The sequence below is a fragment of the Pseudomonas sp. 22082 genome (assembly GCF_052046055.1).
GTDB lineage: Bacteria > Pseudomonadota > Gammaproteobacteria > Pseudomonadales > Pseudomonadaceae > Aquipseudomonas > Aquipseudomonas pharyngis.
Genome location: NZ_JBQEQB010000006.1, coordinates 54633 through 169454, shown reverse-complemented (window position 1 = coordinate 169454; position 114822 = coordinate 54633). Strand labels below are relative to the sequence as shown.

Annotated in this window: 101 protein-coding genes and 1 pseudogene (2 of these 102 running past the window's edge); 53 read left to right on the top strand and 49 right to left on the bottom strand. The window is 61.4% G+C overall.

Annotated features, from left to right (window positions below; all coding sequences use genetic code 11):
• From ACTJK9_RS09540 to queC, 18 genes are all read left to right on the top strand, one after another.
• A protein-coding gene (locus tag ACTJK9_RS09540) for a hypothetical protein (RefSeq protein ID WP_440813518.1) crosses the window boundary here: on the top strand, positions 1 to 270 show its 3' portion. Its footprint begins 276 nt before the window's first position; only the last 270 of its 546 coding nucleotides appear in the window; its start codon lies off the left edge, out of view; its stop codon occupies positions 268 to 270.
• A complete protein-coding gene (locus tag ACTJK9_RS09535) occupies positions 267 to 1946 on the top strand; it encodes an AMP-binding protein (protein WP_440813515.1) in 1680 nt (559 codons plus the stop codon). Before ACTJK9_RS09540 ends, ACTJK9_RS09535 begins: the two co-directional genes overlap by 4 nt.
• Positions 1939 to 2673: a glycosyltransferase family 2 protein gene (locus ACTJK9_RS09530; protein WP_440813511.1), complete on the top strand. Its 735-nt coding sequence runs from the start codon at positions 1939 to 1941 to the stop codon at positions 2671 to 2673. Before ACTJK9_RS09535 ends, ACTJK9_RS09530 begins: the two co-directional genes overlap by 8 nt.
• Positions 2670 to 3617 (top strand): LpxL/LpxP family acyltransferase, encoded by a 948-nt coding sequence (locus ACTJK9_RS09525; RefSeq protein WP_440813508.1) that lies wholly within the window; start codon positions 2670 to 2672, stop codon positions 3615 to 3617. Before ACTJK9_RS09530 ends, ACTJK9_RS09525 begins: the two co-directional genes overlap by 4 nt.
• Complete coding sequence (locus ACTJK9_RS09520) at positions 3598 to 5142, top strand: HAL/PAL/TAL family ammonia-lyase (protein ID WP_236188647.1); 1545 nt, start codon at positions 3598 to 3600, stop codon at positions 5140 to 5142. The genes ACTJK9_RS09525 and ACTJK9_RS09520 overlap by 20 nt, the downstream gene beginning before the upstream one ends.
• A complete protein-coding gene (locus ACTJK9_RS09515) occupies positions 5135 to 5560 on the top strand; it encodes an acyl-CoA thioesterase (protein WP_064592936.1) in 426 nt (141 codons plus the stop codon). Before ACTJK9_RS09520 ends, ACTJK9_RS09515 begins: the two co-directional genes overlap by 8 nt.
• The gene (locus ACTJK9_RS09510) at positions 5557 to 6159 is read left to right on the top strand and encodes an outer membrane lipoprotein carrier protein LolA (RefSeq protein ID WP_064592934.1); all 603 of its coding nucleotides are present in this window, start codon (positions 5557 to 5559) and stop codon (positions 6157 to 6159) included. Before ACTJK9_RS09515 ends, ACTJK9_RS09510 begins: the two co-directional genes overlap by 4 nt.
• Positions 6143 to 8482: an MMPL family transporter gene (locus ACTJK9_RS09505; protein ID WP_440813504.1), complete on the top strand. Its 2340-nt coding sequence runs from the start codon at positions 6143 to 6145 to the stop codon at positions 8480 to 8482. The genes ACTJK9_RS09510 and ACTJK9_RS09505 overlap by 17 nt, the downstream gene beginning before the upstream one ends.
• Complete coding sequence (locus tag ACTJK9_RS09500) at positions 8479 to 9639, top strand: sodium:proton antiporter (protein ID WP_440813501.1); 1161 nt, start codon at positions 8479 to 8481, stop codon at positions 9637 to 9639. Before ACTJK9_RS09505 ends, ACTJK9_RS09500 begins: the two co-directional genes overlap by 4 nt.
• Complete coding sequence (locus ACTJK9_RS09495; protein ID WP_440813498.1) at positions 9626 to 10873, top strand: NAD(P)/FAD-dependent oxidoreductase; 1248 nt, start codon at positions 9626 to 9628, stop codon at positions 10871 to 10873. Before ACTJK9_RS09500 ends, ACTJK9_RS09495 begins: the two co-directional genes overlap by 14 nt.
• A complete protein-coding gene (locus ACTJK9_RS09490; protein ID WP_440813495.1) occupies positions 10870 to 11595 on the top strand; it encodes a class I SAM-dependent methyltransferase in 726 nt (241 codons plus the stop codon). The genes ACTJK9_RS09495 and ACTJK9_RS09490 overlap by 4 nt, the downstream gene beginning before the upstream one ends.
• 113 nt (positions 11596 to 11708) lie before the next feature.
• Positions 11709 to 12191, top strand: coding sequence for a hypothetical protein (locus ACTJK9_RS09485; RefSeq protein ID WP_085611123.1), 483 nt, complete (start codon positions 11709 to 11711; stop codon positions 12189 to 12191).
• A complete protein-coding gene (locus ACTJK9_RS09480; protein WP_440813491.1) occupies positions 12188 to 13384 on the top strand; it encodes a beta-ketoacyl-[acyl-carrier-protein] synthase family protein in 1197 nt (398 codons plus the stop codon). The genes ACTJK9_RS09485 and ACTJK9_RS09480 overlap by 4 nt, the downstream gene beginning before the upstream one ends.
• Entirely contained in the window at positions 13381 to 13860 is a 480-nt protein-coding gene (locus tag ACTJK9_RS09475; RefSeq protein ID WP_085611125.1) for a hotdog family protein, read from the top strand. Before ACTJK9_RS09480 ends, ACTJK9_RS09475 begins: the two co-directional genes overlap by 4 nt.
• A complete protein-coding gene (locus ACTJK9_RS09470) occupies positions 13853 to 14581 on the top strand; it encodes a 3-ketoacyl-ACP reductase FabG2 (RefSeq protein ID WP_085611126.1) in 729 nt (242 codons plus the stop codon). Before ACTJK9_RS09475 ends, ACTJK9_RS09470 begins: the two co-directional genes overlap by 8 nt.
• A complete protein-coding gene (locus tag ACTJK9_RS09465; protein ID WP_085611127.1) occupies positions 14581 to 15816 on the top strand; it encodes a beta-ketoacyl-ACP synthase in 1236 nt (411 codons plus the stop codon). Before ACTJK9_RS09470 ends, ACTJK9_RS09465 begins: the two co-directional genes overlap by 1 nt.
• A gap of 20 nt (positions 15817 to 15836) precedes the next feature.
• Positions 15837 to 16277 carry an excinuclease gene (locus ACTJK9_RS09460; RefSeq protein ID WP_085648021.1) on the top strand — a complete coding sequence of 147 codons (441 nt, stop codon included), beginning with the start codon at positions 15837 to 15839 and terminating at the stop codon, positions 16275 to 16277.
• A gap of 174 nt (positions 16278 to 16451) precedes the next feature.
• Positions 16452 to 17156: a 7-cyano-7-deazaguanine synthase QueC gene (gene queC / locus ACTJK9_RS09455; RefSeq protein ID WP_221398536.1), complete on the top strand. Its 705-nt coding sequence runs from the start codon at positions 16452 to 16454 to the stop codon at positions 17154 to 17156.
• A gap of 52 nt (positions 17157 to 17208) precedes the next feature.
• Here the strand turns inward: queC and ACTJK9_RS09450 are convergent, their stop codons facing one another.
• The gene (locus tag ACTJK9_RS09450; RefSeq protein ID WP_221398535.1) at positions 17209 to 18087 is read right to left on the bottom strand and encodes a queuosine precursor transporter; all 879 of its coding nucleotides are present in this window, start codon (positions 18085 to 18087) and stop codon (positions 17209 to 17211) included.
• Entirely contained in the window at positions 18071 to 18673 is a 603-nt protein-coding gene (locus ACTJK9_RS09445; protein WP_221398534.1) for a helix-turn-helix domain-containing protein, read from the bottom strand. Before ACTJK9_RS09445 ends, ACTJK9_RS09450 begins: the two co-directional genes overlap by 17 nt.
• Positions 18674 to 19013: 340 nt before the next feature.
• Between ACTJK9_RS09445 and ACTJK9_RS09440 the strand changes: the two genes are divergently transcribed.
• The 3 genes from ACTJK9_RS09440 (at position 19014) to ACTJK9_RS09430 (ending at position 20708) form a co-directional block, all read left to right on the top strand.
• The gene (locus ACTJK9_RS09440) at positions 19014 to 19343 is read left to right on the top strand and encodes a DUF6124 family protein (protein WP_221398533.1); all 330 of its coding nucleotides are present in this window, start codon (positions 19014 to 19016) and stop codon (positions 19341 to 19343) included.
• Between the two features lie 73 nt (positions 19344 to 19416).
• Complete coding sequence (locus ACTJK9_RS09435) at positions 19417 to 19671, top strand: hypothetical protein (protein WP_108559205.1); 255 nt, start codon at positions 19417 to 19419, stop codon at positions 19669 to 19671.
• A gap of 599 nt (positions 19672 to 20270) precedes the next feature.
• Positions 20271 to 20708, top strand: a complete 438-nt coding sequence (locus ACTJK9_RS09430; protein WP_440813484.1) for an excinuclease — start codon at positions 20271 to 20273, stop codon at positions 20706 to 20708.
• Here ACTJK9_RS09430 and ACTJK9_RS09425 read toward each other — a convergent pair whose 3' ends face one another.
• Positions 20709 to 21605, bottom strand: a complete 897-nt coding sequence (locus ACTJK9_RS09425; RefSeq protein ID WP_039766450.1) for a LysR family transcriptional regulator — start codon at positions 21603 to 21605, stop codon at positions 20709 to 20711.
• 118 nt (positions 21606 to 21723) lie between these two features.
• Here ACTJK9_RS09425 and ACTJK9_RS09420 point away from each other — a divergent pair, with 118 nt between their 5' ends.
• The 3 genes from ACTJK9_RS09420 (at position 21724) to ACTJK9_RS09410 (ending at position 24988) form a co-directional block, all read left to right on the top strand.
• Positions 21724 to 23001 (top strand): MFS transporter, encoded by a 1278-nt coding sequence (locus tag ACTJK9_RS09420; protein ID WP_085611129.1) that lies wholly within the window; start codon positions 21724 to 21726, stop codon positions 22999 to 23001.
• Between the two features lie 77 nt (positions 23002 to 23078).
• Complete coding sequence (locus ACTJK9_RS09415; protein WP_085611130.1) at positions 23079 to 24347, top strand: AAA family ATPase; 1269 nt, start codon at positions 23079 to 23081, stop codon at positions 24345 to 24347.
• Positions 24344 to 24988: a retron system putative HNH endonuclease gene (locus ACTJK9_RS09410; protein ID WP_085611131.1), complete on the top strand. Its 645-nt coding sequence runs from the start codon at positions 24344 to 24346 to the stop codon at positions 24986 to 24988. Before ACTJK9_RS09415 ends, ACTJK9_RS09410 begins: the two co-directional genes overlap by 4 nt.
• A gap of 71 nt (positions 24989 to 25059) precedes the next feature.
• Here ACTJK9_RS09410 and hemE read toward each other — a convergent pair whose 3' ends face one another.
• From hemE to ACTJK9_RS09355, 11 genes are all read right to left on the bottom strand, one after another.
• Complete coding sequence (gene hemE, locus ACTJK9_RS09405; RefSeq protein ID WP_007968321.1) at positions 25060 to 26127, bottom strand: uroporphyrinogen decarboxylase; 1068 nt, start codon at positions 26125 to 26127, stop codon at positions 25060 to 25062.
• Positions 26128 to 26396: 269 nt separating this feature from the next.
• Positions 26397 to 27815 (bottom strand): FAD-dependent oxidoreductase, encoded by a 1419-nt coding sequence (locus tag ACTJK9_RS09400; RefSeq protein WP_007909438.1) that lies wholly within the window; start codon positions 27813 to 27815, stop codon positions 26397 to 26399.
• Between the two features lie 33 nt (positions 27816 to 27848).
• Positions 27849 to 32294 carry a glutamate synthase large subunit gene (gltB, locus tag ACTJK9_RS09395; RefSeq protein ID WP_085611132.1) on the bottom strand — a complete coding sequence of 1482 codons (4446 nt, stop codon included), beginning with the start codon at positions 32292 to 32294 and terminating at the stop codon, positions 27849 to 27851.
• A 350-nt stretch (positions 32295 to 32644) separates the two neighbouring features.
• Positions 32645 to 34252 (bottom strand): AAA family ATPase, encoded by a 1608-nt coding sequence (locus ACTJK9_RS09390; RefSeq protein WP_440813478.1) that lies wholly within the window; start codon positions 34250 to 34252, stop codon positions 32645 to 32647.
• A gap of 10 nt (positions 34253 to 34262) precedes the next feature.
• Complete coding sequence (gene aroB / locus ACTJK9_RS09385) at positions 34263 to 35363, bottom strand: 3-dehydroquinate synthase (protein WP_011332082.1); 1101 nt, start codon at positions 35361 to 35363, stop codon at positions 34263 to 34265.
• Positions 35364 to 35515: 152 nt separating this feature from the next.
• Positions 35516 to 36034: a shikimate kinase AroK gene (gene aroK / locus ACTJK9_RS09380; protein ID WP_011332081.1), complete on the bottom strand. Its 519-nt coding sequence runs from the start codon at positions 36032 to 36034 to the stop codon at positions 35516 to 35518.
• 4 nt (positions 36035 to 36038) lie between these two features.
• The gene (pilQ, locus tag ACTJK9_RS09375; protein WP_440813476.1) at positions 36039 to 38117 is read right to left on the bottom strand and encodes a type IV pilus secretin PilQ; all 2079 of its coding nucleotides are present in this window, start codon (positions 38115 to 38117) and stop codon (positions 36039 to 36041) included.
• A gap of 14 nt (positions 38118 to 38131) precedes the next feature.
• Positions 38132 to 38656, bottom strand: coding sequence for a pilus assembly protein PilP (locus tag ACTJK9_RS09370; protein WP_039766425.1), 525 nt, complete (start codon positions 38654 to 38656; stop codon positions 38132 to 38134).
• A complete protein-coding gene (gene pilO / locus ACTJK9_RS09365; protein ID WP_085611135.1) occupies positions 38653 to 39276 on the bottom strand; it encodes a type 4a pilus biogenesis protein PilO in 624 nt (207 codons plus the stop codon). The genes ACTJK9_RS09370 and pilO overlap by 4 nt, the downstream gene beginning before the upstream one ends.
• Positions 39273 to 39839: a PilN domain-containing protein gene (locus ACTJK9_RS09360; RefSeq protein WP_074689559.1), complete on the bottom strand. Its 567-nt coding sequence runs from the start codon at positions 39837 to 39839 to the stop codon at positions 39273 to 39275. The genes pilO and ACTJK9_RS09360 overlap by 4 nt, the downstream gene beginning before the upstream one ends.
• Entirely contained in the window at positions 39839 to 40903 is a 1065-nt protein-coding gene (locus ACTJK9_RS09355; protein ID WP_007952389.1) for a pilus assembly protein PilM, read from the bottom strand. Before ACTJK9_RS09355 ends, ACTJK9_RS09360 begins: the two co-directional genes overlap by 1 nt.
• Before the next feature lie 220 nt (positions 40904 to 41123).
• Between ACTJK9_RS09355 and ACTJK9_RS09350 the strand changes: the two genes are divergently transcribed.
• Complete coding sequence (locus ACTJK9_RS09350) at positions 41124 to 43568, top strand: penicillin-binding protein 1A (RefSeq protein ID WP_371857705.1); 2445 nt, start codon at positions 41124 to 41126, stop codon at positions 43566 to 43568.
• A gap of 269 nt (positions 43569 to 43837) precedes the next feature.
• Here ACTJK9_RS09350 and ACTJK9_RS09345 read toward each other — a convergent pair whose 3' ends face one another.
• The 3 genes from ACTJK9_RS09345 to rpmE all read right to left on the bottom strand — a co-directional run bounded on the left by ACTJK9_RS09345 (position 43838) and on the right by rpmE (position 46336).
• Positions 43838 to 45106 (bottom strand): malic enzyme-like NAD(P)-binding protein, encoded by a 1269-nt coding sequence (locus ACTJK9_RS09345; RefSeq protein ID WP_007952395.1) that lies wholly within the window; start codon positions 45104 to 45106, stop codon positions 43838 to 43840.
• A gap of 184 nt (positions 45107 to 45290) precedes the next feature.
• On the bottom strand, positions 45291 to 46073 hold the full coding sequence (locus ACTJK9_RS09340; RefSeq protein ID WP_440813613.1) for a thermonuclease family protein: 783 nt from the start codon (positions 46071 to 46073) through the stop codon (positions 45291 to 45293).
• Between the two features lie 41 nt (positions 46074 to 46114).
• A complete protein-coding gene (gene rpmE / locus ACTJK9_RS09335) occupies positions 46115 to 46336 on the bottom strand; it encodes a 50S ribosomal protein L31 (protein ID WP_064585593.1) in 222 nt (73 codons plus the stop codon).
• 180 nt (positions 46337 to 46516) lie between these two features.
• On the opposite strand from rpmE, the gene ACTJK9_RS09330 reads away from it, so the two are divergent.
• The 10 genes from ACTJK9_RS09330 (at position 46517) to ACTJK9_RS09285 (ending at position 59399) form a co-directional block, all read left to right on the top strand.
• Positions 46517 to 48736: a primosomal protein N' gene (locus ACTJK9_RS09330; RefSeq protein ID WP_440813472.1), complete on the top strand. Its 2220-nt coding sequence runs from the start codon at positions 46517 to 46519 to the stop codon at positions 48734 to 48736.
• 142 nt (positions 48737 to 48878) lie between these two features.
• Positions 48879 to 50615 carry an arginine--tRNA ligase gene (gene argS, locus ACTJK9_RS09325; RefSeq protein ID WP_085611138.1) on the top strand — a complete coding sequence of 579 codons (1737 nt, stop codon included), beginning with the start codon at positions 48879 to 48881 and terminating at the stop codon, positions 50613 to 50615.
• Between the two features lies 1 nt (position 50616).
• Entirely contained in the window at positions 50617 to 51333 is a 717-nt protein-coding gene (locus ACTJK9_RS09320; protein WP_039772438.1) for an SPOR domain-containing protein, read from the top strand.
• Between the two features lie 257 nt (positions 51334 to 51590).
• A complete protein-coding gene (gene hslV, locus ACTJK9_RS09315; RefSeq protein ID WP_003196958.1) occupies positions 51591 to 52121 on the top strand; it encodes an ATP-dependent protease subunit HslV in 531 nt (176 codons plus the stop codon).
• Positions 52122 to 52176: 55 nt separating this feature from the next.
• On the top strand, positions 52177 to 53514 hold the full coding sequence (gene hslU / locus ACTJK9_RS09310) for an ATP-dependent protease ATPase subunit HslU (RefSeq protein ID WP_440813467.1): 1338 nt from the start codon (positions 52177 to 52179) through the stop codon (positions 53512 to 53514).
• A 76-nt stretch (positions 53515 to 53590) separates the two neighbouring features.
• Positions 53591 to 53968: a gamma-butyrobetaine hydroxylase-like domain-containing protein gene (locus ACTJK9_RS09305; protein ID WP_011332068.1), complete on the top strand. Its 378-nt coding sequence runs from the start codon at positions 53591 to 53593 to the stop codon at positions 53966 to 53968.
• Between the two features lie 258 nt (positions 53969 to 54226).
• Complete coding sequence (gene phaC / locus ACTJK9_RS09300) at positions 54227 to 55906, top strand: class II poly(R)-hydroxyalkanoic acid synthase (protein ID WP_039772445.1); 1680 nt, start codon at positions 54227 to 54229, stop codon at positions 55904 to 55906.
• A 155-nt stretch (positions 55907 to 56061) separates the two neighbouring features.
• Positions 56062 to 56916, top strand: a complete 855-nt coding sequence (phaZ, locus tag ACTJK9_RS09295) for a poly(3-hydroxyalkanoate) depolymerase (RefSeq protein ID WP_007952412.1) — start codon at positions 56062 to 56064, stop codon at positions 56914 to 56916.
• 151 nt (positions 56917 to 57067) lie between these two features.
• Positions 57068 to 58750, top strand: coding sequence for a class II poly(R)-hydroxyalkanoic acid synthase (phaC, locus tag ACTJK9_RS09290; RefSeq protein ID WP_064592889.1), 1683 nt, complete (start codon positions 57068 to 57070; stop codon positions 58748 to 58750).
• A 28-nt stretch (positions 58751 to 58778) separates the two neighbouring features.
• Entirely contained in the window at positions 58779 to 59399 is a 621-nt protein-coding gene (locus ACTJK9_RS09285) for a TetR/AcrR family transcriptional regulator (RefSeq protein ID WP_007952414.1), read from the top strand.
• Positions 59400 to 59469: 70 nt separating this feature from the next.
• On the opposite strand, the gene ACTJK9_RS09280 is transcribed toward ACTJK9_RS09285, so the two are convergent.
• The 3 genes from ACTJK9_RS09280 to ACTJK9_RS09270 form a co-directional block, all read right to left on the bottom strand.
• Complete coding sequence (locus ACTJK9_RS09280) at positions 59470 to 60348, bottom strand: phasin family protein (RefSeq protein WP_085611141.1); 879 nt, start codon at positions 60346 to 60348, stop codon at positions 59470 to 59472.
• A gap of 10 nt (positions 60349 to 60358) precedes the next feature.
• Entirely contained in the window at positions 60359 to 60781 is a 423-nt protein-coding gene (locus tag ACTJK9_RS09275) for a phasin family protein (protein WP_440813462.1), read from the bottom strand.
• 160 nt (positions 60782 to 60941) lie between these two features.
• Positions 60942 to 61217, bottom strand: coding sequence for a polyhydroxyalkanoic acid system family protein (locus ACTJK9_RS09270; RefSeq protein WP_007952417.1), 276 nt, complete (start codon positions 61215 to 61217; stop codon positions 60942 to 60944).
• A 165-nt stretch (positions 61218 to 61382) separates the two neighbouring features.
• On the opposite strand from ACTJK9_RS09270, the gene ubiE reads away from it, so the two are divergent.
• The 11 genes and pseudogenes from ubiE to ACTJK9_RS09215 all read left to right on the top strand — a co-directional run bounded on the left by ubiE (position 61383) and on the right by ACTJK9_RS09215 (position 69459).
• Positions 61383 to 62153, top strand: coding sequence for a bifunctional demethylmenaquinone methyltransferase/2-methoxy-6-polyprenyl-1,4-benzoquinol methylase UbiE (gene ubiE / locus ACTJK9_RS09265; protein WP_007952418.1), 771 nt, complete (start codon positions 61383 to 61385; stop codon positions 62151 to 62153).
• Entirely contained in the window at positions 62153 to 62776 is a 624-nt protein-coding gene (locus ACTJK9_RS09260; protein ID WP_007952419.1) for a ubiquinone biosynthesis accessory factor UbiJ, read from the top strand. Before ubiE ends, ACTJK9_RS09260 begins: the two co-directional genes overlap by 1 nt.
• Positions 62773 to 64377 (top strand): ubiquinone biosynthesis regulatory protein kinase UbiB, encoded by a 1605-nt coding sequence (ubiB, locus tag ACTJK9_RS09255; RefSeq protein ID WP_440813459.1) that lies wholly within the window; start codon positions 62773 to 62775, stop codon positions 64375 to 64377. Before ACTJK9_RS09260 ends, ubiB begins: the two co-directional genes overlap by 4 nt.
• Positions 64378 to 64457: 80 nt before the next feature.
• Positions 64458 to 64859 carry a phosphoribosyl-AMP cyclohydrolase gene (gene hisI / locus ACTJK9_RS09250; protein ID WP_007909357.1) on the top strand — a complete coding sequence of 134 codons (402 nt, stop codon included), beginning with the start codon at positions 64458 to 64460 and terminating at the stop codon, positions 64857 to 64859.
• Complete coding sequence (locus tag ACTJK9_RS09245) at positions 64852 to 65184, top strand: phosphoribosyl-ATP diphosphatase (protein ID WP_007952422.1); 333 nt, start codon at positions 64852 to 64854, stop codon at positions 65182 to 65184. Before hisI ends, ACTJK9_RS09245 begins: the two co-directional genes overlap by 8 nt.
• 25 nt (positions 65185 to 65209) lie before the next feature.
• On the top strand, positions 65210 to 65488 hold the full coding sequence (locus ACTJK9_RS09240; protein WP_007952423.1) for a twin-arginine translocase TatA/TatE family subunit: 279 nt from the start codon (positions 65210 to 65212) through the stop codon (positions 65486 to 65488).
• Positions 65489 to 65498: 10 nt separating this feature from the next.
• Complete coding sequence (gene tatB, locus ACTJK9_RS09235; RefSeq protein ID WP_085611143.1) at positions 65499 to 65963, top strand: Sec-independent protein translocase protein TatB; 465 nt, start codon at positions 65499 to 65501, stop codon at positions 65961 to 65963.
• Entirely contained in the window at positions 65960 to 66748 is a 789-nt protein-coding gene (gene tatC, locus ACTJK9_RS09230) for a twin-arginine translocase subunit TatC (protein ID WP_085611144.1), read from the top strand. The genes tatB and tatC overlap by 4 nt, the downstream gene beginning before the upstream one ends.
• Positions 66745 to 67452 (top strand): 16S rRNA (uracil(1498)-N(3))-methyltransferase, encoded by a 708-nt coding sequence (locus ACTJK9_RS09225; protein WP_085611145.1) that lies wholly within the window; start codon positions 66745 to 66747, stop codon positions 67450 to 67452. Before tatC ends, ACTJK9_RS09225 begins: the two co-directional genes overlap by 4 nt.
• Positions 67453 to 67542: 90 nt before the next feature.
• Positions 67543 to 68556: pseudogene (locus ACTJK9_RS09220) on the top strand (methyl-accepting chemotaxis protein); the annotation flags it as partial.
• Between the two features lie 30 nt (positions 68557 to 68586).
• A complete protein-coding gene (locus tag ACTJK9_RS09215; RefSeq protein ID WP_371807397.1) occupies positions 68587 to 69459 on the top strand; it encodes a methyl-accepting chemotaxis protein in 873 nt (290 codons plus the stop codon).
• A gap of 145 nt (positions 69460 to 69604) precedes the next feature.
• On the opposite strand, the gene ACTJK9_RS09210 is transcribed toward ACTJK9_RS09215, so the two are convergent.
• From ACTJK9_RS09210 to hutC, 20 genes are all read right to left on the bottom strand, one after another.
• Complete coding sequence (locus ACTJK9_RS09210; protein ID WP_085611147.1) at positions 69605 to 70339, bottom strand: amino acid ABC transporter ATP-binding protein; 735 nt, start codon at positions 70337 to 70339, stop codon at positions 69605 to 69607.
• A complete protein-coding gene (locus ACTJK9_RS09205) occupies positions 70332 to 71291 on the bottom strand; it encodes an amino acid ABC transporter permease (protein ID WP_007952431.1) in 960 nt (319 codons plus the stop codon). Before ACTJK9_RS09205 ends, ACTJK9_RS09210 begins: the two co-directional genes overlap by 8 nt.
• A gap of 141 nt (positions 71292 to 71432) precedes the next feature.
• Positions 71433 to 72230 carry a transporter substrate-binding domain-containing protein gene (locus tag ACTJK9_RS09200; protein ID WP_039772466.1) on the bottom strand — a complete coding sequence of 266 codons (798 nt, stop codon included), beginning with the start codon at positions 72228 to 72230 and terminating at the stop codon, positions 71433 to 71435.
• A gap of 202 nt (positions 72231 to 72432) precedes the next feature.
• Positions 72433 to 75003 carry a glucans biosynthesis glucosyltransferase MdoH gene (gene mdoH, locus ACTJK9_RS09195; RefSeq protein ID WP_064592875.1) on the bottom strand — a complete coding sequence of 857 codons (2571 nt, stop codon included), beginning with the start codon at positions 75001 to 75003 and terminating at the stop codon, positions 72433 to 72435.
• Positions 74996 to 76810 carry a glucan biosynthesis protein G gene (locus ACTJK9_RS09190; RefSeq protein ID WP_085611241.1) on the bottom strand — a complete coding sequence of 605 codons (1815 nt, stop codon included), beginning with the start codon at positions 76808 to 76810 and terminating at the stop codon, positions 74996 to 74998. The genes mdoH and ACTJK9_RS09190 overlap by 8 nt, the downstream gene beginning before the upstream one ends.
• A gap of 321 nt (positions 76811 to 77131) precedes the next feature.
• Positions 77132 to 77569 carry a D-aminoacyl-tRNA deacylase gene (gene dtd / locus ACTJK9_RS09185; protein ID WP_064592873.1) on the bottom strand — a complete coding sequence of 146 codons (438 nt, stop codon included), beginning with the start codon at positions 77567 to 77569 and terminating at the stop codon, positions 77132 to 77134.
• Positions 77566 to 78537 (bottom strand): prolyl aminopeptidase, encoded by a 972-nt coding sequence (gene pip, locus ACTJK9_RS09180; RefSeq protein ID WP_007952436.1) that lies wholly within the window; start codon positions 78535 to 78537, stop codon positions 77566 to 77568. Before pip ends, dtd begins: the two co-directional genes overlap by 4 nt.
• Before the next feature lie 104 nt (positions 78538 to 78641).
• Complete coding sequence (locus ACTJK9_RS09175; RefSeq protein ID WP_440813453.1) at positions 78642 to 79559, bottom strand: alpha/beta hydrolase; 918 nt, start codon at positions 79557 to 79559, stop codon at positions 78642 to 78644.
• Positions 79559 to 80506 (bottom strand): choline ABC transporter substrate-binding protein, encoded by a 948-nt coding sequence (locus ACTJK9_RS09170; RefSeq protein WP_440813451.1) that lies wholly within the window; start codon positions 80504 to 80506, stop codon positions 79559 to 79561. The genes ACTJK9_RS09175 and ACTJK9_RS09170 overlap by 1 nt, the downstream gene beginning before the upstream one ends.
• Before the next feature lie 193 nt (positions 80507 to 80699).
• The gene (hutG, locus tag ACTJK9_RS09165; protein WP_085611150.1) at positions 80700 to 81503 is read right to left on the bottom strand and encodes an N-formylglutamate deformylase; all 804 of its coding nucleotides are present in this window, start codon (positions 81501 to 81503) and stop codon (positions 80700 to 80702) included.
• Positions 81504 to 81513: 10 nt separating this feature from the next.
• Entirely contained in the window at positions 81514 to 82719 is a 1206-nt protein-coding gene (gene hutI / locus ACTJK9_RS09160; RefSeq protein ID WP_440813448.1) for an imidazolonepropionase, read from the bottom strand.
• A 57-nt stretch (positions 82720 to 82776) separates the two neighbouring features.
• On the bottom strand, positions 82777 to 84309 hold the full coding sequence (gene hutH / locus ACTJK9_RS09155) for a histidine ammonia-lyase (RefSeq protein ID WP_085647999.1): 1533 nt from the start codon (positions 84307 to 84309) through the stop codon (positions 82777 to 82779).
• A 116-nt stretch (positions 84310 to 84425) separates the two neighbouring features.
• Entirely contained in the window at positions 84426 to 85949 is a 1524-nt protein-coding gene (gene hutH / locus ACTJK9_RS09150) for a histidine ammonia-lyase (protein WP_440813444.1), read from the bottom strand.
• 72 nt (positions 85950 to 86021) lie between these two features.
• The gene (locus tag ACTJK9_RS09145; protein WP_440813441.1) at positions 86022 to 86852 is read right to left on the bottom strand and encodes a quaternary amine ABC transporter ATP-binding protein; all 831 of its coding nucleotides are present in this window, start codon (positions 86850 to 86852) and stop codon (positions 86022 to 86024) included.
• Positions 86849 to 87700 (bottom strand): ABC transporter permease, encoded by an 852-nt coding sequence (locus ACTJK9_RS09140; protein WP_007952475.1) that lies wholly within the window; start codon positions 87698 to 87700, stop codon positions 86849 to 86851. Before ACTJK9_RS09140 ends, ACTJK9_RS09145 begins: the two co-directional genes overlap by 4 nt.
• An 84-nt stretch (positions 87701 to 87784) precedes the next feature.
• Positions 87785 to 88753, bottom strand: coding sequence for an ABC transporter substrate-binding protein (locus ACTJK9_RS09135; protein ID WP_085611155.1), 969 nt, complete (start codon positions 88751 to 88753; stop codon positions 87785 to 87787).
• Positions 88754 to 88823: 70 nt separating this feature from the next.
• On the bottom strand, positions 88824 to 90296 hold the full coding sequence (locus tag ACTJK9_RS09130; RefSeq protein WP_440813438.1) for a purine-cytosine permease family protein: 1473 nt from the start codon (positions 90294 to 90296) through the stop codon (positions 88824 to 88826).
• Positions 90297 to 90440: 144 nt separating this feature from the next.
• Entirely contained in the window at positions 90441 to 92123 is a 1683-nt protein-coding gene (hutU, locus tag ACTJK9_RS09125) for a urocanate hydratase (RefSeq protein ID WP_039764719.1), read from the bottom strand.
• 420 nt (positions 92124 to 92543) lie between these two features.
• Positions 92544 to 93113: a HutD/Ves family protein gene (locus ACTJK9_RS09120; protein WP_440813434.1), complete on the bottom strand. Its 570-nt coding sequence runs from the start codon at positions 93111 to 93113 to the stop codon at positions 92544 to 92546.
• A 9-nt stretch (positions 93114 to 93122) separates the two neighbouring features.
• Positions 93123 to 93833: a histidine utilization repressor gene (hutC, locus tag ACTJK9_RS09115; RefSeq protein WP_170844914.1), complete on the bottom strand. Its 711-nt coding sequence runs from the start codon at positions 93831 to 93833 to the stop codon at positions 93123 to 93125.
• Positions 93834 to 93978: 145 nt separating this feature from the next.
• On the opposite strand from hutC, the gene ACTJK9_RS09110 reads away from it, so the two are divergent.
• Positions 93979 to 95343 carry a formimidoylglutamate deiminase gene (locus tag ACTJK9_RS09110; RefSeq protein ID WP_064592855.1) on the top strand — a complete coding sequence of 455 codons (1365 nt, stop codon included), beginning with the start codon at positions 93979 to 93981 and terminating at the stop codon, positions 95341 to 95343.
• Positions 95344 to 95391: 48 nt separating this feature from the next.
• On the opposite strand, the gene ACTJK9_RS09105 is transcribed toward ACTJK9_RS09110, so the two are convergent.
• Positions 95392 to 95961, bottom strand: a complete 570-nt coding sequence (locus ACTJK9_RS09105) for a lipocalin family protein (protein ID WP_064592853.1) — start codon at positions 95959 to 95961, stop codon at positions 95392 to 95394.
• A gap of 31 nt (positions 95962 to 95992) precedes the next feature.
• Positions 95993 to 96247 carry a hypothetical protein gene (locus ACTJK9_RS09100; RefSeq protein ID WP_016772095.1) on the bottom strand — a complete coding sequence of 85 codons (255 nt, stop codon included), beginning with the start codon at positions 96245 to 96247 and terminating at the stop codon, positions 95993 to 95995.
• Positions 96248 to 96529: 282 nt separating this feature from the next.
• On the opposite strand from ACTJK9_RS09100, the gene ACTJK9_RS09095 reads away from it, so the two are divergent.
• The 3 genes from ACTJK9_RS09095 (at position 96530) to ACTJK9_RS09085 (ending at position 99155) form a co-directional block, all read left to right on the top strand.
• Positions 96530 to 98422 carry a methyl-accepting chemotaxis protein gene (locus ACTJK9_RS09095; RefSeq protein ID WP_221398512.1) on the top strand — a complete coding sequence of 631 codons (1893 nt, stop codon included), beginning with the start codon at positions 96530 to 96532 and terminating at the stop codon, positions 98420 to 98422.
• A 131-nt stretch (positions 98423 to 98553) separates the two neighbouring features.
• Positions 98554 to 98826 (top strand): type II toxin-antitoxin system Phd/YefM family antitoxin, encoded by a 273-nt coding sequence (locus tag ACTJK9_RS09090; protein WP_039764708.1) that lies wholly within the window; start codon positions 98554 to 98556, stop codon positions 98824 to 98826.
• Positions 98823 to 99155, top strand: a complete 333-nt coding sequence (locus ACTJK9_RS09085; protein WP_440813427.1) for a type II toxin-antitoxin system RelE/ParE family toxin — start codon at positions 98823 to 98825, stop codon at positions 99153 to 99155. The genes ACTJK9_RS09090 and ACTJK9_RS09085 overlap by 4 nt, the downstream gene beginning before the upstream one ends.
• A 13-nt stretch (positions 99156 to 99168) precedes the next feature.
• Here the strand turns inward: ACTJK9_RS09085 and ACTJK9_RS09080 are convergent, their stop codons facing one another.
• From ACTJK9_RS09080 to ACTJK9_RS09060, 5 genes are all read right to left on the bottom strand, one after another.
• Positions 99169 to 99771 carry a DUF924 family protein gene (locus tag ACTJK9_RS09080; RefSeq protein ID WP_440813424.1) on the bottom strand — a complete coding sequence of 201 codons (603 nt, stop codon included), beginning with the start codon at positions 99769 to 99771 and terminating at the stop codon, positions 99169 to 99171.
• A 3-nt stretch (positions 99772 to 99774) separates the two neighbouring features.
• Positions 99775 to 100785 carry a class 1 fructose-bisphosphatase gene (locus tag ACTJK9_RS09075; protein WP_007952492.1) on the bottom strand — a complete coding sequence of 337 codons (1011 nt, stop codon included), beginning with the start codon at positions 100783 to 100785 and terminating at the stop codon, positions 99775 to 99777.
• A 194-nt stretch (positions 100786 to 100979) separates the two neighbouring features.
• Positions 100980 to 102344, bottom strand: a complete 1365-nt coding sequence (locus ACTJK9_RS09070) for a DUF3999 domain-containing protein (protein ID WP_221398510.1) — start codon at positions 102342 to 102344, stop codon at positions 100980 to 100982.
• A complete protein-coding gene (locus tag ACTJK9_RS09065) occupies positions 102341 to 105937 on the bottom strand; it encodes a DUF2339 domain-containing protein (RefSeq protein ID WP_440813421.1) in 3597 nt (1198 codons plus the stop codon). Before ACTJK9_RS09065 ends, ACTJK9_RS09070 begins: the two co-directional genes overlap by 4 nt.
• Positions 105938 to 106039: 102 nt before the next feature.
• Positions 106040 to 108490 carry a glycogen/starch/alpha-glucan phosphorylase gene (locus tag ACTJK9_RS09060; RefSeq protein ID WP_039764697.1) on the bottom strand — a complete coding sequence of 817 codons (2451 nt, stop codon included), beginning with the start codon at positions 108488 to 108490 and terminating at the stop codon, positions 106040 to 106042.
• 257 nt (positions 108491 to 108747) lie between these two features.
• On the opposite strand from ACTJK9_RS09060, the gene ACTJK9_RS09055 reads away from it, so the two are divergent.
• Positions 108748 to 109185 carry a YkgJ family cysteine cluster protein gene (locus tag ACTJK9_RS09055; RefSeq protein ID WP_007961740.1) on the top strand — a complete coding sequence of 146 codons (438 nt, stop codon included), beginning with the start codon at positions 108748 to 108750 and terminating at the stop codon, positions 109183 to 109185.
• A gap of 217 nt (positions 109186 to 109402) precedes the next feature.
• On the opposite strand, the gene typA is transcribed toward ACTJK9_RS09055, so the two are convergent.
• On the bottom strand, positions 109403 to 111223 hold the full coding sequence (gene typA, locus ACTJK9_RS09050; protein ID WP_007952502.1) for a translational GTPase TypA: 1821 nt from the start codon (positions 111221 to 111223) through the stop codon (positions 109403 to 109405).
• Positions 111224 to 111362: 139 nt separating this feature from the next.
• Positions 111363 to 112817: a tRNA uracil 4-sulfurtransferase ThiI gene (gene thiI, locus ACTJK9_RS09045; RefSeq protein ID WP_085684040.1), complete on the bottom strand. Its 1455-nt coding sequence runs from the start codon at positions 112815 to 112817 to the stop codon at positions 111363 to 111365.
• A gap of 326 nt (positions 112818 to 113143) precedes the next feature.
• Here thiI and glnA point away from each other — a divergent pair, with 326 nt between their 5' ends.
• Both glnA and ACTJK9_RS09035 read left to right on the top strand, forming a co-directional pair.
• Positions 113144 to 114550, top strand: coding sequence for a glutamate--ammonia ligase (gene glnA, locus ACTJK9_RS09040; protein ID WP_011332032.1), 1407 nt, complete (start codon positions 113144 to 113146; stop codon positions 114548 to 114550).
• A gap of 206 nt (positions 114551 to 114756) precedes the next feature.
• Positions 114757 to 114822: the start of a DUF4124 domain-containing protein gene (locus ACTJK9_RS09035; protein ID WP_085611165.1), read on the top strand. 444 nt of this gene lie beyond the right edge of the window; only the first 66 of its 510 coding nucleotides appear in the window; its start codon is at positions 114757 to 114759; its stop codon lies beyond the right edge, outside the window.

Genomic DNA, 114822 nt, shown 5'->3' with positions numbered 1-114822 from the left:
CTGAGCCTGAAATACGGCCCGCCGATGGTCGAGCGTCTGGCGCGCCTGCGTGAACCGCAACTGTCGCCCAAGGCGATTCGTTACACCCGCCAGGTCACCGTGGCCTGGAGCGTGTTTTTCTTTTGCAACGGTTTGTGCGCCGCCCTGCTGACACTGTGGGCGCCGCTGAACTGGTGGATGTTGTACACCGGCCTGATCTCCTACGGATTGATCGGCTTGATGTTTGCCATTGAATGGCTGATACGACAACGGGTAAGAGGTCGCCCATGAATTGGATAAAACTTGAGCAGCTGTTGCTCAAGGCCCTGCCGGCGCGTGCCGTAACAAGCGCACCGGCACTCGATCACGCACAACTGCGCGAACAGGCCCTGGGCCTGGCCGCCGGTCTGCAAGCCAAGGGCGTACAGCGTCTGGCCGTGCATCTTGAAGATGCCGCCGATCTGGCTATCGCCCTGCTCGGTGCCTGGCGCGCCGGGGTCAGCGTATTGCTGCCTTCGGATCTGCAAGCGCAAACCCGCCAGCGCTGGTCGAACGACGTCGATCTGTGGCTGACCGATCAGGCCGGTGACGCCCGCCTGAGCGATCTGCTGCAACCGGCCCTGCCCGCCGCCGAACTGGATCTCGACCAGTGCCGCCTGAGCCTGTGCACCTCCGGCTCCAGCGGCGAGCCCAAGCGCATCGACAAATCCCTGCGGCAACTGGCCAACGAAGTCGAAGCCCTTGAGCAACTCTGGGGCGCCGATCTCGGTGAGGCCTGCATTCTTGGCAGCGTCGCCACCCAACACATCTACGGTTTGCTGTTCCGCGTGCTGTGGCCGCTGTGCGCCGGGCGTCCGTTCCTGCGCAAGCAACTGGCCTTCCCGGAAGACCTGCAACGCGCCAGCCGCGAACACCCGACCTTTGCCTGGGTGGCGAGTCCGGCGCTGCTCAAACGTATGGGCGACAACCTCGACTGGCCGGCGCTGAGCGCCGTGCGCCGGGTGTTTTCCTCCGGTGGCGCACTGCCGGCAGACGCCGCACAAAGCCTGCATCAACGCCTGGGACAGTGGCCGACAGAAATCCTCGGCAGCTCGGAAACCGGCGGCATCGCCTGGCGCCAGGGCGAATCGTTGTGGCAGCCGTTTGCCGGTGTCGAGTTGAGCCAGGACAGCGACGGCGCCCTGCTGATCGCTTCGCCTTACCTGCCCGCCGGGCATGTCGAACACACCGCCGATGCGGCACGCATTCAGGCCGATGGCCGCTTTGAATTGCTCGGACGGCTCGACCGGATCGTCAAACTCGAAGAAAAACGTATTTCTCTGCCGATGCTAGAACAGGCGCTGGTGGCCCACGACTGGGTCGCCGAAGCGCGTCTGGGCGTGGTGCAGGAAAACCGCGCGTCCCTCGGCGCTCTGCTGGTGCTCAGCGAATCGGGCCTGTTTGCCCTGCGCGAACACGGTCGGCGCAGTCTGACCGAAACCCTGCGCCGTCATCTCGGCGACCACTGCGAAGCCCTGGCCCTGCCCCGCCGCTGGCGCCTGCTGCGACAGTTGCCGCTGAACTCGCAGGGCAAGTTGCCTCAGGCCGACGTCGAAGCCCTGCTGCTGGCGCCACGGCCAAAAGCGCCGGAGATTCTGGAGCAGGCCGAAACCGAGGGCGAATGGAACCTGCAGTTGAGCGTTCCGCCGGATCTGGCCTATTTCAGCGGCCACTTCCCCAAGGCCCCGGTGCTGCCCGGCGTGGTACAGGTCGAATGGGCACTGAATCTGGGTCGGCAACTGCTGAACCTGCCCGGCGCGTTCGCCGGCATGGAAGTGCTGAAGTTCCAGCAACTGGTGCGCCCCGGCGATGAAGTCCAGTTGCACCTGCGCTTCGATCCGGAACGCGGCAAGTTGTATTTCGCCTACCGCAACGACACCGCCACCTGCTCCAGCGGGCGGATTCTGCTGGGGGCTGGCGATGCATAATCCTTGCGCCGTGATCCCGGTCTACAACCACGAAACCGCCATCGGCACGGTGGTCGACGCCCTGCTCGCCGAGGATCTGCCGTGCATTCTGGTGGACGATGCCAGCAGCAAATCGTGCGCGGCGGTGCTGGACGTGCTGGCCGAGCGCGAGCGGGTTCATCTGGTGCGCCTCACTGCCAATCAGGGCAAGGGCGGCGCAGTGATGACCGGTCTGCGTGAAGCCGCGCGACTGGGCTTCAGCCATGCCTTGCAGGTCGATGCCGACGGTCAGCATGACCTGCAGGATGTCGCGCGGTTCATCGAAGAATCCCGCGCTCACCCCAAGTCGCTGATCTGCGGTTATCCGCTGTACGACGCCAGCGTGCCCAAGGGCCGTTTGTATGCGCGTTATCTGACCCACGTGATGGTGTGGATCAACACCTTGTCGCTGCAGATTCGCGATTCGATGTGCGGCTTCCGGGTGTATCCGCTGGAACCGACGCTGGGCGTGATCGACTCGGCGCGGATCGGCAAGCGCATGGATTTCGACTCGGACATTCTGGTGCGTCTGGCGTGGCGCAATCAGCCGATGCGCTGGTTGCAGACCAGCGTGCATTACCCGCTGGACGGCGTGTCGCACTTTCGCCTGTTCCACGACAACGTGCTGATCTCGAGCATGCACACGCGCCTGTTCTTTGGCATGTTGCTGCGCCTGCCCGTGATCCTCTGGCGACGGTGGCGCGCATGAACGTCGAGACCGACAAGAAGCACTGGGCCGACCGCGAAGAGCGCGGCAGTTTCCTGCTGATGAAATTCACCGCGTTCGCCGCCAAAGTCCTTGGCCGACGCCTGCTGAGCCCGCTGCTGTACGGCATCGTCCTGTACTTTTTCCTGTTCGGCCGCACCGCCCGGCGCAGTGCCTGGCAGTATCAGCAGCGCCTCGCCGACTGGAGCGGTCGCCACGAATTGCGCCCGACCCGGTGGCGGGTGTTCCGCCAGTTCATGGCATTCGCCGATTCGCTGCTCGACAAGCTCGACGTGTGGAACGGCAAGCTGAAGATCGAGCAGATCGAAATCATCGACCCGGCGCTGTTGCGCAATCAGTTGCGCGGCTGTCGCGGGCAACTGCTGGTCGGCGCGCATCTGGGCAACCTCGAGGTGTGCCGGGCGCTGGCGGAGCTGGGCGAAAAGGTCACCATGAACGTGCTGGTGCATACCAAGCACGCCGAGCAATTCAATCGTCTGCTGGGCGAGGCCGGCGCGACCAACCTGCGGCTGATCCAGGTCAGCGAACTGGACCCGGTGATCATGCTGCAACTGCACGAACGCCTGGAGCGCGGCGAGTGGCTGGCGATTGCCGGCGACCGCGTGCCGCTGCATGGCGGGCGCAGCGTGACCGTGGACTTTCTCGGCCACCCGGCGCCGTTCCCGCAAGGGCCGTGGCTGCTGGCCGGCCTGCTGAAATGCCCGGTCAACCTGCTGATGTGCTTGAAACAGCCCGACGGCCACTATCGACTGACCCTCGAACCCTTCGCCGACGCCGTGGTGTGGTCACGCCGCGAGCGCGAACAGGTCATTCATCAGTGGGCGACCCGCTATGCGCAACGCCTGAGTCACTATTGCCTCGAAGCACCGTGCCAATGGTTCAACTTTTACCCATTCTGGAAAACCGATGACAACGCCAACTCCTGAGCCGGTCACCTTCGGCGAACGCCCTTTGCGCATCGAAGACGTGCTGGCCCTGGCCAACCGTCAGGCGCCCGTGCAGTTGCAGAGCGACGCGCCTTATCGCGAACGCATCGCCAAGGGCGCGCGGTTTCTCGATTCGCTGCTGGACAAGGAAGGCGTGATCTACGGCGTGACCACCGGTTACGGCGATTCCTGCGTGGTCGCGGTGCCGCTGCATCACGTCGAGGCGCTGCCGCGTCATCTCTACACCTTCCATGGTTGCGGACTGGGCAAACTGCTCGACGCCCAGGCCACCCGCGCGGTGCTGGCGGCGCGTTTGCAGTCGCTGTGCCACGGCGTGTCCGGGGTGCGCATCGAGTTGCTGGAACGCCTGCATGCGTTTCTTGAACACGACATTCTGCCGCTGATCCCCGAAGAGGGTTCGGTGGGCGCCAGCGGCGATCTGACGCCGCTGTCCTACGTCGCCGCGACGCTGTCCGGCGAGCGTGAAGTGATGTTCCGTGGCGAACGCCGCCAGGCTGCCGATGTGCATCGCGAACTGGGCTGGACACCATTGGTGCTGCGTCCGAAAGAAGCGCTGGCACTGATGAACGGCACCGCCGTGATGACCGGCCTCGCCTGCCTGGCCTATGCCCGCGCCGATTACCTGCTGCAACTGGCCACCCGCATCACTGCGCTGAACGTGGTGGCGCTGCAAGGCAATCCGGAGCACTTCGACGAGCGCCTGTTCGCCGCCAAGCCGCATCCGGGGCAAATGCAGGTCGCCGCGTGGCTGCGCAAGGATCTGGCGATCGACGCGCCGACCGCGCCGCTGCACCGTTTGCAGGATCGCTACTCGCTGCGCTGCGCACCGCACGTGCTCGGCGTGCTGGCCGACAGCCTGAACTGGCTGCGCTCGTTCATCGAAACCGAACTGAACAGCGCCAACGACAACCCGATCATCGACGCCGAAGCCGAGCGCGTGCTGCACGGCGGACACTTCTACGGCGGGCATATCGCGTTCGCCATGGACAGTCTGAAAAACCTCGTGGCCAACGTCGCCGACCTGCTCGACCGACAACTCGCGCTGCTGGTGGACGAACGTTACAACCACGGCTTACCGAGCAACCTGTCCGGCGCCAGCGCCGATCGCGCGATGCTCAACCACGGCTTCAAGGCCGTGCAGATCGGCGCCAGTGCCTGGACTGCCGAAGCGTTGAAAAACACCATGCCGGCCAGCGTGTTCTCGCGTTCCACCGAGTGCCACAACCAGGACAAGGTGAGCATGGGCACCATCGCCGCCCGCGACGCCATTCGCGTGCTGGAGCTGACCGAACAGGTCGCCGCCGCCACGCTGCTCGCGGCCAATCAAGGCGTGTGGCTGCGTAGCCGCGATGAAGATGCACGACCACTGCCGCCATCGCTGGCCGCCATGCATGAACAACTGGCCCAGGACTTCCCGCCGGTGATCGAAGACCGCGCCCTGGAAGGCGAACTGCGCCTGTGCCTGCAACGCATCGCCGAGCAACACTGGAGGCTACATGCGTAGTGCCGGAGTGCTTCACGCCGATACGGAAATCCTCGTGCCGTTCTTTGACGTCGACACCATGCACGTCGTCTGGCACGGCCATTACGTGAAATACCTGGAAGTGGCGCGTTGCGCACTGCTCGACAAGATCGGCCACAACTACAACCAGATGGTCGACTCGGGCTATGCCTGGCCGGTGATCGACCTGCAACTGCGCTATGTGCGCGGCGCGGTGTTCGGTCAGCGGCTGAACGTGCGCGCCAGTCTGGTGGAGTGGGAAAACCGCCTGAAGATTAACTACCTCATCACCGACGCCGAGACCGGCGAGCGCCTGACCCGCGCCAGTTCCGTGCAGGTCGCCGTCGAAGTGAGCAGCCGCGAGATGCAACTGGCTTCGCCAAAAGTCTTCACCGATGCCGTGGAAAGGATGCTGCGATGAATGTGTGGTTGAAATCCCTTGGGGCCCTGGCGCTGCTGACGCTGTCGTCGCTGGCCAACGCCTTCGACCTGCAACAGTTGAGCGAGCAACTGGCGAAGCCGGACGTGATCCACGGCCAGTTCACCCAGGAAAAACACCTGCGCGCCCTGCCCCAGCCGCTGATCAGCAAGGGCAGCTTCGTGCTGGCGAAAAACCACGGCCTGCTGTGGCTGCTGAAAACCCCGCTGCAACAGGATTACCGGATCAGCGCCAAGGGCATCGCCCGGCGTGATGCCACCGGCTGGCAACTGCTGCCGAACAAGAGCGCCGGGGCCGAGCAGAACCGCTTGTTCCTGGCGGTGCTGCAAGGCGACAGCAGCGGTCTGCAACGGGATTTCGAACTGGCCCTGAGCGGCGATGCGCAGCAATGGCAACTGACCCTGACCCCGCGCTCGGTGCTGCTCAAGCAGGTCTTCAACCAGATCAACATCAGCGGCGGCACGTTGGTGAACACCATCGAACTGCTGGAAACCCAGGGCGACAGCACCGTGCTGCGCATGCAGGACAGCACCGCCGGCCAACCTCTGAGCGACGCGGAGCAACATGACTTTGCCGAGTGAACGCAGGCTGCCCTGGCTGTTCCTGATCCTGCTGCTGGCTGTTGTCGCACTGGGCGCCTGGCAGTGGCGCGACGGCGCGCCGCTGTCGGCCAACCTGATGGAACTGGTGCCCGGCACCCACCCGGACGCCCTCGAACTGCGCGCCGAACAACGCATGCAGGAACCGCTCAACCGCGACATGCTGGTGCTGGTCGGCCACGCCGATCGCCAGCAAGCCGTCGCCATGGCCCAGACCCTGGGCGAGCAATGGCAGGCCAGCGGGCTGTTCGAAAAGGTCCAGTGGAACCTGCAAGCCGATCTGCCGGCCCTGCGCACGCAACTGCTGCAAGGACGGCTGGCGATGCTCTCGGCGGATGACCGACAACTGCTGATCGAACATCCCGACGCCTTTATCCAGCAACGGGTACAGGCGCTGTTCGACCCGTTCACCGGATTCAGTCTGGTGCCGAGCCAGGACGACTGGCTGGGCCTGACCGGACGCATCCAGAACAGCCAGCCGCAACATGGCGCGGTGCAACTGGACATCGGCAGCGGCGCGTTGATCGCCGACGCCGATGGCAAGAGCTGGGTGCTGCTGCGCGCACGCACCACCGGCAGCGCCTTCGACATGAATCAACCGCTGCAAGTCGCCGCCCTGCTGCAACACACCCGTGAGCAAGCGGCTCGTGCCGACGTGCAACTGCTGGCCGCCAGCGGCCTGCTGTACGCCGCCAACGGTCAGCAGCAGGCGACCCGGGAAATGACCTGGGTCGGCGGCGGCGCCACCATCGGCATCCTGTTGCTGTTGCTGCTCGCCTTCCGCCGCTGGCGGGTGCTGCTGGCATTCATTCCGGTGCTGGTGGGCATGCTGTTCGGTGCAGTGGCCTGTGTGGCGCTGTTCGGGCACATGCATGTGATGACCCTGGTGCTCGGCTCCAGCCTGATCGGCGTGGCAGTGGATTACCCGCTGCACTACCTGTCCAAGAGCTGGAGTCTCAAGCCGTGGCACAGCTGGCCGGCGTTGCGCCTGACCCTGTCCGGGCTGACGTTGAGCCTGATCACCAGCGCCATCGGTTACCTGGCCCTGGCCTGGACGCCCTTCCCGGCCCTGACCCAAATCGCCGTGTTCTCCGCCGCCGGTTTGCTCGGCGCCTACCTGTCGGCGGTGTGCCTGTTGCCGGCGCTGCTGAAAAACGTCGAACTGCGCCCGGCGCAATGGCCGCTGCAACTGGCCGAGCGTCTGGTGCGACTGCGGGAAAACCTGCTCGACCACGTCAGAACGCCGGTATTGCTGGCCCTGCTGATCGCCTTCTGCGTCGGCGGCCTGCTGCAACTGGAGAGCAAGAACGACATCCGCCAGTGGGTCGGTGCGCCGCAACGTCTGACCGATGAGGCGCAGACCATTGCGCGGATTACCGGCTACCAGCCGACCAGCCAGTTCTTCCTGGTGCGCGCCGCCGATCAGCAGCAATTGCTGGAACGGCAAGCAGCCCTGAGCGAGCGCCTGGATCAACTGATCAATCTCGACAAACTGCAGGGTTATCTGGCGCTCAATCAACTGGTCAGCCCGCCGGCTCAGCAGCAACAGGTGCGGGAAGCGCTGAGCAAGTTGCCGCAATTCTGGCAGCCGTTGCTGGAGGTTGGCGTACCGCTGGCGGCGCTGCAAACCGAACTGCAACAGTTGCAGGCCCTGCCCGCCGAGGACATCGATGCGGCGCTGGCCGGCCCGCTCGGCGAGCCCTACCGAACGCTGTGGCTCGGCCCGACCGAGGATGGCGTGGCGGCGATGGTCAGCCTGCAAGGCCTGAACAATCCTTCGCTGCTGCGGGTGCAGGCGCTGGATCTGCCGGGGGTGATGCTGGTGGATCGGCTCGGCGATCTGAACAAGGTGTTCGCCCAGACCCAGATCAGCGCCGCGGAACTGAAACTCGCGTCCTGCGTGTTGATCGTGCTGGTGCTGATGCTGCCGTTCGGTCTCGGTGGCGCCCTGCGAATCGTTGCTCTACCGCTGCTCGCTGCGTTGTGCAGCCTGGCCAGCCTGGGCTGGCTCGGTCAGCCGCTGACCCTGTTCAGCCTGTTCGGCCTGTTGCTGGTGACGGCGATCAGCGTCGACTACGCGATCCTCATGCGCGAGCAGGTCGGCGGCGCGGCCGTCAGCCTGCTCGGCACCTTGCTCGCCGCCGCCACCACCTGGCTGTCGTTCGGCCTGCTGGCGGTGTCGAGTACCCCGGCGGTGAGTAACTTCGGCCTGTCGGTGAGCCTCGGCCTGGCGTTCAGCTTCATGCTCGCGCCGTGGGCCGGGCGTCAGCACCATGCGGTTGCCGTCAGAGAGCCTGCAGCATGATGGTGGTGATTTTCTGGCTGATGGCCCTGGCGCTGTTCTTCGTCGCCACCCGGGTCGGCCGGTATTTCGGGCTGATCCCGATCGTCAGTCAATTGCTGCTGGCCAGCTTCGGCCTGCCGCTGCTGATGTACTTCTGGATCGAACCGGGCTGGCAACTCAACGGCGCCGCACTGATCGCGCCGGGCTGGCTGAAAAACCTCTACAGTCTGAGCTTCGCTCTGCTGCTGGGGCACATCCTCAGCGACGTGATCGACCTGCGCCTGGACCGTCAGAGCGTGAAGATCGCCCTGCCGAGTTTCGCCGTACCGTTCGCCTGCGGCCTGGCGACGGCGTACTGGCTGCTGCCGACACAACCGTGGATCAACTCGCTGGCCATCGGTCTGGTGTTCGCCATCACCGCGATCCCGGTGTTGTACCTGTACCTGCGCCACATCGACTACCCGCCCGCCGCCACCCGGCGTCTGGTGCAGACCGCGATCCTGATCGACCTGACCTGCTGGACGCTGTTCGGCCTCGCCCAGGGCAGCCTGCACCTGAGCAGTCTGTTGCTGCCGCTGGGGCTGGCCTGCGTGCCGGTGCTGCTGCGGATGTTCGGCATCCGCCGGCCATTGACCTACAGCCTCGGTTTTTTTGCGCTGTTGGTGCTGGCCGAACACTACAAACTCAACGCGCTGATTTTTGGCATCGGCTATCTGCTGTGCATGGCCGCGCTCAAGGTGCCACTGGTATTGCCGATCCCGGCGCACTGGATGAACCGCTTGCAGACGTGGGTAGCGATTCCGCTGATCCTGACTTTCGGCATCGTCCAGATCGACGTGCACAGCGCCCTCGCCAGCCTCGGCGCCGTGCAATGGGCGGCGCTGCTGCTGTTGCCGGTCGCCAGCAAAATCCTGGGCAACTGGCTCGGTCTCGGCTGGGCCGGCGCGTCGTTCGCAGGCGCCAGCCGCTGGCGCGAAAGCGTGCTGCTGAACATTCGCGGTTTGAGCGAAATCGTTTTTCTCAACCTGCTGTTGCAACAACAGCTCATCAGTCCGGCGCTGTACTTTGCGCTGATGCTGATGGGTCTGATCGCGACGCTGTTGCCGGCCTTCATCGGCTTGCACCGGGCGTCACTGAACCCTATTGCCGTACCCAGGAGCTCGCGTGCCAATCGTTGAAATGGAATCCCGTCAGGTCGTGATCATCGGCGCCGGCCCCTCCGGCGCCATCGCCGCCGCATTGCTCAAGCGCAAGGGGCACGACGTGCTGGTGATCGAGCGTCAGCATTTCCCGAGGTTCTCCATCGGTGAAAGCCTGCTCTGCCATTGCCTGGATTTCGTCGAAGAGGCCGGCATGCTTGAGGCGGTGAATGCCGCCGGTTTCCAACGCAAGAACGGTGCGGCGTTCGCCTGGGGCGAGCGCTACAGCGCCTTCGATTTTGGCGACACCTTCACCGCCGGCAAGCCCACGACTCTGCAGGTGCAACGCGCCGACTTCGACAAGTTGCTGGCCGATCAGGCGGCATTGCAGGGCGCGGAAATCCGCTATGGCGACGCGATTGTCAGCGTCGATTTCGAACGTCCGCGACCGCAGTTGAATGTGCGCCGCGAAGACGCCAGCGAGTACCGCGTCGAAGCCGATTTTGTCCTCGATGCCAGCGGCTACGGCCGCGTGCTGTCACGCCTGCTCGACCTGGAAGCGCCGTCGAATTTCCCGGTTCGCCAGGCCGTGTTCACTCACGTCGAGGACCACATCGATCACCCCGGCTTCGACCGCGAGAAGATCCTCATCACCACCCACCCGCAGCACCGCGATATCTGGTTCTGGTCGATCCCGTTCAGCAACGGTCGCTGCTCCGTCGGCGTGGTGGCTGCCGCTGAACATTTCGCAGGTCGTGATGCCGACCTCGACGCCTGTTTGCGCGGGTTCATCGCCGAAACCCCGAGCCTGGCCAAGGTTCTGAGCAACGCCGTGTGGGACACCCCGGCGCGCACTCTCGGTGGCTATGCGGCCAACGTCAAAACCCTGCACGGCCCGGGCTTTGCGCTGCTGGGCAACGCGGCGGAATTTCTCGACCCGGTGTTCTCCTCGGGCGTGACCATTGCCATGCGTTCGGCGAGCATGGCCGCCGCTGTGCTGCATCGACAGTTGCAGGGCGAAACGGTGGACTGGCAACGGGAATTCGCCGAGCCGCTGAAACGCGGGGTCGACACGTTCCGCTGCTACGTCGAAGGCTGGTACGCCGGCACTTTCCAGGACGTGATTTTCCACGAGCAAGGCTCGCCGGAAATCCGCCGCATGATCTGCTCGATCCTCGCCGGTTACGCCTGGGACGAACGCAACCCGTTCGTCAGTGAAGCACGCCGTCGGCTGAAGACGATCTCCGAACTCTGTGCAAGGGACGACACATGAATTACTTGAGCGACAACTACGTCGAGGAAACCCGCTTCGGCTTCTGGTTCCTGCGCAGCCACACCTGGCAGCACCATGTGTTGCGCGTGGCGATCAACGATCTGCGCGGGCTGTTCAGCGAATCGTTGCCGGCCAGTCCGGTGCTGCTGGATGCCGGCTGCGGTCAGGGCAAGTCGTTCGGCCATCTGCGCCAGACCTTCGCGCCACAGCGCCTGATCGGCGTCGATGCCGACCCGCACAGCCTTGAACTGAGCGCCGCCGAGGCCGCGCGTCTGGGCTTCGACGTCGAGCTGATCGGCAGCGACTGCGCGACCCTCAATGTGCCGGACGCCAGCGTCGACCTGCTGTTCTGTCACCAGACCTTCCATCATCTGGTGGAGCAGGAAAAAGCCCTCGCCGAGTTCTATCGGGTGCTCAAGCCGGGCGGTTACCTGCTGTTCGCCGAGTCCACCGAGGCTTACATTGATACGTGGGTGATTCGCTGGCTGTTCCGGCATCCGATGCACGTGCAAAAGAGCGCGGCGCAGTACCTGGAGATGATTCGCCAGCAGGGTTTCGAGTTCGGCGAACAGAACGTTTCGTACCCGTACCTGTGGTGGAGCCGGTCGAAGGATTTCGGTCTGCTCGAACGTTTTGGTCTGCGCCAACCCAAGCCCTTTGGCCAGCGGGAAGAAACCCTGGTCAACGTGGTGGCCCGCAAACCGCTTGAAGGGATTTGCTGATGTCGCACTTTACTGGTGGGAGCGAGCCTGCTCGCGATAGCGGTGGATCAGCTGGCTTCAATGCTGGATGTTCCGACGCCATCGCGAGCAGGCTCGCTCCCACATTTTCCGCGGTGATACGACTTATTCTGCTGGCTTGCATCAGCCTGCTCGGTGCCTGCGCCAGTCAGGCGCCGCTGCCGGCCGGCAACCCGAACCTGCCGCTGCCCCTGCAATTGCATATCGAGCGGCACCTGGCCGGACAGCAGCAAGACTGGTTGCTGGTAATTCAGCGTGAAGGGCCCGGCATCCGCTGGTCGATGATGGATCCGCTGGGCATTCCCCAGGCGCGTCAGCAGTTGATCGACGGGCACTGGCAGGCCGACGGCCTGCTGCCGCCCAACCCGGAAGCCCGGGAGCTGTTCGCCGCGCTGCTGTTCGCCCTGACTCCAGCGGGCGAGCTGTCGCGCAACTACCCCGACGCGCAGCAACAGGGCGGCCAACGTTCCCTGCCAGCGCGCTGGGACATCCGCTACACCCAACCCTTGAGCTTCGAATTGAACCTGCCACAAGGCCCGCACTATCGCGTAACGCCACTCGGTGAACCGACGTCATGACCGCCTACCTCAATGCCCTTGGCGTGATCTGCGCCCTGGGGCGCGACAAGCCAGCCGTGGCACGCAACCTGTTTGCCGGCGACTGTTCGGGCATGCGCCGCGAGTCCGGCTGGGTGCCGGAGCGCGAACTGCCGGTGGCCGCCGTGCACGGCGATCTGGCGCCGATTCCCGATGCGTTGGCCGACCAGCGCAGCCGCAACAACCAACTGCTGCTGGAAGCCGCGTTGCAGATTCGCGATGACATCGAGCACGCCATCCAGACTTACGGCCGCGAGCGCATCGGCGTGGTGCTCGGCACCAGCACTTCGGGCATCGACGAAGCCAGCCGAGGCCTTGCGCACTACATTCGTGACCAACAGTTCCCGGCCGATTACGACTACCGGCAACAGGAACTCGGCGCCCCGGCGAATTTCCTCGCCGACTGGCTGCAACTGAGCGGCCCGACCTATGTGATTTCCACTGCCTGCACCTCCAGCGCACGCGCGCTGATGAGCGCCCGACGCCTGCTCGATCTGGGCCTGTGCGACGCGGTGCTGTGCGGCGGTGTCGACAGCCTGTGCAAACTGACCCTCAACGGTTTCAGTGCGCTGGAAGCGGTGTCCGACCAGCGCTGCAATCCGTTTTCCGCCAACCGCAACGGCATCAACATCGGCGAAGCGGCAGTGCTGTTCGTGATGAGCAAAGAACGCGGCGCAGGGCCGGGCATCGCCCTGCTCGGCGCCGGCGCCAGCTCCGACGCGCACCATATTTCCGCACCGGAACCGACCGGCCGTGGCGCCCTGCAATCGATGCAGAAGGCGCTCGACCAAGCCCATCTGCACGCCGGCGACATCAGTTACCTGAACCTGCACGGCACCGCGACCCAGCACAACGACGCGATGGAAAGTCTGGCCGTCGCCTCCCTGTTTCCCGAAGGCGTGCCATGTTCCTCGACCAAACCGATGACCGGCCACACCCTCGGCGCCGCCGGCGCACTGGAAGCCGCGTTCTGCTGGTTGAGCCTGACTGCCGACAACCCCGACAACGCCTTGCCGCCGCACGTCTGGGATGGCCAACCAGATCCCGACCTGCCAGCGCTGAAGTGGGTGACCGCAAGCGAACGCCTGGCGTCCATTGCACCCCGCTACCTGATGAGCAACTCGTTTGCCTTCGGTGGCAATAACGTCAGCCTGATTATCGGAGACGCCCCATGAGCCACTGGCCGCTCGCCGAACTGCTGCCCCACGCTGGCGACATGATCCTGATCGACCGGATCCTGAGCTTTGACGACGAACAGATCCACACCACCCTCACCGTCCGGCCTGGCGGCCTGTTCAGCCTGCCCGACGGCAGCCTGCCGGCGTGGGTCGGCGTCGAGCTGATGGCGCAAAGCGTCGCCGCGTTCGCCGGCTGCCATGCGCGGCAGAAAGGCAACCCGGTGGAGCTGGGCTTTCTGCTCGGCACACGCAAGTTCGAATGCAATGTCGCAGCCTTTCCGGTCGGCAGCGAACTGACCATCCATGGCTTGCGCTCGCTGGAAGACGACAACGGCATGGGCGTATTCGAATGCCATATCAACGCGCCCGGCATCGAGGCCAGCGCCCGGCTGAACGTGTTCCGCCCGCCGCAGGCGGCGGACTATCTGGAACAATCCCGCGACGAAACCAACAAGGAGTCGAACGATGACTGAATCCATCCTGGTCACCGGCTCCAGCCGTGGCATCGGCCGCGCCATCGCCCTGCGTCTGGCCAGCGCCGGCCACGATATCGTTCTGCATTGCCGCAGCGGCGTGAGCGACGCGCAAGCGGTGAAAGCCGAAGTCGAAGCGCTCGGGCGCAACGCGCGCATCCTGCAATTCGACGTGGCGGATCGCGAAACCTGCAAAGCCATCCTCGAAGCCGACGTTGAAGCCCACGGCGCCTATTACGGCGTGGTGCTCAATGCCGGCCTGACCCGCGACGGCGCGTTTCCGGCCCTGAGCGACGATGACTGGGACGTGGTGTTGCGCACCAACCTCGACGGTTTCTACAACGTCCTGCACCCGGTGATGATGCCGATGATCCGCCGCCGCGCCGCTGGTCGCATCGTGTGCATCACCTCGGTGTCGGGGCTGATCGGCAACCGTGGTCAGGTCAATTACAGCGCCTCGAAGGCCGGCGTGATCGGCGCCGCGAAAGCCTTGGCGATCGAACTGGCCAAGCGCAAGATCACGGTCAACTGCGTCGCGCCGGGCCTGATCGATACGGCGATGCTGGATGAAAACGTGCCGGTGGAAGAACTGCTGAAAATGATCCCCGCACAACGCATGGGCACGCCTGAAGAGGTGGCCGGTGCGGTGAATTTCCTGATGTCGGCGGAAGCGTCGTACATCACCCGCCAGGTGCTGGCGGTCAACGGAGGCTTGTGCTGATGAAGCGCGTCGTCGTCACCGGCATGGCCGGCATTACCTCGCTGGGCAGCGACTGGGACACCATCGCCGGCAATTTCGCCGCCAACCGCAGCGGCATTCGCCGGATGGACGAGTGGGATCGCTTCAGCGAGCTCAACACGCGCCTGGCCGGGCCCATCGATGATTTCCAGGTGCCGGCGCACTGGACACGCAAACAGCTGCGCAGCATGGGCCGTGTTTCGCGGCTGGCCGTCGGCGCGGCGGAAAAAGCGCTGGCCGACGCCGGCCTGCTCGGCGACGAATCGATCAAGGACGGGCGCATGGGCGTGGCCTGTGGTTCGTCCACCGGCAGCACCGACGAGATCAAGGCGTTCGGCAACATGCTGCTCAACTCGGTGGCCGAAGGCCTCAACGCCAACTCCTACGTGCGGATGATGCCGCACACCACGGCGGCGAACATCAGCATCTTCTTCGGCCTCACCGGCCGCTTGATCCCGACCTCCAGCGCCTGCACCAGCGGCAGCCAGGGCATCGGTTATGCCTACGAGGCGATCAAGTTCGGCCGCCTGCCGCTGATGCTCGCCGGTGGCGCCGAAGAGCTGTGCCCAACCGAAGCCATGGTGTTCGACGCGCTGTACGCCACCAGCCTGAAAAACGATGCACCGCATACCTCGCCACGCCCCTACGACAAGGGCCGCGACGGTCTGGTGATCGGTGAAGGCGGCGGCATGCTGGTGCTTGAAGAGCTGGAACATGCCCTGGCGCGCGGTGCGCACATTCACGCCGAGATCGTCGGCTTCGGCAGCAACGCCGACGGCCAGCACACCACCCGCCCCGAACAAGTCACCATGCGCCGGGCGATGGAACTGGCGCTGGAAGACGCAGGCCTTGCGCCGGACGTCATCGGCTACGTCAACGGCCACGGCACCGCCACCGAACAGGGCGATGTCGCCGAAACCCTGGCCACCAGTGCTCTGTTCGGCGAACGCATGCCGATCAGTTCGCAAAAGAGCTTCCTGGGCCACACCCTCGGTGCCTGCGGGGCGCTGGAATCGTGGTTCAGCATCGAGATGCTCAACCGCGACCTGTACGTGCACACGCTCAACCTCGACGAGGTCGATCCGCACTGCGGCAAGCTCGACTACCTGCGCGGCGAGTTCCGGCAGATGAGCCACGAATACGTGATGAACAACAACTTCGCTTTCGGCGGGGTCAACACCTCGCTGATCTTCCGCCGCTGGCCCCAACCGAATTAATCCAGGTCAAGGAGACCTTCATGCACTTCAAGAAACTCGCTGCCACCCTGCTCATCTGCGCCTTGCCGGCCGTCAGTCAGGCCCGTGACACGGCGGTCTATCTGCCGTTCGACAAGGCCGTCGCCGAAGCGACCCGCACCGGCAAGATCGATGGCAGCGTGAAGTTCTATCTGGCGGGCAACGCCCCGGCTGGCAAAGTCACCGTTGTCAGCCCCGGCGCCGTGACCAACAAAAAGACCAACGCCTTCAACAAGACCGACCAGGAAGCCTGCGAGTGGGTCGTGCAATCGGCGATCATCAGCCTGCACCAGGCCGCAAAAAATGCCGGCGCCAACGCCGTGACCAACATCGTCAGCTTCTACAAGAGCAACGAGCGCAAGGATGCGAAAACCTACGAATGCCACGCGGGCGCCATCATGGCGGGCGTAGCGTTGAAGGGCGATCTGGCGACGGTTCAGTAACGGCTAGAACGACAAAGGGCGCCTCTCGGCGCCCTTTTTTTCATCTATTGCACAAAAAACTGCACACAAGGAAAGCCCAGCGTTTCTTTTCGGAAACGTCCCACATTCAGCGCATTTTCTACTCTGTAAGGTCAGTGGTGCCGCGATCAAGCGGCACACCTCAAGGACGAAAAAATGCGTAAAAAAGCGGTTATCGTTTTCAGCGGCGGTCAGGATTCAACCACCTGCTTGATCCATGCCTTGCCGAGGTACGACGAAATTCACTGTATTACGTTTGATTATGGCCAACGCCATCGCGCAGAAATCGACGTGGCACGTCGACTAGCGAAAGAGCTGGGTGTGACTGCGCACAGCGTGCTGGACGTGAAGGTACTCAACGACTTGACCGTCAGCAGCCTGACGCGTGCCAACATCCCCGTACCGTCCGCCAATTCATCCGGCAACGATTTGCCCAACACGTTCGTACCTGGAAGAAACATTCTGTTTTTAACGCTGGCGTCGGTTTATGCGTATCAAATTCGGGCTCAGACTGTGATTACAGGTGTCTGCGAAACAGATTTTTCTGGCTACCCGGATTGTCGTGATGATTTCGTTAAAACGCTAAATGAAGCTATCAACTTAGGCATGGAATATGAACTGCAGCTTGAAACGCCATTGATGTGGCTGACCAAGGCCGAAATCTGGGCGCTGGCCAACTATCATGGCCAACTCGATTTCGTTCGCGAACACACACTGTCTTGCTATAACGGAATAAAGGCTAGTGGCTGTGAGGAATGTGATGCTTGTAGCCTTCGCTCGAAGGGGCTAGACGACTTCCTGAAAAACAAGAAAAAATTCACAAACAGTTTGAGATATCGATTGAGCTTAAGCTTAAGCTAACTCCCCAAAGAACAGGAGGAGGAGCGTAATAACGCCCCTCCCCTGATGCCTATTACGCGACCTTACTCTCCGCAACAAACCTTCTAAAAAGCGACCTTGCTCCGTACGCGGGAAAAACATTGAAAAATGCAAAAAACATCTTGATGGTGATTTGCACCATCACGATTGACAATATTTCATCACTCTCCAGCACACCATAAAAAGCTATAAAGCAAAAAAGTACACTATCGATCAATACTGCAAAAAACGTACTAAAAAAAACACGCAAAAAGAGATACCTGGAGTTTGTCAACTGCTTAATTTTGCACAAGAGGTATGAATTAATATATTCGGAAAACAGAAACGAAACCGATGAGGCCAACAACACCGAGGAAACATGCGATACCACCTCACCATAAGGTGCATCAAGTTTCCAATCCGGCACTCCCGGCATCATTTTCGCCGCGCTCAACAATAAAATAATCAGCGCATTGCTCAGGAATCCAAAAAAAATTGCCCTTCTTGCCAGCTTGAACCCATACAACTCATTCAGCATATCGACAACAAGAAAGGTCAGAGGATAGAGAAAAACTCCTGGAGTTAAAACGACGTCAAATTGCTCGATATATATCAGCTTCGTGGCACCAATATTCGAGAACACATACAACACCAAGAGCAACAGGTTTAATACAACGTAGACCATCCAGGATCGCTCATGCCGATCGGTCATATCATAGGCGGTCACGGCTGTACTCGTAGAATAATATTTCCTGTATATACTTTTGACTTCGGCTCTGCTGAGATTATCTATCAAATCACTTTTTATCAGCTCTGCCAATTTCAGCTTAATCAGCTTCCCGGTTGAGACAACCATTACTACAGCGAGCTTCTTATCCGGCTCAAACCCCAGCAGCTTATATTTGCTGCTTACAGCCTCAATATTTTCCGACATTAAACCTTTCCTCTATCAATTCCCCTATGACAAGTACATCAGCATCAAACTCCGAGTCGGCGACGATGGTGAGTTTTCTAGTACGCTTGTCATATACAAGCTTTTCACCCCTACTAATCGATACGCCTTTCCTAACTATCAGAAGGTCACCCACTTCATTGGCACCGACTATCTCACTCTCCAAAAGCACACCTATCAGATTACTCGCCGCTCCGAAGTAATAGGTCAAAGGGTGCGATATAGCCAATTCGCCAATCCTTTTCTCCAAACTCTGAAGCAACAAGCTTTCCTTGATGACCGGCACGGCGGCTGGATTCATATTCCCGTGCAAAGAAACAGTGGATTCAATTATCTCCCGCTCTTCAAAATCAACAGTTTCAATCTCTTTGTAAGACACCCCGAAAAAATCCGAGATCTTGCGGATTGTAGATTGCTGCACGTTAACTACTCTACCTTCCAGAATATTGTAGATGGTTGTCCTGGTTAACCCGCTGGAGTTACAAAGCGAAATTCTTGTCTCACCTCGGCTTTCTATCAGGTACTTAATATTCCTTTTTAGCTTTTCTGTCCTTTCTTTCTTATGCATTAAATATCTGCCAATCACTTGATAGGTTGAAACGCATCCACTACTCGTCGGAGCCATGCAGAACGCTGACATACGCGAATGAATTGTACATCCACAGCAGCATGTTTAATTCGACGTTGAATACCAAACATCATACATAGGACAAATCCCACAACATTAAGAGAGCTTACTTACAGACACCTACAAAGAATCATTTAATTACACAAACGTTCAATTATATGATTAATAGAAACGAAATTATTAGTTATAAATACATTCGTTATCCACGCACTTCGCCGAGCACCTATGAATAGCTTGAAATGGATATCGCTATTCACTAAAAATCAGAGGGAGTTCCGAAATGAAAAAAGTTGATTCCGACCACCCGCAATCCCTAGGCATACGTAATCCAGACACGCCCGACCAAACCCGAACTAATGTCCCCGTTACCTCCCGCCGCTCGCGTAAATCGGAGCCGGTCAGCCACATTTTCACGATCCTGCCGGATGTCGACACTGAGTCATTGCTTTGCCATGCATGCGAAAACCTCGCTTCGCTCAATGTCATGGCTACGAATCTCGCGGGCGAGGTGGAAGGGCCGCAGCGGAACGTAACGCTGGCTATTCAGCAGCTCACCGTACTGAGCGAGTTGCCGGTCAATCGCGTGCTGGACAATCTTGATCCGCCTTGAAAATGAGCCTGCAATTTCAGTAAACACTGATCACCGAATACTGGCGCCTTTTACCTAATGGAGTTCTTCTGTCATGGATCGATACAGACCTATCACCGGAATTGACTGCGAAATACCTTCACTGCTCATCGACACTGAAGCACCACTTGACGTACTTCACGAAATAGCCGTTTATCGCATACGCACAGCGACACAGTTTCTCGAAAACCTGGCGTTCAGTGAGGGCATTTACAGTGAGTTGGCGAAGGTATTGGTCACATCGTTGCGCGATGGCTGCGACTTGTTGGATGTGATCGGGCGCAGATTGCAGGATGAGGTTTCGGCTTAGGAGTTAATGCAATCAAACCTTCAGAAACGACGAAGGGCGCCTCGGCGCCCTTTCACAAACAGGTTGGCTTGTCATCGCCTGTCACCTGTCTGGCTCTGCGATGGCTGGATGCCCAGGATCCTCAGAGTCTCACAAAACACTTTGGGGAGAATTTTCGATTTCCAATCCGATGTTCCGATGCCAGGCGCGTACAACTGTCGCAACTGCCTGATTCAAGAATCTGAACTCCCCTTTTCCTTCCTCCAGACAAACTGCCATGTAGTACTCAATGTCTTCAACGGTTGTTAAGTAATCGGCAGAGTCCCAGTGCGAAAACTGTTCGATTTTGCTTCCTTATGTGCGGCCGAACGAAGTGAGAAAAATTAACGTTCATTGTAAAGTCCCGCCAGTCAGCGTTTTCCGAAAAACCTGTAGGCAATAACGCGAGATTTTGTAGTTCCCACTCCTTGGTGCAACACCTCTCAGAGTCAGTTTCTAAAATTCAGATGGGGATGATCGTCACGTTGCGTTAAACAAAGATCTGGCTAAGGTGAAGTACTACGTGGTCGAAGGGTGCGATTTCTCGTTTTAGAGGACCCACCCTGGCACAGGAGACAACCATGCAAGCGAAAGCCCTGATCACCGCCACCCTTTTCAGCCTGCTCCCCAGCGCCAGCCACGCCACCAATCTGATGTACATGCCGTTCGAAACAGTTGTGTCGGATGCGATGCGCGCCGGGCGGCTGGATGGCAGTGTGAAGTTTTATCTGGTCGGCAACGGACCTCAGGGCACTCAGCGGTTGTTGCGGCGCGGGGTGGTCAGCGATCTGAAGACCAACGGCTTCAACAAGAGCGATCACGACTCCTGCGAGTGGGTGTTGCAGTCGAATCTGATTGCGCTGCAGGCCGAGGCCAAGCGTGTCGGGGCGAATGCGGTGACCAACATCGTCAGCTACTACGACCAGCATGTGCGCAAGGATCTGAACACTTACGAATGTCGGGCCGGCATCTTTGTCACGCGGGTGGCGTTGAAGGGTGATCTGGTGCGGCTGCCTTGATCAACCGGCTTCGACCTTGCGCGTGAGCAGTTCGACAAACGCCTTGGCCATCGGCGATTTCTGGTCCTTGCGCTGCACCAGCCACACCGCCGTCACGGCCTCGGGATCGAGCAGCGGTCGATAGACCACGCCGTCGATGCGCATCCGCTGATACGACGCCGGCATCACTGACACGCCCAGACCGGCTGCCACCAGCCCGATGATGGTCATGGCTTCGCCGGCCTCCTGGGCGAAGTGCGGACTGAACCCCGCATCGCGGGCCAGGCTGATCAGTTGCGAATACAGTCCGCTGCCGTAACTGCGCGGGAAGAACACGAACGGCTCAAGGGCCAGCGCCGAGAGGAACAGCCCCTCTTCAGAGCCCTGCGCCAGCGGATGTTTGGAGCTGAGCACGGCCACCAATGGCTCGCGCATGAGTTCGACCACGCTCAGCGAATCCGGCAGGCCCAGCGGTCGCATGATGCCGACCTCGATCGATTCGTCCACCAACGCGTCGGCCACCATGGTGCTGCTCATCTCCCGCAGGTTCAGATGCACCGCCGGGAAGCGTTGGCGGAAGGAAAAAATCGCTTGGGGAATGGTCGAGTTGAACGGCGCCGATGAGGTGAAGCCAATCTTCAGCTCCCCCAGTTCTCCAAGCTGCGCGCGGCGGGCCACGTCCGCCGCTTTATCGACCTGAGCCAGCACCAGCCGCGCTTCCTCCAGAAACAACCGCCCGGCCTCGCTGAGCTCGACCCGACGATTGGTACGCTCGAACAGTCGCGCGCCGACTTCCTGTTCCAGCGCCTGAATCTGCTGGCTCAGCGGTGGCTGGGAGATCCCCAGCACCTGTGCGGCGCGACCGAAGTGCAGTTCTTCGGCGACGGCGATGAAGTAGCGCAGATGACGCAATTCCATGAACACCCCATTAGGTCGTTAAAGCTATCAAACAGGTCGAACAATATATTGGATAGAAACATTAGCCAGCTATATGATTTTTTCATTGCCTGCCTGCCCGCGCCCTCCGAGGTCTGATGTGAAAACCGCCGTCGCTCCACTGGCCCATGAAGTTCCGCCCGCTGCGGCGGACGATGTACTGACCGAACTGCAAGAGATCTACATCGAGAAAGGTACGCCCGCGTTCATGCGCACGGTACTCGCGCTGTTCAGCGGCGGCTTCGCCACCTTCGCCCTGCTGTACTGCGTGCAGCCGATGATGCCGCTGCTGTCCCACGAATATTCGATCAACGCCGCGCAGAGCAGCCTGATCCTGTCGGTGGCCACCGGCATGCTGGCGTTCGGTCTGCTGATCACCGGCCCGATTTCCGATCGGGTCGGGCGCAAACCGGTGATGGTCGCCGCGCTGTTTGCCGCGGCGCTGTGCACCATCGCCAGTTCGATGATGCCGAGCTGGCATGGCGTGCTGATCATGCGTGCGCTGATCGGGCTGTCATTGAGTGGCCTGGCGGCGGTGGCCATGACTTACCTGAGCGAGGAAATCCATCCGCAGCACATCGGTCTGGCGATGGGTCTGTACATCGGCGGCAACGCGATTGGCGGTATGAGCGGGCGGTTGATCACCGGGGTGCTGATCGACTTCGTCAGCTGGCACACGGCAATGATGGTGATCGGCGGCCTGGCGTTGATCGCCGCAGCAGTGTTCTGGAAGATCCTGCCGGAGTCGCGCAACTTCCGCTCCCGCTCGCTGCATCCGCGTAGCCTGCTCGACGGCTTCACCATGCACTTTCGCGATGCCGGCCTGCCGCTGCTGTTCCTAGAGGCGTTCGTGCTGATGGGCGCGTTCGTCACCCTGTTCAACTACATCGGTTACCGCCTGCTGGCCGAGCCGTATCACATGGATCAAGTGTTCGTGGGGCTGTTGTCGGTGGTGTATCTGTCGGGCATCTACAGCTCGGCAAAAATCGGTTCGCTGGCCGACAAACTGGGCCGCCGCAAAGTGCTGTGGGCGACCATCGCCCTGATGTTCGCCGGCCTCGCCCTGACGATGTTCACACCGCTGCCGCTGGTGATCATCGGCATGCTGATCTTCACCTTCGGCTTCTTCGGCGCCCACTCGGTCGCCAGCAGCTGGATCGGCCGCCGGGCGCTCAAGGCCAAGGGCCAGGCGTCGTCGTTGTACCTGTTCAGCTATTACGCCGGGTCGAGCATCGCCGGGACAGCGGGCGGGGTGTTCTGGCACATGGCCGGGTGGAACGGGATTGGGCTGTTTATCGGCGCGCTGTTGCTGGTGGCACTGTTGGTGGCGTTGAAGCTGGCGAAGTTGCCGCCGCTGGGGGGTGGCGAAAAGGTTTAGCCACAACTGCGCCCTAGCGGTAATCACGGGCCAAGGTACACTGACGGCATTCACCTGCTTTGGTAAAGGAAGCCAGAATGCGCCTGGACCGTCTCCACATTCAGAATTTTCGTTGCTACGAAGATGCCACGTTCGACTTTCAGCCGGGATTCAATCTGGTGGTGGGAGTTAATGGGAGCGGGAAGACGTCGTTGTTGCAGGCGGTTGCCGTTTCGTTCATCGAACTTGGCAATGCTATGAAGCCAAGTCAGACCTCTATAAAAAATGAAGACATTCGTTTTGTCATAGATCGTTTTGAAAACAGAAGCCGCTTCGAGCGCAAGTTCCCATTACTGGTACATGGCATAGGCAGCTTCTTCGGAGCTACAGACTGGGTTCTGAAACGAGATGCAGAAGACTTGCCCCATCTTGTAGATTCAGTATTCGACGCAGAGATAGAAAAACTACAACAGAAAATAAATTTGGCCATTCAGGTCGATTTGCCTGTGCTTGCTTTCTACCGATCCAATCGCCGCTGGCAGGGGGTGGGAGTATCTGCTGAGTTCGCCGCAAAACAGCGCGTCTCGCGCTTCGATGCCTACGTTAACTGGTTCGATGCGGTTGCGGATCTCAGAGATTTTGAAAGCTGGTTAATCGGCAGAACGCTGGAGCGGATGCAGAACCTTCTTGACTCCAATACTCAGTCACTTGAGTTCGACGACGAACTTTACTGGGTAAACACTGCGATTGAGCGCGCTATACCCCACGCACAAAATTTGCGCTACGACCTCAGGCTGCAAAGCTTGTTAATCGACTTGGATGGAAAAACCATTCCTTTCAATGAGCTTAGCGACGGTCAACGCGGGATGATTGCGTTGTTCGCAGATATCGCCCGCCGCATGTGCATCCTCAACCCCCAAATGGGCAAAGACGTTTTGAAGAACACCTCCGGGGTGGTCATCATCGACGAACTGGACATCCACCTTCACCCGGCCTGGCAACGCAGCATCGTGCCATCGCTGAGACAGGCATTCCCCAAAGTCCAGTTCATCGCTGCAAGCCACTCCCCGCAAATCATCGGCAGCCTGAAACCTGAGGAAGTGATCGTGTTGCAGAACGGAGATCCGACTCATCCGCGGGTCACCTACGGTCTGGATTCCAGCAGCGTGCTTGAAGAGGTAATGGGCGTTACGCAGCGCGAACCAGAAATCGAAGATCTGCTGTCCGAACTTTTTTCCACGTTGGAAGACAACGACCTCGAAAAGGCAAAGTCACAACTTGAGGCGCTGAAAAAGAAAGCCCCCGACCTACCGGAATTTGCCGGCGCCGAAGCACTGATCAGGCGCAAGGAGATTCTCGGCAAATGAAGCGAGTGCTCAAAGGAACTGAACCAGCTTCATTTACAGATTGGAAAAACTCGGCGAACGACGAGTGGAGTCCAACTTACCCAACGCTACAAAACCCGCAAAAGCGGGATTTGCATAATGCTCTGCTTAAGGAGCAAGGCTTCTTCTGCTGTTATTGCGGCCGGGAAATAGATGCCTCGACCAGCCATATCGAGCACTTCAGACCACAAGAGCATTTTGAAGAGCTAGCGTTGGATTTTCACAACCTTCATGCCTCCTGCCTGCGAGAAACCAAACCCGGCAACCCGTTGCACTGCGGCCATAAGAAAGGCAACTGGTTCGACGAAAACCAACACATTTCTCCCACCGACGAGAATTGTGAACAGCGTTTCCGATATCTGCGAACCGGCGAAATCCAACCGAAAAACGCTGAAGACCCTCCTGCTGCCAAGATGATTGAAGTGCTGGCGTTAGACATCGCCTATCTCAAAAATCGACGTCAGGACACAATCCGCCGCCTCTTCGATGATGAGTTCGTCATGCACGTCAGCGAGGAAGAGCTTGAGCGGTTGGTGACGGCGATCAGAAATACCGCGATTCCCAATCAAAAACCCTTCGACCACATCATCGCCCGCTACGCCGAACAACTCCTCGGTCGCTAAACCCATCGCAAACAAAAACGCCCGGCATAAGCCGGGCGTTTTTGTTTTCTACTATTAGAGCTGAGCGCCGATTACTCGTGATACTGCGCCGACAACTCGTGCACCGCACGCAGGAACGCGCCAGCGTGCTCCGGATCGACTTCCGGGGTGATGCCGTGGCCGAGGTTGAACACGTGGCCGCTGCCTTTGCCGTAACTGGCGAGGATGCGCCCGACTTCGGTGCGGATCGCTTCCGGCTTGGCGTACAGCACGGTCGGGTCCATGTTGCCTTGCAGCGCGACCTTGTCGCCCACGCGGGCGCGGGCGTTGCCGATGTCGCAGGTCCAGTCCAGGCCCAGCGCATCAGCACCGGCCTCGGCGATGCTTTCCAGCCACAGGCCGCCGTTCTTGGTGAACAGGATCACCGGCACTTTGCGACCGTCGTGCTCGCGGATCAGGCCGCTGACGATTTTCTTCATGTAGGCCAGGGAGAATTCCTGATACGCCGCCGCCGACAGGTTGCCGCCCCAGGTATCGAAGATCTGCACCGCTTGCGCGCCGGCCTGGATCTGGCCGTTCAGGTACGAGGTCACCGACTGCGCCAGCTTGTCCAGCAGCAGGTGCATGGCTTGCGGGTTGTCGTAGAGCATCGCCTTGGTCTTGCGGAAGTCTTTCGACGAGCCGCCTTCGACCATGTACGTGGCGAGGGTCCACGGGCTGCCGGAGAAACCGATCAGCGGCACGCGGCCGTTCAGTTCGCGGCGGATGGTGCTGACCGCGTCCATCACGTAACCGAGGTCTTTGTGCGGATCGGGGATCGGCAGGGCTTCGATGTCGGCCAGGGTGCTGACGACTTTCTTGAAGCGCGGGCCTTCACCGGTCTCGAAGTACAGGCCCTGGCCCATGGCATCGGGAATGGTGAGGATGTCGGAGAACAGGATCGCCGCGTCCAGTTGCGGATAGCGGTCCAGCGGTTGCAGCGTGACTTCGCAGGCGAATTCCGGATTCATGCACAGGCTCATGAAATCACCGGCCTGGGCTCGACTGGCGCGGTATTCCGGCAGGTAGCGGCCGGCCTGGCGCATCATCCACACAGGGGTGACGTCTACGGGTTGCTTGAGCAGGGCGCGGAGGAAACGGTCGTTCTTCAGGGCAGTCATGTCGGCATCCGGAAAAAAAGTGCGGGCATTTTCTCAGAGCGCGACGCAAAAGGCACGGATGCAGGTCAGCCTTTTGTCTATCGGGTCAATTTGTCGCAATGATTTGGCGGATTTCAGCAACACCCGGAAACCAATGTGGGAGCGGTCTTGCTCGCGAAAGCGGTGTGTCAGTCAATACATCAGGTAACTGATACAAAGCATTCGCGAGCAAGTCGAATCGTCGCACCGCCGCTCCCACATTTTTGATCGCATTTCAGGTTGAAATGTAATCAGACGCCCAGGTAATCCAGGATCCCTTCAGCCGCATTGCGGCCTTCGAAGATCGCCGTCACCACCAGGTCGGAACCGCGCACCATGTCGCCACCGGCGAAGATTTTCGGGTTGCTGGTCTGGTGCTTGTACTGACCTTGCTCGGGCGCAACGACGCGGCCCTGGCTGTCGGTCTGGATCTCGAACTGCTCGAACCACGGCGCCGGGCTTGGACGGAAACCGAAAGCGATGACCACGGCGTCGGCCGGGATGATCTCTTCGGAGCCCGGGATCGGCTCGGGGCTGCGACGGCCACGGGCGTCCGGCTCGCCGAGACGGGTCTCGACCACTTTCACGCCTTCGACCTTGTCCTCGCCAACGATGGCGATCGGCTGACGGTTGTAGAGGAATTTCACGCCTTCTTCCTTGGCGTTCTTCACCTCTTTGCGCGAGCCGGGCATGTTTGCTTCGTCACGACGATAGGCGCAGGTCACCGATTTGGCGCCCTGGCGGATCGACGTGCGGTTGCAGTCCATCGCCGTGTCGCCGCCGCCCAGCACCACGACCTTCTTGCCTTTCATGTCGACGAAATCTTCCGGCGACTTTTCAAAGCCCAGGTTGCGGTTGACGTTGGCGATCAGGAAATCCAGTGCGTCATAAACGCCCGGCAGATCCTCACCGGCAAAACCGCCCTTCATGTAGGTGTAGGTGCCCATGCCCATGAACACGGCATCGTATTCGGCGAGCAGTTGCTCCATGGTCACGTCCTTGCCGACCTCGGTGTTGAGGCGGAATTCGATGCCCATGCCGGTGAAGACTTCGCGGCGATTGCTCAGCACGGTCTTCTCGAGCTTGAACTCGGGGATGCCGAAGGTCAGCAGACCGCCGATTTCCGGGTTCTTGTCGAACACCACCGGCGTCACGCCGCCACGCACCAGCACGTCGGCACAACCCAGACCCGCCGGGCCCGCGCCGATGATCGCGACACGCTTGCCGGTCGGCTTGACCTTGGACATGTCCGGGCGCCAGCCCATGGCGAACGCAGTGTCGGTGATGTACTTCTCGACCGAACCGATGGTCACCGCGCCGAAGCCGTCGTTAAGGGTGCAGGCACCCTCGCACAAACGATCCTGCGGGCACACCCGGCCGCAGACTTCCGGCAGGGTGTTGGTCTGGTGCGACAGCTCGGCGGCCTGGAGGATGTTGCCCTCGGCCACCAGCTTCAGCCAGTTCGGAATGAAGTTGTGCACCGGGCACTTCCATTCGCAATACGGGTTGCCGCAACCCAGGCAGCGGTGGGCCTGGTCGGCCGACTGCTGGGGTTTGAACGGTTCGTAGATTTCCACGAACTCTTTCTTGCGTTGACGCAACAGTTTCTTCTTCGGATCCTTGCGCCCGACATCGATGAACTGGAAGTCGTTATTCAGACGTTCAGCCATTGTTAAAACCTCATCAAACTCTTCAGGCGCATATCACTGCGGGTTGGCACGGGTGCTGGAAAGCAACGACTTCAGGTTGGCAGCCTTCGGCTTGACCAACCAGAAACGGCGCAAGTAGTCATCGAGGTTCTCGGCGAGTTCACGACCCCACTCGCTGTCGGTTTCCGCGACGTACTCGTTCAGCACGTTCTGCAGGTGGCTGCGATAGGCTTCCATCGCCTCGCCGCTGATCCGCTGGATTTCCACCAGTTCGTGGTTGACCCGGTCAACGAAGGTGTTGTCCTGGTCGAGCACGTAGGCGAAACCGCCGGTCATGCCAGAGCCGAAGTTGTAACCGGTCTTGCCCAGAACGCAGACAAAACCACCGGTCATGTACTCACAGCAGTGATCGCCAGTGCCTTCCACAACCGTGTGGGCACCGGAGTTGCGCACGGCGAAACGCTCGCCTGCGGTGCCGGCGGCGAACAGCTTGCCGCCCGTGGCGCCGTACAGGCAGGTGTTGCCGATGATGGCGCTTTCCTGAGTCTTATAAACGCTGCCCTTCGGCGGCACGATGGTCAGCTTGCCACCGGTCATGCCTTTGCCGACGTAGTCGTTGGCGTCGCCTTCCAGGTACATGTTCAGACCGCCGGCGTTCCACACGCCGAAGCTCTGACCTGCAGTGCCCTTGAAGCGGAAGGTGATTGGCGCTTTCGCCATACCCTGGTTGCCATGCTTGCGCGCGATTTCGCCGGAGATCCGTGCGCCGATCGAACGGTCGCAGTTGCAGATATCCAGATCGAACTCGGCGCCGCTGAGGTCGTTGATCGCCGACGTCGCCATCTCGACCATTTTCTCGGCCAGCAGGCCCTGGTCGAACGGTGGGTTGCGCTCGACGCCGCAGAACTGAGGCTTGTCCGCCGGGATGTGATCGCTGCCCAGCAGCGGGGTCAGATCCAAGTGATGCTGCTTGGCGGTCTGGCCTTCGAGGATTTCCAGCAGATCGGTACGGCCGATCAGCTCTTCGAGGGAGCGCACGCCGAGCTTGGCCAGCCACTCGCGGGTTTCTTCGGCGACGTAGGTGAAGAAATTCACCACCATGTCGACGGTGCCGATGTAGTGATCCTTGCGCAGCTTCTCGTTCTGGGTCGCGACGCCGGTGGCGCAGTTGTTCAGGTGGCAGATACGCAGGTATTTGCAGCCCAGCGCGATCATCGGCGCAGTACCGAAGCCGAAGCTTTCGGCGCCGAGGATGGCTGCCTTGATTACGTCGAGGCCGGTTTTCAGGCCGCCGTCGGTCTGGACCCGAACCTTGCCGCGCAGGTCGTTGCCGCGCAGGGTCTGGTGGGTTTCGGCCAGGCCGAGTTCCCACGGAGCGCCAGCGTATTTGATCGAGGTTAGCGGCGATGCACCGGTACCGCCGTCGTAGCCGGAGATGGTGATCAAGTCCGCGTAGGCCTTGGCCACACCGGCAGCGATGGTGCCGACGCCCGCTTCAGCCACCAGTTTCACCGAGACCAGCGCCTTCGGGTTGACCTGTTTCAAGTCAAAGATCAGCTGCGACAAGTCTTCGATGGAATAGATGTCGTGGTGCGGCGGTGGCGAAATCAGGGTTACGCCCGGCACTGCGTAACGCAGCTTGGCGATCAGCCCGTTCACTTTGCCGCCCGGCAGTTGCCCGCCCTCGCCCGGCTTGGCGCCCTGGGCGACCTTGATCTGCAACACTTCGGCGTTGACCAGGTATTCCGGGGTCACCCCGAAACGGCCGGTCGCAACTTGCTTGATTTTCGAGCTCTTGATGGTGCCGTAGCGCGCCGGGTCTTCGCCGCCTTCGCCGGAGTTGGAACGCGCACCGAGGCGGTTCATGGCTTCGGCCAGGGCTTCGTGAGCTTCCGGCGACAGCGCGCCCAGCGAGATACCGGCGGAGTCGAAGCGCTTGAGCACCGATTCCAGTGGTTCGATTTCACTGATGTCCAGCGGCGTGTCGAGGGTCTTGACCTTGAACAGGTCGCGGATCATCGACACCGGACGGTTGTCCACCAGCGAGGTGTATTCCTTGAATTTGGCGTAGTCGCCCTGCTGCACGGCGGCTTGCAGGGTGTTGACCACGTCCGGGTTGTACGCGTGATATTCGCCACCGTGGACGAACTTCAGCAGACCGCCCTGCTGGATCGGCTTGCGCGGACTCCAGGCTTCGGTGGCCAGTGCTTTCTGCTCGGCTTCGATGTCGACGAAACGCGCACCCTTGATACGGCTCGGCACGCCACGGAAGCTCAGCTCGCAGACTTCTTCGGACAGGCCGATGGCTTCGAACAGCTGCGCACCGCGGTACGAGGCGATGGTCGAGATGCCCATCTTCGACAGGATCTTCAACAGACCTTTGGTGATGCCTTTGCGGTAGTTCTTGAACACCTCGTAGAGGTCGCCCAGCACTTCACCGGTCCGGATCAGGTCGCCCAGCACTTCGTACGCCAGGAACGGATAGACCGCCGAGGCGCCGAAGCCGATCAGCACCGCGAAGTGGTGCGGATCGCGGGCGGTGGCGGTTTCCACCAGGATGTTGGAGTCGCAGCGCAGGCCTTTTTCGGTCAGGCGGTGGTGCACCGCGCCAGTGGCCAGCGAGGCGTGGATCGGCAGCTTGCCCGGAGCGATATGGCGGTCGCTCAGAACGATCTGGGTACGACCGGCACGCACGGCTTCTTCAGCCTGATCGGCGACGTTGCGGATCGCCGCTTCGAGGCCGACGCTTTCGTCGTAGTTGAGGTCGATGATCTGCCGCTCGAAACCCGGACGGTCGAGGTTCATCAGCGAACGCCACTTGGCCGGGGAAATGACCGGCGAGCTGAGGATCACGCGCGAGGCGTGTTCCGGCGATTCCTGGAAGATGTTGCGCTCGGCACCGAGGCAGATTTCAAGCGACATCACGATCGCTTCACGCAGCGGGTCGATCGGCGGGTTGGTCACCTGGGCAAACTGCTGGCGGAAATAGTCGTACGGCGTGCGCACGCGCTGGGACAGCACGGCCATCGGCGTGTCGTCGCCCATCGAGCCGACGGCTTCATAGCCTTGCTCGCCAAGCGGACGCAGTACCTGATCGCGCTCTTCGAACGTGACCTGATACATCTTCATGTATTGCTTGAGCTGATCGACGTCGTAGAAAGCCGAACCGTGATCGTTGTCTTCCATGGTCGCCTGGATACGCAGGGCATTCTTGCGCAACCATTGCTTGTACGGATGACGGGATTTGAGACGGTTGTCGATCGCATCGGTGTCGAGGATCTGCCCGGTTTCGGTGTCCACGGCGAAGATCTGGCCCGGGCCGACACGGCCCTTGGCGAGCACGTCTTCAGGCTGGTAGTTCCAGACGCCGATTTCCGAAGCCAGGGTGATGAAACCGTTCTTGGTGGTGACCCAGCGCGCCGGGCGCAGACCGTTACGGTCGAGCAGGCACACCGCGTAGCGACCGTCGGTCATGACCACGCCGGCCGGGCCGTCCCACGGTTCCATGTGCATCGAGTTGTACTCGTAGAACGCACGCAGATCCGGATCCATGGTTTCGACGTTCTGCCACGCTGGCGGAATGATCATCCGCACGCCACGGAACAGGTCGATGCCGCCGGTGACCATCAGTTCGAGCATGTTGTCCATGCTCGAGGAATCGGAACCGACACGGTTGACCAGCGGGCCGAGTTCTTCCAGATCCATCAGATCGTTGGTGAACTTGGTCCGACGGGCCTGCGCCCAGTTGCGGTTGCCGGTGATGGTGTTGATCTCGCCGTTGTGGGCGAGGAAGCGGAATGGCTGAGCCAGCGGCCATTTCGGCAGGGTGTTGGTGGAGAAGCGCTGGTGGAACACGCAGATTGCGGTTTGCAGGCGCTGGTCACCCAGGTCCGGATAGAACGCGGCCAGGTCGGCCGGCATCATCAGGCCTTTATAGATGATGGTCTTGTGGGAAAAGCTGCAGATGTAGTGGTCGGTGTCGGCGGCATTGGCCACGGACGAGCGACGACGGGCGCTGAACAGCTTGACCGCCATGTCCTGATCGCTCAGGCCTTCGCCGCCGATGTACACCTGCTCGATCTGCGGCAGGCGCTCAAGGGCCAGGCGGCCGAGGACGCTGGTGTCGATCGGCACTTTGCGCCAGCCGATCAGTTGCAGGCCTTCGGCCAGGATCTCGCGGTTCATGTTCTCGCGAGCGGCTTCGGCCTTGGCCGGATCCTGATTGAAGAAGACCATGCCCACGGCATATTGCTTGGGCAGCTCGACGCTGAAGGCTTCCTGGGCAATGGCACGCAGGAAGGCGTCGGGTTTTTGAATCAGCAGACCGCAACCGTCACCGGTCTTGCCGTCGGCATTAATCCCACCGCGGTGGGTCATGCAGGTCAGGGCCTCGATGGCCGTTTGCAAAAGGGTATGACTGGGTTCGCCCTGCATATGGGCTATCAGGCCGAAACCGCAGTTATCCTTGAATTCATCTGGTTGGTACAGACCTGCTTTCATAGACACTTTCTCACCAGGCTGCCTCTTAACGAGGCAAATTTCTTTTCAATTCAACCACTTGCTTGCCGCGCCGAACGTACGCCGGCTTTGCGGGGGCAAAAGGGTGGTCATTGTACACAGCGACACAAAGGCTCACAAATTTGACGACGAAATGTCGCAAATTCATGTCGCATTTGTGAAAGGTTTAAAACGATCTGCTGTGCTAGTCAAAACTTTTTTAGTTTTGACCGCAACGACTCAAAGACTACTGTGACGCAGACACCACAAGGCACGCGGTCTGTAGAGACGGCGCGCACTTGTAGAAATTTTGAGGTGCTTGGAGAGGCGGCCTGGGTAAGGCCGCCGAATCTTCAGCGAGTTGTTGCCAGTTCCTGTTGGACGCTGGCGACAGTGCGAGGCCAAGGTTTACCAGCCTGAACCTTCGCTGGCAAGGCCTTGATGGCAGAAACGGCTGCATCACGATTGGCGAAGTTGCCGTAGGTGATCACGTAGAGAGGCTTGCCGTTGAGGACTTTCTTGAAATAACGGTACTCGCCGCCCTGCTCCTTGACGAAGTTTTGCGCGGTCGCTTCGGAGCTGGTGCCGAGGATCTGCACCACGTAGTTGCTGGTCGGCTGACCGGCGTACCAGCTGCCACCGGCAGCCTTGGCGACGGTGACCGGCTTCTCGGCAGGTTTCGCGGCGGCAACAGGCTTGGCAGGTGCCGGAGCCGGTTTGGTCACTGGAGCGGCCGGAGCAGGCTTGGCGGTAGCGACCTGGGTCGGTGCCGGGGTCGGTTTGGCCGCCGGGGCCGGAACCGGAACCGGAACCGGGGTCGGCGCAGGGCCGGCCTGAACGCCCGCAGGTGGCGCGGTAGTGGTCACGGTCGGTGGCGTGTTGCTGGAGCCTTCGACCGGCACGCCGTCGTCGCCTTCAGTGATGCCACCCGCGGCTTCAGCCAACGGGCCACGCATCACCGGTTGCGAGTTGCCGACCAGCGGCAGCGGCATCGGCTGGGTATTGCCGTTGAATTCGACGGACGGCGCGCCACCCGCCTGCGGCGTGCCCTGGCCCAATGGCAGTTGCGCCTGCTCGTTGGCCGGCGCACCGGTGGTCGGTGCCTTGTTGCGACCCGGCATCAGCCAGGCGGCAGCGACCGCGACCACAACGACGGCGGAAATCGCCAATACGTGTTTCTTCGGCATGTTGAACCCCATACTTGGACGCTTGACCGCAGAGCGGCTGGCAATCATGACTTCGATCAGAGCATCGCGAGCGACCTGGTTGATATTGCCCGGCCAGCCCTCGGAGCTTTCGTGAATATCAGAGATCTGATCCGCGGTGAAAAGTTCGACACCCCGGCCGGCGCCTTCGAGCCGCTGGTCAAGATACTCGCGGGTTTCTTCTTCGGTGTACGGCTGCAGTTCGATGACGTGAAAGCGCTCTTCCTCAAGGTGCAAGGCCTCGAGCTGCGCGATCAGCGACGACTCACCGAACAGGAACACGTGCGGGCGACCTTCCGGCGCACCGGCGCCCAGCGCCATCAGGGCTTCAAGGGCGGACTCGTCGAGCTGCTCGGCATCATCCACCAGCAGATAGACTTCCTGCCCCGTCAGCGCCAATTGAACGACCTGATCGAGGATCGCCCCGACCTCGGCCTGCGCCACGTCCAGCGCCTGGGCGATCTGGCGCAGCACACCGGCGGCATCGCCGGCGCCACGGGCGGAAACGACGACGCTCTGCACCGATTGCTTGTTGGTGCTGGCCACCAGCGCCTGACGCAGCAGGGTCTTGCCGCTGCCCTGCGGGCCAGTGACCACCAGCAGCAACTGACTGTAACGGGCCAGATGATGCAGTTGACCCAGCACCGGCTTGCGCTGGGCCGGGAAGAATTTGAAGCCCGGCACCCGCGGCGCGAAAGGGTCGTGACTTAACTGGAAATGGCCGAGGAACGCCTCGTCGGCATGCAAACTAGTCATCGGAATCTTATTAACCTTTAAGCTGAGCCAGAGCGCGGTAATCCGCTCCCAGCGTGGCCTGTAGAACCTCTTTCGGATAATCGTCGGTCACCACCGCTTCGCCCATCCGGCGCAGCAGCACCAGGCGCAAGCGACCGTCGATCACTTTTTTGTCAATTGCCATGTGTTCAAGAAAATCGGCTTCGGTCATCTCTTCCGGCGGGATCACCGGCAGACCGGCACGCTGGAACAGCCGGATGCCGCGATCACGCTCCTGCTCGCTGATCCAGCCCAGGCGCGCGGACATTTCCAGCGCCATCACGGTGCCGGCGGCGACCGCTTCGCCATGCAACCAGACACCATAGCCCATGTGGGTTTCGATGGCGTGGCCAAAGGTGTGGCCAAGATTGAGGGTGGCCCGTACGCCGGTTTCCTTCTCGTCGGCTCCGACCACCGCCGCCTTGGCGGCGCAGGAACGTTCGATGGCATAGGTCAGGGCCGTTTGATCCAGCGCACGCAGGGCATCGACGTTGTCTTCGAGCCAGGTCAGGAACGGCTCGTCACAGATCAGACCGTACTTGATGACTTCCGCCAGACCGGCCGACAGCTCGCGCGCCGGCAGGGTTTTCAGGGACGCGGTATCGATCAGCACCACATTCGGCTGATAGAACGCGCCGACCATGTTCTTGCCCAGCGGATGGTTGATCCCGGTCTTGCCGCCCACCGACGAATCGACCTGGGACAGCAGCGTGGTAGGGATCTGGATGAAATCGACGCCGCGCTGGTAGCAGGCGGCCGCGAAACCGGCCATGTCGCCGATCACGCCGCCACCGAGGGCGATCACTGTGGTGCGGCGGTCATGACGGGCGGTCAGCAGTCCGTCGAAAATCAACTGCAGGGTTTCCCAGTTCTTGAAGGCTTCGCCGTCGGGCAACACCACGGAAACCACTGAAAACTGCGCCAGGCTGCGGGTCAGACGCTCGAGATAGAGCGGCGCAACGGTCTCGTTGGAGATGATTGCCACCTGCCGCCCGTGGATATGCGGGGCCAGCAGCTCAGGCTGGTCCAGCAGTCCCTCGCCAATGTGAATCGGGTAGCTGCGCTCGCCTAGGTCGACCTTGAGTGTCTGCATGTGTCCCCACAGTGAAGATGGAAGCAGGCGTCCTGCCCTGAATTATTGGTTGTCTGCAGCCTGTAGCGGGTATGACGCCGCTCGCACGCCATCCGCCACAACCTCGGCGGGCTGTGACAGGACGCCGAGGATAGCGCATTTCGAGCGATGCTTTAACGGGGCGGAAGCTGCGCCAGGCGGTCGAGAATATCGAGTACGACCATGCGCGGTGGCCGCTCGTCGGTTTCCACCACCAGATCGGCGATTTCCCGATAGAGCGGATCACGGATCGCCAGCAGATCGCGCAAGGTTTTCTCCGGATTGGCAGTGCGCAACAACGGCCGGTTGCGATCGCGAGAGGTACGACCGACCTGCTGCTCGACGGAGGCGTGCAGATACACCACCCGCCCGCCCTCGTGCAGGGCCTTGCGGTTGGCATCGCGCATCACCGCGCCGCCGCCGGTCGCCAGCACCACGCCGTCGAACGCGCACAGCTCGGCGATCATCGCCTGCTCACGGTCACGAAAGCCGGGCTCGCCTTCCTTGTCGAAGATCCACGGAATATTGGCGCCCGTACGCAGTTCAATTTCCTTGTCGGAATCCTTGAACGGCAGGCGCAGCTCTTTGGCCAGTAATCGGCCGATGGTGCTTTTTCCAGCCCCCATCGGTCCTACAAGAATCAAATTTCGCACAGAATCAACGACTCACAGCAATCGCCTGGTTATTCATGATACGCGGAGTGAGAAATACCAGCAGCTCGGATTTTTTCTCCGAAACCACATCACGCCGGAAAAGGCGGCCAAGATACGGCACATCGCCAAGAAATGGCACCTTATCTACAACCTTGCTCTGAGTATTTGAGAAAACGCCCCCAATCACGATGGTTTCGCCGTCGTTCACCAGCACCTTGGCATTGACCTCGTTTTTCTTGATCGGCGGTACATCCTGCACTTTGTTCAGGTAGTCCGGTTCGTCCTTGGTGACCTTGACCTCCATGATGATGCGATTGTCCGGGGTGATCTGCGGCGTCACTTCCAGTGACAGCGAGGCCTCCTTGAAGGACACCGACGTAGCGCCGCTGGAGCTGGCTTCCTGATACGGAATCTCGGTGCCCTTGAGGATCTTCGCGGTTTCCTTGTCGGAGGTGACCACCTTGGGCTGCGAGACGATTTCGCCGTTGCCGGTCTTCTCCATCGCGGTCAGCTCAAGGTCGAGCAAGACGTTATCGGTGATGAACGCGATGCCGATCCCGGACGTGTTGTTGACCGTGCCCATGTCGACGAACGGCGAGTTGGTGCTGGTGCTGCCCGGCGTGCCAATGGTGGTCGACGAACCGTTGCTGACCCCGGAAGTGTTCCAGTTGCCCTTGTTCTGAATCGAACCGCCCCAGCGCACGCCCAGACTCTTGTCGTAGTCGACGTTGGCCTCGACGATCCGTGCCTCGATCATCACCTGACGCACCGGAATATCCAGCTGCGCCACAATCCGCCGCAGCTCGTCGAGGCGATCCTGGGTCTGGTAGGCAATGATGTTGTTGGTGCGCTCATCGACGGTGATAGAACCCCGCTCGTCGACCTTCGCCTCGGCGCTGGTGACAGACTGGAACAGCTTGGCGATGTCGGCGGCTTTGGCGTAGTTCACCTGCAATAGCTCACGACGCAGCGGCGCCAGTTCGGCGATCTGTTTCTGCGATTCCAGTTCCTGCCGCTCGCGCGCAGCAATTTCATCCGCCGGCGCCACCAGCAACACGTTGCCGACCTTGCGCTTGTCCAGGCCTTTGGTCTTGAGCACCAGATCCAGCGCCTGATCCCACGGCACGTTCTGCAGGCGCAAGGTGATCCCGCCCTGCACCGTATCGCTGGCCACCAGATTGAGGTTGGTGAAGTCGGCGATCAGTTGCAGCACCGAACGGACATCGATGTCCTGGAAATTCAGCGAGAGCTTTTCGCCGTTATAGCTGTTGCGATCGGCGTTGCGTTTTTGCAGGTCATCGACGGTCAACGGCCGGATGCTGACGGTCAGCTTGTTGTCGGTCTGGTAAGTGGAATAGTCGAAAGTACCGCTGGGTTCGACGGTGATCGTCGCCCGATCACCGCTGACCCCGGCATTGACGAACTGCACCGGGGTGGCGAAGTCCTTGACGTCGAGGCGTACCCGCAGCGGTTCTGGCAATTGGGTACGGGCGAAATTGAGGATGATCTTGCCGTCGTGCTCCTGGATGTCCGGGGCGATAGCCGGGTCGGACAAGTCGATGACCACGTTGCCCTCGCCCGCCGTGCCACGCTGGAAATCCACGCCGCGAATGGCTCTGGCGGTCGGCGCAAACGTGCGGACCGGCGCTGCCGCCGGTGCTGCACGCGGGGCACGAGCCGCCGTACGTGGGGCAGCGGCTTTGCTGCCTTGCCCGACCACCACGAACACCGTATTGCCTTCGACCCGGGTGTCGTACGGCGCCAGTTGCGTCAGGCTGATGATCAGCCGCGTCCGGTTATTGGCCTCGACCACCGTGGCCGTGCGGGCATTGCCACTGCCCAGGTCACGGGTCTTGCTTGCCAACTGACTGGCGACACCCGGCAGATCGAGTGCGATCCGCGCCGGCGAATCGGTGGTGTAGCCCTTGGGCTGCGGAGGCGGGCCATCGAACGACAGCTTCAGCTCGACCCGGTCCCCCGGCAGTGCCGCGACGTCCAGCGCCTTCAGATTGGCTGCCTGTACCATCGGCGAAAGCAGCGCTATCCATAGCGAGAAACCGAGGGTGGAGAAAATCCTGTTCATTGTTCGACTTCCACTTATGAATGCTCTTTCAAAGGAATGGTGCGCGGCCGCTCAAGCCAGGCGCCCTGGCCATCGGGAACGATTTCCACCACTTCGACCTGTGAAGCGCTGATGGCGACGATGCGCCCGTCGTTGCGCCCCAGATAGTCGCCGACCTTGAGCCGATGGACGCCGCCCGCGCCTCGCAGCAGGGCGAAGGAACCGGAGGCGTTGGCAATCGTGCCGACCATTTCAAACTGCTCGATGTTGAAGCCTTCGAGGTATTGCTTGACCCGGTTGGGATCGGGTTTCACGTCGCGCGAGCCATGTTTCTGCCCGGCCAGATCGACCCGCAGCTGGCGCGAAAACGGACTGCGCAGGTTGGCGGCGCTGTAGGTGAACGTCGGGTAGGAGCGGAAGGTCGGAGTCGGCTCGATCTTGCCCGGCGGACGCAGGCGCACTTCATTCATGTAGGCGTCGAGGTCGCTGAAGTCATCGCCGCCACAGCCACCGAGCACCAATAACAATGCCGACAGGGCGATAAAACGGATCGGGCTCATTTCTGCAGCCCCTTGTCGTTATAGCGGTAGGTCTTGGCGAGGATGCTCATGCGCAGCTTCGGCCCGCCTTCAGGATTGGCTGGCGCCAGCTCGAAATCGTGCAGGGTGACGATGCGGGGCAGCCCGGCCACGCCACTGACGAAGGTCGCGAGGTCGTGATAGGCCCCGGTCACGGTGATCTGGATGGGCAACTCGATGTAGAACTGCTGGGTAACCTCCGGCAGCAGTTTGATCTCTTCGAACTCAAGGCCGCTGCCCAGTCCGGTGCGGGTGATGTCTTCCAGCAACCCCGGCACTTCGGTGTCACTGGGCAGTTGTCGCAACAGCACGCCGAACGAGTTTTCCATCTCTTTCATCTGCTGGGTGTACAGCTCCAGATTGGCCGCCATGCGCGCCTTGCTCGCGAACTGCTCCTTGAGGGTGATTTCCTCCTCACGTTTGAGTTCGAGCTGGTTCTCCAGGTCACTGATGAAAAAGTTATAGCCAAGCGCCAGGACCAGCACCATCAACAGCCCGCCGGCCAGGCTTTTGACCACTGGCGGCCAGGAGCCGATGTTGCTGGTGTCGAGGTCGTTGAAATCGACATTGCGCAGGCTTTCCAGCCACTCGGACGGCTTCATTGGTCGTCCTCCTCGAGCCGGGGTCGAGTCTGGCGAACGGTCAGCTGAAAGACGTTGGCCTGATCCACTTGTCCGGCTGTGGTGGCTTTCACTTCATTGAGGTTGGGCGCATCGAACCAGTCGGAGGCGTCGAGATTGCGCATCAGGTCGGACACTCGATTGTTCGACTCCGCCGCGCCGCTGATCGACAGGGTCTTGCCGACCATTTTCACGTCGGTGAAATACACCCCATCGGGCAAGGTGCGCGCCAGCTGATCGAAGATCCGCCCGCTGATCTGCCGGTTGCCCTGCAAGTCCTGGATGATGCGCATGCGCTCCACCAGTTGCTGGCGATGGGCCTTGAGGTCGCTGATCTGCTTGATCCTCTCGTCGACCACGGAGATCTGTTTGCCGATGTAGTCATTGCGCGCAACCTGCCGGGCGATGGCGCCGCTGATGATCTGATCAGCGATGAGCACCGCCCCCACCGAACCGACCACCACACCGATCAAGACCAGCAGGAAGCGTTTGCGCCGTTCCTCGCGACGCTCCTCGCGCCAGGGTAAAAGGTTGATCCGCGCCATCAGTCGAAACTCCTGAGCGCGAGCCCGCAGGCAATCATCAGGGCCGGCGCATCGCTCGCCAAAGCCCCGGCGTTGACCTTGCTGCTCAAGGCCATGTCGGAAAACGGATTGGCAACCTGGGTCGGGGTGTTCAGGCGCTCTTCGATCAGCCGGTCGAGGCCGGGCACCGACGCCGTGCCGCCGGCCAGCAGAATGTGGTCGACAGCGTTGTACTGGCCGGAGGCAAAAAAGAACTGCAGGGAGCGCGACACCTGCTGCACCAGCGCCTCACGAAATGGCTGCAGCACCTCGCTGACGTAATCGTCCGGCAGGCCGCCCTGCTTCTTGGCAAGTCCCGCCTGTTCAAGGGTCAGGCCATAACGGCGCTGGATTTCCTCGGTCAGCTGTCGACCGCCGAACAGCTGTTCGCGGGTATAGATGATCCGGCCGTTGTGCAGGACGCTGAGGGTGGTCATGGTGGCGCCGATGTCGACCACCGCCACCGTCAACCGATCCTGGGACGCGGCCAGTTGCGTGGCCAGCAGGCCGAACGAGCGCTCCAGCGCATACGCCTCGACATCCACCACCCGCGCCGTCAGCCCGGCCAGTGCGAGCGCCGCTTCGCGGACTTCGACGTTTTCCTTGCGACAGGCGGCCAGCAGTACGTTGACCCGCTCGGGGTTGCGCGGCGAAACGCCCTGGACTTCGAAGTCGATGGCGACCTCGTCCAGCGGGTAGGGAATGTATTGATCGGCCTCGATCTTGAGCTGGTTTTCCAGTTCATCGTCGGACAGCCCGGCGTCCATCTCGATGACCTTGGTAATCACCGCCGAGCCGGCCACCGCCACCGCCACGGTTTTCAACCCGGTACGCGCCTTGACCAGCACCCGGGACAGGGCCTGGCCGACGCCCTCGAGTTCGGCGATGTTCTTTTCGACCACGGCACTCGCCGGCAACGGCTCCACCGCATACGCCTCGACCCGGTAGCGTTCACCCTGACGGCTCAGCTCCAGCAGCTTCACCGACGTGGAGCTGATGTCGATCCCCAGTAACGTATTGGCCTTTTTATTGAAGAGTCCTAGCACTACCAATTCCCTATGACTTTCCGTGAGTTACGGACTCTGTAATGCGCATTGCGTTCCCTCGCCCCGTCTTGACAGAAGCGCAAATGACGCCCCCTGCGGAAAAGTGCTTATAATGCCCAGCGATTTTTTCCGCCTTTTACTGCCGGCGCGGGTCGTTCTGTGTGTTACCCGGAACCCTGTCGCCCAATTCATTCTTTGCCGTGGATGTCCAAAAGCCTTGATTCGTCTGCTGAAATTTTTCGGTTGGTCCATCGTCGCCGTTTTCTGCGGACTGCTTTTAGGTCTCAGCGGCGCGTTTCTTTACCTTAGTCCGGGTTTGCCATCTGTGGAGGCGCTGAGAAGCATTCAGTTGCAGATTCCACTGCGGGTGTACAGCAGCGACAACAAGTTGATCGCAGAATTTGGCGAAATGCGCCGCACACCGATCCGTTTCGCCGACATTCCCCCCAATTTCATCAATGCGTTACTAAGTGCTGAAGACGACAACTTCGCCAATCACTATGGCGTCGATCCGAGCAGCCTGATGCGTGCCGCGACTCAACTGGTCAAGAGCGGGCACATCCAGTCCGGCGGCAGCACCATCACCATGCAGGTGGCGAAGAACTTCTTCCTGACCAGCGAACGCAGCTTCTCGCGCAAGACCACGGAAATCCTTCTGGCCCTGCAGATCGAACGCCAGCTGACCAAGGACGAGATCCTTGAGCTGTACGTGAACAAGATCTATCTGGGCAACCGCGCCTACGGCATCGAGGCGGCGGCGCAGGTGTATTACGGCAAGTCGATCCGCGAAGTCAGCCTGGCGCAGATGGCGATGATCGCCGGCCTGCCGAAAGCCCCGTCGCGCTTCAACCCGTTGGCCAACCCTGCGCGCAGCAAGGAGCGTCGCGACTGGATCCTCGGCCGCATGTACAAGCTCGGCAAGATCACCGAGGCCGACTACACCGCTGCGATCAACGAGCCGCTGAACGCCAGCTATCACGTGCCGACCCCGGAAGTGAACGCGCCGTACATCGCCGAAATGGCCCGTGCCGAAATGGTCGGTCGCTACGGCAGCGACGCCTACACCGAAGGTTTCCGCGTCACCACCACGGTGCCGAGCAACCTCCAGGAAATGGCAAATACCGCGCTGCATGAAGGCCTGATGACCTACGATCAGCGCCACGGCTACCGTGGCCCTGAATCACGTCTGCCGGGCAAGACCCGCGAAGCCTGGGCCACTGAACTGACCAAGCAGCGCACCATCAGCAGCCTCGAACCGGCCATCGTCACCCAGGTCGACAAGAACGGCCTGCAAGTACTGACCCGCACCGGCGAAGAACATGTGGCGTGGGACACCATGAAATGGGCGCGCCCGTTCCTCAATACCAACAGCATGGGCGCCAACCCGCGTCAGCCGTCGGATGTGGCACAGGTCGGCGATCTGATTCGCGTGCAGCGCCAGCCGAACAATTCGCTGAAGTTCAGCCAGATTCCGCAGGCGCAAGGCGCGCTGGTGTCGCTGGATCCGCAGAACGGTGCAATCCGTTCGCTGGTCGGCGGTTTCGCCTTCGAGCAGAGCAACTACAACCGTGCGATGCAGGCCAAGCGTCAGCCGGGCTCGAGCTTCAAGCCGTTCGTCTACAGCGCCGCACTGGATAACGGCTACACCGCCGCCAGCCTGGTCAACGACGCGCCGATCGTGTTCGTCGACGAGTACCTGGACAAGGTCTGGCGTCCGAAGAACGACACCAACACCTTCCTCGGCCCGATCCGTCTGCGTGAGGCGCTGTACAAGTCGCGCAACCTGGTGTCGATCCGCCTGTTGCAGGCGATGGGCGTGGGCAAGACCATCGATTACATCACCCGCTTCGGCTTCAACAAGCAGGACCTGCCGCCAAACCTGTCTCTGGCGCTGGGCACCGCGACCCTGACGCCGATGGAGATCGCCACCGGCTGGAGCACCTTCGCCAACGGCGGCTACAAGATCACTCCGTACATCATCGACAAGATCGAAAGCCGCAATGGCGACACGCTGTTCGTCGCCAACCCGCCGACCGTACCGCAGGGCGGCGCGGCCACCGACGGTATCGCGGCACCGGCAACGCAATCGATCACCGTCGACGCAGCGCCGGTTCCAGGGGAAGCGCCAGGCAACGCCGCTGTACCGCAAGCCCCCGCAGTTGCCGAGCGCATCGTCGATGGCCGTACCACCTACATCCTCAACAGCATGTTGCAGGACGTGATCAAGCTCGGCACCGGCCGTCGCGCACTGGCCCTGGGCCGCAGCGACATCGCCGGCAAGACCGGTACCACCAACGAATCCAAGGATGCGTGGTTCTCCGGCTACAACGCCGACTACGTGACCACCGTGTGGACCGGTTTCGACCAGCCGGAAAGCCTCGGTCGCCGGGAGTTCGGCGGCACCGTGGCACTGCCGATCTGGATGAACTACATGGCCGCCGCGCTCAAGGACAAGCCACCGCATGTCCAGCCGGAGCCGGAAGGCATTCTCAGCCTGCGGGTGGATCCGGTCAGCGGTCGCGCGGCATCGCCGAGCACGCCGGGCGCCTATTTCGAGCTGTTCAAGGCCGAAGACACGCCTCCGTCGGTCAACGAGATCGGCAATGGCACCGTGCCGGGCAGTCCGCTGCCGGCGGATGAGCAGGCGCCGATCGATTTGTTCTGATCCCGATCCTGAACCGCTAAAAAGCCCCGCCTTCGATTGAAGTGCGGGGCTTTTTATTGCCTGTTCATTTTGTGTTGTCTGGGCCGGCCTCTTCGCGGGCAAGCCCGCTCCCACAGTAACCGGGTGTACGCTCCATTTGTGAACGCCACAAAACCCTGTGGGCGCGGGCTTGCCCGCGAAGAGGCCCTTAAGATCACCCCAAAATCAACAGGCACAAAAAAGCCCCGACTCTCGCGAACCGGGGCTTTCGGCTGAAGCGCTACAACGACTTAGCCGTTGAACACGTCATCCACGCTTTTCAGCGGGTAGTTCTTCGGATACGGCAGGGTCGCCACACCGGTCTCGATCGCAGCCTTGGCCACGGCGTCGGAGATCACGGTGATCAGGCGCTTGTCCATTGGCTTCGGAATGATGTACTCACGGCCGAATTCCAGGGAGATACCGCCGTAGGCGTCGCAGACTTCCTGAGGCACCGGCAGCTTGGCCAGTTCGCGCAGGGCGTTGGCGGCAGCGATCTTCATTTCCTCGTTGATGCGCTTGGCGCGAACGTCCAGGGCACCACGGAAGATGAACGGGAAGCCCAGTACGTTGTTGACCTGGTTCGGGTAGTCCGAACGGCCGGTGGCCATGATCACGTCGTTACGGGTGGCGTGAGCCAGTTCCGGGGAGATTTCCGGATCAGGGTTGGAGCAGGCGAAAACGATCGGGTTGGCCGCCATGCGCTTGAGTTGCTCGGCGCTCAGCAGGTTCGGGCCCGACAGGCCGACGAATACGTCAGCGCCTTCGATGGCGTCGTCCAGGGTGCGCTTCTCGGTAGGGTGAGCGAACACAGCCTTGTACTGGTTCAGGTCGTCACGGCCAGCGTGGATCACGCCAGTACGGTCAACCATGAAGATGTTCTCGACCTTGGCGCCCATGCTCACCAGCAATTTCATGCAGGAGATGGCAGCTGCGCCGGCGCCCAGGCAGACGATCTTGGCGTCGGCCAGGGTTTTGCCAGCGATTTCCAGGGCGTTGATCATGCCCGCAGCGGTCACGATCGCGGTGCCGTGCTGGTCATCGTGGAATACCGGAATGTCGCACTGCTCGATCAGAGCACGTTCGATCTCAAAGCACTCAGGTGCCTTGATGTCTTCCAGGTTGATGCCACCGAAGGTGATGGAAATGCGTTTTACGGTGTCGATGAAGGCTTGCGGGCTTTCGGAGTCGACTTCGATGTCGAAGACGTCGATGCCGGCGAAGCGCTTGAACAGCACGCCTTTACCTTCCATCACTGGCTTGGAGGCCAGTGGGCCGAGGTTACCCAGGCCCAGAATCGCGGTGCCATCGGAAATGACTGCAACCAGGTTGCCCTTGCCGGTGTACTTGTAGGCCAGTTCAGGATCGCGGGCGATCTCGCGCACTGGTTCAGCTACGCCGGGGCTGTAGGCCAGCGACAGGTCGCGGGCGGTAGCAGTGGCCTTGGTGAGCTCGACACTCAGCTTTCCTGGACGAGGATTGGCATGATATTCGAGAGCGGCAGTTTTCAGATCAGACATTTTGGCATTCCGCTTTTTACTGTTGGACAGACTGGTCAGCGAGGATACGCGCCTCGCAAAGTCCCCACAAGACTGCCCGGTCACCCCTGTCAAGCGCCCTGCCCTAAGACTTTGGGCCAAGAGCCACGGCACACAAGGGCTAGACTGTTCACAATCGACATAAAAAATGTCTACAACTTTTTCTTCAGCGGGACGACTGGAGCATCGAAGGATCGGTCAGCGGCAACAGCCAGCGCGCCTGACCTGATTTCAGTCCACCGCGCCGGGAACGGTCGACCACCCAGCCACGGGCCTCGATCTGCTTGCCTTTCAACGCCTGCAGAGCGGCGCTATCGAAGCTTTCCAGCAGATTGGGTGCAACGCGCAGTACAAGCTTGTCCTGCAACTCGATCCAGATTCCGCCGCGATTGCGTTGCACCTTGCTCACACGACCGCTGACCAGCGCGAAACCCGAGCGCTCGATCTGCTCCGCTTTCAGTACAGGCGAGCGCTTCCACAGGCCCAGCCCGGACTGTCGTGCGCGGCGTTCAGCGGCTTGCTGGCAATTGACCAGATCGACATTCGGCGCCACCGCGACCTGGAAACCGAGGCCATCGGCGAGCATTTGCGCTTCGAGATTCTCACCCTTGGCGCTGAAAACATGGGCCAGGGTGCGGCCGTAACGGTCCTTGGACTCGGCGCCGAGTTGCAGGCCGACCCGCCCGTCGCTCTCGGCGACCAGGGCTTCGAGACGCTTGCGCGCGGCCACTGCAAACGGCTCGTCGCTGCGGCCCTGCTTGCCGAGCTCGGGCGTATTGAGGCCGATCATCCGCACATTGCGCCCGTCGCTCAGGCGCAGGGTGTCGCCGTCGACCACCCGCTGCACCGTGGCGCTGTCCAGCCCGGCCGGCGCCGGGCAGAAGGCCTGAGCGGAGGAGAGCCAAATCGCGGACACAAAAAAGGCGCCCGCAAGGGACGCCTTTTTCATCAGTCTGGAGAAGTCGAAACGACCTTCCAAAATGATCAGCCTCAGGCTTTTTTGCCAACGCCGAAAGTAGCGAAACGGTCTGCGAACTTCTGCACGCGGCCGCCGGTGTCCAGAGTCTTCTGCTTACCGGTGTAGAACGGGTGGCATTCGTTGCAAACGTCGATCGCCAGGGCTTTGCCGAAGGTCGAACGAGTTTCGAACTTGTTACCGCACGAGCAGGTAACAGCGATTTCTGGGTAATTCGGGTGGATATCGGCTTTCATGGTGTATTCCTCAGCTGGCGTGCCGCCATCCAACACGATTGTTGAATACCGCACGTAATTAGGCCGCGGATTCTACCAGACAATCCCGATCACGCAAGCTGTCACTGAGACCGACCGTCTGCTAGGCTCCCGGCCCAAACATCATCCCCGCTGCTTGTTAGCTTCTTATCGAGATCCCGCGTGCCCGACGCCATTCTGCGCCTCGCCCTGCCATCGCCCCTGCGCCGCCTGTTCGACTATCGGGCCCCGGCCGGCGTGCTGCGTTCGCAGTTGCAACCGGGCATGCGCCTGCGAGTGCCGTTCGGCCGACGGGAGATGATCGGGATTCTGGTGGAGGTCACCGACACCAGCGAAGTGCCGGTGGAAAAGCTCAAACCGGCGCTGGCCCTGCTCGACGCCACCGCTCCGCTACCGCCGGCGCTGTTCAAGCTATGCCTGTGGACGGCTCAGTATTATCAGCACAGCCTCGGCGACACTCTGAGCTGGGCGTTGCCAGTGCTGCTGCGTCAGGGCGAACTGGCCGAAGCCCGTCAGGAACGGTTCTGGTCGGCGGCTCCCGGCGCCAGCCTCGACGACCCGCGCATCGCCCGCGCCCCGCGCCAGCGTGAAGCCCTGGCGACTTTAGCCCAGCACCCCCACGGCGTCGCCCATCAGTTGCTGAGCAAACTGATGCTGAGCAAGGACAGCCTCGACCTGTTGCTGGCCAAGGATCTGGTGCAGGTCGAAGTGCGCCGTCACGCCCCCGGCGCGCGCCATGAACACTGGCTGGCCCAGCCCGAACTGCCGCTCAACAGCGAACAGCGCGCCGCGTATGAGGCAATTCGCGCCGGGTTCGACAGTTATCATGCGTTCTTGCTGGCCGGGGTCACCGGCAGCGGCAAGACCGAAGTCTATTTGCAGTTGATCCGCGAAACCCTCGAGGCCGGCAAACAGGCGCTGGTGCTGATCCCGGAGATCAACCTCGGCCCGCAGACCCTGGCCCGCTTCGAACAACGCTTCAACGCCCGCATCGCCCTACTGCACTCGGCAGTCAACGACCGCGATCGCCTCGACGCCTGGCTCGCCGCCCGTGACGGCGAGGCCGACATTATTATCGGCACCCGCTCGGCGCTGTTCACCCCGATGAAGAATCCGGGGCTGATCATCATCGATGAAGAACACGACGGCTCCTATAAACAGCAGGAAGGCCTGCGCTACCACGCGCGGCATCTGGCGCTGGTGCGGGCGCGGCAGGAAAACATCCCGATCGTGCTCGGCTCCGCGACCCCATCCCTGGAAAGCCTGCACAACGCCTACACCGGTCGCTACGGACTCCTGCGACTGAACGAGCGGGCCGGTGGCGCCAAGCAGCCACGTTTCCTGCGCCTGGATGTGAAAAGCCGTCCACTGGACAGCGGCATTTCCGGGCCGATGCAGCAAGCCATCGGCCAGACCCTCGCCGCCGGCCAGCAGGTATTGGTGTTCCTCAACCGCCGGGGGTTTGCCCCGACGCTGCTGTGCCATGACTGCGGCTGGATGTCCGAGTGCCAGCGCTGCGATGCGCGGATGACCGTGCACCAGCGTTACGGCGAACTGCGCTGCCACCACTGCGGTTACGTCGAGCGCGTGCCGCGCCAATGCCCGAAGTGCAACAAGGTCGATCTCCGGCCTGTGGGCGCCGGCACCGAGCGGGCCGAAGAACGACTGGCGATTCTGTTCCCGGACTATCCGGTGTTGCGCGTCGACCGTGACAGCACGTCACGCAAGGATGCGATGAATCAGTTGTTCGCCACGATCCAGAAAGGCCAGCCGTGCATTCTGGTCGGCACCCAGATGTTGGCCAAGGGGCACCACTTCCCTCGGGTGACGCTGGTGTCGATCCTTGATGCCGACGGCGGCCTGTTCTCCGGCGACTTCCGCGCCAGCGAGCGCATGGCGCAACTTATCGTGCAGGTCGCCGGGCGCGCCGGGCGTGCAGAAGAGCCAGGCAAGGTGATCATCCAGACCCACCTCGCCGACCATCCTTTATTGGTGCAACTGACCGAGCAGGGTTACTTCGCCTTCGCCGAGCAGGCCCTGAGCGAACGCCGCGCAGCCGGCCTGCCGCCGTTCGCCCATCTCGCCCTGCTGCGCGCCGAAGCGCACAAGCCGGGGCAGGCCGAAGGCTTTCTTGATGAAGCCTGCAGCGAGGCCGAGCGTTTGCTGGCCGAACAGAATCTGACCGGCATTGAACTGCTGGGGCCGGTGCCGGCGCCGATGGAACGCCGGGCCGGGCGCTTCCGCGCGCAGCTGCTGTTGCAGGCCACGGCCCGGGCGCCGCTGCACCGATTGCTGGCGAGCTGGCTGCTGGTGCTAGAACAGATGCCAAGCGGCCGGGCGGTGCGCTGGTCGCTGGATGTCGACCCGGTGGATCTGTACTGACCGGGCAAAACCGGCCGAATTGTCACCACACATCCACATCCTGCCTGCTAAGGTTGGCAAGCCCGTCTTCGCAACGGATAATGCCCAGTTTTTCCACCCGCGCATCGATGCGCCGCCGCGCTTGCGGTCGAAAGAGAAGACCATGAAAGACACCATTCGCCAGCTGATCCAACAAGCCCTCACCCAACTCGTCAACGAAGGTGTGTTGCCTGAAGGCCTGACGCCGGCGATCCAGGTGGAAAACGCCCGGGACAAGACCCACGGCGACTTTGCCAGCAACATCGCCATGATGCTGGCCAAGCCTGCGGGCATGAAGCCGCGCGATCTGGCGGAAAAAATCATCGCCGCCCTGCCGGCTGACGAAAACGTCACCAAGGCCGAAATCGCCGGCCCCGGTTTCATCAACTTCTTCCAGAACACTCAAGCGCTGGCCTCGCGCCTCGACGCCGCCCTGGCCGACGATCACATTGGCGTGCGCAAGGCCGGCCCGGCGCAACGCACCGTGGTCGATCTGTCGGCGCCGAACCTGGCCAAAGAGATGCACGTCGGCCACCTGCGCTCGACCATCATTGGCGACGGTGTGGCCCGAGTCCTCGAATTCCTCGGCGACGATGTCATCCGCCAGAACCATGTGGGTGACTGGGGCACCCAGTTCGGCATGCTGATGGCGTACCTGCAGGAAAACCCGATCACCAGCGACGAGCTGTCGGACCTGGAAAACTTCTACCGCGCCGCCAAGCAACGCTTCGACGAATCCCCGGAATTCGCCGACCGCGCCCGTGGTCTGGTGGTCAAGTTGCAGGCCGGCGACGCTGAATGTCTGGCGCTGTGGACCAAGTTCAAGGACATCTCGCTGTCGCACTGCCAGAAGATCTATGAACTGCTCAACGTCAAACTGACCATGGCCGACGTGATGGGCGAAAGCGCCTACAACGACGACCTGATCAACGTGGTCAACGACCTGAAAGCCGCCGGCATGCTGGTCGAAAGCAACGGCGCCCAGTGCGTGTTCCTCGACGAATTCAAGAACGCCGAAGGCGAGCCGCTGCCGGTGATCATCGTCAAGGCTGACGGCGGCTACCTGTACGCCACCACCGACCTGGCGGCCGTGCGCTATCGCAGCGGCAAACTGAAGGCCGACCGCGCGTTGTACTTCGTCGACCAGCGTCAGGCCCTGCACTTCCAGCAAGTGTTTGCCGTGGCACGCAAGGCCGGTTTCGTGACCCATCCGATGGAAATGGAGCACATGGGCTTCGGCACCATGAACGGCGCCGACGGCCGTCCGTTCAAGACCCGTGACGGCGGCACCGTGAAGCTGATCGACCTGCTGACCGAAGCGCAGGAACGTGCCTACAGCCTGGTGAAGGAAAAGAACCCGACACTGGCCGAAGACGAACTGCGCGCCATCGCCAAAGTAGTCGGCATCGGCGCGGTGAAATACGCCGACCTGTCGAAACACCGCACCAGCGACTACAGCTTCAACTTCGACCTGATGCTCAACTTCGAAGGCAACACCGCGCCGTACCTGCTGTACGCCTACACCCGCGTGGCCGGCGTGTTCCGCAAACTGGGCAAGGATTTCAGCGAAGTCGACGGCCAGATCGTCCTCGAAGCGGCGCACGAGCAGGAACTGGCAGCCAAACTGGCGCAGTTCGGTGAAGTGCTGAACAACGTTGCGGAAAAGGGCACGCCACACACTCTCTGCACCTACCTGTACGACGTGGCCGGTCTGTTCTCCAGCTTCTACGAGAACTGCCCGATCCTCGCCGCCGACACCCCGGCACAAATGCAAAGCCGTCTGCGCCTTGCCGCGCTGACCGGCCGTACCCTCAAGCAAGGCCTGGAACTGCTCGGCCTGGAAACCCTGGAGCGCATGTAAGTTGGCTGCCAAGAAAAAACCTGCACCCAAGCGTGGCGCCAGCCGTTACCAAGCTCCAGCGAAGCAGCCGATTCCGGGCTGGCTGTGGATGGCCATCGGCCTGACGGTCGGCGCGTTCATCGTGTTCCTGATGAAACTGGAGCCGGGCAAGGGCAGCGACACGGTCAAGCGCGAGAAGGTCGAGCAACAGCAGCAACAGAAAGCCTCCAAGATCGCCGAGGCCAACAAGACCCCACCGAGCCCGACGCAACCGGTGAAGCCGAAGTACGACTTCTACACCCTGCTGCCGGAATCGGAAGTGATCGTGCCGCCTGATGCCGTGCCGGAGAAAACCCTGCCGACGCCACAGGTGCCGGCAATCCCGACCACGCCGGTGACCCCGGCCGAAGCGGCGAAGATCGACACCGCACGGGCGCAGGCTGCGCTGGCCGGAATCACCCCGCCGCCAGCGCCACCGGTGACCAAGGCTGCACCGGTGACCAAGTTCTTCCTGCAGGCCGGCTCGTTCCGCAAAGAGACGGATGCCGACAAGGTCCGCGCGCAGATCATTCTGCTCGGCCAGGCAGTCGCGGTTGAATCCGGGACGGTCAAGGACGAAACCTGGTATCGCGTACTGGTCGGCCCGTTCAGCAACCGCGAACAACTGACCACCGCCCAGAAACAACTGGCGGGCGCGGGCTTCAGCAACCTGCTGTTACAACAACGCCAGAGCCGCTGATCCTCCTCACCGGTCGTTCCCACGCTCTGCGTGGGAATGCAGCCCGGGACGCTCCGCGTCCCTTGCCGCGGGGACGCGGAGCATCCATTGAGGCATTCCCACGCGGAGCGTGGGAACGATCATGTCGTTCTGCGTGGGAACGATCATGCACAAATCACCGCTCGTCCCCTCTCCCGCCCCGCAGTTGAAATCCTCTCCACCACCCCCATATGAATGGGCATAAGGCATTTTCGCCCCGCAGTGTGGAGACTCTTCCCTTGACCACCATCGTTTCAGTCCGCCGCCACGGCAAAGTCGTCATGGGCGGCGACGGCCAGGTTTCTCTCGGCAACACCGTGATGAAAGGCAACGCGAAGAAAGTTCGTCGCCTGTACCACGGCGAAGTCATCGCCGGTTTCGCCGGTGCCACCGCCGACGCCTTTACCCTGTTCGAACGTTTCGAAGGCCAGCTTGAAAAACACCAGGGTCACCTGGTTCGCGCCGCCGTCGAACTCGCCAAAGAATGGCGCACCGACCGCTCCCTGAGCCGCCTCGAAGCGATGCTTGCGGTCGCCAACAAGGACGCATCCTTGATCATCACCGGCAACGGTGACGTGGTCGAACCCGAAGACGGCCTGATCGCCATGGGTTCCGGTGGCGCCTATGCGCAAGCCGCCGCCAGCGCCCTGCTGAAGAAGACCGACCTGTCGGCCCGCGAAATCGTCGAGACCGCTCTCGGCATCGCCGGCGACATCTGTGTATTCACCAACCACACCCAGACCATTGAGGAGCAGGATCTCGCTGAATAAGCCTGACGCGGCCCCAGTGCCACGGCTTGTTTCTGCTTGAGGACCGTCAATTATTATGTCCATGACTCCCCGCGAAATCGTCCACGAACTCAACCGCCACATCATCGGCCAGGACGATGCCAAGCGCGCTGTCGCGATTGCCCTGCGCAACCGCTGGCGCCGCATGCAGCTGCCTGAAGAGCTGCGCGTTGAAGTGACCCCGAAGAACATTCTGATGATCGGCCCGACCGGCGTCGGTAAAACCGAGATCGCCCGTCGCCTGGCCAAACTGGCCAACGCGCCGTTCATCAAGGTCGAAGCGACCAAGTTCACCGAAGTCGGCTACGTCGGCCGTGACGTCGAGTCGATCATCCGTGATCTGGCCGACGCCGCGATCAAGATGCTGCGCGAGCAGGAAATGACCCGCGTTCGCCACCGCGCCGAAGACGCCGCCGAGGACCGTATCCTCGACGCCCTGCTGCCGCCGGCACGCATGGGCTTCAGCAACGAAGAAGCGCCGACCCAGGATTCCAACACTCGCCAACTGTTCCGCAAGCGCCTGCGCGAAGGTCAGCTGGACGACAAGGAAATCGAGATCGAAGTCGCCGAGATGGCCGGCATCGAAATCGCCACGCCTCCGGGCATGGAAGAAATGACCAACCAGTTGCAGAACCTGTTCGCCAACATGGGCAAGGGCAAGAAGAGGGCCCGCAAGCTCAAGGTCAAGGAAGCGCTGAAACTGGTACGCGACGAAGAAGCCGGTCGCCTGGTCAACGAAGAAGAGTTGAAGGCCAAGGCCCTGGAAGCCGTCGAGCAGCACGGCATCGTGTTCATCGATGAGATCGACAAGGTCGCCAAGCGCGGCAATGTCGGCGGCGCTGATGTGTCCCGCGAAGGCGTGCAACGTGACCTGCTGCCGCTGATCGAAGGCTGCACCGTCAACACCAAGCTGGGCATGGTCAAGACCGACCACATCCTGTTCATCGCCTCCGGTGCGTTCCACCTGAGCAAGCCGAGCGATCTGGTGCCGGAGCTGCAAGGCCGTCTGCCGATCCGTGTGGAACTCAAGGCCCTGAGCCCGCAGGACTTCGAACGCATCCTCAGCGAACCGCACGCCTCGCTCACCGAGCAGTACTGCGCACTGCTGAAAACCGAGGGCCTGAACATCCAGTTCCAGCCGGAAGGCATCAAGCGTCTGGCGGAGATCGCCTGGCAGGTCAACGAGAAGACCGAGAACATCGGTGCCCGTCGCCTGCACACGCTGCTCGAGCGTCTGCTGGAAGAGGTGTCGTTCAGTGCCGGCGATCTGGCCAGCGCCCACGACGACAAGGCGATCGAGATCGACGCCGAGTACGTCAACAGCCACCTGGGCGAATTGGCGCAGAACGAAGACCTGTCCCGTTATATCCTGTAAGCCATACTTACAGTGGTCGTGAAACTGTGGGAGCCATCGGCTCCCACAATTTTTTCCACCTGACGGAACGCCGGCGATGACCCAACTCCCCACCGACATCAAACTGCACAAAGCCTCGAAAACCCTGTCGCTTAAATACGCGTCCGGCGAGGAATACACCCTGCCCGCCGAATTCCTGCGCGTGCACTCCCCCTCCGCCGAGGTCCAGGGCCACGGCAAACCGATCCTGCAATTCGGCAAGCTGCACGTCGGCCTGACCAAGGTAGAACCGGCCGGTCAGTACGCACTGAAACTGACCTTCGACGACGGTCACGACAGCGGCCTGTTCACCTGGGATTACCTGTACGAGCTGGGGCGACGTCATGACGCACTCTGGGCGGATTATCTGGCCGAGCTCAAAGCCGCCGGCAAAACCCGCGACCCGGACCAGTCCGTCGTCAAGCTGATGCTCTAGTCCGCGGCTCGGACTGTTTAGAGGGCATTTTCTAGATTCATCTGTTTGAATGCTCCGCTAAAGCGGCCCGGGATCGGCTGCTTGCGAAAAAAATCATTCTCGGGTAACCAATGGAACTGGCAAGTTCCCTGCAATGCTCTACGACTGTAAAGCAGCTATGCAGAATCAACGGTCACCCGAGCAGTAGTACCTGGCATTGGCTGTGGAACTGCACAGCAGAAAACCGGGTACTCGTCTCAGGACAATGGAGCGTCGTAGATGAGTAACAAGAATAACGATGATTTGAAGTACCAGGCCTCGGAGAACACCCTGGGGCTGAATCCTGTCGTTGGGCTACGCGGAAAGGATCTGCTGGCCTCTGCTCGAATGGTGCTGACCCAGGCCATCAAACAACCGATCCATAGTGTCAAACACGTCACCCAGTTCGGCCTCGAACTGAAGAACGTGCTGTTCGGCAAATCCGATCTGCAACCGGCTGGCGATGACCGTCGCTTCGTCGATCCGGCGTGGAGTCAGAACCCGCTGTACAAACGTTATCTGCAAACCTACCTGGCATGGCGCAAGGAACTCCATGCCTGGATCGACGACAGCAGCCTCTCGCCCAAGGACATCGCGCGCGGCCACTTCGTGATCAACCTGATGACCGAGGCCATGGCGCCGACCAACACGGCGGCCAACCCGGCGGCGGTCAAACGCTTCTTCGAGACCGGTGGCAAGAGCCTGCTCGACGGCCTCTCGCACCTGGCCAAGGATCTGGTGCACAACGGCGGCATGCCGAGCCAGGTCAACATGGGCGCGTTCGAGGTCGGCAAGAGCCTGGGCGTGACCGAAGGCGCGGTGGTGTTTCGCAACGACGTGCTGGAGCTGATCCAGTACAAGCCGATCACCGAGCAAGTGCACGAGCGCCCGCTGCTGGTGGTGCCGCCGCAGATCAACAAGTTCTATGTATTCGACCTGAGCCCGGACAAGAGCCTGGCGCGTTTTTGCCTGCGCAACAATGTGCAGACCTTCATCGTCAGCTGGCGCAACCCGACCAAGGAACAGCGCGAGTGGGGACTCTCGACCTACATCGAAGCCCTGAAGGAAGCGGTCGACGTGGTCACTGCGATCACCGGCAGCAAGGACGTCAACATGCTCGGCGCCTGCTCCGGCGGCATCACCTGCACCGCCCTGCTCGGCCACTACGCGGCGATCGGCGAGAACAAGGTCAACGCCCTGACCCTGCTGGTCAGCGTGCTCGATACAACGCTGGACAGCGACGTCGCCCTGTTCGTCGACGAGCAGACACTGGAGACCGCCAAGCGCCATTCGTATCAGGCCGGCGTGCTCGAAGGCAAAGACATGGCCAAGGTCTTCGCCTGGATGCGCCCGAATGACCTGATCTGGAACTACTGGGTCAACAACTACCTGCTCGGCAACGAACCGCCGGTGTTCGACATCCTGTTCTGGAACAACGATACGACTCGACTGCCGGCCGCGTTCCACGGCGACCTGATCGAGATGTTCAAAAACAACCCACTGATCCGCCCCAATGCACTGGAAGTGTGCGGCACGCCGATCGACCTCAAGCAGGTGACCGCCGACATCTTCTCGCTGGCCGGCACCAACGACCACATCACTCCGTGGAAGTCCTGCTACAAGTCGGCGCAGCTGTTCGGTGGCAAGGTCGAATTCGTGCTGTCCAGCAGCGGGCATATCCAGAGCATCCTGAACCCGCCGGGCAACCCGAAGTCGCGCTACATGACCAGCGACGAAATGACCGCCAATGCCGATGACTGGCAGGAAAATTCGACCAAGCACGCCGACTCCTGGTGGCTGTACTGGCAGGCGTGGCAGGCCGCGCGGTCGGGCGAGCTGAAAAAGGCGCCGACCAAGCTGGGCAACAAAGCGTATCCGGCAGGCGAAGCTTCACCGGGCACTTACGTTCACGAGCGGTAACCGACACACCTCATTCCCCCTGTGGGAGCGGGCTTGCTCGCGAAAGCGGTTGATCAGCCAACATCAATGGCGACTGACACGACGCCTTCGCGAGCAAGCCCGCTCCCACAAAGGGTACGAGGTGACATTGAGATTGACCCACAGGGCCTTGAAGCATGCCGCACCCGTTCATCTTTCGAACCGTCGAGCTGGATGGCCAGACCATCCGCACGGCGGTCCGCCCCGGCAAGCCTCACTTGACGCCCTTGCTGATATTCAACGGCATCGGCGCCAACCTGGAGCTGGTGTTTCCTTTTGTCGCGGCGCTGGATCCGGACCTGGAAGTGATCGCCTTCGACGTGCCCGGTGTCGGTGGTTCCTCGACGCCGAGCCGTCCGTATCGCTTTCCCGGGCTGGCGAAGCTCACCGCGCGGATGCTCGATTACCTCGACTACGGACAGGTCAACGTGATCGGCGTGTCCTGGGGTGGCGCGCTGGCGCAGCAGTTCGCCTACGACTATCCCGAGCGCTGCAAGAAGCTGGTGCTGGCGGCGACCGCCGCCGGTGCGGTGATGGTGCCGGGCAAGCCGAAGGTGCTGTGGATGATGGCCAGCCCACGGCGCTACATCCAGCCGTCCCATGTGATCCGCATCGCCCCGATGATCTACGGCGGCTCGTTCCGCCGCGACCCGACACTCGCCGCCAGCCATGCGGCCAAGGTGCGTTCGGCGGGCAAACTCGGCTACTACTGGCAACTGTTCGCGGGCCTGGGCTGGACCAGCATTCACTGGCTGCACAAGATCCATCAGCCGACGCTGGTGCTGGCCGGTGATGACGATCCGCTGATCCCGCTGATCAACATGCGCATGCTCGCCTGGCGAATCCCCAACGCGCAGCTGCACATCATCGACGACGGGCATCTGTTCCTGATTACCCGGGCCGAGGCGGTGGCGCCGATCATCATGAAATTCCTCCAGGAGGAACGTCAGCGTGCGGTGATGCATCCGCACCCGACACCGCTGGGCGGATAACCGTCCTGGCACGGATTTCTGGACAGCGTCTTGCAACGTGTCCGCACAGGTGCGTGGCAGGAAGCCACGCAGGCAACAACCCGCAACAGCGTCTATGGTGTTCTGGTTCGGTGTGTTTGTTTTTGGCCTGAAGACGAAGGAGTGTTGAGTCATGCGTGACAAACCAGCGACGGGCGTCGTGCCCAGCCCCGCCGTGTTCATCAATGCACAGAGTGCCATGACCGGTCTGCGCGGCCGGGACCTGATCTCGACCTTGCGCAGCGTCGCGGCCCACGGCCTGCGCAATCCGATCCACAGTGCAAAACACGCCTTGAAGCTGGGGGGCGCGCTCGGACGCGTGCTGCTCGGCGAAACTCTGCACCCGACCAATCCGCAGGACAGCCGCTTCGCCGATCCGGCGTGGAGCCTGAACCCGTTCTATCGGCGCAGCCTGCAGGCTTATCTGGCCTGGCAGAAACAGGTCAAGAGCTGGATCGACGAGAGCAGCATGAGCGACGATGACCGCGCCCGCGCACACTTCGCCTTCACCCTGCTCAACGACGCCGTGGCGCCTTCCAACACACTGCTTAATCCGCTGGCTGTGAAGGAGCTGTTCAACTCCGGCGGCCATAGTCTGGTGCGCGGTCTCAGCCATCTGATCGACGACCTGCTGCACAACGACGGCCTGCCACGCCAGGTCACCAAACAGGCTTTCGAAGTCGGCAAGACCGTCGCCACCACCACAGGGTCAGTGGTGTTTCGCAACGAAATGCTCGAGCTGATCCAGTACCGGCCGATGAGCGAAAAACAGTATTCGAAACCGCTGCTGGTGGTGCCGCCGCAAATCAACAAGTACTACATTTTCGACCTCAGCCCGAGCAACAGCTTCGTCCAGTTCGCCCTGAAGAACGGCTTGCAGACCTTCATGATCAGCTGGCGCAACCCGGATGTGCGGCATCGCGAATGGGGCCTGTCGACCTACGTCGAAGCCGTGGAAGAAGCGATGAACATCTGCCGGGCGATCACCGGCGCCCGTGAGGTCAACCTGATGGGCGCCTGCGCCGGCGGGCTGACCATCGCCGCGCTGCAAGGGCATCTGCAGGCCAAGCGGCAGTTGCGGCGGGTCTCCAGCGCCACCTATCTGGTGAGCCTGCTCGACAGTGAAATGAACACCCCGGCCACCCTGTTCGCCGATGAGCAAACGCTCGAAGCGGCCAAGCGGCGCTCCTATCAGAAAGGCGTGCTGGACGGTCGCGACATGGCCAAGGTGTTCGCCTGGATGCGCCCCAACGATTTGATCTGGAGTTATTTCGTCAACAACTACCTGCTGGGCAAGGAGCCGCCGGCGTTCGACATCCTCTACTGGAACAACGACAGCACCCGCCTGCCCGCCGCGTTTCACGGCGACATTCTGGACTTCTTCAAGCACAACCCGTTGACCCATCCGGGGGGCCTGGAAGTGTGCGGCACGCCGATCGATCTGCAGAAGGTCACGGTCGACAGCTTCAGCGTAGCCGGCATGAACGACCACATCACGCCGTGGGACGCGGTGTATCGCTCGACACTGTTGCTGGGCGGCGAGCGGCGCTTCGTGCTGTCCAACAGCGGCCACGTGCAGAGCATCCTCAACCCGCCGGGCAACCCGAAAGCCCATTACGTCGAGAACGGAAAGCTCAGCGGCGATCCGCGCGCCTGGTACTACGACGCCAAGAAAGTCGACGGCAGTTGGTGGCCACAATGGCTGGAGTGGGTGCAGCAGCGCTCCGGCACCCTGCACGAAACCCAGATGACCCTCGGCAACGCCAATTATCCACCGATGGAAGCGGCACCCGGCACCTATGTGCGTGTGCGCTGACTGACTCAAGCCCTTTTAAGAAGACTGGATGAAAACAAGCGAACGGATCCTCGAATGTGCCCTGCAGTTGTTCAATGAAAAGGGCGAGCCGAACGTCTCCACCATGGAGGTTGCCAATGAAATGGGGATCAGCCCCGGCAACCTTTACTACCACTTCCACGGCAAGGAACCGCTGATTCTCGGACTGTTCGAGCGCTTCCAGAACGACCTCGCCCCGCTGCTCGACCCGCCCGCCGATGTCGAACTGGCGCCGGAGGATTACTGGCTGTTCCTGCACCTGATCGTCGAACGGCTGGCGCAGTACCGCTTCCTGTTCCAGGACCTGTCGAACCTGGCCGGCCGCCTGCCGAAACTGGCCAAGGGTATTCGCCAGTTTCTCAACGTGCTCAAGCGCACGCTGGCGTCATTGCTGGCGCGGTTGAAGGCGTCGGGGCAGTTGGTCAGCGACACCCAGGCGCTGGGGCAACTGGTGGAGCAGATCACCATGACGCTGCTGTTCTCGCTGGACTATCAACGGATTCTTGATCGCGAAGGAGAAGTGCGGCTGGTGGTGTACCAGATCATGATGCTGGTGGCGCCGCATCTGTTGCCGCCGGTGAAGGTGGCGACGGAGAGGATGGCTTTGCAGTACCTCGAAGATCACGAGTAATCCGACGGCTTTTACCCAAACAAAAACGCCCGACCTTCACAGGCCGGGCGTTTTTTTGAGCCCTGAAAAATCAGGACTGACTGGTTGGCGTCGACGGCGTCGATGCAGCAGTCGGAGCAGGCGCCGGGGTTGGAGCCGAGGCGGAGTTCGACGTGCTTGCCAGTGCTTGCGGTGTGGTCACCGGTTTGGGTGCAGCAGCTTTCGGCGCAGCGGCTTTCGGCGCGGCCGGTTTTTTCACTGCAGGCTTTTTCGCCGCAGCCGGTTTGGCGGCAGGCTTGGCGGCGGGTTTGGCTGCTGCGGTTTTCGCTGCTGGTTTGGCTGCTGGCTTGGCCGCAGGTTTAGCGGCTGATTTTGCAGCCGGCTTGGCGGCGGCCTTGGCAGCAACCGGTTTGGCCGCGGCTTTCGCTGCAGGCTTGGCGGCAGCAGTTTTGGCTGCTGGTTTTGCGGCCGGTTTGGCGGCGGCTTTAGCCAGTGGCTTGGCAGCGGTTTTGGCCGCAGGCTTGGCTGCTGCGGTTTTCGCCGCGACAGGCTGAGCTTTCAGGCCGGTGAGTTTTTCGATCTGCCTGGTCAGGGTATCGACCTTCTTGTGCAGATCCTTCACCTCGTTGCGGCTCGGTACGCCCAGGCGCGAAATCGCACTGTTCAGGCGCTTGTCGAAAGCCCCTTCCAGCTGATCCCAGGTGCCCAGTGCGCGATCTTTCACGCCGCTGATGCGCGATTTTGCCGAGCTTGCAGAATCCTTGGCAGCATCGACTTTCTTGCCGACTGCAGCCTTGGTGAGCTTCTCGGCTTTCTCGCCGTCTTTGACCAATGTATCGAAGAGCTTGCTGCCGTCAGTGTCGATCTTCGAGTACACGCCTAAACCAGCCAGCCAGATCTTGCGGGAATAGTCTTCGACTTTTCCGATCCACGAGCTGCCTTCTTTATCGGTGTTCTTTTTACCAGCCATCCCGTTCTCCTTAAGATTTACGCGCGACGCGTTCGAGCAATGCCGTCAGCTCATCGAGCTTAGCAGAGAGTGTCTCAACGTCATGTTTAGACGGAATGCCGATACGATTCAAGGCACTGGCCACACGCGTGTCGAACGCCTTCTCGACCTTGTCGAGCTGAACTTCGACCCGGCCTTTGAAAGAGCTGACTTCGCTCTTGGCTTCATCGATCTCGGCGTTGGCCGCTTCGAGTTTTTCGGTGACGGCTTTTTTGCCTTTCTTTTCAACAGTTTGACCAGCCTTGATCAACTCCTGAAAGTACTCGCTGCCCTCCTGACCGACCTTGGTGTAGGTACCCAGGCCTGCCAGCCAGATCTTGCGGGCATAGGATTTGACGTCGCTCAGAGCGGAAGTCGAAGCGTCGATTTTTTTCTTCAAAATGACTTTGGCCATGGTGCACCTCACGCGCAGAAGGTTTGAGGAACTGCCCTGACGAGTGTCGGGCTCAGGCACAAAGTAGGGAGAAAAATTAGAAACGGCACCCTAACAACTGACATAAAAGGCAGGTGCAGGAGAAAAAAACGGGGAGCCCGAAGCTCCCCGTTTGTCCTGATCAGACCAGCGCTTTATCCAGCGCCTTTTCGATCTCGGCTTTGATCATGCCGCTCATGGCCGACATCATCAGGCCCAGTTCCACGTCGACCCGGATCGAATCCTCGGCCACGTGCACCGCGCCCTTCACGCCCGAACGCTTGAGGTTCAGGACATCGCCCGACCACTGCGGCTCCAGGCCATATTGATCGGAGAGTTTCTGCGCCAGTTTGTCGGCTTTCTCGCGGGCCGCTTCCTTGCCCAGGCTGTGGGCACGCTCAACACTGATATGGGCCATTGAATGACTCCTGCTTTTTGAATGGGGCTATGAATGCCTGCAACGAATCTTGACCGCCACTGCGGCAAATCGTCCCGAAGGTTGCCCATCTTACCTTTAGCCATTCCAAGACAAAGCATGGCTTGGGGATTAGAATGTCGCGCATTCTCTTTTGGTGACAGCGATATGACTGATCAGCGCAAAGGCAGCGATGCCGAACCCACCACTCACTTCGGCTTCAAAAACGTTCCGGAAAGCCAGAAAGCGGAAAAAGTCGCTGAGGTGTTCCACTCCGTGGCCGCCAAGTACGACCTGATGAACGACCTTCTGTCGGGCGGCATGCACCGTCTGTGGAAGCGTTTCGCGATCGAACTGTCGGGCGTACGCGCCGGCAACCGCGTGCTGGACATCGCCGGCGGTACGGGTGACCTGACCAAGAAATTCTCGCACCTGGTCGGCCCGACCGGTCAGGTGGTGCTGGCCGACATCAACGAATCCATGCTCAAGGTCGGTCGTGACCGCCTGCTGGATGTCGGCGTGTCGGGCAACGTCGAATTCGTCCAGGCCGACGCTGAAAAGCTGCCGTTCCCGGACAACCATTTCGACTGCGTGACCATCGCCTTCGGCCTGCGCAACGTGACGCATAAGGAAGACGCCCTGCGCTCGATGCTGCGCGTCCTCAAGCCGGGCGGCCGCCTGCTGGTGCTGGAATTCTCCAAGCCGACCAACGCGCTGATGTCCAAGGCCTACGACGCCTACTCGTTCGCCTTCATGCCGCTGATGGGCAAGCTGATCACCAACGACTCGGAAAGCTATCGTTACCTGGCCGAATCGATCCGCATGCACCCGAATCAGGAAACCCTGAAGTCGATGATGGTCGACGCCGGTTTCGACCGCGTGACCTATCACAACATGACCGCAGGCATCGTCGCCCTGCACCGCGGCATCAAGCCCTGATGCTGCTGACCGGGCTGCTCGCCAGCGTCGAACTCGGCCTGAACCGCGTGCTGCGTCTCGACAGCACGGCGCTGCCGCGACTGGCGCACCTGACCGGCAAAGTGATTGCCGTGGATTGCCGCAGCCCGGCGCTGCAACTGTTCATTCTGCCGAGCGACGAAGGCCTGATGCTGGCGTCCCACTGGGAAACCGGCGTCGACTGCACCCTGCGCGCCCCGGCCTCGAGTCTGGTGAAACTGGCCCTGAGCAAGGACAAGACGGCGGTGCTGCACGCGCCGGAAGTCGAACTCGACGGCGACAGCGGCGTGCTGCTGGAGCTGGCGGGCGTGCTGCAGGACCTGGAGCTGGACTGGGAGTACGAACTCTCGCGCTGGCTGGGACCTGTCGCCACGCAACTGGTCGGCGGCCACCTGCGCAGCCGCGCCCGCTGGTATCAACAAGGATTTGCCAGCCTCAACCAGAACCTCGCCGAATACCTGGCCGAAGAATCGCGCACCCTCGTCGGGCAGCGCGAAGCCGAAGCCCGCTTCAGCGAACTGGACCGGATCAAACTCGATCTGGAACGTCTCGAGGCGCGCTTCGAGCGCCTTTCCCGATCCCTCGACCCAAGCGATAACGCATGAAGCTGCTCGCCGTCCGCCGTCTGTTGCGCATCCAGCGCGTCGTGATCCGCTACCGCCTCGATGACCTGCTGTTCGATCTGCCGTTGCCGTGGTTCCTGCTGGCGCTGCGCTACGTCCTGCCGTGGCGCTGGTTCCCGCGCAAGCCGCTCGACCTGAGCCGTGGCGCACGCCTGCGCCTGGCGTTGCAGGACCTAGGGCCGATCTTCATCAAGTTCGGGCAGATCCTTTCGACCCGCCGCGACCTGCTGCCGGAAGACATCGCCGATGAGCTGATGCGGTTGCAGGACCGCGTGCCGCCGTTCGATTCGCAGCTGTCGGTCAAACTGATCGAAGAGCAACTGGGCAAGAAGATCAGCGAAGTGTTCAGCCGCTTCGACGTCGAACCGCTGGCCTCGGCCTCGGTGGCGCAGGTGCACGCCGCGCAACTGAAGACTGGCGAAGAAGTGGTGGTCAAGGTGATCCGCCCGGGCCTGAAACCGATCATCGCCCAGGATCTGGCGTGGCTGTTCATCCTCGCCCGCGCCGCCGAGAAGGTCTCCGCCGATGCCCGTCTGCTGCACCCGGTGGACGTGGTCAGCGACTACGAAAAAACCATCTACGACGAACTCGACCTGTTGCGCGAGGCGGCCAACGCCAGCCAGTTGAAGCGCAACTTCGAAGGCTCGCCGCTGTTGTATGTGCCGCAAGTCTATTGGGACTGGTGCCGGCCGAAAGTGCTGGTGATGGAGCGCATCTACGGGATTCAGGTGACGGATCTCGCGACCCTCGCCGACCAGCGCACCGACATGAAGCTGCTTGCCGAACGCGGCGTGGAGATCTTCTTCACCCAGGTGTTCCGCGACAGTTTCTTCCACGCCGACATGCACCCGGGCAACATCTTCGTCAGCACCGTCAACCCGTGGAGCCCGCAGTACATCGCGATCGACTGCGGCATCGTCGGCAGCCTGACCCCGGAAGACCAGGATTATCTGGCGCGCAACCTGTTTGCCTTCTTCAAGCGCGACTACCGCCGGGTGGCGCAATTGCACATCGATTCGGGCTGGGTGCCGGCGGAAACCAAATTGAATGAATTCGAAGCGGCGATCCGTACCGTGTGCGAGCCGATCTTCGAAAAACCATTAAAAGATATTTCATTTGGCCAGGTGCTGATGCGCCTGTTCCAGACCGCGCGCCGCTTCAACATGGAAGTGCAGCCGCAACTCGTATTGCTGCAAAAGACCCTGCTGAACATCGAAGGCCTGGGCCGTCAGCTGTACCCGGACCTCGATCTGTGGAACACCGCGCAGCCGTTCCTCGAACGCTGGATGCGCGAGCGCGTCAGCCCGAAAGCCTTGATCGGCAACGTGCAGAGCCAGTTCGAGCAGCTGCCGCACCTGGCCAACATGGCCCGCGACCTGCTCGAACGCATGTCCCAGCCCCACGCCAACGACCCGCCGCCACCGTGGAAAAAACGCAAGGACGACTGGTTCCTGCGCCTGCTCGGCAGCGCCCATCTGGCGGGTGGTACGATCCTCGCCGCCGGGGGCCCGATGCACGAACTGGGGCATTGGCCCGCCGGGATCATGGTGGCAGTCGGCTTGTATCTGGTCGTTCGCCGATAGCCAGTTCCGTGATCGGCTGGCACACTGTTTCAACGCCTGAACCCGACTATTGAAGTGTGGGTTCGCTGTCGGAGTCGAAGATGAAAAACTGGCTGGACGAGATCAAGTGGGACGCCGATGGCCTGGTGCCGGCGATTGCCCAGGATCACAAGACCGGACGCGTATTGATGATGGCCTGGATGAACCGCGAAGCCCTGGAGCTGACCGCGGCGGAAAACCGTGCCATCTATTGGTCACGTTCCCGTGGCAAGCTGTGGCGCAAGGGCGAAGAGTCCGGCCACGTACAGACGCTGCATGAAATGCGTCTGGACTGCGACGCCGACGTCATCATCCTGATGGTCGAACAGATCGGCGACATCGCTTGCCATACCGGCCGTCAAAGCTGCTTCTACCGCGTCTTCGAAAACGGCGACTGGAAAACGGTCGACCCGGTCCTGAAAGACCCGCACGCTATTTACTCCGCAGGACACAAACATGAGTGACACCCTGACCCGCCTCGCTCAGGTGCTGGAAGAGCGCAAGGGCGCTGCTGCCGACAGTTCGTATGTGGCTAGTCTGTATCACAAGGGCTTGAACAAGATTCTGGAAAAGGTCGGCGAAGAATCGGTCGAAACGATCATTGCCGCCAAGGACGCCGCCGTCAGCGGCGACTGCAGCGACGTGATCTACGAGACCGCCGACCTGTGGTTCCACAGCATGGTCATGCTTGCCCAGCTGGGGCAGCATCCGCAGGCGGTGCTGGATGAACTGGATCGCCGTTTCGGCCTGTCCGGACACGTCGAGAAAGCCTCGCGCCCGTCCGCCTGAACAACTTCAAGAGAGGAACAGCAACATGGGCATTTTTGACTGGAAACACTGGATCGTCATCCTGGTGGTCGTGGTACTGGTGTTCGGTACCAAGAAACTGAAGAACCTCGGCACCGACGTTGGCGAGTCGATCAAGGGCTTCCGTAAAGCCATGAACGACGACGAAAAACCGGCCGATCCGACCGTCACGCCTGCGCAACCGGTACCGCCGGTACAGCCGCAAGCCACCGCTCAGGCCAACCCGCCGCACACCATCGACGTGCAGGCGCAGAAAGTCGAAGAGCCGATCCGCAAAGACGTGTGAGCACTGACTAATGTTTGGTATCAGCTTCTCTGAACTGCTGCTCGTCGGCCTCGTCGCCCTGCTGGTGCTGGGCCCCGAGCGTCTGCCGGGCGCTGCACGCACCGCCGGCCTGTGGGTCGGACGGCTGAAGCGCAGCTTCAACGCGATCAAACAGGAAGTTGAGCGTGAAATCGGTGCCGACGAAATCCGTCGGCAACTGCACAACGAGCACATCCTGTCGCTGGAACAGGAGGCGCGGAAGATTTTCACGCCGGTTCAGCAGGAGCCGACGCCGGTACAGCCGGTGGCAGATCAGACGCCAGTGCCTCCGGTTGTGGAACAAACAATTCATGCGCCGACGGCGAGCGTCGAGCACGTCTCTGCCGCAGCCGCTGAAACTGCGCCGATCATGAAGCCTGTCGAACCCATTGCTCCAGCTGCCGCGCCAACAACGCCGGCCCCTCACGACCCAACATTGCCGCCGCGAGCCCCATGAGCGATCTCCCCGAAAACGACCAGCACATGCCGCTGGTTTCGCACCTCACCGAGTTGCGCACCCGCCTGCTGCGTTGCGTGGCGGCGATCTTCATCATCTTCGCCGGGCTGTTTGCCTTTACCCAGCAGATCTACACCTTCGTTTCGACGCCGCTGCGCGAATACCTGCCGGTGGGCGCGACGATGATCGCCACCGACGTGTCGTCGCCGTTCCTGACGCCGCTGAAGCTGACGATGATGGTCTCGCTGTTCCTGGCGATCCCGGTGATCCTGCATCAGATCTGGGGCTTCATCGCACCGGGCCTGTACAAGCACGAGAAGCGTGTCGCAGTGCCGTTGCTGATCTCCAGCATCCTGCTGTTCTACACCGGCATGGCGTTCGCCTACTTCTTCGTGTTCCCGCTGATCTTCAAGTTCTTCGCCTCGGCCACCCCGGCCGGTGTGGAAATGATGACCGACATCACCAGTTACCTCGATTTCGTCATGACGCTGTTCTTCGCCTTCGGCGTGGCGTTCGAAATCCCGGTGGCCGTGGTGCTGCTGGTGTGGATCGGCGTGGTCGACGTCAAATACCTGAAGAAGATCCGTCCGTACGTGATCATCGGCTGCTTCGTGGTCGGCATGATCCTGACCCCGCCGGACATCTTCTCCCAGACCCTGCTGGCCGTGCCGATGTGGATGCTGTTCGAAGTCGGCATCCTGTTCGGCAGTCTGGTCAGCAAGCGCGAACGCCCGGAAGAAACCGCCGACGATCACAACGACCAGCCGCCAGCGACTCAGCCATGAACCTGCTGCTGCTCGAAGAGGCCGACTTCATTGCGGCCGACCGCGTCGTGCTGCGTGATCGGCGCCTGACCCACATGCAGGAAGTCCACCGCTCGGAAGTCGGCGACAGCCTGCGGGTCGGGCGCACTGGCGGGCTGATGGGCTCGGCCGAGCTTTTGCGCCTTGACGCGGGCGAAGCCGAGCTGCGGGTCACCCTCGATCAACCGCCGCCGGCCAAACTGCCGCTGACCCTGGTACTCGCCCTGCCCCGCCCGAAGATGCTGCGCCGGGTGTTCCAGACCGTGGCGACCATGGGCGTGTCGAAGGTGATTCTGGTCAACAGCTACCGGGTCGAGAAAAGCTTCTGGCAAACGCCGTTCCTGGAGCCGGAAGCGATTCGCGAACAACTGATCCTCGGCCTCGAACAGGCTCGGGATACGGTGTTGCCGGAGATCATCATCGAGAAGCGCTTCAAGCCGTTCGTCGAAGATCGCCTGCCGGCCATCACCGACGGCACCCTCGGTCTGGTCGGTCATCCGGGCAACTTCCCGCCCTGCCCCCGCGCCCTCAGCGAACCGGTAACCCTGGCCATCGGCCCCGAGGGTGGCTGGATTCCCTACGAAATCGATCTGTTGGCCAAGGCCGGGCTGCAACCGGTGCAACTGGGCGAGCGAATCCTGCGGGTCGAAACCGCAGTCACCGCGCTGCTCGCCCGGCTGTTCTGAAGTCTCTCCGGACAAAAGGCGTTACAGATTGCCATCATGCGGCCGATACCCTCCCCATAAGTCCAATTAGTGGTCCGAGGGAGTCGTCGCATGTACCGTTGGTTAGCCGAGAGTCTTGGAAACGTCAGCGTCAAACGTAAGCTTGGAATCGGTTTCGGCCTGGTGCTGCTGCTGACCCTGTTGATCACCTTCACCGGCTGGACCGGAATGAGCGGGATCATCAGCCGGGGCGACAAGCTCGGCTTCATCTCCAGCCTCAACGAGCTGACCAAGGACCTGCGTCTGGCGCGTCTTGACTATGAAGCCCGCCGTGGCGAACAGGGCCCCGGCGCGGTCAACGACCTGCTCGGCAAACTCGACGCCGGCCTGCAAAGCGCCCGCGGCATGATCGAGCAACCGTCCGACGTGGCCATGATCGATCAGCAACTGGCGGCGGTTGCCGAGTACAAACGCGCCTTTGGCGACATGACCCAGGCCACCGTGCAGCGTGAAGACGCTCGCAGCAAACTCGGCGCCAGCGCCGATAACGCGGTGGCCAAGGTCAGCGAAGTCGAGAAATCCCTGCTGCAAGGCGACAGCGTTGCGCAATTCAACAGCGTGATCGAGCTGAGCAAACTGCTGCAGCAGGCGCGCTATCAGGTGCGCGGCTACACCTACAGCGGCAAGGCCGAAGCCGAACAACCGGCGCTGGATGCCATCGCCGCCGCCCTGAACAATCTGGAAAGCCTGCCGAGCAAACTGCCCGAGCAACACATTGCCAACCTGCAGCAGGCCACCGAATCGCTGAAGGCTTACCGCGCCGCCGTCAGCCAGTTCCGCGACTCCCAGGTGAACAACGCCAAGGCGCTGGCTCGCATGTCGGCCCAGGGCGACATCCTGCTCGACGTCAGCAAGAAACTCACCGAATCCCAGACCATCGTCCGCGACACCGATGCCGCGCACGCCAAAAACATGCTGATGATCGCCACCCTGCTGGCCCTGGCCTTCGGTCTGCTCGCGGCCTGGGCGATCACCCGGCAGATCATCATTCCGCTGGAGCAGACCCTGAAAGTCGCCGAACGCGTGGCCGCCGGTGACCTGACCCACAATCTGGTGTCCCTGCGCCGTGACGAACTCGGTCAATTGCAGCGCTCGATGCAGAGCATGACCCAAGGCCTGCGCGAATTGATCGGCGGCATCAGCGACGGCGTGACCCAGATCGCCAGCGCCGCCGAAGAGTTGTCCGCGGTGACCGAGCAGACCAGCGCCGGGGTCAACAATCAGAAAGTCGAAACCGACCAGGTCGCCACCGCCATGAACGAAATGGCCGCCACCGTGCAGGAAGTCGCGCGTAACGCCGAGGAAGCTTCGGAAGCAGCGGTCGCCGCCGACCAGCAGGCCCGTGAAGGCGACAAGGTGGTTGGCGAGGCCATCGCCCAGATCGAACGTCTGGCCGCCGAAGTCGGCCATTCCACCGAGGCCATGGGCGAGCTCAAGCGCGAAAGCGACAAGATCGGCAGCGTGCTCGACGTGATCAAGTCCGTGGCCCAGCAAACCAACCTGCTGGCCCTCAACGCCGCCATCGAGGCCGCCCGTGCCGGTGAAGCCGGACGTGGCTTTGCGGTGGTTGCCGACGAAGTCCGCAGCCTCGCCCAGCGCACCCAGAAGTCCACCGAAGAGATCGAAGAGCTGATCGTCGGCCTGCAGAACGGCACCCAGCAAGTGGCAACGATCATGGACAACAGCCGCACCCTGACCGACAGCAGCGTCGAGCTGACCCGGCGTGCCGGTGGCTCGCTGGAAAGCATCACCCGCACCGTTTCGGCGATTCAGGCGATGAACCAGCAGATTGCAGCGGCGGCCGAGCAGCAGAGCGCCGTGGCCGAAGAGATCAACCGCAGCGTGCTGAACGTGCGGGATGTCTCGGACCAGACCTCGGCGGCCAGCGAAGAGACGGCGGCCTCCAGCGTCGAGCTGGCGCGCCTGGGCACACACCTGCAAACGCTGGTGGGCCGGTTCAAGGTTTGAAGTGATTCATTGGCCTCGGTTCACTGTGAACCGAGGTGAGGCCATTCGCGAGCAGGCTCGCTCCCACAGTCGACCGAGTTGTCCGAGCGGACGCGGTCCAANGGGAGCGAGCCTGCTCGCGAAGGCGTCCCGGGAGACGCCGCAGTTACAGGACTTGCCGCAGGAACGCCTGGGCTCGGGGATCCTTCGGTGCATCGAAGAACGCCGCCGGCGAGGCGTCTTCCAGCAGTTTGCCGTGATCGAAGAACAGCACCCGATCCGCCACTTCCCGGGCAAAACCCATTTCGTGGGTCACGCAGACCATGGTCATGCCTTCCACGGCCAGGTTTTTCATCACGTCCAGCACTTCGCCGACCATTTCCGGGTCGAGGGCCGAGGTCGGCTCGTCGAACAGCATGACCTTGGGGTCCATCGCCAGCGCCCGGGCAATCGCTACGCGCTGCTGCTGACCGCCGGACAGGCGCGACGGATATTCGCGGGCCTTCTGGGCAATCCCGACCTTCTCCAGCAATGCCAAAGCCTTGGCCTCGCTTTCCTTCTGGCCGCGCTTGCGCACGACTTTCTGTGCCAGGCACAGGTTTTCCAGCACGGTCATGTGCGGGAACAGATTGAAATGCTGGAACACCATGCCGACTTCGCGGCGGTAGGCGTTGACGTCGGTTTTCGGGTCAGCCAGTTGCAGGCCGTCGATGCTCACCGAACCCGAATCGAATTCTTCCAGACCATTGAGGCAACGCAGGAAGGTCGACTTGCCGGAACCGGACGGGCCGATCACTACCAGCACTTCGCCCTTGGCCACGGACGTGCTGACGTTATCCACCGCGCGCACCACTTGCCCACGGGTGTCGAAGACTTTTACCAGATCGCGAACTTCAATCACTTTGCGCGAGCCTCCGCTCAAGCCGGCTGGCGATTTTCGACAGCGGCAGGTTGATCAACAGGTACAGGCCGGCGACGCAGAACAGGATCTCGAACGGCGAGAACGACGTGGTGATGACTTCCCGGCCGCTTTTCAGCAGCTCGGTGATGGCGATCACCGACACCAGCGAGGTGTCTTTGACCAGACTGATGAACTGCCCGGCCAGCGGTGGCAGCACGCGCTTGAATGCCTGCGGCAGCACCACATGACGCATCGACTGGCCGGCACTCAGACCCAGCGAACGCGCCGCTTCGTTCTGGCCGCGGGCAATCGACTGCACACCGGAACGGATGATTTCCGCCACGTAGGCGCCGGTGAACAGCGACAGCGCGGCAATCCCGGCGAACTCCCGGGACAGGTTCATCACCGTGCCGATGAAGAAATAGAAAATGAAGATCTGCACCAGCAGCGGCGTGCCGCGCACCAGTTCGACATAGATCGTCGACAGGTCGCGCAGGGTCGGGTTGCTCGACAGCCGGCACAGCCCGGTGGCCAGACCGATCAGCAGACCCAGCACGCCGGACACCACCGACAGCCAAAGCGTGGTCCACAGCCCCCACAACAGCGGACCCGCCGCCCAATGCCGCGTCACGCCCACGACGTCGCCTTCGGCCACATCGTCGCCCTGAGCGAATTGCAGGCTGTTTTCGTCGACGGTCAGGTGCTGCTCGTCACCGGCATCGTTGCGCAGGGTGACCTGCGCGCTGCCGCCCTTGCGCACCAGTTCGCTGACGGTGGAAATGTCGGTCGCGCGCTGGGTTTCCTCGGCCTGATAGGCGAAGTACTGCGGCACACGGTTCCAGCGCCATTCGTAGGACATCAGCGACGTGGCGTAATACAGCGCGCCGGCCAGGCCGACCAGCACCAGCACGGTCAGAACGTGCCAGGGCCATTGGGCTTTTTTCTGTTTCATTACAGGTTCCGGATTCTGTGTTGCTCTGGAGGCCCTCTTCGCGAGCAAGCCCGCTCCCACAGTGGATTTGTGGTGTTCACACAATCTCTGTGGGAGCGGGCTTGCTCGCGAATGGGGTAACTCGGTCTAACTGACCCAGTGTTATTCCATGTCCTTGAGCCACTCGGTGCTCTTGAACCACTTGTCATGGATGCGATCGTAGGTGCCGTCTTCGTGGATCTGGTGCAGGAAGTTGTTGATGAAGTTGATGCTGTCGTAGTCACCCTTCTTCAGACCGAAGGCCAGCGGCTCGTAGGTGAACGGCTTGTCGAGGAACACCAGTTTGCCGGCGCCGACCTTGTTCACCGCGACCACGTTGTACGGCGCGTCGTAGATGAAGGCGTCAGCCTTGCCGTTGACCACATCGAGCACGGCTTCCTGCTCGTTGTCGTAGCCGTGGTACTTGGCTTTGGAGATCAGCTTCTTGGCGACCATCTCGCCGGTGGTGCCGAGCTTGGAGGTGATGCGGTAGTCGGCGGTGTTCAGGTCTTTATAGGACTTGATGGTGCCTTCCAGCTCCTTGCGGATCAGCAGGGTCTGGCCGACCACGATGAACGGTTCGCTGAAGTTCAGGCGCAGGTTGCGTTCCTGGGTCAGGGTCATGCCGCTGCCGATCATGTCGAACTTGTCGGTCATCAACGCCGGGATGATCCCGTCGTAACCGGTGGAGACCAGCTCCAGCTTGACGCCCATGGCCTTGGTCATGGCTTTGAGGATGTCGACTTCGAAACCGATGATTTCACCGCGCTTGTTGGTCATTTCGAATGGCATGTAGGTCGGATCCATGCCGACCTTCAACGAGCCACGCTTGACCGCGTCGTCGATCGCGCCGGCCTGCGCCGCATTGACTGCAACCAGTGCCGTGACGCCGACCAGCAGCATCGACAGATACTTCTTCATCTTCAAGTCCCCAAAACATTGCGTTTGCGGCGCGAAAACCGACAGAAATGGACAAGATTGTCCGGGTGCGCCAATTCGGGGACGGATGCTAACGCACTCGTCCGTTTGCACAAGGTTTTTTGATCGGTTGCTGCCGGATGGGACGCAGTCCGGGACGGTAATCGGCAGGCAAAAAAAACCCCGCTTTCGCGGGGTTTCTTCATCAGGCCGGTTGCGCCTGCAAGCTCACCGGCTTGAGCGGCAGCAGCGGCGCATGGGGATCGGCTTTCACCGAGGCCCGCCATGCGTCCAGCCACTCGGCGTGACCTTCGGCCCACACCTGCTCGTGCAGACGGGCCAGGGCCACCGGATCGCTCAGCAATTGCAGGCGATCATGATTGTTCAGCCCGGCCGGGCCGACCTTGATCGCGTGACGCACACGTTCCTGGCGCAGCCATTCGATCGGCTCGGCCTGACCGTGACGCGAGGTCGCCAGCGAGCACGCCAGGGCGTTCTGCTGTGGATCGACCACCGCGCGGATGAAGCCGTCATTCAGTGCGTGCCAGCGGTTTTCGTGGGTGTACTGATCGGTGGCCAGCAGCGCCTGTGGCGGATTGTATTCCTCGGGGATGAGGAACAGGCTCTCGTCACGAGACTTGAGGCCCAGACCGACGCGGCTGGAAATCACCGACACCGGAATCGACAGCATCAGCGAACCGACGATCGGCACCAGCCACCACAGGAAGCTCGGGTTCAGCCAGATCACCAGCAACGCCCAGAAGAAGCCCAGCAGGGTCTGCGGACCGTGACGCTTGACCGCTTCGCTCCACGGCGTGGAGTCGTCGTCACGCTGCGGCGAGTTCCAGGTCGCGGCCCAGCCGAGGAACGCGGCCAGAACGAAACGGGTGTGGAAAATCATCCGCACCGGCGCCAGCAGCATGGAGAACAGCATCTCCAGCAGCATCGACACGGTCACCTTGAACTTGCCGCCGAACTCTTTCGCGCCCTTGGCCCAGATCAGGATGATGCTCAACAGCTTCGGCAGGAACAGCAGCACGATGGTCGTCGAGAACAGCGCGATCGCCTTGTCCGGGTGCCATTGCGGCCACAGCGGATAGAGCTGACGCGGTTCGAGGAAGTACTGCGGCTCCATCAGCGTGTTCACCGCCAGCAGCGCGGTCGATAGCACCAGGAAGAAGAACCACAGCGGCGCCGACAGGTAAGACATCACGCCGGTCAGGAACACCGCGCGGTGCACCGGGTGCATGCCTTTGACCAGGAACAGACGGAAGTTCATCAGGTTGCCGTGGCACCAGCGACGGTCACGCTTGAGTTCGTCGAGCAGGTTCGGCGGCAGTTCTTCGTAGCTGCCCGGCAGATCGTAGGCAATCCACACGCCCCAGCCGGCACGGCGCATCAGCGCAGCTTCAACGAAGTCGTGAGAGAGAATCGCACCGGAGAACGCACCCTTGCCCGGCAACGGCGCCAGGGCGCAGTGGTCGATGAACGGCTTCATGCGGATGATCGCGTTGTGACCCCAGTAGTGGGATTCACCCAGCTGCCAGAAGTGCAGGCCGGCGGTGAACAGCGGACCGTACACGCGAGTGGCGAACTGCTGCATGCGCGCATACAGCGTGTCCATGCCCGAAGCGCGCGGCGCGGTCTGGATGATGCCGGCGTCCGGCGTGGCCTCCATCAGGCGCACCAGACTGGTCAGGCACTCGCCGCTCATCACCGAGTCGGCGTCGAGCACGACCATGTACTTGTAGTCACCGCCCCAGCGACGGCAGAAGTCGTCGAGGTTGCCGCTCTTGCGTTTGACGCGACGGCGACGGCGGCGATAGAAGATCTTGCCGAAACCCTTGGCTTCGCGGCAGACGTCCAGCCAGGCCTGCTGCTCGGCCACGCAGATGTCGGTGTCGTTACTGTCGCTGAGGACGAAGAAGTCAAAACGGTCCAGGTCACCGGTAGCGGCGACCGACTCGAACGTCGCGCGCAGACCGGCGAACACCCGAGGCACGTCTTCGTTGCAGATCGGCATCACCAGTGCGGTGCGCGCGTCTTTCGGAATCGGCTCGTTGCCGGCACTTTTACCGGAGATCCGGTATTTATCGTGGCCGGTGAGCAATTCGAGGAAGCCCATCAGCGCGGTCCAGAAACCGGCCGACACCCAGCAGAACAGAATCCCGAACATGATCAGAATGCTGGTTTGCAGCGCATACGGCAGCACTTGCGTGGCGGTTTGCAGCAGCGGTTGATGCAGGACTTCTTCCAGATCGACGAACGACCAGCCCTGGTACGGCATGATGCCTTTCATGTACCAGCCGGCGACGATGGTCTGACCCAGCATCAGCACCAGCAGAATGTAGCGACGGATCGAACCGACCGTACGCCAGCGCGCCGCCGGCAGCACGTTGGCGTCCTTCGGCGGTTGCGGCGGGTTGGTCCGGCCGGTCAGGCGACGCCAGCCACGCACCAGAATGTTGGTGCGCCACGGCTCCGGCACGACCTTGGTCCGACGGATCGGCGGCGTGGCCTTCATGCTGACCCGGCCGCTGGCGTCGAGCACCAGCATTTCCGCGTCTTGCAGCTCTTCGGCGGTGCTCAGGATCAGGCGCTTGCCCACCGAAGCCTGGGCGGCTTCGGTCGGTGCGTCAAAGGTCTTGGACGACAGGCGTTCATGCAATTCGCTGAAGGACTGGCAGCCCGCGAGTTCCGCGCGCTGCTCGTCGGTCATCGGCAGATGCGCCAGGTACTCGGACAGAGTCTCTGGCTGTACTTGAGAGTTACTCATCGGCAGGCAACTGATAGCTCCAGGTCTCGGTCAGGACTTCTTCAGTCGGTGCCGATTCCGGTGTGGCTGGGGCCGCGTCCGCAGCGGCTGGCTGCTTGGCGTCTTTGTTGGCCTTGTCCTTGGCATCTGCAACCGGCTTGGCGTCGGCCTGTTTGGCCTCGGCGGCCTTGGCTTCCTTGTCGGCTTTCTCTTGTTGCTTGGCGGCAACCTTGTCGGCCTTGGCTACCGACGAATTGGACGTCGGTACCGAAGACTTGGCCAGATCAGCGGTGACCACTGGCTGCACCAGGGCTGCGCGCATCTCGGTGGACTTGCTCGCGTCCTTGATCTTCATCCGCAGGGTCAGGCGCCAGCCCTTGGTTTCCGGGTTGTAGCGCACGCTGTTTTCGACCAGTTCGGCGTTGTCGCCGACGCTGACCTGGCTGCGAACGTCCGCATCCGGGGCCAAAGCGGCCAAGGACGGGCCTTCGAAATCGACCAGGTAGGCAACGCTGCCATCCGGCTGACGGATCAGGTTCGATTGCTTGACGTCACCGGTCGAACGCAGGGTCTGGTTGACCCAGGCGCTGTCCGGCGCGTGCAGCGCGGCTTCGTCGATGGTCCAGTGCATACGGTAGGCGAAGTCCAGCGGCTGGCCAGGCTCCGGCAGTTTTTCCGGGTTCCAGAACGCAACGATGTTGTCGTTGGTTTCGTCGGCGGTCGGGATCTCGACCAGATCAACGGTGCCCTTGCCCCAGTCGCCCTTCGGCTCGATCCAGGCGCTTGGGCGCTTGTCGTAGCGGTCGTCGAGGTCTTCGTAGTGGCTGAAGTCACGGCCACGTTGCAGCAGACCGAAACCACGCGGGTTCTCGACGCTGAACTGGCTGACAGCCAAATGTTTCGGGTTGTTCAGCGGACGCCAGATCCACTCGCCGTTGCCGGCATGGATCGACAGACCGCTGGAGTCGTGCAGTTCACGACGGTAGTTGAGCACCTTCGACGGCTGGTTGGCGCCGAACAGGAACATGCTGGTCAGCGGCGCGATGCCGAGCTTGCCAACCTTGTCACGCAGGTACATCTGGCCCTTCACGTCGACAATGGTGTCGCTGCCCGGACGCAGGATCAGACGGTAGGCGCCGGTCGCACGAGGCGAATCCAGCAGGGCGAAGATCACCAGGTGCTTGTCGCCCGGCTTCGGCTGCTGAATCCAGAACTCGCGAAAACGCGGGAATTCTTCGCCGGACGGCAGAGCGGTATCGATCGCCAGGCCACGGGCCGACAGACCGTAGGTGTGACCCTTGCCGACGACGCGGAAGTAGCTCGCGCCCAGCATGGTCATGATTTCGTCTTGCTTGTCAGCCTTGTTGATCGGGTACAGCACACGGAAACCGGCGTAGCCCAGTTGTTCGGTGGCCTTCGGATCGAACTGCAGGTCGCCGAAATCGAAACGGCTCGGATCGTATTTGATCTCTTCGACGGTGTTCGCGGTGATTTCGTTGATTTTCACCGGCGTATCGAAGTGCATGCCCTGATGATAGAAGGACAGCTTGAACGGGGTCTTCTGGTCGGCCCATTCGGCTTTTTCGGTGCGGAAACGAATCTTCTGATAGTCCGCGAATTTCATTTCACGGAATTCGTTCGGCAGGTTGCTGCGCGGGGCTTCGAACTTCTGCCCGGCCAGCTCTTTGGCCTTGGCCGACACATCGTCAAGATTGAATGCCCAAAGCTGGCCGGCGCTGAGCAGGCAGAGTACTGCCGAGCCCGCTACCAGAGCGCTGCGCAAGCGTTTGGCAGACAATTTTGCTGCATTACAGGGACTAACAATCACGAGCAACCCTCGCCGAAAACAGATCAATAAACCAACGGCCAGATGAAGTGCCTGTGAGGGATTCGGTACAAAAAAACCGACCTTGCAGGACACCCTTGCCAAGTTGGCGAGCATTGTTCCGACTCCGCTGGGTCAAAATGATTCCCCAATCGGATCCGGACAAGTCTCTACCTAAGTCAAAATGGACCAACGAACGCTGATCCCCGTAGCGCGCGATTATCTAGTAGCCCGCGTGACAACGCATCAGGGGTAACAAAGTATTTATCGCGAAAATTCCCTGTTTTCAGTCGAAAAGCCCTTAAAAAGTTGTTTCAAGCACTTTCATGTCTGTAACAGGAAGGTTACCGGGCCATCGTTGACCAGGTGCACCTGCATATCCGCGCCGAATCTACCTGATGCCACTGTGCCATGCATCTGTTTCGCTTTGCTTAATAGATAGTCGAATAATTCTTCGCCCAGCGCCGGAGGGGCGGCGGTCGAGAAACTCGGGCGCAACCCGCTTTTGGTGTCGGCAGCGAGGGTGAACTGAGAGACCAGCAGCAACCCGCCGCCCACATCCGCCAGGGACAGATTCATCTTGCCCTCGGCGTCACTGAACACTCGATAGTTAAGCAGCTTATGCAGAAGTTTGTCGGCGCTGGCCGGCGTGTCGTCGGGTTCTACCGCCACCAGCACCAGCAAACCCTGATCGACACTGCCAACCACCTCGCCCGCCACTTCGACCCGCGCGCCTTTCACGCGCTGCAACAGCCCCTTCATGCTTCTTCGGGCGGCAGGTCGAGCAGGCGCCGGGCCATTTTGCTGGCGGCGCGTACCAGCGCATCAGTGATACCCGGTTCGGACGCGGCGTGGCCGGCATCGCGGATCACCTGCAGCTCGCTGTTCGGCCAGGCCTGATGCAGTTCCCAGGCGTTGTCGAGCGGGCAGATCACGTCGTAGCGGCCGTGGATGATCACGCCCGGCAGATGGGCGATCTTGCCCATGTCGCGGATCAGCTGGTTTGGCTCAAGGAAGGCATTGTTGGTGAAGTAGTGGCATTCGATCCGCGCGATCGACAAGGCGCGCTGCGGCTCGGAGAAACGGTCGACCACCAGCGGATTCGGACGCAGGGTCGCGGTGCGCCCTTCCCAGGTCGACCAGGCCTTGGCTGCGTGCATCTGGGCGATCTGGTCGTTGCCGGTCAGGCGTTTGTGGAAAGCGCTGAGCAGGTCGTCGCGCTCGTCCAGCGGAATCGGCGCGAGGTAGTCCTGCCAGTAGTCGGGAAACAGACGGCTGGCGCCGGCCTGGTAGAACCATTCGATTTCCTGCGGACGGCAGAGAAAGATCCCGCGCAGGATCAGACCGTGCACGCGCTCCGGGTGGGTCTGCGCGTAGGCCAGCGCCAGGGTCGAACCCCAGGAACCGCCGAACAGCACCCATTTGTCGATGCCCAGATGTTTACGGATGCGCTCGAGGTCTTCGACCAGATCCCAGGTGGTGTTGTTTTCCAGGCTGGCGTGAGGCGTGGAACGACCGCAGCCGCGCTGGTCGAAGGTGACAATGCGATACAGATTCGGATCGAAGTAACGGCGACTCTGGGCGTCGCACCCGGCGCCGGGACCTCCGTGGATGAACACCACCGGCAAACCTTCCGGTGAACCGCTTTCGTCGACGTACAGCGTATGGGTGTCATCGACGGCCAGATCGTGCCGTGCGTGAGGTTTGATCTGCGGAAACAAAGTCTGCATTGCGCGCTCCGTAAGGGGTCGAGGTCATCCCTGGGGGGACTTCTATTATTCTGCCGTCCGGCATCATAAACCCGATTTACGTCAATGAGCATGCCCGTGCGCTGTCACATTTTGTCAGCCATGAACCCCAGCAGGTTCTCAAAGAGACGATCGACCTCGGCGACCTGATGTCGCGCCCGCAGGCAGCCATGAACCAGCCCTTCGCCGTAATACAGCGCCGCGTCGACGCCCGCCGCGTTCAGCCGCTCGGCGTAGCGCACACCGTCGTCACGCAGCGGGTCGAACTGGGCCACGGCGATCCAGGCCGGGGGCAAGCCACTGAAGTCCCCGGCCAGCAACGGCATCGCATAAGCGTTCGGCTTCACGGTGCCGCGCAGGTACAGGGCGTGATAGCAATCGACATCGCTGCTGGCGAGCAACGGCGCATCGGCGCATTCGCTGCGTGACGCTAACTGCTCGTCGCCTCCCAGCCCCGGATAGATCAAGACCTGCGCACCCGGCAGCGGCTCGCCGGCATCGCGCAGCGCCAGGCACAGCGCCGCCGCCAGATTGCCCCCGGCGCTGTCGCCCGCCACCAGCATCCGTCCGGGATCGAACCAGAACGGCCCGCTGCGCAGCGCGCGCCAGACGCTCAGGCAATCCTCGAAACCGGCCGGGAACGGATGCTCCGGCGCCAGCCGGTAATCCACCGCCACCACCATTGCCCCGAGCGCCATGGCCAGCTCGCAACAGATGAAGTCATGGGAATCCAGCCCGCCGACCACCCAACCGCCGCCGTGCAGGTACAACACGCACGGCCAGCCACTGGCCGATGGCCGGACAGGCGGGCGATACGAACGCACCGCCACCCCGCTCAACTGGAAATCCACCACCTCCAGACCCGCCGGCCGTTCGGGCGTGAAGGCGCGGCACATGTCGTCATAGGATTTGCGCAATCCGCCGAGGCTGCTGTCATCGCTGGCGAAGCTTTCGGTTCTGGCAACGAACGCCGCCATCGCCGGTGAAAGTGGATAGGTACTCATCAGTTTTTCAGGCTGGCCTGAACCGTGGCCACGCCGTCCTTGCCATCGAAACTGCTGACACCCGCCAGCCAGCGTTGCAGGTCTTCGGGATGCTCACGCAGCCAGGTCTTCGCCACTTCCTGAGGGGTCTTGCGCTCCATGATCGGCACCATCAACTGGCTTTCCTGGGCGGCGGTGAAGGTCAGGTTTTCCAGCAGTCGATGGACGTTAGGGCAGCGCTCGGCGTAGTCCGGCGCGGTGACCGTGGAAACGGTGGCGGCGCCTTCGTTCGGGCCGTAGACGTCTTCGCTGCCGGTCAGGTAGGTGATTTTCATGTTGATGTTCATCGGGTGCGGGGTCCAGCCGACGAATACCACGAACTCTTTGCGGTTCACCGCCCGCTGCACGGCGGCGAGCATGCCGGCCTCACCGGATTCGACGATCTTGAAATCCTTCAGGCCGAAATGGTTGGTTTCGATCATCGTCTTGATCGTGGTGTTGGCGCCGCTGCCGGGCTCGATGCCGTAGATCTTGGCGCCGAGTTGATCCTTGAATTTCGCGATGTCGCCGAAGGTTTTCAGCCCCGCCGCCGCTACGTAATCCGGCACTGCCAACGTCGCCTGGGCGTCGGCCAGGCTGGGCCTGTCCATGACCTTGACCTGATTGGCGGCGAGGAATGGCGCGATGTTCTTGTCCATCGCCGGTTTCCAGTAGCCGAGGAAGATATCCAGACGCTTGTCGCGGATGCCGGCGAAGATGATTTGCTGCACCGCGCTGGTCTGCTTGCTTTCGTAGCCGAGGCCGTTGAGCAGCACGTCGGCCATGCCGCTGGTGGCGATCACGTCGGTCCAGTTGACCACGCCCATGCGCACGGTTTTGCAGGAAGCATCATCGGAAGCCATGGCACCGGCGCTGAGCAGCGCACTGCCGGTCAGGATTAACGCACAACGAGTGAACAGTCTTTTCATGTGGGATCGTCTCGTGCGGCAGCGGGTTATTGTTCGGATCGGTGTCTTCTTGCACCGTGGCCGAAACATTACGCAGCAGACGAGCGGGAAAAGCGAACTGTGGCGACCGGGATTTGCACGGTGGCGACCCCGTTGGAACGCGGAACCCGTGAAAACCCAAAACCCTTGTGGGAGCGGGCTTGCTCCCACAAAGTTATGCGGTATAGCGGGATTTGCCCCAGGCAAGCAGCCCTTGCAGCAATTCCTTCAGCACCACCCGCGTCGGCTCCGCCAGATCGGCGCGGTAGCGGAACGGTTCGAACTCTTCCATGTAGGTGCACTGGCCCAGCTCCAGTTGCACGGCGTGGATGTTTTCCGCCGGGTTGCCGTAGTGACGGGTGATGTGGCCGCCCTTGAAGCGTCCGTTCAGCACATGGCTGTAATCGCCATGGCGGGCGCAGATCGCTTCCAGTTGCGTGGCCAACTGCGGATCGCAACTGGCGCCGTTGAAAGTGCCGAGATTGAAGTCCGGCAGCTTGCCATCGAACAGGTGCGGGATGATCGAGCGGATCGAATGCGCATCGAACAGCAGTGCGTAACCGAACTCGGCTTTTAGCCGCGCCAGCTCTTCCCGCAAGGTGCGGTGATACGGCGTCCAGATCTGCTCCAGATAGGTCGCACGCTCTTCTTTCGACGGCTCCTGCCCGTCCTTGAACAACGGAATGCCATCGAACAGCGTCGCCGGGTACAGCCCGGTGGTGGCGCCGGCGTACAGCGGTTTGTCGTCGGACGGCCGGTTCAGGTCGATGACAAATCGCGAGTACTCGGCCGCCAGGGTGCTGGCGCCCAGTTCGGCGGCGAAATCGTAGAGCTGCGGAATGTGCCAGTCGGTGTCCGGCAGGCTTTTCGCGTCCGGGATCAACCCGGCCTCGACCGCCGGGGTCAGGCGCACACCGGCGTGGGGCATGCTGATCAGCAGCGGCACGCGACCTTGTTTGAAGTTCAGAACCTTATCCACAACCGCTCTCCTACAGACTTGATTCAACGCCGTGACGCACGACGCGTTTGTCCAGTTCACCACCCAGCCAGTACGCCAGATCCGCCGGGCGGTCGATCTGCCAGGCGACAAAATCGGCGACCTTGCCGACTTCCAGCGAACCGTGGGTCTCGGCCATGCCCAAGGCTTGCGCCGCGTGAATCGTGGCGCCGGCCAGGGCTTCCTCCGGGGTCATGCGGAAACAGGTGCAGGCCATGTTCAGCATCAGGCGCAACGACAGCGCCGGCGAGGTGCCGGGGTTGAGGTCGCTGGCGATGGCGATTTTCACCTTGTGTTTGCGCAGGGCGTCCATCGGCGGCAACCGGGTTTCGCGCAGGAAGTAGAACGCGCCCGGCAACAACACCGCGACGGTGTCGGACTCGGCCATGGCGATGGCGTCGGCTTCGTCCATGAACTCCAGGTGATCGGCGGAAAGTGCGTGGTAGCGCGCAGCGAGGCTGGAGCCGTGCAGCGACGACAATTGCTCGGCGTGCAGCTTCACCGGCAGACCGAGTTTTTGCGCGGCGATGAACACCCGCTCGACTTGTTCCGGGGAGAACGCCAGGTATTCGCAGAACGCATCCACCGCATCGACCAGGCCTTCGGCGGCCAGCGCGGGCAGCATCTCGGCGCAGATGTGATCGATGTAATCGTCGGCGCGATCCTGGTATTCCGGCGGCAAGGCATGGGCGGCCAGGCAGGTGCTGCGCACGCTGATCGGCAGCTCGGCGGCGAGGCGACGGATGACCCGCAAAATCTTGCGCTCGCTGGCCAGATCGAGGCCGTAGCCGGACTTCATTTCGATTGTGGTCACGCCGTCGCGCATCAGGCTTTTCAAGCGTTTGGCGGCGCTGGCGAACAGCTCGTCTTCCGAGGCTTCGCGCGTGGCCCGCACAGTGCTGGCGATGCCGCCGCCGGCCGCTGCGATTTCGGCATAGCTGACGCCTTGCAGGCGCTTCTCGAACTCGCCGCTGCGGTTGCCGCCGAACACGGTGTGGGTGTGGCAGTCGATCAGGCCGGGAGTGACCCACGCGCCTTGCAGGTCATTGACCGCCGGGTATTCGCCTGACGGCAATTGGCTGCGCGGGCCGATCCACTCGATGAGTGCACCGGACGTCACGATGGCCGCATCCTCGATGATCGAGTAGATGCCTTGCGCCATGGTTGCGACGTGGCAGTGTTGCCAGAGGGTTTTCATCCCAAGTCCTCGTCTTGCGATCGTTCCCACGCTCTGCGTGGGAACGATCAGTGGTGGTTAAAGGCTCGGCAGCAGTTTCGCCGGAACCAGCTCAGTCAGCACCCGCGAAGCCAGCAGTTCGGTCGCCGCATTGATGTCCGGTGCGAAGAAGCGGTCCTTCTCGTAGAACGGCACTTCGCGACGCAGAATCCCGCGGGCCTGCTCCAGTTTGGTCGAGGTCTTCAGGCCGTTGCGCAGGTCCAGGCCCTGCACCGCCGCCAGCCATTCCACCGCAAGAATCCCGCGCGTGTTCTCGGCCATTTCCCAGAGACGCTTGCCGGCGGCCGGGGCCATCGACACGTGGTCTTCCTGGTTGGCGGAGGTTGGCAGGCTGTCCACCGAATGCGGATGGGACAGCGCCTTGTTTTCGCTGGCCAGGGCCGCAGCGGTCACCTGGGCGATCATGAAGCCGGAATTCACGCCTCCGTTGGCGACGAGGAACGGCGGCAGCTGCGACATGTGCTTGTCCATCATCAGCGAGATACGGCGCTCGCTCAGAGAGCCGATTTCGGCGATGGCCAACGCCATGTTGTCAGCGGCCATGGCCACGGGTTCGGCGTGGAAGTTGCCGCCGGAAATCACGTCGCCTTCGGCCGCGAACACCAGCGGGTTGTCAGACACGGCGTTGGCTTCGATGGCCAGCACTTCGGCGGCCTGGCGGAACTGGGTCAGGCACGCGCCCATGACTTGCGGCTGGCAACGCAGCGAGTACGGATCCTGCACCTTCTCGCAGTTCTGGTGCGAGTCGGAGACTTCGCTGCGCTCGCCCAGCAGATCGCGGTAAGCGGCAGCGGCGTCGATCTGGCCTTTCTGGCCACGGGCAGCGTGGATGCGTGCGTCGAACGGCGAACGCGAACCGAGCACCGCCTCCACCGTCAGACCGCCCAGCGCCAGCGCGCCGGCGAACAGGTCTTCACCTTCGAACAGGCCGCGCAGCGCGAATGCGGTGGAAACCTGAGTACCGTTGAGCAGCGCCAGACCTTCTTTCGCCGCCAGCGTCAGCGGGGTCAGACCGGCGACTTTCAGCGCTTCGGTCGCTTCCATCCACTCGCCCTTGTAGCGCGCCTTGCCCTCGCCCAGCAGCACCAGCGACATGTGCGCCAGCGGTGCCAGGTCGCCGGAGGCACCGACCGAACCTTTCAACGGAATGTGCGGATAGACCTCGGCGTTGATCAACGCGATCAGCGCATCGATCACCACGCGACGGATGCCGGAGAAACCACGGCTGAGGCTGTTGACCTTGAGCACCATGATCAGGCGCACCAGCTCATCGCTGATCGGCTGGCCGACACCGGCGGCGTGGGACAGCACCAGCGAACGCTGGAGGTTTTCCAGGTCTTCGCTGGCGATGCGGGTCGAGGCCAGCAGGCCGAAACCGGTGTTGATGCCGTAGGCGGTGCGATTTTCCGCAAGGATCTGCTCGACGCAGGCCACGCTGGCCTCGATCTGCGCGCTGGCGCTGTTGTCGAGGGTCAGCTTGACCGGGTTCTGATAAACGTCACGCAGTTGGGCCAGGCTCAGTTGGCCGGGGATCAGGTTCAGCGCAGTCATTTTGTGCTCCTTTTGAGAGTTTATTGTTAACTCGCCAGACGCTCCGGAGATGTCCGTTGTCCGTCGCGTCTGCCCTTTTGGGGAGCCGCGCCTTGGCACGCTGGCGTGGGTAGTTTTCAGTGCAAATTCGGTAATGCGTTGTGCAGCAGATCCGTATCTTTCAGAACGCTTGCGGCAGCGGCGATATCCGGCGCCAGCCAGCGGTCCTGATCGTAGGCCGGGACTTTTTCGCGCAGCAGTCGCCAGGCGGTATCGGTGCCCGCGCCGAAGCGCTGTTCCTTGAGAAATTCAAACGCCTGGGCCGCCAGCAGGTACTCGATGGCGAGGATCTGCGTGCAGTTTTCCAGCGCGCGGTACAGCTTCAGCGCGGCGTTGGTGCCCATGCTCAGATGGTCTTCCTGCAGGCCCGAAGTGACGTAATTGTCGAGCACCGCCGGTTGCGCCAACTGGCGGTTTTCCGCGCACAGCGACGCGGCGACGTATTGCACGATCATCATCCCGGAGTTCACCCCCGGATTGGCCACCAGAAACGCCGGCAGGCCGCTGACGTGCGGGTTGATCAGGCGATCCAGACGCCGCTCGGCAATCGAGCCGATTTCGGCCATTGCAATGGCCAGCAGATCCGCCGCCAGCGCCACTGATTGCCCGTGCGGGTTGGCCTGGGACATCACCCGGAAATCGTCCGGCGTGCCCAGCAGCAAAGGGTTGTCGGTGCAGCCGTTGAGTTCGGTTTCGATCTGTTTGATCGCGTGTTCCAGTTGATCGCGGGCGGCGCCGTGCACCTGCGGGATCGAGCGGATGCTCAAGGCATCCTGGGTGCGAATGCCTTTGCTCCCGGCGATCACTTCGCTGCCATCGAGCAAGGCGCGCAGATTGACGCCGACCTGCTGCATGCCCGGATGCGGTTTGAGCGCAATGATCTCGGCATCGAACGCGGCGATCTGGCCGCGCTGGGCTTCGAAACTCATGGCGCCAATCACATCGGCCCATTGCACCAGACGCGTGGCGTCGGCAATCGCCAGGCAACCGAGGCCGGTCATGCACGGCGTACCGTTGACCAGGCACAGACCGTCCTTCGCCCCGAGCTGCACCGGTTGCAGGCCCTCTTCGGCCAGCGCCTGCTGTGCAGACACGATCTGCCCGCGATAGCTGACATTGCCCACGCCCAGCAGCGCGATGCCGATGTGCGCCATGTGGGTCAGGTAACCCACCGAACCCTGGGACGGCACTTGTGGGGTGATACCGCGATTGAGCAGCGCCAGCAGCGCTTCGACCACCCGGCGATGAATGCCGGATTTGCCGTGGCTGTAGTTGCGGATCGCAGCGCACAGGATGGCGCGGGTCTGCTCATCGGCCAGCACCGGACCGACGCCGCAGGCATGGCTGAGCAAGGTGTTGCGCGACAGCTGGCTGAGCTGTTCGTCTTTCAGCGAAACATTGCACAGCGCACCGAGCCCGGTGTTCACGCCATAGGCGCGCTCGCCGCTGGCGACGATGCGCTGGACGATGCCCTGCGCGTTTTCAATGCGCGCCCAGGTCTGGGCCGACAGCTCGAGCTGCGCGCCATGACGAGCGACTGCGACCACATCCTGCCAACGCATCGGAGCGTCGGCGATAACGATTTTTTCAGCCTGGGACATCTAAAACCTCATCCGAACATTGATGCAGCTTTGCCGACGCTTTCGGGGCCGGCCCAGCCAACACAAATCTGTTTAAACCACCGCCGCCCGCCGCTGCACGAAGCGGTCGACATACTCGTCCGCCGGCGAATGCAGGATCTCTTTCGGCGTGCCGACCTGGATCAGGCGGCCGTCCTTGAGGATCGCGATGCGGTTGCCGATGCGCACGGCCTCGTCGAGGTCGTGGGTGATGAAGACGATGGTCTTGTGCAGGGTCTTTTGCAGCTCCAGCAACTGGTCCTGCATCTCGGCGCGGATCAGCGGATCCAGCGCGCTGAACGCTTCGTCCATCAGGATGATGTCGGTGTCCGCTGCCAAGGCGCGGGCCAGGCCCACACGTTGGCGCATGCCGCCGGAGAGCTGGTGCGGGTATTTGTTTTCGTAGCCCTTGAGGCCCACGGTGTTGATCCAGTGCAGCGCGCGTTCCGCGCACAGCTGCTTGATCTCGCCGCGCACTTTCAGGCCGTAGGCGACGTTGTCGAGCACGGTCTTGTGCGGCAGCAGACCGAAGCTCTGGAACACCATGCTGATCTTGTGCCGGCGAAATTCGCGCAGGGCTTCCATGTCGTATTGCAGGATGTCCACGCCGTCCACCAGGATCGCGCCGCTGGTCGGGTCGATCAGGCGGTTGAAGTGACGCACCAGGGTCGATTTGCCGGAGCCGGACAGGCCCATGATCACGAAGATCTCGCCGGTGCCGATGCTCAGGGACAAGTCGTTGACCCCGACCACGCAACCGGTTTCGTTCAGCACCTGATCCTTGGTCTTGCCCTGGCCGACCATCGCCAGAGCGTCCTTGGCGCGGTTGCCGAAAATCTTGAAGACGTTTTTGACTTCGATCTTGCTCACGGTTGCGTTGCTCATTTGCTCACCTCATGCCGTGGCCGACCATACGCCTGGGTAATGCGGTCGATGACCACTGCGAGAATCACGATCGCCAGACCGGCCTCGAGACCGCGTCCGACGTTGAGGGTCTGAATGCCCACCAGCACATCTTCACCCAGGCCACGGGCGCCGATCATCGAGGCGATTACCACCATCGACAGGGCCATCATGGTGGTCTGGTTGATCCCGGCCATGATGCTCGGCAGGGCCAGCGGCAGTTGCACGCCGAACAGTTGCTGCCAGCGGTTGGCACCGAAGGCGTTGATCGCTTCCATCACTTCGCCGTCGACCTGGCGGATGCCCAGATCGGTCAGACGGATCAGCGGCGGCGCGGCGTAGATCACGGTGGCGAAAATCGCCGGCACCTTGCCCAGGCCGAACAGCATCAGCACCGGAATCAGGTACACGAAGCTCGGCATGGTCTGCATGATGTCGAGCAGCGGCATCAGCACCGAACGCAGGCGATTGCTGCGCGCCGAGAGAATCCCCAGCGGTACGCCGATCAGCACCGAAATGACCGTCGCCACCATCATCAGCGCGAGGGTCTGCATCAACTTGTCCCACAGACCGACGGCGCCGACCAGGAACAACAGACCGACGATCACGGCGGTGGTCACGACTTTGCGCGTTGCGTGCCAGGCCACGACGCCGACGATGGCCAGCATCAACCACCACGGTGCGGCGCGCAGCAGGCCTTCAAGATTGACGATGGCCCACAGCAGGGTGTCGGAGATATGGCGGAACACATCGCCATAGTTGGTGACCAGCGCATCGACCCAACCGTTGACCCAGTCGGCGATGGAAAAGGTAAAGCTTTCGGGAAACATAAGCGGCTCTCAATCAGGAAACTCAATCAAGCGATTGCGGCGAACACCCCGGCCAGCCTCTCGGTTGGCCGGGAGGAATTCGACCTACAGCGCCGCGTCGATTTTCTTGGCAGCGTCTTCACTGACCCACGCATGCCAGACCTCAGGATGTTCCTTGAGGAAGATTTTCGCCAGTTTTGGCGACTCGATACGTTCCTTCGCCATGCGGCCCAGGTTCTGGTTCAGCAGGTCGATCGGCAGGTTGACCTTTTCCAGCACGGCCACCAGCTCCGGCGCTTGTTCGTGGAAGGTCTTGGACAGACCGACCTTGATGGTCACGGTCTTGTCGACGCCCGGTTTCTCTTCCAGTTTGACTGCGTCGATCTGGCCCATCAGCGGGGTTGGCGTCCAGTAGTAGAACAGGATCGGCTCGCCACGTTTGTAGCTCGACAGCACGGCCGCATCCAACGCCGGACCAGTGCCCGGGCGGAAGTTGGTGTAGCTGTTTTCCAGGCCGTAGCTTTTCAGCATTTCGCTGTTGTCCAGCTCGCAGGTCCAGCCGGCCGGGCAGTTGTAGAAGCGGCCCTTGGACGGTTCTTCGGCGTCCTTGAAGACGGCGGCGTATTTGCCCAGATCGGCGATGTTTTTCAGGTCCGGTGCCTTCGCTTCGATCTTGCGCTTGGCATCGCCTTCGATCACGTAGCGCGGCACGTACCAGCCTTCCACCGCACCGACCACCGGCGCGCCGACACCGACGACCTTGCCGGCCTTCTCGGCCTTGTTCCAGACCTCGCTGCGGCCGACCCATTCTTCGGCGAAGATCTGGATGTCGTTGCTGCTCAGGGCGTTTTCCATGGTGATGGAGTTGCCCGGCAGGCTGTCGGTCTTGCAGTCGTAACCTTTTTCCAGCACCACTTGCAGAAGGTCGGTCAGCAGCATGCCGCTTTCCCAGTTCAGGCCGGCGAATTTCACCGGTTTGCCGGACTCGCACCAGCCGGCGGCCTGGGTCGCGCCGGCGCTGGCCAGCAGGCCCATGGAAAGCAATGTGGTCAGCAGGGTCTTGTTCGATTTCATTGTTGTGACGCTCCTAATCATGAATTGGCTTACGGCAGTCAAGAGGCATCCAGCCCTGTCCACGTCCAAATCAGGCCTGCGCCGCAGCGCGACCGGCCCCGCTTGTTTTAGGTTGTACAACGCTGTCCTGCTCGACGGGCAGAATCAGTTGATCGGGTACGGTGCCGTGCCATTTTTTCGCGCAGACGTAATACAGCGCTGCGGGCAGCACGAGACCGATGATCCAGGAAATATCCACATCCCCCAGGGCTGCTACCAATGGACCGGTATAGAACTTGGTGGAAATGAACGGCAGTTGCACCAGCACCCCGAACACGTAAACGCTGATACCGAGGATGTTCCAGCGGCCGTAGCGACCGTTCGGATCCGCCAGCGCCGGTACGTCGTAGCGCTCGCGGGTAATGCAGTAGTAGTCCACCAGATTGATCGCGCTCCACGGCGTGAAGAACGCCAGCAGGAACAGGATGAAGGACTTGAACGCACCGAGGAACGAGTGCTGGCCGAGCAGCGCGATCAGGGTCGCCGCGCCGACGATCCCCAGCACGAACACCAGACGCTGCATCCGGGTAACCGTCAGGTGACCACGGAAGCCGCTGATGATGGTCGCGATGCACATGAAGCTGCCGTAGGAGTTCAGGGTGGAGATGGTGACCTTGCCGAACGCGATGCTGAAATACAGCAGCGCGGCGGTGGCACCGGTCCCGCCCAGACCGACGATGTAGGCGACTTCATGACCGGCGAATTGCCCGTTGGCCGAAGCGGCCGCGAACACACCGAGGATCATCGCCACCTGCGCACCAATCACCGAACCGGCACCGGCGGCGAAAAAGGTTTTCACCGAAGACACCTTGCTCGGCAGGTAACGCGAGTAGTCCGCCACGTACGGGCCGAAAGCGATCTGCCAGGAGGCCGCGAGCGACACCGCCAGCAGGAAACTGCTCCAGCTGAAGTGGCGGATTTCCAGAAGTGCGCCGACGTCCACCTGACTCATCAGACGGCTGAACAGGTACACGAAAGCGATCACGCCAATGACACTGGCGATGCGGCCGATCCAGTGGATCACCCGATAGCCGAGCACCGTGACCACGACGATGACGCTGGCGAAAAGCAGGATGCCGACGGTGTCGCTGACCCCGAACAACTGGCCCAGCGCCTGACCGGACAACACCGTTCCGGTGGCGGTGAAGCCGAGGTACATCAGGCACACCAGCACGATCGGAATCGCCGCGCCGTAGACGCCGAACTGCACCCGGCTGGAAATCATCTGCGGCAGGCCAAGCTTCGGCCCTTGCGCCGCGTGCAGCGCCATCACCCCGCCGCCCAGCAGTTGACCGATCAGCAAACCGATCAACGACCAGAACACATCGCCGCCCAGCACCACGGCCAGGGCCCCGGTGACAATCGCAGTGATTTGCAGGTTGGCACCCATCCACAGGGTGAACTGACTGAACAGACGACCGTGTCTTTCCGCTTCCGGGATGTAGTCGATCGAACGCCTTTCGATCAACGGTTTACTGCCTGCACGATCGGTGTTGCCCGCCATGATTCAACCTCTGTGGATTGTTCTGGATTTTGCTGTTTTGGTTCCTGTGGGAGTGAGCCTGCTCGCGATGAGGGCGGTTCATGCAACATTTTCGTTGACTGACAAACCGCTATCGCGAGCAGGCTCGCTCCTACAGGGCAAGCACTACTTGCCGGTGATCATCGGCAGGTTCAGCCCTTGTTCCTTGGCGCAGTCGATGGCGATCTGGTAACCGGCATCGGCGTGACGCATGACGCCGGTGCCCGGGTCGTTGTGCAGCACGCGAGCGATACGCTCGGCCGCTTCGTCAGTACCGTCGCAGACAATCACCATGCCCGAGTGCTGGGAGAAGCCCATGCCGACGCCACCGCCGTGGTGCAGGGACACCCAGGTCGCACCGCTCGCGGTGTTCAACAGAGCATTCAGCAGTGGCCAGTCGGAAACGGCATCGGAGCCGTCCTGCATCGATTCGGTTTCACGGTTCGGGCTGGAAACCGAGCCGGAGTCGAGGTGGTCGCGACCGATCACGATCGGTGCCGACAGCTCGCCGCTGCGCACCATTTCGTTGAACGCCAGACCGAGCTTGGCGCGCAGGCCCAGGCCGACCCAGCAGATACGCGCCGGCAGACCCTGGAAGCTGATGCGCTCACGGGCCATGTCCAGCCAGTTGTGCAGGTGGGCGTCGTCCGGGATCAGTTCCTTGACCTTGGCGTCGGTCTTGTAGATGTCCTGCGGATCACCGGACAGCGCCGCCCAGCGGAACGGGCCGATGCCACGGCAGAACAGCGGACGGATGTAGGCCGGTACGAAGCCTGGGAAATCGAATGCGTTTTCGACGCCTTCTTCCTGAGCCATCTGACGGATGTTGTTGCCGTAGTCGAAAGTCGGTACGCCCATTTTCTGGAAGTCGAGCATGGCTTTGACGTGGACGGCCATCGATTGCTTGGCGGCCTTGACCACAGCGGCTGGCTCGGTCTTGGCGCGGGCGCGGTATTCGTCCCAGGTCCAGCCGGCCGGCAAGTAACCGTTGAGCGGGTCGTGGGCACTGGTCTGGTCGGTGACCATGTCCGGGCGCACGCCGCGCTTGACCAGTTCCGGAAGGATTTCGGCGGCGTTGCCGCACAGGGCGATGGAAACCGCCTTGCCTTCGGAAGTGTATTTGGCGATGCGGGCCAGCGCGTCGTCGAGGTCTTTGGCCTGCTCGTCGACGTAGCGGGTCTTGAGGCGGAAATCGATGCTGATCTGCTGGCATTCGATGTTCAGCGAGCAGGCACCGGCGAGGGTTGCGGCCAGTGGCTGGGCACCGCCCATGCCGCCGAGGCCGGCGGTCAGGACCCACTTGCCGGTGAGGTTGTCGTTGTAGTGCTGGCGACCGGCTTCAACGAAGGTTTCGTAGGTGCCCTGGACGATGCCCTGGCTGCCGATGTAGATCCAGCTGCCGGCGGTCATCTGGCCGTACATGGCCAGGCCTTTGGCGTCGAGTTCGTTGAAGTGTTCCCAGGTCGCCCAGTGCGGCACCAGGTTGGAGTTGGCGATCAGTACGCGCGGGGCGTTGCTGTGGGTCTTGAACACGCCGACCGGCTTGCCCGATTGCACCAGCAGGGTTTCGTCTTCGTTCAGGTTGGTGAGGCTCTCGACGATCTTGTCGTAGCACTCCCAGTTACGCGCCGCGCGACCGATGCCACCGTAGACCACCAGCTCTTTCGGGTTCTCGGCGACTTCCGGGTCGAGGTTGTTCATCAACATGCGCAGCGGCGCTTCGGTCAGCCAGCTCTTGGCGGTCAGCTTGTTGCCGCGGGCGGCACGGATTTCGACGTCACGAAACTTAGTGGTTTTGTTGTCAGTCACGAAAAAGACTCCTCAGCGATCAATTCAAACCAACCCTGGCAGTGGGCAAGCAGCCTGTGCGCCTCAGTGCGCGACAAGCGAATCAGTGGACGCTGCGGAGAGTCTCGATCGACTCATACGCATACGTCTTTACTTGTACATACAAGCATATGCAATCAAGCGGCCAACTTGTTGGAGGGCTGTTCAATAAAAATTCCGAACAGGGCTGCAGAGCGCCTGAATCAAGGGCTCTGGCGTCCATGAAATTTTTCGCGGGGTGGATTGAGGGTGACGAGAGGTTGTTACGGAAGCGTGGTTCTGCGCCACGCTGGGGCGTTCGGTAACAAGTTGGTGCGCATTTCGGGAACGTCGGGACGAAAAAAAACCGCTGCTTTCAAAGCAGCGGTTTTTGATCGTTTCCCACGAAGAGCGTGTGAAGGATCAGCGCGGGGACAGTTCGATCACGCAGCAGCCGGCATTCACGGCGATCTCGGTCAGCCCGGTGTTACCGTCCAGTTGCAGACAGTCATGGCGGCCGAGTTGCGACGCACTGTCACCGACCGTGACCTCCAGCAATTCGCTGACGCTGAAGACCAGCACGGTGCTCGCCGAACTGAAAAACCGCTGCTCGCCGTCCAGCCATTGCAGGCGTGCGCTGTAACGCTGGGGCGAGTAGATCAGGTTGAAGTCGCGGATCGCGCCGCCGAGCAAGGTGCAGGACACCTGGCTTTCGCCGCTGAAGGCAAACGGGTCGAGGGGTAACAACGGCCGGGTATCGTCGCCGTCGACACACAGGGTCATGCCGTCGCCCTGCAACACCGTGATGACCCGCTGGTAACCGGCGAAGGTCGAAAAGCCGCCGGATTCGGCGATGTCGGCAATCGACAGACGCCAGCCAAAACCGTCGAGGCCGGCGCCGGCGTCACGGGTGATTTCCTCGGTGCTGCCGCCGCCGTTTTTCCACGGCATGCGCGGGTAGCCTTCGGCGCGTAAAACCTTCAAACCATTCATTTATGCTCTCTATTTATGGAACCGTCCTTCCAGACGATGACGGGAACCGGGGTGAATCAGGCGTGCCGCCGTGACCGGCTGACGACCCGACCAGGTACGGCGGCGGATCAGCAGGCAAGGCTCGCCTTTTTCGATCTGCAGCAATTTGCATTCGGACGCTTCGGCAAGAATCGCTTCGACCACGTGCTCGCCTTCGGTCAGCGGCGCGACCTGGTTCAGGTAGGCGTAAGGCGTTTGCAGGGTGAAGTCCTGCTTGAGGTATTCCGGGGCGACCAACGCATTGACGAAGCGGTCTTCGATTTGCACAGGAATATCGTTTTCGTAGTGCACGATCAGCGAGTGAAAGACCTTTTGCCCTTCGCGCATATCCAGCGCCAGCGCGCGCTCGGAGCCGGCGGCCTCTTCTTCTAGGGTGATCACCTGGCAGGTGTGGCGATGGCCACGGGAGGCGATTTCGTCGGCGATGTTGTGCACCTCGAACAGCGCGGACTGGCTCTTCGGTTCGGCGACAAACGTGCCGACGCCTTGCATGCGTACCAGCAGACCGTCGGCGGTCATTTCCCGCAGTGCGCGGTTGATGGTCATGCGGCTGAAACCCAGCTGGCTGACCAGCTCGCTTTCCGACGGCACGCGGTAATGCGGCGGCCAGTTACCGCTGTCGATCTGCTGGGTGATCATCTGTTTGACGCGGGCGTACAAGGGCGCCGGACTGTCGCCCATGTTCGCGGCCAACGGGGAGACTGGAGGCGGAGTCGGCACGGTGGATCCCTGTTCATTGGTGAAAGTGGCTAGCTTGCCGGAGTTTACCGGGCAGGCAAACGTCTGTATATGTATATACAAATAACACACGATGGGGTGCTGAACCATGTCCGCCTTCTTTGCCGAACGCGCGCTGCTGCCTAACGGATGGGCCAACAATGTACGTCTCGAGGTCAGCGCCGATGGCGTTTTGACCCGAATCCAGGCCGATTCCACTGCAGACGGCGCCGAACGACTGAGCGGTCCGCTGCTGCCGGGAATGCCGAATCTGCACTCCCACGCGTTCCAGCGAGCGATGGCGGGACTGGCGGAAGTGGCCGGCAATCCCAACGACAGTTTCTGGACCTGGCGCGATCTGATGTATCGGCTCGTCGGAAAAATCAGCCCCGACCAGCTCGGTGTGATCGCCCGTCAGCTGTACATCGAAATGCTCAAGGCCGGTTACACCTCGGTCGCCGAATTCCATTACGTCCACCACGATAACAACGGCCAGCCTTATGCCGATCCGGCCGAGCTGGCCCTGCGTATCAGCCAGGCGGCCAGCTCGGCCGGCATCGGTCTGACGTTACTTCCCGTGCTCTACAGCCACAGCGGTTTCGGCGGCCAGACGCCGAACGAAGGCCAGCGCCGCTTCATCAACAGCACCGAAAGTTACCTGAAGCTGCAATCGCGTCTGCAACCGTTGCTGGCACAGCAAAAGGCGCAGTCGCTGGGCCTGTGCTTCCACTCGTTGCGCGCGGTCACGCCGCAGCAGATCAGCGAAGTGCTGGCGGCCAGCGACCAGCAATGCCCGGTGCACATCCACATCGCCGAACAGCAGAAGGAAGTCGACGACTGCCTGAGCTGGAGCGGTCGTCGCCCGCTGCAATGGCTGTATGAAAACACCGAAGTCGATCAGCGCTGGTGCCTGGTCCACGCGACTCACGCCAATCCGGAAGAAGTCACGCTGATGGCCAAGAGTCGCGCCATCGCCGGCCTGTGCCTGACCACCGAGGCCAACCTCGGCGACGGGATTTTTCCGGCGGTGGATTTCCTCGCTCAGGGCGGGCGCATGGGCATCGGCTCCGACAGCCATGTGTCGTTGAGCGTGGTGGAAGAACTGCGCTGGCTGGAATACGGCCAGCGCCTGCGCGATCAGCGGCGCAATCGCTTGTATGGCGCGGATCAGCCGATGGTCGGCCGCACGTTGTATGACGCGGCGCTGGATGGAGGTGCTCAGGCGCTGGGCCAGCCGATCGGTGCGCTGGAGGTCGGCAAGCGTGCCGACTGGATTGTGCTCGATGGCAGCGATCCGTACCTGGCCACGGCCAGCGGTGACGGGATTCTCAATCGCTGGCTGTTTGCCGGCGGCGACCGTCAGGTGCGCGATGTGCTGGTCAATGGTCAGTGGGTTGTTCGAGAGGGCCGACATGCCGGGGAAGAGGACAGCAATCGCGCCTTCACCCAGGTTCTGCGAGAGCTTTTGGGCTGACATAAAAAAACCTGTGGAGGGCGACCTCCACAGGTTTTTTGTTGCGCGTCAGTTGGACGTCTTGGCCATCTGCTGATCCGACGCCCGCCAGATCAGGCGCGTGGTGTCGTAACCCTGCTGGCGCGCCTTGCTCAGCAGTTCCTCACGCACCACACCGTTGACGGTCGGCGTGCGGGACAACAGCCACAGATAGCGACGACTCGGGTCGCCCACGAGGGCGGTCTTGTAGTCATCGCTGACGTACAGCACCCAGTATTGACCCTTCGCCACACCCGGAATCAGGCGCGAGAACCAGGTATCGAACTCAACCCACAGCTTGTCGGTCTTGCCCGGCACCTGTGGATAAGCCGTACCTTTGACCTCTTCCCACTTCCAGTCTGCCGTCAGACAGCGGTTGTACACCGCAATATTGCCGTCGGGCTTGAGCGAGTAACGGGCTTCGGATTGCGCGCAATTGCGCTGGAAATACATCGGCAGACGCGCCAGCTCGTACCAGGTGCCTTGGTAACGCTTGAGATTGACACTGTTGACCGTCTTCGGCGCCAGCGGATCTTCACCGGACGTGGCGCAGCCAGCCAATACCAGGCCGGCCAAAAGGACAAGCAATAACCGCTTCATTGTTTTTCTCCCGTGGGCGCGTGGCCCCGGTTTACTTCAGGCCTTGGCCGGAAAACATCAGCACTTTGTCACCGGCGTACTGCACGCTGATAAAGCTGTTCTTGTCGCCCCAGGTGCAACTGGACATGCCCAGCGCGCCCGAGCAATCGGTGGGCTTGCCAAGCAGCGTCTCGACTTCGGACTTGGCCATGCCGGCCGAGAGCTTCGAATAGTTTTCCTGATTGACCTTGCTGCATGCGGCCAACAGCACGCAAAACGACAGCAGGGCGATAGATCGCAGCGACATGGTGTAACTCCTGGAGCGGAAGGGGGATGGCATGGCGCCAACCAGAAGCTTAGAAGAGAAAACCCCTGTCTGGTTCCCTGGCAGACCGGCTATTTGTTCGCCCGCTCGTCCGGCATTCATCGGTAAATCAGACACTTTGTGGGGCTATTGAGCATTTCGTCGACTTTCACAAAAGCCGCCTAATCTTTGGCGCGCCGCGGTCGAAATAAGAGCAGCGCAAAGCCCGATAGTGTGGCAAATTGCCGCCCTTTGTTGACCAGCCCCTTCGCGGTAGCTCTCTTAATGACCAGAAACATGAAATTCAGCCACAAGATCTTGTTGGCTGCCGCCCTCGTGGTGGCCGTTGCATTCGCCTGTTTCATTTTTTTCAACGACTATCGCCAGCGCGAAGCCCTGCAAAGCAGCACCGAAGCGTCGATGCAGGAACTGGGCAGCCTGACCACCAGCAACATCCAGACCTGGCTGGAAAGCCGCATCCAGTTGCTGCAATCGATGGCGCAACAGGTTGTCGCCGACGGCAACGCCCCGGCCAGCCTGAAACGCATCATCGACCTGCCCGCCTACACTGGCAATTTCCAGCTCAGCTACTTCGGCGGCGCCGACGGCGTGATGTTCTCGGTCCCGGCCGGCAACCGCGCGCCGGATTACGACCCGCGCGCCCGTGGCTGGTACAAGGCCGCCAACGCTGCGCAACAGACCATCGTCACCGAACCGTACATCGCCGCCTCGTCGGGCAAACTGGTCATCACGGTCGCCACCCCGGTGCAGCGCCAGGGCCAGATGATCGGTGTGGCCGGCGCCGACATTGATCTGTCCAGCGTCAGCGCGATCATCAACTCGCTGAACTTCGGCGGCCACGGCCATGCGTTCATCGTCAGCGCCGACGGCAAGATCCTGATCCACCCGGACAGCAAGCTGGTGCTCAAGACCCTCGCCGAGGCCTACCCCAACGGCGCGCCGAAAGTCAGCCCGGGTCTGAAAGAAGTCGAGTTCGACGGCAAGACCCAGCTGATCTCCTTCACCCGCGTCAACGGCGTGCCGTCGGCCGACTGGTACGTGGCGCTGGTGCTGGACAAGGACACCGCGTTCTCGATGCTCAGCGAGTTCCGCACCTCGGCGCTGATCGCGATGGTCATCGCCGTGGTGATCATCATCGCCCTGCTCGGCATGCTGATCCGCGTGCTGATGCAGCCGCTGCTGACCATGGGCCGCGCCATGCACGACATCGCCGAAGGCGAAGGTGACCTGACCAAACGCCTGACCATCCACGGCCACGATGAATTCGGTGCGCTGGGGCTGTCGTTCAACCGTTTCGTCGAGCGCATCCACACTTCGATCCGCGAAGTGTCGTCGGCCACCGGGCAGGTCAACGAAGTCGCCCTGCGCGTGGTCGCGGCGTCGAACTCGTCGATGTTCAACTCCGACCAGCAGGCCTCGCGCACCAACAGCGTGGCCGCCGCGATCAACCAGCTCGGCGCCGCCGCCCAGGAAATCGCCCAGAACGCCGCCCTCGCCTCGCAACATTCCAGCGATGCGCGCAGCCTGGCCGAAGACGGCCAGCAGGTTGTGGATAAAACCATCCACGCGATGCAACAGCTGTCGGCGAAGATCAGCGACTCCTGCGGCAACATCGAAACCCTGAACAGCAACACCGTGAACATCGGGCAGATTCTGGAAGTGATCACCAGCATCTCCCAGCAGACCAACCTGCTGGCGCTCAACGCCGCGATCGAAGCGGCCCGTGCCGGTGAGGCCGGTCGTGGTTTCGCGGTGGTCGCCGACGAAGTCCGCAACCTGGCGCACCGCACCCAGGATTCGGCGCAGCAAGTGCAGAAGATGATCGAAGAGCTGCAAGTCGGCGCGCGTCAGGCGGTCGGCATCATGACCGAGAGCCAGCGCGAGAGCGAAAGCAGCGTCGGCATCGCCAACCAGGCCGGCGAACGCTTGGGCAGCGTGACCCAGCGCATCGGCGAGATCGACGGCATGAATCAGTCGGTGGCGACGGCGACGGAAGAGCAGACGGCGGTGGTCGAGTCGATCAACGTTGATATCAACGAGATCAACACGCTGAACCAGGAAGGTGTGGAGAACTTGCAGGCGACGTTGCGGGCTTGTGCGGATCTGGAGCAGCAGGCGGCGCGGTTGAAGCAGTTGGTTGGCAGCTTCCGGATCTGAGTCGTTCGAAGCCTTCTTCGCGCTTGAACCCGCGAAGACGGAACAACGCTAGACACGCTTGTCACCTCGGACTGACTCAGGACTGAATTAAGACTAAACTCAGTCCTAGTCCACTCAGCGAGGCGCAGCCCGTGAAGCTTTCATCCCAGATCAAACCCATCAGCTACCTGAAAAGCCATACCGCCGAAATCGTCAAAACGATTAGCGAAAGCCGTGAGCCGCTGGTGATTACCCAGAACGGCGAAGCGAAGCTTGTAGTCATGGACGTCAAAAGTTTTGAAGAGCAGGAAGAAACAATGGCTCTGCTCAAACTGCTTGCCATGGGAAATCGAGAAATTGAGGAAGGCAAGTACAGGGACGTTGAAGACGTTTTCGCAGAGTTGGACAGGATCGACCCCCAATGAGTTTGAAGGTCGTTATTCTTCAGTCCACCGAAACAGATCTCAAAGATCTTCGCACCTACCTCATCAAACAGTTCTCACCTCAAACCTGGCATAGCACTTATGCCAGCTTGAAGATCGCTATTCGCAGTCTCGCATCCTTACCCTATTCAGGTTCCATTCCCGAAGAAATAGAAAGGCTGAACCTTGGTCAATATCGACAAGTCATCTCTGGCTTGAATCGCATCATTTATGAAGTCCGAGAGCAAACCATCTATATCCATATCATCGCCGATACGAGAAAAAACCTGCCTGCACTCTTGATGAAGCGTTTGCTTCAAGGCAATCCGTGAGTCTGATGCAGCTTCAGAAACTCGACCCCGGCTGCGAAAGAAACTCCAGCTCCTCAACCGTAGACTCCCGCCCCAACACCACATTGCGATGCGGAAACCGTCCAAACCGCGCAATCACCTTCTGATGCCGCTCGGCATAATCCAGATTGTCGGCAAACACCCCACGCTCCGCTTCCGGCTGTTCAGCCACCAGTTCGATGAATCGCGAGACCGCTTCATTCTGCACCGCGAGGTTTTCGCAGTGTTCGAAGACGAGGTAGATGAAGAGTCGCTGGATCGGTTTCAACTGCCGATCGAAGTCTGCAGCAATCCCCTGAGCCACCAGTTTCTGTGCCCGTAGATCGCCGGAAAAAGCCTTGGGCGTATCGCGAAAGATCATTCGCGGGAGTTGGTCGAGCAGCAGCACCAGCGCCAGCCAACCTTCGGGATGTTGCGTCCACTCGGTCAATTCGCCAGCGAGGGCCTGATCGACAAAGACCCCGAAACGCTCACGCGCTTTGAGGTCCTGGCTGTCTTTCTTGCCGAACCACAACTTGCCCTGTTGCGCCGAAACTTCAGTGGCTGATTCGGCATGACCGAACCACCAATCGAGCAACGGCTGCCAGGGCGCGGTCATGGTTTATTCCTTGTGGTAAGCCGTGGCGCGGGCGACTTCTTCTTTCGAGCCGAGGAACACCGCTACGCGCTGGTGCAGGCCTTCAGGCTTGATGTCGAGAATGCGCTGGTGGCCGTCGGTGGAAGCGCCGCCCGCCTGTTCCACCAGGAACGACATCGGGTTGGCTTCGTACATCAGGCGCAGTTTGCCCGGTTTGGACGGCTCGCGGCTGTCGCGCGGGTACATGAACAGACCGCCACGGGTCAGGATGCGGTGCACGTCGGCAACCATCGCCGCGACCCAACGCATGTTGTAGTTCTTTTTCAGCGGGCCTTCTTCACCGGCCAGCAGCTCCGAAACGTAGCGCTGTACCGGAGCTTCCCAGTGACGCTGGTTGGACATGTTGATGGCGAATTCCTGGGTGGATTCAGGAATGGTGATGTCTTCGTGAGTCAGCACGAAGCTGCCCATTTCGCGGTCCAGGGTGAAGCCTTTGACGCCGTGGCCCAGGGTCAGCACCAGCATGGTTTGCGGGCCGTAGATCGCATAACCGGCGGCAACCTGCTGAGTGCCTGGCTGCAGGAAGGCCTTTTCATCCAGCGCTTCGTTCTGGCTCAGGTATTCGTTCGGGCAACGCAGCACGGAGAAGATAGTGCCGACCGGGGCGTTGATGTCGATGTTCGACGAACCGTCCAGCGGGTCGAATACCAGCAGGTAGGCGCCTTTCGGGTATTTGCCCGGGATCTGGTAGGCATTGTCCATTTCTTCGGACGCCATGCCGGCCAGGTGACCGCCCCACTCGTTGGCTTCGAGCAGGATCTCGTTCGACAGCACGTCGAGCTTCTTCTGCACTTCGCCTTGCACGTTTTCCGTGCCCATGCTGCCCAGAACACCGCCCAGGGCGCCTTTGGACACGGCGTGGCTGATCTCTTTACAGGCGCGCGCCACCACTTCGATCAGGAAACGCAGATCGGCAGGAGTGTTGTTGCTGCGGGTCTGCTCAATCAAATAGCGACTCAGGGTAACGCGGGACATGGACGGCTCCGGTGGAATGGGGGGCTAAAAACCCGCGCAGTTTACAGGGAGTCTGAAACCGTAGCGAGCAATGACGCCGGTAACGTGCGTCGGGGGCAATTCCTGCTATCAGACGTGATCGAACCGAGAGAGTTCAGGCACCGGATTCAGCGTAGATGCAAACCCGACGGGTGTGGAGGTCACACCCGTCATATTCACGACTTGGCCGACGGCTTGCGCAGCAGACTGAAGGCCATCGCCGCCAGAAACAGCACACTGAGCAGCAACACCGCCCACAGGCCGAATTTCTTCCAGTTGATATCGGTGGTCGCAGCCGTGGTGGCCGTCGAGGTCTGAGTCGCCAGCGCTTTACCCTGCACCGTGGCCTTGCCCAGTGTGGCCAGTTTCTCCGGTTTGAAATCGGGGATCAGCGTGGTCAGCGGCAGGTTCGCCGTCTTCACGGTCGGATTGCCCAGCGCCAGGCTGTACGGTCCGTCGCCGCGCGCGAGGAAAATGACCTGAGTGGCGCGCACCGCGTATTTCAAGCTCGGCGCCTGCTCGCCGAGACCGCCACCGCGTTCGTCGACCGTCAGTTTCAACTGCTGCACGGTTTGGCCGTAGAGCTGCAATTCGTTCTGCACCACATCCTGGCCGTTCTGGGTCAGACGATAGAGCAAGCCGCTGCTCAGCGGTTGCCACGGCAGGCTGCTTTCGCGACGCCCCGACAACGTCACCGGTGCGAGGCTGTTGGCCTGTTTCAGTTCGACCTGCACCCGCTCGATGTTCAGCCCCATCGGCAACTGCCAGGTGTATTCCCCGGGCTTGCCGCTGCTGCCGGCCAGTGCCGGCGACCAGACCAATGGCAGCGGCAGGTTGCGCGGGTCGCTGCTTTTCAGTTGCGCCGACGTCAGGACCGGCGCCGAGGCCGGCGAATCCCACAGCAGACGCAGATAGCGAGCCGATTGCCCGGGCAGCGCCACTTCATGTTGCTCGACCCGTTCGTCGGCAAAGGTCAGGCGCGCGACCTGACCTTCGCCCCAGGCTTGCCAGTGCTGCAAGTCGTCGCTGGCCTCGATGCTGAAACGCTGGAAGCCGTCGCGCTCGCTGGTCCAGTCGAGGATCAGTTGCTGCAACGGCGCCTTGATCGCGCTGGCGTCGAGCAGCCAGCCGCGCAGCACTTCTTCCCCGGCTTCGAGCTGGCTGGACGGCTGCACTTCCACCAGCGTACCGGTGGTGGTGGATTGCACGCGTACGCTCGGCGCGCGCTCGGTGGCATCCGCCGAGTTGTACAGGGGGAACCACTTCACCTCATGCAACTGACCGTCGTCGCGGGTCTGCGCTGATTCCCGGGCCAGCGCATAGGCCTGCGGTTCTCCGGCGGCGTTGAACACTCGCAGATCGCTGAGATCAGTCTGGCGCGCCTGCAACTGCACGCTCAGCGGCAGTTCGAGGCGATACCACGGGCCGGAACCGCTGACCGACAACGGTACCTGCGCGGCGAAGTCCGCCGGTTTTTCCTGGGCGCCGGCCGCCATGGCCACGCCCAGCAACAGCCACCCGAGATTAAGCTTGCGACTCAAGACGACACTCCTTCGGTTTCCGGGGCCGGTTGGTCCGACACCGGTGCAGCTTCAACGCGTTTGGGCGGCAGCGGCGCAAAATAACCCACCACCAGCAACAACACACCAACGCCGATGAACGAGACAATCCGGGCCAGTCCGCCACGGTTGCTCAATTCGACAAAGATCAGTTTGGCCACCACCAGCGCAATCAGCGCCGCGCCGATCAGCCACACTTCGCGGCGATGGCGCAGGTGCCCGCCGATCATCAGCCCGAGCGCCATCAACGTCCAGACAATGGACAAGCCGGCCTGCACCAGCATCGAGTCGAGCAACAGATCCAGCTCGAACGGAATGCCCGCCCAATGGTGCGCGGCGCGGGTCACCAGCGCGGTGCAGAACGCAAACAGGGAAACGCCAGCAATCAGTTGCGTCGCGTAAGCGGCGTAATCCTGGCGGATCGACAGCTCGGCGACGGCGCTGCGCGACCAGACGTAGACACCGAACAGCGCAAACAGCAGACCCAATTCCAGCGGGTTGAGCAGCGGCACATAAGGCAGCGGCTCGGCATTGCCATCGCTGATGCCATTGGCCAGCCAGAACCAGATCAGCATCAGCACCGCCAGCGGCGCCGCCGCATACAAACGGTATTCGCGAGGGAACGCCGCCACCGGCCATGGCCACTGACGCGGCGCGGCCATCAGCAACAGATACACGCTCGGCAGAATCGCCCAGCCCAGCCAGCGCCAGGCGTTGTATTGCTCGGACAACAGCAGCAGGCCGTAGCGTAATTCCAGCGCCAGCACGCCGATCAGCAGCCAGCAACCGAGCACATGAGCCGTGCTCAAGGCCCGTGCCGGCAGCATCGGTGCCAGACGTCGCAGGCTGATGAAATGCACAACGAACACCGCCGCCCACGCCAGCCAGCCGAAATCCGCCGCCGGGTGATAACGCGAATGCCACGCGGCCAGCAACACCAGCCCGGCCGCCGGAATCAGCAAGGTGCAGAGCAACCCGAGCGACGGCCATTTCAGGCGCAAGGCCAACAGTGTCCACAACGCGGCGCTCAGCGCAGCGACCAGCAGCAACAGCGGCCCCTGCAGATTCAGCGGCGCAAACCGCAGCACTTCGCTGACCCACGCCAGCGCCCACCAACCAGCGCCCCACACCAGCAACACGTCGGACAGGCGCTGCAGACTCAGCACGTCAAACGCCGAGGCGTGATTGCCCAATTGCAGGCGCCACGCCCCGATCATCGCCGCCAGACCCAGCACCAGCGGCGTCCAGAATCCGCCATGGGCCAGCGGTCGCAGCCCCTCGCTGGACAACGGCCCCAACAACTCGGGGCCGGCGAGCAGAAACGCCGCGCCGCCGATCAGTTGCAACAGCAGACCGAAGACAAAACTCACGCGCTGCTTGAGGTACAGACTGAGCCAGATGATCAGCAAGCCACTGGCCGCCCATACCGCGCTCGCGGTCTGCCATGGCAGCACGAACAACACCGCCAGATTGATCAGCACCAGACCCGCCAGCAGCACCACCGACAACCCGCGCAGCAGACGAACATCGCTGCGCACCATCTCGTCGCGCGCCGCCAGCAGCATGCCGGCGATCAACGCCAGACCGATCAATGAGGCGCTGAACAGACCGCTCCAGCCAGCGCTGAACACCGCCGCCGAATCCTCGCCCGCCCCTTGCAGGCGCAACAGGAACAACGCCCCGCCGAGCAGTTGCACGGCAAACGCGGTGAACAGGAACGTGCGCGATTGCAGGCGCAAGCCGACGAACAAGGTCGCCAGCCCGGCCAATGCCCAACTGATCGCCGTGCCCTGAATGAAGAAGAACAGCGGCGCCAGCAAATACAGGAAGGTCAGCCCCAGGCACGCCAGCACCGGCAAGCCCTGACGCTCCCACAGCGAGGTTTGCTCCGGCGACGCCTTGCGCAATTGATAGAAGCTGAACAACAAGGCCGCGCCGAGCATCAATGCGCCCAGCGGCGCAGCGTCGAGCAGGCTGCTTTCGCCAACCCGCAACTGACTGAGAAACGCCAGCGCCGAACCCAGTTGCAGCAGCAATGCGAAAGCCCGGGCCAACGGCCGTTGCTGACGCAAACCGAGCCAGAAAATCCCCGCGCCCTCCACCGCCCAGGCCGCGGACGTCCAGCGTGCATCCAGCCCCAGCGGAATCGCCAGGCTGGCGAAAATCACCCCGAGCGCCAGGCAAGTCTCGCCCAGCAACATCGCCCGACCGCCTATCAGCATTCTGGCGAGGGCCATGTAGATCATGCCCAGCGCCAGCGCACTGAACGCGGCAGCGAATTCCAGATGCTGGACCAGCGCGAATTGCAGGCCGAAACCCACCAGCGGCGGACCGAACAGCATCGTCCCGTCGACGTAATCGCCCTTGCGCGCCGACCAGTGCAGCAGCGCCTCGCGGTCACCGTCCGCCGGGGCATCCGGCATGTCCAGCAACTTGCGCCGGGCGAACAGCAGACCGATGGCCAGGTACATCAGGAAGAACAGAAGCAGGAACGGTTCGGTGCTCCACAGCAGTTCCGGCGTGTACAAACGCAAGCCCCAGGCGAAACCGATGCCGAAGGTGCCCACGAAGCCGATCAGGTTGAGCAGGCGCCAGGCCTTGAACCAGGCGATGGCCAGAATACCGGCGTTGAGCAGCGCGAAATAACTGAACAGCGCGACGTGGTTGCCGGCCCCGGTGGAGGTCAGGATCGGCGCGGCGAAACCGCCCAGTGCGGCGACGCAGGCCAGGGCCAGGGAATCCTGGGTGATGGCCAGAATGGCCGAAAACACCGTCACCGCCACCAGCAAGCCCAGCGCGGCAGACGGATCGAGCAGCGGATGCAGACGCATCGCCGCAAACACCGTCAGGTATAGCACCGCGATCCCGGTGCCTTGGAGCATCAAGGCGTAGCTGTTGTTGCGATGGCGCAACCACCAGCCCAGCGCCAGCAAGCCCAACGCTGCTGCCGCAACTCCGGCGTAACGCAATTCGATCGGCACCACCATGCCTTCGGTGGCGTAGCGCAGCAGGAACGCCAGACCGAAGAACAACAGCACCACGCCGACACGCAGCACAGTGTTGCCCCCGAACAGCCAGTTTCGCGCAGCGCTGATACCGCGTTCGATGAGGTTCGGGCCACGGGGCTCGGCGGGTTGTCGGGGTTCAGGTTCAGGCGTAACGGCGTCCAGACGCCAGACATCGACCGGCAGCGGCTGGCTGGATTCGCTGGCGGCGACGGCAACAGGTTCGAGTTCGGGTGGCAGTTCCCAGACCAGCTCGGGTTCTGCGGCAGAGGGTTGTTCAACTACCGTGACGGGCTCAACGACCGTTGCGCTGGCCGGGGCGACACTCGGCGGCGCTGGCGAATACGCCGGAGCACCCTCCAGCAGAAACAGTCGCTGCTCGACGCCCTGCAACGCGATCTTCGCGTGATCCAGCTGACGCTGTTGCTCGGCAGCCTGTGAACCGAGCCGCGCGATACGCATCGCCTGGCCGATGGCGAGCCCCAGCAACGCGCCCAACAGCGCATCGCTGAACGACTCGTCGAGCAGCCAGCCGAGCAGCAGCCCGATCAACATGAACATCCATTGCATGGTCGATATCCCTGAGCAGCCCCGTAGCGGGGCGGAACCAAGGCTCAGTATATCGGCCCGGCCCAACAATCGTGGGGCCGGGCGCACATTTGTCGCTAAAAGTTACTCCAGTGCCTTCCAGATATCCGTAGCGTACTCGCGGATCGTCCGGTCGGAGGAGAACCAGCCCATGCGCGAAGTATTCAGCACCGCCGAACGCCACCAGTTATTGGCGTCGTGCCAGAGCGCATCGACGCGCATCTGCGCCTCCCAGTAGGAGTCGAAATCGGCGCAGACGAAGAACCGGTCGTAATCCACCAGCGAATCGATCAGCCCGGTGTAGCGCGACGTGTCGTCCGGCGAGAACACCCCGCTGCGGATCGCCTGCAACACATCATTGAGGCGATGGGACGCGGCAATGTCCGGCACCGCGCTGAACTCGTGGTTCTGCTTGCGCGCTTCGACCTGCTGGGCACTGAGGCCAAAGATAAACATGTGCTCGGCGCCGATGCTCTCGCACATTTCCACGTTGGCGCCGTCGAGGGTGCCGATGGTCAGCGCGCCGTTGAGGCCGAACTTCATGTTGCTGGTGCCCGAGGCTTCGAAACCGGCGGTGGAGATCTGCTCCGACAGGTCCGCCGCCGGAATGATGCTCTCCGCCAGGCTGACGTTGTAGTTGGGCAGGAACACCACTTTGAGCAGGCCACGCACGGTCGGGTCGTTGTTCACCACCCGGGCGATGTCGTTGGTCAGCTTGATGATCAGCTTGGCCTGGTGATAACTCGCCGCGGCTTTGCCGGCGAAGATTTTCACCCGCGGCACCCAGTCGATTTCCGGCTCGGCGCGGATCGCCTGATACAGCGCGACGGTGTGCATAAGGTTGAGCAACTGGCGTTTGTATTCGTGGATCCGTTTGACCTGCACGTCGAACATCGCCGCCGGATTGACCGCGATCCCCAGCCGTTCATGGATCAGGTAAGCGAGGGCTTTTTTGCTGTGCAGCCGCTGCTCGGCGAAGGCTTTGCGGAAGGCGGGTTTTTCGGCGAACGGCTCAAGATCGAGCAGACGCTCTTCAGGGTTGTCCAGCACGTCGGCGCCAAGGGCATCGACCAACATCGACGTCAGCTCCGGGTTGGCCTGGTACAGCCAGCGGCGGAAGGTGATGCCGTTGGTCTTGTTGTTGATTCGCTCCGGATACAGCTTGTGCAGCTCGGCAAATACGGTTTTGCGCATCAGTTGCGTGTGCAGTCCGGACACGCCATTGACGCTGTGCGAGCCGAGAAACGCGAGGTTGCCCATGCGCACTCGGCGGCCGTTGTCTTCCTCGATCAACGACACCGCGCGCAGCACGTCGAAATCGTGGATGCCCTTGGCCCGCAACGAATCGATGTGCTGGGCGTTGATCAGGTAAATGATCTGCATGTGCCGCGGCAGCATGCGCTCCATCAGCCCCACCGGCCAGGTCTCCAGGGCTTCGGGCAACAGCGTGTGGTTGGTGTACGACAGCGTGTCGACGGTGACTTGCCACGCCGCGTCCCAGGCCACGTCGTAGACGTCGACCAGTTGGCGCATCAATTCGGCAACGGCAATCGAAGGGTGGGTGTCGTTGAGCTGAATCGCCGCGTGATCGCCGAGGGTCAGCACCGAGGTGTGCATGTTGCGATGACGGCGCAGCAAGTCCTGAAGCGACGCAGCGACGAAGAAGTATTCCTGACGCAGGCGCAGTTCCTGCCCGGCTTCAGTGCTGTCCGCCGGGTAAAGCACGCGGGAGATACTTTCGGCCCGGGCCACTTCGGCGACGGCTCCGAGGTGGTCACCGGCGTTGAAGCGCTCCAGGTGCAGGTCTTCCATCGCCCGCGCCCGCCACAGGCGCAAGGTGTTGACGCTCGCCCCGCGCCAGCCGACCACCGGGGTGTCGTAGGCAATGGCCCGGACGGTTTCCGCCGGGTGCCAGACTTGCCGGGACTTGCCGCTGGCGTCTGTGACGGTCTCGACGCTGCCGCCAAAGCCGATCGGATAGACCACCTCTGGCCGCTCGAACTCCCAGGGGTTGCCGAAATCCAGCCAGTGCTCGGTCTGCTCCTGTTGCCAGCCATCGACGATGGCCTGACGGAATAACCCGTGCTCATAACGAATGCCATAGCCGTGGCCGGCGATACCGAGGGTCGACATGCTTTCCATGAAGCACGCCGCCAGCCGTCCGAGGCCACCGTTGCCCAGCGCCGCGTCCGGCTCCAGGATGCGGATGCGCTCGAGATCGACGCCCAGTTCGGTCAAGGCTTCACGGGCGACGTCCAGCAAACCGAGGTTGCTCAGGCTGTCGTACAGCAAACGGCCGATGAGAAATTCCAGCGAGAGGTAATACACCCGCTTCTGGCCTTTGCGGTAAATCTGCCGGGTGTGGTCCATCCAGTGCTCGACCATGTGATCGCGCGCCGCCAGGGCGATGGCTTCGAACCAGTCATGGTCGAAGGCGTGATCCGGGTCTTTGCCCACCGCATAGGTGAGTTTGGTCAGGACGGCGTCGCGGAATGCGGCCACCTCTGCTTCGCGAACTAGTGGTTCTTGAGTCATCGATAGGACCTCGAGCGAGCGGGGAGTTGTCAGAGCCTAGACGGTCTGACCGACGGTAAGGGCTCTGGTTCGGCAGTTTTTACCGAGAGTGTGAGATCGACCGGCATTACTTTGTCATATGCCTCAATGAATGCAGGGGCCGTGCCGAATTGTCGCCCCTGCAAACGCGCGAAGAAAAAATCTGGCGAAAGGTTGTTCAAAATTCCACCCGTCCCGGTATGATCGCGCGCCCTGATGCACACGCCTGGTAAACACCGATGATGAAGCCCAACCTGATCGCCGCAGCCGAGATCGACCGTCTCGATACCTGGGCCAAATATTCGGCCCCGATGTGCGGCTCGTGCGTTTCCAGCTGCTGCACGCTGCCGGTCGAGGTCAAGATCAAGGACCTGGTGCGCATCGGCGTGGTCGACGAGTTCGAACTGGGCGACCCGCCGAAGAACATCGCCAAGCGCCTGCAAAAGGAAGGTCTGGTCGAGCGCTTCAACCAGAAGTCGGGGATTTTCACCCTGCAGCGCATGAGCAACAACGATTGCTACTACCTGGATCGTAAGAGCCGCCTGTGCACCATTTATGACAAGCGCCCGGACACTTGCCGCAACCACCCGAAGATCGGCCCGCGCCCGGGTTATTGCGCGTACAAGCCGAAGGAAGTGGAGCGGGTGCAGAACTCCCGTTCGATCGAGAAATTCTGATCTGCCCTGATATGTTCGGCGGCTGATCGGCCGCCTTCGCTGGCAAGCCAGCTCCCACAGGTTTTTTTGCTGTACACAAACTTTAGGTACGACTCAAAACACTGTGGGAGCGGGCTTGCCCGCGATAGCGACGGAACAGACACTGCATAAACCCCAGACAAACAAAAACGCCCCCGATCTCTCGACCGGGGGCGTTTTTTTCAGCCTTGGCTAAATCTTATGCCTTGGCTTTCTTGGCAGCGCGGGTACGCTCGCTTTCGTCCAGGATCTTCTTGCGAAGACGGATGGACTTAGGAGTCACTTCGCACAGCTCGTCTTCCTGGATGTATTCCAGAGCCTGTTCCAGGGTGAAGCGAACAGGTGGGACCAGAGCGATGGTTTCGTCTTTACCCGAAGCACGCATGTTGTCGAGCTTCTTGCCTTTGGTCGGGTTCACACCCAGGTCGTTGTCGCGGGAGTTCTGACCAACGATCTGACCGTTGTAGATCTCCTGGCCGTGTTCTACGAACAGCTTGCCACGAGCCTGCAGGGTTTCCAGGGAGTAGGTCAGCGCCTTGCCGGTTTCAACCGAAACCAGAACGCCGTTCTGACGGCCGGACATGTGGCCCGACTTCACTGGAGCATAACGGTCGAAGATCGAGGTCAGGATGCCAGCACCGTTGGTCAGGGTCAGGAACTGGTTACGGAAACCGATCAGACCGCGAGCAGGGATGTTGTATTCCAGACGAACACGGCCTTTGCCATCCGGCACCATGTTGCTCAGGTCGCCTTTACGCAGACCCATCTCTTCCATGACCTTGCCCTGGGATTCTTCAGGGATGTCGATGGTTACGTTTTCGAACGGTTCCTGCTTCACGCCGTCGACTTCACGGATGATCACTTCAGGACGGCCCAGGGCCAGCTCGAAGCCTTCGCGACGCATGGTTTCGATCAGTACCGAGAGGTGCAGCTCACCACGGCCGGAAACCTTGAACTTGTCAGCCGAGTCGCCTTCTTCAACGCGCAGTGCAACGTTGTACAGCAGCTCTTTGTCCAGACGATCCTTGATGTTACGGGAAGTCACGAACTTGCCTTCTTTACCGCAGAATGGCGAGTCGTTTACCTGGAAGGTCATGGAAACGGTTGGCTCGTCAACGGTCAGAGGCTTCATCGCCTCGACGTTGTTGATGTCGCACAGGGTGTCGGAGATGAACAGCTCGTCGAAACCGCTGATGCAGACGATGTCGCCGGCCGCTGCTTCTTCAACGTCAACGCGGTGCAGACCGTGGTGACCCATCAGCTTCAGGATACGACCGTTGCGGCGCTTGCCGTCGGCGCTGATAGCGACAACCGGAGTGTTCGGCTTGACGCGACCACGAGCGATACGGCCAACACCGATAACACCCAGGAAGCTGTTGTAGTCCAGAGCGGAGATCTGCATCTGGAACGGACCGTCACGGTCAACAGCCGGAGGCGGAACGTGGTCGACTACCGCCTGGTACAGCGCGGTCATGTCTTCGCCCATGGCGGTGTGGTCCAGACCGGCGATGCCGTTCAGGGCCGAAGCGTAAACAACCTGGAAGTCCAGTTGTTCTTCGGTGGCGCCCAGGTTGTCGAACAGATCGAAGATCTGGTCCAGAACCCAGTCAGGACGCGCGCCCGGACGGTCAACCTTGTTGATGACCACGATCGGACGCAGGCCGGCTTCGAAAGCCTTCTTGGTCACGAAACGGGTTTGCGGCATAGGGCCGTCCTGGGCGTCGACCAGCAGCAGCACGGAGTCAACCATGGACATTACGCGCTCAACTTCGCCGCCGAAGTCGGCGTGGCCCGGGGTGTCCACGATGTTGATGTGGTAGCCGTTCCAGTTGATGGCGGTGTTTTTCGCCAGAATGGTAATGCCGCGCTCTTTTTCCTGGTCGTTGGAGTCCATCACGCGCTCGTCGTTGAGCTCGTTGCGCTCCAGGGTGCCGGATTGACGCAGGAGTTTGTCTACCAGGGTGGTCTTACCATGGTCAACGTGGGCAATGATGGCGATGTTGCGTAGATTTTCGATCACTTGTGTATCTCGATCAGAGGATTCGGTTTGCTGACAAGTCTTGGCAGCGATTGACAGTAGTGTCCGGCATGGCCGTTACAGCTTGACGGCGGTGTCGGGGGGCCGGTGACGCAGGCCACAGGCAAACAGCCCCGGGCACTTAGCTCGGTCGATAAACGCGCACATTGGCATGCCCCTCACTGAGCAAATGGTGGGCATGCAGGCGACTCATCACGCCTTTGTCGCAATACAGCAGGTACTGGCGAGTAGGGTCCAGTTCCTTGAAACGAGCGTTCACTGCGTAGAACGGCATCGTCTGTACCTCTATGCCGGCGAGCTCCAGCGGGTCATCCTCGGCGGCATCCGGGTGGCGGATGTCGATGACGATCTGACCGGCCAGCGCTTCGCTGACTTCTTCGATCTGCAAATCCTGGCCCAATTCGTCGATCACCCGATCGATCGGCACCAGTCTGGCGTTTGCGAGCGCACGCTCAAGCACCGCCATGTCGAATTCCTGCTCTTCGTGCTCGACCCGGCCACGCTTGGCGGCGGTCTTCGGGTTGACCGAGATGACGCCGCAGTATTCCGGCATGTGCCGGGCGAAATCACCGGTACCGATCTGGTCGGCCGTGTCGATGATGTCCTGCTTGTGGGCGACGATCAGCGGCCGCAGGACCAGTTTGTCGGTGACGCAATCGATGACCGACAGGTTCGGCAGCGTCTGGCTCGACACCTGGGAAATCGCTTCGCCGGTGACCAGCGCATCGATGTGCAGGCGTTCGGCAATGCTCGACGCTGCGCGCAACATCATACGCTTCAATACGACGCCCATATGACTGTCGTCGACCTTGCCGAGAATTTCGCCCAAGACTTCTTCGAACGGAACACTGACAAATAGCACGCGTTGCGAGCTGCCGTACTTCTTCCAGATGAAATGCGCGACTTCCATCACGCCCAATTCGTGGGCACGGCCGCCCAGATTGAAGAAGCAGAAGTGCGTCATCAGGCCGCGACGAAGGATCTGGTACGCGGCCACCGTCGAGTCAAAGCCGCCGGACATCAATACCAGCGTCTGCTCCAGCGCACCGAGCGGGTAGCCGCCGATGCCATTGTGCTGGCTGTGAATCACGAACAACCGTTTGTCGCGAACTTCGATGCGGACTTCGATTTCAGGCGCTTTCAGGTCGATTCCGGCGGCACCGCACTCACGGCGCAGCTTGCTGCCGACGTATTTTTCGACGTCCATCGAGCTGAACGCATGCTTGCCCGCACGCTTGCAGCGCACCGAGAAAATCTTCCCGGCCAGCGCATCGCCGTAGTGCTGCTTGCACTTTTCGGTGATGTCGTCGAAGTCGCCCAGCGGGTACTCGTCGATCTGCAGAAAGTGCGCGATGCCCGGCATGCAGGTCAGGCGTTCGCCCATCTCTTTCAGGGCCTTGGGGTCGGTGACGCGGGTTTCCAGCTCGAGATTGTCCCACACACCGTTCACCACCACGGCCGGGTCCAGATCGCGGAGCACGGTGCGGATGTTCTTGGCCAGCTGGCGGATGAATTTCGTCCGGACAGGTCGGCTTTTGATGGTGATCTCGGGGAAGACTTTTACGATTAGTTTCATGAAAACAGCGCGCGCAGGGCCAGCCGAAAAAGGGGGGCGCGGATTATAGCGGAAATTGCTCAAGGTTTAACCAGTTAATGTGCAGAAGGTTTTGCACGCACCAAAACGGATCATTTTCGATTTGAGCGCTACATTAAAGGGCGAGATTTTCGCCTTTAAGGCGCTTTCGACCTTTAGAAGCGTGAATTTGGGGCAAAAAACCCATGCTGGGGCACTGGCATGCAATTTGCTCCCTTGTGAGGCAGGTTGCCTTGGCAGAGTATTCGCGCCGGCATCACCACTATTAAGGGCATCCACTACCCGCCCTAATTCACCCGGAGGACACTATGTCGAAGTCGGTTCAACTCATCAAAGATCATGACGTCAAGTGGATTGATCTGCGCTTCACGGACACCAAAGGCACTCAGCACCACGTGACCATGCCGGCTCGCGATGCGCTGGAAGACGACTTCTTCGAAGTTGGCAAGATGTTCGACGGTTCCTCCATCGCTGGCTGGAAAGGCATCGAAGCCTCCGACATGATCCTGCTGCCGGACGACGAAACCGCCGTTCTGGACCCGTTCACCGAAGAGCCGACCCTGATCCTGGTCTGCGACATCATCGAACCTTCGACCATGCAAGGTTACGATCGCGACCCGCGCGCCATCGCCCGCCGCGCCGAGGAATACCTGAAGACCACCGGTATCGGTGACACCGTATTCGCCGGTCCAGAGCCTGAGTTCTTCATCTTCGACGAAGTGAAGTTCAAGTCCGACATCTCCGGTTCGATGTTCAAGATCTACTCCGAGCAAGGCTCGTGGATGTCCGACCAGGACGTGGAAGGCGGCAACAAAGGCCACCGTCCAGGCGTGAAAGGCGGCTACTTCCCGGTTCCGCCGTTCGACCACGACCACGAAATCCGTACCTCCATGTGCAACGCACTGGAAGAAATGGGCCTGACCGTTGAAGTTCACCACCACGAAGTGGCAACTGCCGGCCAGAACGAAATCGGCGTCAAGTTCAACACCCTGGTGAAGAAAGCCGACGAAACCCAGACCCTGAAGTACGTTGTGCACAACGTTGCCGACGCTTACGGCCGCACCGCGACCTTCATGCCGAAGCCGCTGTACGGCGACAACGGTTCGGGCATGCACGTTCACATGTCCATCTCCAAAGATGGCAAGAACACCTTCGCGGGTGAAGGTTATGCCGGCCTGTCCGACACCGCCCTGTACTTCATCGGCGGCATCATCAAGCACGGTAAGGCCCTGAACGGCTTCACCAACCCGGCCACCAACTCCTACAAGCGTCTGGTGCCAGGCTTCGAAGCTCCAGTGATGCTGGCCTACTCGGCTCGCAACCGTTCCGCCTCGATCCGTATTCCTTACGTCAACAGCCCTAAAGGCCGTCGTATCGAAGCCCGCTTCCCGGATCCGGCTGCCAACCCGTACCTGGCTTTCGCAGCGCTGCTGATGGCAGGTCTGGACGGTATCCAGAACAAGATCCACCCAGGCGATGCTGCCGACAAGAACCTGTACGACCTGCCGCCTGAAGAGGCGAAAGAGATCCCGCAAGTTTGCGGCAGCCTGAAAGAAGCTCTGGAAGAGCTGGACAAGGGCCGTGCGTTCCTGACCAAGGGCGGCGTGTTCTCCGACGACTTCATCGACGCTTACATCGCGCTGAAATCCGAAGAAGAAATCAAGGTCCGCACCTTCGTACACCCACTGGAATATGAGCTGTACTACAGCTGCTGATCCGGTAGCGCCGCGCCACGCGGCGTGACAAAAGAGAGGCCTCCTTCGGGAGGCCTTTTTTTATTGGCCGGAATTTGTTGGCGATGCACCACCCTGTGGGAGCGGGCTTGTGGTGTTTGAATACATTTCTGGATGTGCAGCGAGTTGGGCCAACCGCGGCGACTGGCCTATGCTGCAACCCATCGTTTTCGTTTCCGGTCGATTTCATGGGTCGCACCCTTCTCTGTATTTTGCTGCTGATCGCCCTGCCCGCCGCCGCGCAGATCTACAAG

What these genes read in the sequence shown, in the direction of transcription:
- ACTJK9_RS09120 (WP_440813434.1), bottom strand. Translation starts at nt 93,113, where the DNA reads ATGAATGGTTTGAAGGTTTTACGCGCCGAAGGCTACCCGCGCATGCCG.
- phaC (WP_039772445.1), top strand. Translation starts at nt 54,227, where the DNA reads ATGAGTAACAAGAATAACGATGATTTGAAGTACCAGGCCTCGGAGAAC.
- ACTJK9_RS09285 (WP_007952414.1), top strand. Translation starts at nt 58,779, where the DNA reads ATGAAAACAAGCGAACGGATCCTCGAATGTGCCCTGCAGTTGTTCAAT.
- ACTJK9_RS09205 (WP_007952431.1), bottom strand. Translation starts at nt 71,291, where the DNA reads ATGAAACAGAAAAAAGCCCAATGGCCCTGGCACGTTCTGACCGTGCTG.
- hutC (WP_170844914.1), bottom strand. Translation starts at nt 93,833, where the DNA reads ATGGGCGACAGTCCGGCGCCCTTGTACGCCCGCGTCAAACAGATGATC.
- ubiE (WP_007952418.1), top strand. Translation starts at nt 61,383, where the DNA reads ATGACTGATCAGCGCAAAGGCAGCGATGCCGAACCCACCACTCACTTC.
- hslU (WP_440813467.1), top strand. Translation starts at nt 52,177, where the DNA reads ATGTCCATGACTCCCCGCGAAATCGTCCACGAACTCAACCGCCACATC.
- ACTJK9_RS09525 (WP_440813508.1), top strand. Translation starts at nt 2,670, where the DNA reads ATGAACGTCGAGACCGACAAGAAGCACTGGGCCGACCGCGAAGAGCGC.
- mdoH (WP_064592875.1), bottom strand. Translation starts at nt 75,003, where the DNA reads ATGAGTAACTCTCAAGTACAGCCAGAGACTCTGTCCGAGTACCTGGCG.
- dtd (WP_064592873.1), bottom strand. Translation starts at nt 77,569, where the DNA reads ATGAAGGGGCTGTTGCAGCGCGTGAAAGGCGCGCGGGTCGAAGTGGCG.
- ACTJK9_RS09340 (WP_440813613.1), bottom strand. Translation starts at nt 46,073, where the DNA reads ATGAAAAAGGCGTCCCTTGCGGGCGCCTTTTTTGTGTCCGCGATTTGG.
- ACTJK9_RS09240 (WP_007952423.1), top strand. Translation starts at nt 65,210, where the DNA reads ATGGGCATTTTTGACTGGAAACACTGGATCGTCATCCTGGTGGTCGTG.
- ACTJK9_RS09370 (WP_039766425.1), bottom strand. Translation starts at nt 38,656, where the DNA reads ATGAGCCCGATCCGTTTTATCGCCCTGTCGGCATTGTTATTGGTGCTC.
- phaC (WP_064592889.1), top strand. Translation starts at nt 57,068, where the DNA reads ATGCGTGACAAACCAGCGACGGGCGTCGTGCCCAGCCCCGCCGTGTTC.
- ACTJK9_RS09145 (WP_440813441.1), bottom strand. Translation starts at nt 86,852, where the DNA reads ATGAGCAACGCAACCGTGAGCAAGATCGAAGTCAAAAACGTCTTCAAG.
- ACTJK9_RS09245 (WP_007952422.1), top strand. Translation starts at nt 64,852, where the DNA reads ATGAGTGACACCCTGACCCGCCTCGCTCAGGTGCTGGAAGAGCGCAAG.
- ACTJK9_RS09425 (WP_039766450.1), bottom strand. Translation starts at nt 21,605, where the DNA reads ATGGAATTGCGTCATCTGCGCTACTTCATCGCCGTCGCCGAAGAACTG.
- hemE (WP_007968321.1), bottom strand. Translation starts at nt 26,127, where the DNA reads ATGACTGCCCTGAAGAACGACCGTTTCCTCCGCGCCCTGCTCAAGCAA.
- ACTJK9_RS09505 (WP_440813504.1), top strand. Translation starts at nt 6,143, where the DNA reads ATGACTTTGCCGAGTGAACGCAGGCTGCCCTGGCTGTTCCTGATCCTG.
- ACTJK9_RS09095 (WP_221398512.1), top strand. Translation starts at nt 96,530, where the DNA reads ATGACCAGAAACATGAAATTCAGCCACAAGATCTTGTTGGCTGCCGCC.
- ACTJK9_RS09200 (WP_039772466.1), bottom strand. Translation starts at nt 72,230, where the DNA reads ATGAAGAAGTATCTGTCGATGCTGCTGGTCGGCGTCACGGCACTGGTT.
- ACTJK9_RS09500 (WP_440813501.1), top strand. Translation starts at nt 8,479, where the DNA reads ATGATGGTGGTGATTTTCTGGCTGATGGCCCTGGCGCTGTTCTTCGTC.
- pilO (WP_085611135.1), bottom strand. Translation starts at nt 39,276, where the DNA reads ATGAAGCCGTCCGAGTGGCTGGAAAGCCTGCGCAATGTCGATTTCAAC.
- hisI (WP_007909357.1), top strand. Translation starts at nt 64,458, where the DNA reads ATGAAAAACTGGCTGGACGAGATCAAGTGGGACGCCGATGGCCTGGTG.
- ACTJK9_RS09475 (WP_085611125.1), top strand. Translation starts at nt 13,381, where the DNA reads ATGAGCCACTGGCCGCTCGCCGAACTGCTGCCCCACGCTGGCGACATG.
- ACTJK9_RS09270 (WP_007952417.1), bottom strand. Translation starts at nt 61,217, where the DNA reads ATGGCCCATATCAGTGTTGAGCGTGCCCACAGCCTGGGCAAGGAAGCG.
- ACTJK9_RS09105 (WP_064592853.1), bottom strand. Translation starts at nt 95,961, where the DNA reads ATGAAGCGGTTATTGCTTGTCCTTTTGGCCGGCCTGGTATTGGCTGGC.
- ACTJK9_RS09085 (WP_440813427.1), top strand. Translation starts at nt 98,823, where the DNA reads ATGAGTTTGAAGGTCGTTATTCTTCAGTCCACCGAAACAGATCTCAAA.
- ACTJK9_RS09055 (WP_007961740.1), top strand. Translation starts at nt 108,748, where the DNA reads ATGATGAAGCCCAACCTGATCGCCGCAGCCGAGATCGACCGTCTCGAT.
- hutI (WP_440813448.1), bottom strand. Translation starts at nt 82,719, where the DNA reads ATGAAAACCCTCTGGCAACACTGCCACGTCGCAACCATGGCGCAAGGC.
- ACTJK9_RS09535 (WP_440813515.1), top strand. Translation starts at nt 267, where the DNA reads ATGAATTGGATAAAACTTGAGCAGCTGTTGCTCAAGGCCCTGCCGGCG.
- ACTJK9_RS09470 (WP_085611126.1), top strand. Translation starts at nt 13,853, where the DNA reads ATGACTGAATCCATCCTGGTCACCGGCTCCAGCCGTGGCATCGGCCGC.
- ACTJK9_RS09515 (WP_064592936.1), top strand. Translation starts at nt 5,135, where the DNA reads ATGCGTAGTGCCGGAGTGCTTCACGCCGATACGGAAATCCTCGTGCCG.
- ACTJK9_RS09225 (WP_085611145.1), top strand. Translation starts at nt 66,745, where the DNA reads ATGAACCTGCTGCTGCTCGAAGAGGCCGACTTCATTGCGGCCGACCGC.
- ACTJK9_RS09435 (WP_108559205.1), top strand. Translation starts at nt 19,417, where the DNA reads ATGGATCGATACAGACCTATCACCGGAATTGACTGCGAAATACCTTCA.
- pip (WP_007952436.1), bottom strand. Translation starts at nt 78,537, where the DNA reads ATGCAGACTTTGTTTCCGCAGATCAAACCTCACGCACGGCACGATCTG.
- ACTJK9_RS09415 (WP_085611130.1), top strand. Translation starts at nt 23,079, where the DNA reads ATGCGCCTGGACCGTCTCCACATTCAGAATTTTCGTTGCTACGAAGAT.
- ACTJK9_RS09530 (WP_440813511.1), top strand. Translation starts at nt 1,939, where the DNA reads ATGCATAATCCTTGCGCCGTGATCCCGGTCTACAACCACGAAACCGCC.
- gltB (WP_085611132.1), bottom strand. Translation starts at nt 32,294, where the DNA reads ATGAAAGCAGGTCTGTACCAACCAGATGAATTCAAGGATAACTGCGGT.
- ACTJK9_RS09080 (WP_440813424.1), bottom strand. Translation starts at nt 99,771, where the DNA reads ATGACCGCGCCCTGGCAGCCGTTGCTCGATTGGTGGTTCGGTCATGCC.
- tatB (WP_085611143.1), top strand. Translation starts at nt 65,499, where the DNA reads ATGTTTGGTATCAGCTTCTCTGAACTGCTGCTCGTCGGCCTCGTCGCC.
- ACTJK9_RS09445 (WP_221398534.1), bottom strand. Translation starts at nt 18,673, where the DNA reads ATGCATAAGAAAGAAAGGACAGAAAAGCTAAAAAGGAATATTAAGTAC.
- ACTJK9_RS09065 (WP_440813421.1), bottom strand. Translation starts at nt 105,937, where the DNA reads ATGCAATGGATGTTCATGTTGATCGGGCTGCTGCTCGGCTGGCTGCTC.
- ACTJK9_RS09135 (WP_085611155.1), bottom strand. Translation starts at nt 88,753, where the DNA reads ATGAAATCGAACAAGACCCTGCTGACCACATTGCTTTCCATGGGCCTG.
- queC (WP_221398536.1), top strand. Translation starts at nt 16,452, where the DNA reads ATGCGTAAAAAAGCGGTTATCGTTTTCAGCGGCGGTCAGGATTCAACC.
- ACTJK9_RS09060 (WP_039764697.1), bottom strand. Translation starts at nt 108,490, where the DNA reads ATGACTCAAGAACCACTAGTTCGCGAAGCAGAGGTGGCCGCATTCCGC.
- ACTJK9_RS09345 (WP_007952395.1), bottom strand. Translation starts at nt 45,106, where the DNA reads ATGTCTGATCTGAAAACTGCCGCTCTCGAATATCATGCCAATCCTCGT.
- ACTJK9_RS09260 (WP_007952419.1), top strand. Translation starts at nt 62,153, where the DNA reads ATGCTGCTGACCGGGCTGCTCGCCAGCGTCGAACTCGGCCTGAACCGC.
- ACTJK9_RS09305 (WP_011332068.1), top strand. Translation starts at nt 53,591, where the DNA reads ATGACCCAACTCCCCACCGACATCAAACTGCACAAAGCCTCGAAAACC.
- rpmE (WP_064585593.1), bottom strand. Translation starts at nt 46,336, where the DNA reads ATGAAAGCCGATATCCACCCGAATTACCCAGAAATCGCTGTTACCTGC.
- argS (WP_085611138.1), top strand. Translation starts at nt 48,879, where the DNA reads ATGAAAGACACCATTCGCCAGCTGATCCAACAAGCCCTCACCCAACTC.
- phaZ (WP_007952412.1), top strand. Translation starts at nt 56,062, where the DNA reads ATGCCGCACCCGTTCATCTTTCGAACCGTCGAGCTGGATGGCCAGACC.
- ACTJK9_RS09465 (WP_085611127.1), top strand. Translation starts at nt 14,581, where the DNA reads ATGAAGCGCGTCGTCGTCACCGGCATGGCCGGCATTACCTCGCTGGGC.
- ACTJK9_RS09460 (WP_085648021.1), top strand. Translation starts at nt 15,837, where the DNA reads ATGCACTTCAAGAAACTCGCTGCCACCCTGCTCATCTGCGCCTTGCCG.
- ACTJK9_RS09490 (WP_440813495.1), top strand. Translation starts at nt 10,870, where the DNA reads ATGAATTACTTGAGCGACAACTACGTCGAGGAAACCCGCTTCGGCTTC.
- hutH (WP_440813444.1), bottom strand. Translation starts at nt 85,949, where the DNA reads ATGTCCCAGGCTGAAAAAATCGTTATCGCCGACGCTCCGATGCGTTGG.
- ACTJK9_RS09440 (WP_221398533.1), top strand. Translation starts at nt 19,014, where the DNA reads ATGAAAAAAGTTGATTCCGACCACCCGCAATCCCTAGGCATACGTAAT.
- thiI (WP_085684040.1), bottom strand. Translation starts at nt 112,817, where the DNA reads ATGAAACTAATCGTAAAAGTCTTCCCCGAGATCACCATCAAAAGCCGA.
- ACTJK9_RS09140 (WP_007952475.1), bottom strand. Translation starts at nt 87,700, where the DNA reads ATGTTTCCCGAAAGCTTTACCTTTTCCATCGCCGACTGGGTCAACGGT.
- ACTJK9_RS09100 (WP_016772095.1), bottom strand. Translation starts at nt 96,247, where the DNA reads ATGTCGCTGCGATCTATCGCCCTGCTGTCGTTTTGCGTGCTGTTGGCC.
- ACTJK9_RS09175 (WP_440813453.1), bottom strand. Translation starts at nt 79,559, where the DNA reads ATGAGTACCTATCCACTTTCACCGGCGATGGCGGCGTTCGTTGCCAGA.
- ACTJK9_RS09510 (WP_064592934.1), top strand. Translation starts at nt 5,557, where the DNA reads ATGAATGTGTGGTTGAAATCCCTTGGGGCCCTGGCGCTGCTGACGCTG.
- ACTJK9_RS09480 (WP_440813491.1), top strand. Translation starts at nt 12,188, where the DNA reads ATGACCGCCTACCTCAATGCCCTTGGCGTGATCTGCGCCCTGGGGCGC.
- pilQ (WP_440813476.1), bottom strand. Translation starts at nt 38,117, where the DNA reads ATGAACAGGATTTTCTCCACCCTCGGTTTCTCGCTATGGATAGCGCTG.
- hutH (WP_085647999.1), bottom strand. Translation starts at nt 84,309, where the DNA reads ATGACTGCGCTGAACCTGATCCCCGGCCAACTGAGCCTGGCCCAACTG.
- ACTJK9_RS09130 (WP_440813438.1), bottom strand. Translation starts at nt 90,296, where the DNA reads ATGGCGGGCAACACCGATCGTGCAGGCAGTAAACCGTTGATCGAAAGG.
- tatC (WP_085611144.1), top strand. Translation starts at nt 65,960, where the DNA reads ATGAGCGATCTCCCCGAAAACGACCAGCACATGCCGCTGGTTTCGCAC.
- ACTJK9_RS09215 (WP_371807397.1), top strand. Translation starts at nt 68,587, where the DNA reads ATGCAGAGCATGACCCAAGGCCTGCGCGAATTGATCGGCGGCATCAGC.
- ACTJK9_RS09450 (WP_221398535.1), bottom strand. Translation starts at nt 18,087, where the DNA reads ATGTCGGAAAATATTGAGGCTGTAAGCAGCAAATATAAGCTGCTGGGG.
- aroB (WP_011332082.1), bottom strand. Translation starts at nt 35,363, where the DNA reads ATGCAGACACTCAAGGTCGACCTAGGCGAGCGCAGCTACCCGATTCAC.
- ACTJK9_RS09360 (WP_074689559.1), bottom strand. Translation starts at nt 39,839, where the DNA reads ATGGCGCGGATCAACCTTTTACCCTGGCGCGAGGAGCGTCGCGAGGAA.
- ACTJK9_RS09390 (WP_440813478.1), bottom strand. Translation starts at nt 34,252, where the DNA reads ATGACTAGTTTGCATGCCGACGAGGCGTTCCTCGGCCATTTCCAGTTA.
- ACTJK9_RS09520 (WP_236188647.1), top strand. Translation starts at nt 3,598, where the DNA reads ATGACAACGCCAACTCCTGAGCCGGTCACCTTCGGCGAACGCCCTTTG.
- ACTJK9_RS09430 (WP_440813484.1), top strand. Translation starts at nt 20,271, where the DNA reads ATGCAAGCGAAAGCCCTGATCACCGCCACCCTTTTCAGCCTGCTCCCC.
- glnA (WP_011332032.1), top strand. Translation starts at nt 113,144, where the DNA reads ATGTCGAAGTCGGTTCAACTCATCAAAGATCATGACGTCAAGTGGATT.
- ACTJK9_RS09410 (WP_085611131.1), top strand. Translation starts at nt 24,344, where the DNA reads ATGAAGCGAGTGCTCAAAGGAACTGAACCAGCTTCATTTACAGATTGG.
- ACTJK9_RS09400 (WP_007909438.1), bottom strand. Translation starts at nt 27,815, where the DNA reads ATGGCTGAACGTCTGAATAACGACTTCCAGTTCATCGATGTCGGGCGC.
- ACTJK9_RS09110 (WP_064592855.1), top strand. Translation starts at nt 93,979, where the DNA reads ATGTCCGCCTTCTTTGCCGAACGCGCGCTGCTGCCTAACGGATGGGCC.
- ubiB (WP_440813459.1), top strand. Translation starts at nt 62,773, where the DNA reads ATGAAGCTGCTCGCCGTCCGCCGTCTGTTGCGCATCCAGCGCGTCGTG.
- ACTJK9_RS09280 (WP_085611141.1), bottom strand. Translation starts at nt 60,348, where the DNA reads ATGGCTGGTAAAAAGAACACCGATAAAGAAGGCAGCTCGTGGATCGGA.
- ACTJK9_RS09275 (WP_440813462.1), bottom strand. Translation starts at nt 60,781, where the DNA reads ATGGCCAAAGTCATTTTGAAGAAAAAAATCGACGCTTCGACTTCCGCT.
- ACTJK9_RS09170 (WP_440813451.1), bottom strand. Translation starts at nt 80,506, where the DNA reads ATGAAAAGACTGTTCACTCGTTGTGCGTTAATCCTGACCGGCAGTGCG.
- ACTJK9_RS09075 (WP_007952492.1), bottom strand. Translation starts at nt 100,785, where the DNA reads ATGTCCCGCGTTACCCTGAGTCGCTATTTGATTGAGCAGACCCGCAGC.